The sequence below is a fragment of the Pseudomonas putida genome (assembly GCF_025905425.1).
In the GTDB taxonomy this organism is placed as follows: Bacteria; Pseudomonadota; Gammaproteobacteria; order Pseudomonadales; family Pseudomonadaceae; genus Aquipseudomonas; species Aquipseudomonas putida_AF.
The window spans coordinates 1,215,203-1,330,545 of sequence record NZ_CP109603.1 but is presented as its reverse complement, the minus strand read 5'-3'; the positions used below and the strand labels follow the sequence as shown (position 1 = coordinate 1,330,545).

The following is a 115,343-nucleotide window of genomic DNA, read 5'->3' as shown; positions in this document are numbered from 1 at the left end:
CGCCATAGCCGCCGGCGAGTGCGATCTTCTGGCGCCGGTCAACCAGCATGTGCGGGTGAAAGCGCCGGGCGACACCCAGGTTGCCGCCCCAGGCATGAGTCAGGCGAACATCGCGCAACATCGGAAATAGCTCGCTGAACAGGTACTGGCGCAACTCACGTTCGGCCTGACTGAGGTTGAAGTCACTGCGCAGGCGACCTCCAAAGCGATAGCCACCTCGGGCACCAAATACCAAGCGGTCATCGCGGCTGCGCTGACCGTAGGTGACTTGTCGGCTGTTTTCGCTGAAAGCCTGGCCACGATTGAGTCCGATTTGGGCCCATACGTCGGCCGAGAGCGGCTCAGTCGCAACGATCAGGCTCTGCGCGGCCAGTTGATATTTGTTCAGCGGGGGCAAGGCACTGGCATACCCCTCGACGGCCGGCACCACCCAATCGGCGCTCACTCGACCGTGCTCGGTTCGAACTTGGCCTGCCGTCCAGTCGAGCACAGCGCTTTGCTCGAAAATGCGCACCCCCATGCGTTCCACGACTTTGGCTAACCCCCGTACCAACCGGGCAGGTTGAAGGGTCGCGCAGTGAGATGAATACAGGGCGCCGTACGCCTGGGCCACATTCAATTGTTCGCGCAAAGCCTGAGGGCTCAGCCAGCGATAATCGTCTTCACCAAGGCCTTGCGCACGGGCGGCAGCGAGTTGTTCGCGCAGGCGCCGTTCTTGCTCGGGATACCGCGCCGCGCAGTACAGCACGCCACCTTTACGCAGTTCGCAATCGATGCTTTCGACATGGCACACCCGCGCCACTTCATCGGGAATTCCGTGCAGCAGTTGATATCCTGCATGACGTTGGGCGGCGGGCAAGGGCCCCAGGAGTCGGTCTTCGCCGAGCAGATTCCCCATCAACCAGCCGCCATTGCGGCCGGAGGCGCCGAAACCGGCAATCTGTGCTTCAACTATGACGATGTCCAGGTGCGGTGCTTGCTGCTTGAGGTAATAGGCCGTCCAAAGGCCGCTGTAGCCGGCACCGATGATCACCACATCGGCTCGCAGATCCTGATGCAACGCCGGACGCGGCGTCAGCGCCTCGTCGACTTGCTCCATCCACAAACTCACACCACCCCAACCAGCCATTACCTGCTCCATCGTTTGATTGCCGACAGAGCTTAATGCGCAGCGAAGGGGCCTGTGTTATCTGCGGGTACGCGCGCAATTGGCCTTCAACCAGGCTTTTGGTGTGCAGCCGGTATGGCAGCGGAAAGCCTTGTAGAACGCAGAGGTGGAATTGAATCCGGCAGCCACTGCGAGGGCATCGATGGGTGCGTTTTCGTCGTAACTGGCGAGGCGTTCAAGGAGGTAGGCCAAGCGAGCCTGAGTCACGTAGCGATAGAAGCTTTGCCCGAGCACTTGATTCAATAGGTAAGACAACTGATTACGGCTGTACCCGGTGGCGCTGGCGATCCGAGCAAGATCCAGGTCAGGGTCCAGGAATGGCTGTTGGCGGGTGAAGTAATCGGCCAAGTCTCGCGCCATGAAACTCAACTGGCGCGCCGAGAGCCCTAGCTTACTGATGGCGGGGGCGCGACGCCCGGCGTGCGGCTCGCCGTCGCGCACGAGTGACGCGTATTCGTTGACACGCAGGATCTGACCCTCACATACGGTGATCGCTTCGCTGGTGCGAAAAACCACCCGCTCGCCACTGCCCTTCAGAGCGGTCTGGTACTGGATGAATGCCGTGCAGCCGTCAGCGCGGATGCGGTCATTGTGCTCAAGATACTCATCGGGATGGCGCGGCAACGTGCCGGTGATGTAGGCGCGCAGCTCGGTCAGCCCCATGCTGCGGTTCTGGAAAAAATCGTTGTATTGCACTTGCGGGTGATAGAGCGCAAGTATCGCCTCCAGGTCGCGGTGCTTCCAGGCCATGTGATAGCGCAGCACCACCTCGAGGGTGAGCTTTGTCTGTTCGGCGGTATCTGACGGGACGAGGAGCATGGGTTGACGGGCCTTATGACTGGGCGGCACCAGTCTAGTCCTTGAGTGGTTGAGCGAACAAACTCAGGCACGCCCAGGCGCACATGATTGAGAGAGCGGAGCCTCTAGCTGCCTGTGGCTCTGCAATGCTTGCCACCCAGCACCAACGCAACGCCGCCCAGTACAGCAATGGATGCCAACACCATCCTTACGCTCAGGCTTTCCCCCAGAAAAACGATGCCCGCCAGCGAAGCCAGGATGGGCACGCTTAGCTGCACCGTCGCGGCTTGAAACGCTGCAAGATAACGCACCGCGACGTACCAGACCGCGTAGCCAACCCCTGACGCCAGCGCACCGGAAAGCACCGCATAAAGTATCCCCTGCGGATCCCAACGCAGCGCTGAGAGGAACGGCACGCTTGCCATCAAGACCAGGGGAATCGAGCGCAAGAAGTTGCCGGTTGTGGTTGCCAGCGGATCGGCGACAGTTTTGCCAAGCAGTGAGTAGATCCCCCATGCCACCCCCGATAACAGCATCGTGAGTGCGCTAACGGGGTCAGGTGCTGCGGCACCTGGAAGCAGCAGGCTAACCAAGCCAACAATCGCCAGCACAAACCCAACGACTGCCAACGTGTGCATCCGCTCGCCTTTGAACACGCCGTACAGAACCATGCTCAGTTGAACCGCGCCAAACAACAGCAGCGCCCCCGTCCCGGTCTCCAAATGACGGTACGCGAAGGAAAAAGCGAAGACGTAAACGAACAAGGCTGCGGCGCCCTTCCAACTGCCTTTGATCGTGCTGGAGGACCGTCTCAAGGCACATATCAGCCATAACACCAAGGCCCCGCTGGCCAGCCGGACCACGCTGAAACTCGCGGCATCGATGTTGGTGTGCTTAAGCGCCAGGCGGCACAGCAGCGAGTTCGCGGCAAAGGCGAGCATGGCGAAACAGATCATCGCGATCAATCTTGCCGAAGCTGACGAGCTGGACGCCTTCGTTACGGAGTTGCTTATTGTCATGGTCGATCCCAATGCCCAGGCAGGCTCTCAGAACGCTCGACGCCACCGCGCCCTTGAAAATACGTTAAACGCCTCTGTACCGATCGGTCAATACAACTTTCTTCCTGCGACCTTGGGATGAGCTTCTCCCGTCTGTGTCCTTCAGCGCGCACGCATGGGTATGATTGAAGCTCAACCGGTTGGAATCGACCCATGGGAAAAAAGAAAGCCGTCGTCGCTGCTGAAACAAGCACCAAGGAGCGAATACTGAAAATCGCCGCGCAGTTGTTTTCGACGCGCGGGTTTCACGCGACCGGCATGGCTGAGTTGGAAAAAGCCACTGGCCTGGCTCGCGGCGCGCTGTATTACCACATCGGAAGCAAGGAAGAACTGCTGTTCGAAATCACCAGCCGGTATCTGCGGGTGCTCATCGCAGAAGGTACGCCCCTGTGCGAGAGCGAGCAGCCTGCAGAAGATAAATTTCGCCAATTCTCGGCCATCGTGATGCGCACGATTGTCACCCACCTGGCCGAAATGACGGTGTGTTTCCGCGAAGTGTATTCCGTCATTGGCGAGCGCCAGACCGAGCTGCTCGATCTGCACCGACAGTATGAAAAGCTCTGGTCGCATATCCTCAAGGCCGGCGTGAGCGAGGGGACCTTCCGCACATCGGACTCGTTGGCCGTGAAAGCTATCCTTGGTATTCATCATTACAGCTACTTGTGGATCAAACCCGGAGGCCCGCGCTCGCCGGAATCCATCGCGACGTTTTTCTGCGACACCCTCCTGCCCGGACTGAAGGTTGAGCCACCCCTGGCTTGACTGTCATCAGCGGCGCTTCAAATGCGCCGCCGCCCTCGCCCCTCATTCACGCGCCATCACCGATGGTTGTCCTTGCGACTGGACCACGCGCGTTTTTCGTTCTAGGCCACCTACAGACCGACCGATCGGTCTATAGGCTTGCCGTTGGGTCCATCCCGACAAAGAACCAGAGGGAACAACAATGACAAAAAAATCCATGGTCCCCACCAAGCAAGACACGTCTCAGACAGCTTTGGCTCGCAGGGATTTCCTGATAAAAAGTGGGGCCGTTATTGGCACTGCCGCCTTTGCTCTGGGTGATAGCGCCCTGGTCAACGCAGAGACGACCAACATCGCCCCGCTTGATCCGAGCCAGCCCCTTGAAGTTCCGCAATGGACCCGCAGTCTTGGCGCCCCGACGGCAAGCCCTTATGGCAAACCTTCAACGTTCGAAACCAAAGCCGTCAGGAATCTGTATCCCGGCCTGAAGGACACGATGTCCGCCTACAGTACCTCGCCACTTCAGGAGCTGGACGGCATCATTACCCCGAACGGCCTGTTCTATGAGCGTCATCACGCGGGCGTCCCACAAATCGATCCGGCGCAACATCGGTTGGTGATTCACGGCCTCACCGAAAACGCCTTGATCTTTACCGTGGACGAGATACGCCAGTTCCCCGCCGTGTCACGAGTGCACTTCATGGAGTGTTCGGGCAACCCATCGTTTCTACCTCCGTGGGGCAAAACCGCCGCCGAAGTCAGTGGCCTGGTCAGCTGTGCTGAGTGGACTGGCGTTACCTTGAAGACACTGCTGGATGAAACCGGGCTCAAACCGCAAGCCAAGTGGATCATTGCCGAAGGTGCGGACGGCGCGGCAATGACGCGCAGCATTCCCATCGAGAAATGCCTGGACGATGTGATGGTGGTCTACAGCCAGAACGGCGAGCGTCTAAGGCCGGAACAGGGCTACCCGCTGCGGCTGTTTGTCCCCGGCTACGAGGGCAACACCCACATCAAATGGCTGCGCCGACTTCATGTCACCGATGCGCCCGCCTACAGCCGGGAAGAAACCGCCAAATACACCGACTTGATGGCGGACGGCAAAGCTCGGAAGTTTTCCTTCGTCATGGAGTGCAAATCGCTGGTGACCTACCCTTCCGGCACCCAGAAACTGACACGCAAGGGCCTGCATGAGATGCGTGGCATCGCCTGGAGCGGCCACGGCAAAATCACCCGTGTCGATGTCTCCGTCGACGGCGGCAATAACTGGACGCAAGCCAAATTACAGGAGCCCATTCTGACCAAGGCGCTGACCGCCTTCAGGGCACCTTTCGAATGGAACGGCCAAGAGTTGATGATCATGAGCCGCGCCATCGACGAGACCGGATATGTTCAGCCGATGCTGGAACAGCTGATCGATGAACGCGGCAAGGTCTCTTTCTACCACAACAACTCGGTGCAACCGTGGCGCGTGTCCAGCAGTGGGGAGGTGACCAATGGACGGGCTTAAAGGTGGTTCGTTATTCATAGGTTTGCTGTGCGCCTGTGCGCTGACTCATGCCTCGGCACAATCCCAATACGGTTTGGGCACCAAGGCTACCGAAGCGCAGATCGCCAGTTGGAACATCGACGTGGCGCCCGACGGCAAGGCTTTGCCTCCAGGGCGCGCAACGGTGGCGGACGGGGAAAAGGTCTACATGAACAGTTGCGTCAGCTGTCATGGGGTGAAACTGGAGGGCGGCGTCGGTCCTGCGTTGGCGGGCGGCGAAGGAACCCTGACTACTGACAAACCGCTCAAGACAGTCGGCAGCTATTGGCCCTATGCAACGACGCTTTTCGACTACATCCGCAGAGCCATGCCCTTCCAGGCGCCACAGTCATTGTCCAACGAACAAGTCTATGCGGTGACCGGCTACATCCTGCACATAAACAAGCTGCTGGACGCCAACGCGACCGTGGAAGCATCGACCTTGGTGGATGTAAAGATGCCGAATCGAGACGGTTTTTATACCGATGACAGACCGGACAGCAAGGCTGTTGCCTGTATGTCGAACTGTTTAAAAGCTCACTGACGGATCAAAAAATGTAAAATCCGCTCGCCGATAAACCGTTCCTTCTCAACGAGCTTTGCTGATGAAGCTGGCCAGCCGCGAAAAATCGATGATTGCCTGGGTGCTGTACTTCAGCATCCTGTTCGGTTCGTTGCTGTGCGCGATGGGCCATGGACAAATGGCCGGCTTGCGATTGAGCGGTTTGGACGGCGGACTGTTTTGCTCTACTGACGGCGGGGCAATATTCGAGGGCCTGCAGGATGTGCCCGCCCCTTCGCTGCCCGTCGTCGCTGATTGCGTCATTGCGAGCCTGTTCGGTGCGATCCTGCTGGCGGCGTTTTTCGGGCTGCTCGCCCTGCTTGCCGGCGAGCCAGCCAAGCCCTTGCCCGCACAACCGACCCGTTGCCTACCCAGGCAGCGATGGCCCTTGATCAATCCTCGCGCCTCCCCCGCCTTGCTTCCCGCGCTCTGACATCTTCACCACCCGCCGCTGCATCAAGAGCGGCGGGGTGTGTGCTCATCGAATTAAGCCAGGAAGCTCTTCATGTTTCGCTTGACCACTTTAGCGCTGCTCGCGGGCAGCACCTGCGCGTGGGCGCAAGACACTGCCCTGAACTTACCCACCAGTTACATCAATGCCTCGGCCGACCAGCCGAAACCGGCCACCCGCCTGGACCTGGATACCCCCATCGAAAGCGGGTCGCGCCTGAATCTCAGTGCCCGGGAAAATCCCGCCTCTGTAAGCGTGGCCGATCGCAAGACGATGGAACGTATCGGCGCACGCAACTTTCAAGACGCGGCGAACGCTCTGCCTGGGGTTAACGCTTCTGCGCCACCCGGCTGGGGCGGCTATGTGTCGTACCGTGGCTTCAACGGTGCCCAGATCAGCCAGCTGTTCAACGGCATCAATCTGCAATACGGCGGCGCAGCACGTCCGGTCGGGGCCTGGATCTATGACCGGGTGGAGTTGCTCGGCGGCCCCTCCTCATTCCTCAACGGCAGCGGTGCCGTCGGTGGAAGCCTGAACGTGATCACCAAGCTTGCCAACCGCTAGGAAGATACCTTCGAAGGCCGGATGAGCTACGGTCGCTACGACACCTGGGAAACCGCGGTCGGCTTCAATAAAGCGCTCAACAGCGGCGATGGACCACGCCACTATGCGCGCCTCGACTACAGCCGCACTAGCAGCAACGGCTAAATAGATCGCCAGGAGAACGGTGCGGGCAACCTGGCCTTCTCGCTGCTCAGCGACATCAACGACCGACTCTCCCATACGCTGGCGATCGAATACCTGGAAGAGAAGGAAGACAGTCCTTACTGGGGCACGCCGGTACTGCAACCGCTGACCGGCAAGCTGCAGATCGACAAGCACAACCGCTTCAACAACTACAACGTTGAGGACGGCCGCTACGAGCAGCGCACCCGCTGGATACGCTCGATCACCGACTACCAGCTGGACGACAACACCCAGTTGCGCAATACCTTCTACCACTACGATGGCCAGCGCGATTACCGCAACCTTGAGGTCTACCGCTACAATAGCGACAACAGCGCCATCGCCCGCTCCGGCGGTTACCGCCAGCGGCACGACCAGGAGGTCAACGGTGACCGAATCGAGTTGACTCACCAGGCTCAACTGTTCGGCTTGGCCAGCGATTGGGCGCTGGGCGTGGATTACAACACCAACCAGCAAACCAACTACCCACTCTCCAAAGGCGCCTTCGATACCATCGACCCAAATGGCTTCGAGCCGGGCCACTTCCTGGACATTCCGGGGATGGATGCACCGCGCAGTAAAGGTCGCAGCACTTGGACTGATACTTCTTCGGCGTTCGTCGAGAACCGCACGCGCCAGACCGAGCAACTGGCACTGATCACTGCGCTGCGCTATGACCATATCGATTTCGAGGTGGTCGATCATGCGGCGCAGGCCAGGCTCGACAAGCGTTGGGATGCAATCACGGGACGCCTGGGCCTGATGTACGACCTGACGTCGAATGTCAGCCTTTATACCCAATATAGTACGTCGGCCGAGCCGCCGGGAGGGACGCTTACCAGCGCCTCCATTGCCCAGGTGGGCGACTTCGACTTGAGCACCGGTCGCCAATTCGAGGTGGGCAGCAAGTTCGATTTTCTTGACGGTCGCGGCTCGGCCACCGCCGCGGCCTACCGCATCGTGCGCAAGAACATCTCCGTCCCCTCCTCTACGGTGCCCAACACCACCGAACAAGCGGGTCAATAAACCTCCACCGGCATAGAGCTGGCCGCATCATTCAAGATCACGCCCAAGCTATTGGCGGCCGGTAACTTCAGTTGGGTAAGGGCTGAGTACGACGAGTTCAATGAAACCATCGCCGGTGTTGTGTTCTCGCGCAAAGGCAAGAATCCGGTGAATATTCCCGACCGCGTAGCCAATCTCTGGCTGACCTATGACGTGGCTCCTGACTGGCAGCTCGGGGCCGACGTGCGCTATGTGTCGTCGGTCTACGCTAACACCGCCAATACGACCTGGGTGCCCTCGTACACTGTCTATGGTTTGTCCATGACCCACGATCTGGACAAACACGTACAGGTCAGCGCGCGCCTGCGCAACCTGACCGACGAGGTCTATGCCCGTTTCATCCACCAGAGCAACACCCAGTATTACGTGAGCGAGCCGCGCAGTCTGGAAATCGCTGTGCAGTGGAAGTACTGACGACCCCGAACGGAATGCAGCACACGGTCTGGCGACCTGACAGGTCTAATCATGATTCGGAGCGCAGTCATTCCCGCGTTGATCAGCCTGTTTGAATGGCCCGCTGGACGGGACCGCCAGGGACGGCGGCTTTCACTGTTTTTTCTCTGGGCTCAACGCTCATGGGACTTACCCTCTAATCGGCAATTGAGCGTCCATTGTTCGTACGGACTAAAACTTAAAGCGCCCGACCAATCCTTGAAGCTGGCCAGAAATGGCCGTCATTCGCCCCGATCCGGCATGGGCTGAATGCGCGAACTCCTCTACCATCTGCGCATCGGCGTGGATCTGTGCGATGTGCCGATTGATCTCCTCCGCCACTTGATGCTGCTCCTCTGCCGCCGTGGCGATCTGGGTGTTCTGGTCGCGAATCGAGTCCACTGAAGCGCGGATCTTGTCGAAGCTGTCGCGGGCCCGCTGGATCCGCTGCACGCTAGCCTGGGACGCTTGCAGGCTGCCTTGCATCTGCTGGGTGACTTCCTGGGTGCGGCGAGCGAGGTTACCCAGTAGGCTGTCTATTTCGCCGGTAGAGTCGGAGGTGCGACGAGCCAGGGCGCGAACTTCATCCGCGACCACTGCAAAGCCACGCCCTTGATCACCCGCACGGGCGGCTTCGATGGCGGCGTTGAGCGCCAGCAAGTTGGTCTGCTCGGCAATCGAGCGAATAGTGTCGAGAATCGCATTGATGTTATTGCTGTCTTGCTCGAGCAGATGCATGGTCTGGGTCGATACCTGCAGCTCCTCACTGAGCTTGAGCACGCTGCCGGTGGCTTCGCTGATTTGCTTCTGGCCATCGTGCACGTCGCGGTAGCCTTCGTCAGCACTCGACGCCGCGGCACTGCAGGAACGTGCGACCTCATTGGCAGTGGCGAGCATTTCATTGAAAGCGGTGCTTACCAATTCCACCGCCTCACGTTGGCGGCCGGCAGCCAGGTTCATGTTATTGGCGACTTCGTTGGTGTCAGCGGCAGCGACTTGCAGATCGGACGACGCATTGCCAATACGCTTCACCAACTGAGCGATCATGCTTAGAAACTGATTGAACCAACCGGCCAGGTTGGCAGTTTCGTCCTTGCCCCGTACTTGGAGTTGACGTGTAAGGTCACCTTCACCTTCGGCAATCTCTTGCAACCCATCAGCCACGCCACGAATCGGGCGCACGATCACGCTGGCAAAACCAGCACCAACGACGGCGAACACCACGGCCAATGCAACAGCGATGGCTGCAATCAACCAGGTCAGGCTCATGGCGTCGGCCATCACTTCATCACGCTTGATCAGGCCAATAAAACGCCAACCCAGGCCATCGGAACTCAGGACGTTGACCATGTATGGCACACCATCGATCTCGACTTGAGTCACCCCATCAGCGCTTTTGGCCAATTCGGCATAGCCGGGTCCTAGCTCACCTAACGGCTTGAAATTGTTTTTGGCATTTGCGGGATCGACCAAGACATTGCCATTGGCCTCGACCAACATCAGGTAACCACTCTTGCCCAACTTGATGGCTTTGACCAATTCAGTCAGTTGCTTGAGCGATACGTCCACGCCAACGACGCCCACCGGGGCACCGCTCGCGTCATTGATCGTGCGGACCGTACTGACCAGCACCATGTCATCGGGTGCCCAGTAATACGCGCCCGTCCTTACGGTTGAGCCTCGTGCGGCTTCCATGGCAGCCTTGTACCAAGGTCGCACCCGTGGGTCGTAGCTGGCCATTGTCTGGTCATCGGGCCAACCTGCAAAACCTCCGTCATTGAGTCCAAGGGAAATGGAAGCCGTGGTTGGGTGGGTTTCTGCGAAACTGTCGAATACCACCTGGATCTGTCGATCGACCTTCGTCACAGGCGTTTTCGGGGCGTCAGCGGCCGTATAGTTCTTCAATCCCTGAACGTTGGCGATCCGAGGGTCTTTGGCAAGGTATTCGACGTTTTGGCGGATGCTGTCGAAAAACTGCCGCATCCCGCGGTCAATCTGCCTGATTTCGCGGCCACTGCTATCCAGGAAACTGGCTTGCGCTGCGCTACGCAAGTTCAGTACGACAACCATTGCGACCAATATGACTGGCGCGCAGGCGATAGCGGCAAACGCCCACGTGAGTTTCTGTTTGATGTTCATGAGTATTCCTGGGCAGGCAGATGGAACGTGGGCGCCCATGGGTAAAAGCGCCCGCGGCGAGTGCCGTAAACGTTGCTCACACGACGTGGAAACGAGACAACTCGGTCGTCATTTTTCTTTCAGATAATGCCTGCCCTCCTCTCAAGAGGAGGGACGAGAAGGCCGACGCATCGTCAATTCAGAAACGCCCAGGAGCGAAGGGTGCCGGCTCGACCACTGGTGTTTCTCCCATCATTAATTCCGCAAGCAGCCGGCCACTGACCGGACCTAGCGTAAATCCTTGATGAGCATGGCCGAAGTTGAACCAGAGCCCCTTATGCGACGGCGCGGCACCAATGACCGGTTTCATGTCAACGGTACAAGGTCGCGCACCGCTCCATGGCGTCCGCTCAACCTGAGATCCCAATGCCAAGAGTTGTCGGGCCGCGCTTTCGGCCTTCCCTAGCTGCACTGGGGTCAGAGGCGCATCGAGACGGGCGAATTCGGCCCCCGTTGATAGACGCACACCACGCTTCATCGGCGCCAACATGTAGCCTTGCTCGGTATCAAACACCGGGCGACTCAAGTTTGCCCCGTCGGCGAAATGGGCGTGATAACCACGCTTGATAAACAACGGGATGCGGTAACCCATGGGCCTCAGCAACTCTTGGGCCCAAGGACCAAGCGCCACGACGACCTGTGATGCTTCGACCGGCCCGGACTCGGTGGAGACTCGCCAGCCGGCTCCCGCTTGGCGCAATGAACGGGCATCGCCGCGTTCAAACTGTCCGCCCTCACGCAAGAAGAGCTCGGCATAGCGTTGCACCAGCTCACCCGGATCAACACAGGTCCAAGGTTGAAGCCAGTGAATCCCACCAACGAGAGCTTCACCCAAAGCGGGCTCTGCGAGCCTGAGCCCGGCGCCGTCCAACGCTTGCGACAATACACCGTGCGCACTCACACGCTGGGCGCTCTCCATCGCCTTTTCATATTTTTCCGGGGTTCGAAAAGCTTGAATCCAACCTTTGCGCACGATCAGGTGTTGGGCCTCGCTTTGCTCGATCAACTCGGAGTGCTCGCTGATTGAATGCTCGACCAAGGTCCGAAAGGCGTCCGCAATAGCTCGGTAATGCCTTGGCGCTGAGTTGGCCCAATACCTGGTCAGCGTAGGCATGTACTCCGGCATCGCACGCAGATGATAGTTGACGCCGATATCGCGCTTGGTCACCACTCTCATCAGGCTCGCCAGGTCCCTTGGGAACCCGTACGGTTCAACGGCCTCGCGCTGGATGATCCCGGCATTACCGTATGACGTCTCGCGCCCGGGCGGCCCCTTGTCTACCAAGGTCACCGCACAGCCCCGGCGTTGCAGATGCAGGGCCGTGCTTATACCGACGATGCCGGCGCCCAGTACTACTACTTGTTTGTCGTTCACGCTGCCTCCAACTCAAGCACGCTGCTGCGCGATGACACTGATTTCAACCAACGCATCCACCACGAGGCCGGCACAGACGGTAGCGCGAACAGGCAAATTGGCCGTGAAAAACGAAGCATAAATCCGGTTGAACTCGGCGAAGTTACTCCGCTCGGTCAAGTACACCGTGACGCTCACCACGTCATCCAACGACAGTGACTCAGCTTCCAATGTTTGAGCAATGCGCATCAACGTCAGGCGCGTTTGTGCCTCGATACCCGCCGGGAAGCTGCCGTCCTCATTGAACGGCAGTTCACCGGATAAAAACACTAGGCCTTGGCTGTGGCGGACTTTTGAAAAGGGCAAATTGCTAACCGTCATGGGGGACTCTCTCTAAGCGGATTATGAAAGCGCCTATAGCAGGCGCCACTTTTAGCCATCGACTCGACCGAGCGTGTCACAGCAGATCGGAAATCGGTCTACAAGCCTGATCGATGTGGCTGTATATACAGAACTAAGCATTTACCGTGCCTGTTAGACAAGGATCCCCTTCAGACCCCTGACCCGAAGTGGATCGAACACTGCTTCTGTCCGAAATACTGTCCGCAGAAAGCCTTACCATGCGCTTCCTTTCGACTCATCAATGAGACCCCGGAAACACTCCGATGCAACCTTCAGTTACACCTGAACAAATATTCATGTGAGCCCCCCTGGCCTGGAAGGCGTTTACGAGCAGCGATCAACAGAAAAGATAAGGTTTGGCCTGAACATTGCGTTACCTACATATACAGGATCATACAGCAACACTTTGGCCCTGCACCTAAGAGGTAATCAATGAAAAAACTGCACCCGATGACTGCCGCGACTACCGAAGGGATGAGCCCCGCAGGCCGGATCGCCGAATTGGCGACACTCTTCCACTACAGCTTCCCGCACGAAATCCGTCAAAGCGCTGAACAGCCGAGCCCGCAGCGTCCCCTGCGGAACCATCCAGATCGCAATACCTTCCAGCAAAATTCCCGAGAGGTTAGCCTTGTATGAACGCCAACGACCTGACCCTGCTTGCTCGCGCTGAAGTACGCGAATTGGCCAGTTACAACGCCGGCCTCGCCTCTGATGCAGTGCGCAAACGCTTCGGCCTGACACGCGTCGCTAAATTGGGCAGCAATGAAAACCCAATGGGCACCGCCCCCGCTGTCAACGCCGCGACCACCCAAGCCTGTCATGAGATTGCGCTGTACCCCGACTCTGGCTGCCAGGCACTGCGCTCCGCACTCTCGGAAAAACTTGATGTTCCGGAAGATCGCTTCGTGTTCGGCAACGGTTCTGAGGATTTGCTGAGTGTCATCAGTCGAGTGTTTCTGGACCATGATGATGAAGTAGTTACCGTGGTGCCCTCATTCGGTTTGCATTTCATTTTTCCAGTGGCAGCCGGCGCTCGGGTAATCGGTGTTCCCATGACCGACCAAGGCACTTTTGACGTGGCGGCGATGATTTCCGCCCTTACACCGCATACCCATGTGCTGATGTTTTCCTGCCCCTCCAATCCGGTTGGCTGCACCTTGAGCGCAATCGAATTGAAGCAATTGCTCGATGCATTACCTCCCAAGTGCTTGCTGGTGTTTGACGAAGCCTATTACGAATACGCTCAATGGGAGCCTGAGTACCCAGACTGCCTCGGCTTGATCCAGGCCAGCGGCAAGCCGTTTATCCTGCTTCGAACCTTCTCCAAGGCCTATTCATTGGCAGGTTTACGCATCGGCTATGGCATCGTCAGCGACCCGCTACTGGCCGATTTGATCAATCGCCTGCGCACCCCCTTCAATGTCAACCGAGTGGCCCAAGCCGCTGCGGTCGCCGCGCTGGCCGATGAAAATCATCTGAATGCCGGCCTCTCCCACGTCGCCAGCGAACGCCGACGACTGGAGATCGCACTGCAAGAGCAAGGCATCACAACTGCCCCCTCCATGGCTAACTTCCTCTTTTTCAGCACCCCTTATCCTGCCGAAGTCATCAACCAGGCATTGCTGCGCGAAGGGGTCATCATCAAGCCTTGGCGCGAAGCGGGATATACTCAGTACTTGCGGGTATCTATAGGAAGCTGTGAGGATAACGATCTTTTCCTCCATTCCTTGGCAAGAGTCCTTGCCGCACAAGAGACACGGACCGACTGATGATCAAAAATGCACCACAAGCGCTCTACCGACGCGCGAAGGAATTTGTGCTGGACCAACTTCGAGCGGGCGTTTGGAAACCTGGCGACCTGATCTACTCAGAGAACCAGTTGGTGCAAGAGCTGGGCATCTCGCGCATGACCGTCAATCGAGCCCTGCGCGAGCTGACCGAAGAAGGTCTATTGGTGCGGATTTCAGGTGTTGGAACATTCGTAGCCGAAAGCAAGCCGCAATCGAACCTGTTGCGCATCACCAACATCGCTGACGAGATTCTCGCTCGGGGTCATAGTTACGGCTGTCGCGTCCTGCACCTGGGACGCGAATCCGCATCGATGTCAGTCGCTTCCGCCCTGGGCCTGCCCACGGGCTCTTCGGTTTTTCATCTGGTTTGTGCGCACAGCGAAGAAGACGTGCCAGTGCAGCTTGAGGATCGTTACGTCAATCCCGAGCTGGTGCCAGAGTTCCTGAAACAAAAATTCGGCGAACACCTGCAACCGGCCAAATACCTTTTGCAAGTCATCAAGCCCGACGAAATGGAACATATCGTAGAGGCCTGCCACCCCAGCGCAGAGGAGAGCAAACATCTGCAAATCGATGCAACCGAACCTTGCCTGGCCCTCATACGCCGGACTTGGAGCCAAAACAAAATTGTCACCTTTGTGCGGCTCGTCCACCCCTCCTCCCGCTATCGCCTGGGTAGCCGCCTACCCATGAACGCAGCGCACAGAGACGTCTGACTCTTCGACACATCTGCCGTAAAGCTTGACCAGCGCCGCTTCCAAAGGGCGTCGGTCGCTTTCTGATTCATACATCACAATAGACCCAGGCCCTACGCCCGTAGTGACCGGAAAAAACGAAACTGATCCCCCCTCCCCTCAGCGTTTCCAGCCCTTCCTCCACCCATGCACATCCGAGCAGATAAATGGCTGCTTGATTGGCTATGCCTGTATGTACAAGCATGTATTTACGCGGTAAAGTCGATCCGTCACCTCGACACGCTTAAACCAAAAAATGGGCTCTGTGTACCACTCCCATAGCGACACACACGAGCTCCGTACCGCATCCGTGCGCTCAAGCGCTCTTTGGTCCTTAGGAATAAAAACAATGAAAAAATCTATTTTGACCCTCTCTGTACTGGCGTTGTGTGTGGCTGGCAGCTTTGCCTCGGCCAAGGAGTACAAGGAATTGCGGTTCGGCGTTGACCCCTCTTATGCCCCTTTCGAGTCCAAAGCTGCCGACGGTAGCCTGGTGGGCTTTGACATCGACTTAGGCAATGCGATTTGTGCTGAATTGAAAGTGAAGTGCAAATGGGTCGAGAGTGATTTTGACGGCATGATTCCCGGCCTGAAAGCCAACAAATTCGACGGGGTGATCTCCGCCATGACCGTGACATCCTCGCGCGAAAAGGTCATCGATTTCTCCGATGAGCTGTTCTCCGTTCCTACCTCCTTCGTTTTCAAGAAAGGCTCCGGCCTGACCGAAGATATCAAGACGCTCGTCGGCAAGACGGTTGGTTATGAGCAAGGCACCACCGAGGAAGCTTATGCCAAGGCCGTACTGAACAAAGCCGGGGTCAAAACCCAAGCCTATGCCAACCAGGATCAGGTCTATTCGGACTTGGTGACTGGCCGTCTCGATGCCTCGATCCAGAATATGTTGCAAGCCGAAATGGGCTTCTTGAAGTCGCCGCAAGGGGCAAATTTTGAGGTAAGTAAAGCAATCGAGCATGAACTGTTGCCCGCGAAAACCGCGGTAGGTCTCGCCCAAGGCAACGCCGATCTCAAGGCCCTGCTAAACAAAGGCATCCAGGCACTGCATGAAGATGGCAGCTATGTAGCCATCCAGAAAAAACACTTTGGTGATCAGAATATCTACAGCGGTAAATAACACGCTGCGCCCATTTTCGGATGGGCGTTTTTCTTGATTGACGAAGGGCTGTCCAATGCTAGAAAACCTATTGCAGACTCTAGGCTTCAGCCTAAGGGGTTTTGGCCCGCTGTTGCTGCAAGGCTCCTGGATGACTGTCAAATTATCCGCACTGTGCTTGTTGCTGAGCGTGGGCCTGGGATTGATCGGTGCCAGCGCGAAACTCTCGAAGTCAGCCTTGCTACGCATCCCTGCGCAAGCCTACACCACACTTATCCGCGGCGTGCCCGACCTGGTCTTGATGCTGCTGATCTTCTATAGCCTTCAGACGTGGCTGACGAATCTGACCGATGCCTTTGGCTGGGAATATATCGAAATCAATCCGTTCAGCGCAGGGGTCATCACCCTGGGCTTCATCTACGGTGCGTATTTCACCGAAACCTTCCGCGGAGCGATTCTCGCCGTTCCAAAGGGGCAATTAGAAGCAGCCACGGCCTATGGCCTGACCCGCGCCCAACGATTCCGCCTGGTGCTTTTCCCGCAAATGATGCGCTTTGCATTACCGGGCATTGGCAACAACTGGATGGTGATCCTGAAAGCGACCGCACTGGTCTCGATCATTGGTCTGGCTGACTTGGTCAAGGTTGCCCAGGATGCAGGAAAGAGTTCCTATCAACTGTTCTTCTTCTTGGTCCTTGCAGCGTTGATCTATTTGGTTATCACCACCGCATCAAACTATGTCTTGCGCAGGCTGGAAAGTTTTTACGCCGCAGGAACTCGGGAGGCCGTGCGATGATCGAGCTATTGCAAGAATATTGGAAACCCTTCCTGTACCACGATGGTTATCACATCACGGGCTTGGCGATGACACTATGGCTGCTCAGTGCCTCGCTCTTCTTCGGCTTCTTGATGGCGGTCCCGCTGTCGATTGCCAGGGTATCAAGCAACCTTTTCGTGCGCTGGCCCGTGCAGTTCTATACCTATTTGTTCCGTGGCACGCCTCTGTATATACAGCTACTGATCTGCTACACCGGCATCTACAGCCTCGCTGCGGTGCGCTCCCAACCGCTGCTTGATGCATTCTTTCGCGATGCGTTGAACTGCACCATTCTGGCCTTTGCCTTGAACACTTGCGCCTACACTACGGAGATCTTCTCCGGGGCGATTCGCAACATGAATCATGGTGAAGTCGAAGCAGCGAAGGCCTTTGGGCTTCGAGGATGGAAGCTTTACACCTACATCATCATGCCGTCTGCATTGCGTCGCTCACTGCCGAACTACAGCAACGAAGTGATACTGATGCTGCATTCCACCACGGTCGCCTTCACCGCCACGGTACCGGACATCCTCAAGGTTGCCAGAGATGCCAATTCAGCAACATTTCTGACCTTCCAATCGTTCGGCATCGCCGCAGCGATTTACCTCGCTATCACTTTCTCTCTGGTCGGTCTGTTCCGTCTGGCTGAGCGCCGTTGGCTGTCGTTCCTCGGCCCAGCTCATTAATTCAGGGTGCTTGAATATGTACAAACTGACCGTAGAAAACCTGCATAAAAGCTATGGCGACCACGAAGTCCTCAAGGGTGTTTCGCTGAACGCAAAGGCCGGAGACGTCATTAGCCTGATCGGTGCCAGCGGGTCGGGCAAAAGCACCTTTTTGCGCTGTATCAACTTTCTGGAAATCCCTAGCAACGGCGCCATGAGCCTCGACAATCAGCCGATACGCATGATCCATGACCACCACGGCATGCGCGTTGCAAATGCAGATGAACTGCAGCGGCTGCGCACGCGACTGGCGATGGTATTCCAGCATTTCAATCTGTGGAGCCACATGACCGTGCTCGACAACATCACAATGGCCCCTCGCCGAGTGTTGGGGGTCAGCAAGAAGGATGCAGAGGAGCTGGCTCGGCGTTACCTGGACAAGGTTGGTTTACCGTCGCGAGTTGCCGATCAATACCCGGCCTTTCTCTCGGGCGGCCAGCAGCAGCGCGTCGCTATAGCCCGGGCGCTGGCCATGGAACCGGAAATCATGCTGTTCGACGAACCCACTTCTGCCCTGGATCCTGAACTCGTGGGAGAAGTGCTGAAGGTCATTCAGGGCCTCGCCGAAGAAGGCCGAACCATGATCATGGTGACGCACGAAATGAGCTTCGCTCGTAAGGTATCGAACCAGGTGTTGTTCTTGCACCAAGGGCTCGTAGAAGAGCAAGGGCCGCCTGAGGAAGTGCTGGGGAACCCTAAGAGCGAGCGTTTGCAGCAATTTCTCAGCGGCAATCTGAAATAACCGAAGTGCCTTAAGCCGGCTGGACGCTTACCGCGCCTGAAAAATGTTTTCAGGCGCGCGATTGCGGCCGGAATGGTTCGCCGTTCTGTTGACTAGAAGAGCCCCGTGCGAGAGCAATCCCAGCGCCTTGCTATGGCTCAGCTCATGATCCCTGGCTGAAACTGTCACAGCGCGCCCAGTGCGCAAAGCTTGATGGCAAAACCTGCATCAATGCCATTCGAACGAAAAAAATAATCACGTGAAGATATTCATGCCGACAACAATAGCGGTCAAAAATCTACTTGATTAAGCTTGTATATACATGATTATATTTACTCGCCCGATGTATCGAAAACCAACAATAAGCTGCAAGTCATTTCGAGAGGATTACCGGTGAGCAAACCACTCCATTTCCGCAATATCGAAATCCGCGCCCCTCGCGGTAACACGCTGACCGCCAAGAGCTGGCTGACCGAAGCGCCGCTGCGGATGTTGATGAACAACCTCGATCCGGAAGTGGCCGAGAACCCCAAGGAGTTGGTGGTCTACGGTGGCATCGGCCGCGCGGCGCGCAACTGGGAGTGCTACGACAAGATCGTCGAAAGCCTCACCCACCTGAATGACGACGAAACCCTGCTGGTGCAATCCGGCAAGCCGGTGGGCGTGTTCAAGACCCACAGCAACGCCCCCCGCGTACTGATCGCCAACTCCAACCTGGTGCCGCACTGGGCCAGTTGGGAACACTTCAACGAACTCGACGCCAAGGGCCTGGCCATGTACGGCCAGATGACCGCCGGCAGCTGGATCTACATCGGCAGCCAAGGCATCGTGCAAGGCACCTACGAAACCTTCGTTGAGGCCGGCCGCCAGCATTACGATTCCAACCTCAAGGGCCGCTGGGTGCTGACCGCCGGCCTGGGCGGCATGGGCGGCGCACAACCGCTGGCCGCGACCTTGGCCGGTGCGTGCTCGCTGAATATCGAGTGCCAGCAGGTGAGCATCGATTTCCGCCTGAAAACCCGCTACGTCGACGAGCAAGCCAAGGACCTTGATGACGCCCTGGCGCGCATCGAGAAATACACCGCCGAAGGCAAGCCGATTTCCATTGCACTGTGTGGGAATGCGGCCGAGATCCTGCCGGAAATGGTCCGTCGTGGTGTGCGCCCCGACATGGTCACCGACCAGACCAGCGCCCACGACCCCCTCAACGGCTACCTGCCGGCCGGCTGGACCTGGGACGAATACCGTGCCCGCGCCAAGACCGAGCCCGCCGCCGTGGTGAAGGCCGCCAAGCAATCGATGGCCGTGCACGTCAAAGCCATGCTGGCCTTCCAGAAAATGGGCGTGCCGACCTTCGACTACGGCAACAACATCCGCCAGATGGCCCAGGAAGAAGGCGTCGAGAATGCCTTCGACTTCCCGGGTTTCGTCCCGGCCTACATCCGTCCGCTGTTCTGCCGCGGCATCGGTCCGTTCCGCTGGGCGGCGCTGTCCGGCGATCCGCAGGACATCTACAAGACCGACGCCAAGGTCAAGGAACTGATCCCCGACGACGCTCACCTGCATAACTGGTTGGACATGGCTCGCGAGCGCATCAGCTTCCAGGGCTTGCCGGCACGTATCTGCTGGGTTGGCCTGGGCCAGCGCGCCAAGTTGGGCCTGGCGTTCAACGAGATGGTGCGCAGCGGCGAGCTGTCGGCGCCGATCGTCATCGGCCGCGACCACCTCGATTCCGGTTCCGTGGCCAGCCCGAACCGTGAAACCGAGTCCATGCAGGACGGCTCCGACGCCGTTTCCGACTGGCCGCTGCTCAATGCCCTGCTCAACACCGCCAGCGGCGCGACCTGGGTTTCGCTGCACCACGGTGGCGGCGTCGGCATGGGCTTCTCCCAGCATTCGGGCATGGTGATCGTCTGCGACGGCACCGACGAAGCGGCCGAGCGGATTGCCCGCGTGCTGCACAACGACCCGGGCACTGGCGTGATGCGTCATGCCGATGCCGGTTACCAGATCGCCATTGATTGCGCGAAAGAGCAAGGCTTGAACCTGCCAATGATCACTCTTGTTAAAGGAGCCACAGCATGAAAACTCTTAACGTTATCCCAGGCCAATTGAGCCTTGCCCAACTGCGTGCCGTTTACCAGCGTCCGGTGAAGATCACCCTCGACGACAGCGCTTCTGCGCAAATCGAAGCCAGTGTCGCTTGCGTGGAGCAGATCCTCGCCGAGAATCGCACCGCCTACGGCATCAACACCGGATTCGGCCTGCTGGCCTCGACCCGTATCGCCAGTGAAGATCTGGAAAATCTGCAACGTTCGCTAGTACTGTCCCACGCCGCTGGTGTGGGTGAGCCGATCAGTGATGCGCTGGTGCGGTTGATCATGGTGCTCAAGGTCAATAGCCTCAGCCGTGGTTTTTCCGGCATACGCCGCGTGGTGATCGATGCTCTGATAGCATTGATCAACGCTGAGGTGTATCCGCATATTCCCTTGAAAGGTTCGGTCGGCGCATCCGGTGACTTGGCGCCTTTGGCGCACATGTCCCTCGTGCTGCTGGGAGAAGGCAAAGCCCGTTATAAGGGCGAATGGCTGGAAGCCACCGAAGCACTGAAGGTGGCCGGTTTGGCGCCGTTGACGCTGGCTGCCAAAGAGGGTCTGGCGTTGCTCAACGGTACCCAGGTGTCTACTGCTTATGCTCTGCGCGGTTTGTTCGAGGGCGAAGACCTGTTTGCAGGCGCCTTGGCCATCGGTGCGTTGACGGTCGAAGCTGTCTTGGGCTCCCGCTCTCCGTTTGACGCACGCATCCATGCCGCTCGCGGCCAGAAGGCCCAGATTGATACAGCTACTGCTTATCGCGACCTGCTGGGCCAAAGCAGTGAGGTCGCCGATTCGCACAAAAACTGCGGCAAGGTCCAAGACCCCTACTCTCTACGCTGCCAACCTCAAGTCATGGGCGCATGCCTGACCCAGCTCCGTCAGGCCGCGGAAGTATTAGTCGTCGAAGCCAATGCCGTATCCGATAACCCGCTGGTGTTTGCCGTTGAAGGTGACGTGATCTCTGGCGGAAACTTTCATGCCGAGCCAGTGGCCATGGCCGCAGACAATATGGCGTTGGCCATTGCTGAAATTGGCTCCCTGAGCGAGCGCCGCATTTCGTTGATGATGGACAAACACATGTCACAACTGCCGCCGTTCCTGGTAGCCAATGGCGGCGTGAACTCGGGCTTCATGATTTCTCAGGTGACAGCAGCAGCGCTCGCCAGCGAGAACAAGGCGCTGGCTCACCCCCATTCCGTAGACAGCCTGCCCACATCCGCAAATCAGGAAGATCACGTATCGATGGCACCCGCCGCCGGCAAACGGTTGTGGGAAATGGCTGAAAACACCCGTGGAATCCTGGCCGTGGAGTGGCTAGCGGCCTGCCAAGGTCTGGACTTGCGTGACGGCTTGAAGACGTCGCCCAAGTTGGAACTGGCCCGGAACAGTCTGCGAAGCAAAGTGGCCTATTACGAGAAGGACCGTTTCTTCGCGCCGGATATCAATGCAGCCAGTGAGTTATTGGCTTCCGGCTGCTTGAACGACTTGGTATTGAATAAGTTGTTGCCCAGCATCTGATAGATGATATCCGCCATGAACAAATGATGACTGCGTTAGGCACAGCGTTTTATGGCTGTGCCTAACGCGCGCAGGCGATCGCCTCGAAATACTGACACTCAAATCCACCGGGCCATCACAAGGATGACCGCTGGAAGTGCTAATCCTGCCAGCATGGTCTGGCAAGCGATGATCCCAGCCATAAGGGGGGCGTCTCCCCCTAATTGCCTTGCCATGATGTAGGAGGATGAGGCTGTGGGCAGTGCCTGGAATAGAAGTGCTGCAACTGCGGCCTTTCCTTCAAGTTCGAATTGGTGGCACGCCAAAAGCGTAACCAGTGGCATGATTAAAAACTTGGTCAGTGACGAGTAACCCACCGGGCGAAACCATTGCCTTATGCTTCCGAACTCAAGCGCAGCACCAACGCAGAGCAATCCGAGCGGCAGTGACGCTTGTCCCAAGGCCTTGAGCATCGGCTCAATACCGACAGGCAGTCCCCAGCCCGAAACCTGGATCAATCCGCCGGCGAAGCACGCGAGTATCAGTGGATTCAATGCCAACTGCTTGAGGACTTTGCTAGATGGCATCCTGCCGGCTGACCCGTACTTCGCGAACACTATTACACACAAAATGTTCACGCTGGGCACTATGGCCGCATTCGCGACCGCTGCCAGGGCTATACCCTGCACACCGAACAAGCCCGCGGCTGCCGACACGCCTACGTAATTATTGAAACGTATCCCCCCCTGAAAAACCGAAGTGAACGCAGCATCGTCCATCATGATCAGCGACCTCGCGCCCAACAACATTAGCGATACCACTACAGTCGAGAATACGAGCACCGAAACCATGCTTTGAAAGGGCACGCCATCAAGGTTGGCGGTCGCCAGTCCGTGAAAGAAAAGAGAAGGCAGCAACACGTAATACGCCAAGCGCTCTGCCTGCGCCCAAAAAGTATCCGGCAGAAATTGACGACGCTTGAGCCACGCACCCAGCACGATCAGCAGTGCGATGGGCAACAAGGCAGTCAACAGGGAGAGGGTCATACGCGTGCCTTAGTTTTCTGTGTCGACGGTTCACATTCCACAATCAGTCGGCTCATCAGCGGCATGTCTACGGTAGGTCCAGTGATCATGGTGCCCTCAAGAACTCACTTGAATGAGGACCACGATAAGAGGTCGGACTCCAAAATAAAAACGTTTTAAACTTCAGCAATCAACAAGTATTACTCATGGTTTGCCGCGCAACGAATGCGCTTTCACCGCGTTCGCCAGGGCCCCCGCCAGTCGCCCAAGCGGACGATCTTCGCGCTCCAGCAATACCACGCGCCTGGTTTTTTGAGGCATGCCGAACGGCTCGACGGCCAGTGTCGTCAGGCTTACGACTTGATGTTCGGAGAGTGGAATGATGGATACGCCCAGCCCGCTTGAGACCATCTGGATAATCGCATCCTGGCTATCCAATTCCATGCTGGTCTGCACGCGCAGCCGCATAGCGCGAAGCTCTCGCTCAATGGTACGACCTGCCCAGGCGCGACGATCAAATCGAATGAATGGCTGGCTTTTGAGTAGAAGCTTCAAGTCCTCATGCGCGTGTGATGTTGGCGCGATGATCCAGAACCCTTCCTCGTAAAGTACCGTGCTTGCCAGGCCGTAAGGGTGTGGCTTCACCGGCTCCGTGGTGATCGCAACGTCAAGCTCGCCCGCCTCTACGCGCGTGGCCAACTCAGCGGACATTCCCGACGCAACAGTGATGCGCAGGTGAGGATGCTCAGCACGCATTGCCGACAACGCGAGGGGCAACACGCTCGCCAGCGCTGTATGAATGGCACCGATTCTGAGCCTGCCGCGCAACTCAGTGTCGCCTCCAATCTCGGAGGAGATCCCGTCGTATAAGGCTAGAATTTCTCGCGCGCGCTCAACGGCAATATGGCCTGCATCCGTCAGCACCGGCAACCGTCGTGAGCGGTCAAACAGGAGCGTATTGAAATCCTCCTCCAATGACCGAACATGAAGGCTGACCGCTGATTGGGTCAGGTGCACGGCGTCCGCTGCCCGAACAAAAGAACCGTATTGGGCAATGGCAAGCAATGTTCGAAGCGCGCGTAATGACATGGCCATTCATCCTGCAAATTGACGCCGAGCTTACCAGTTGGGCAAGCGCATGGTTTGGATCCATCTACCGCTGGATGACGCGCGACCGGTTTGTGCTCATATTAAGCTAGGAAGCTTTTCATGTTTCGCTTGACTACTTTGGCGTTGCTCGCGAGCTTACCCCCCGTTACGTCAATGCCTCGACCAACCAGCCGAAACCGGCCACCAGCCTGGACCTGGATACCCCCATCGAAAGCGGCTTGTACCTGGACCTCAGCGCCCGGGAAAATCCCGCCTCTGTAAGCTTGGCTGATCGCAAGCCTATGGAACGTATCGGAGCACGCAAATTTCAAGACGCTGTGAACGCTCTGCCTGGGATTAACGCTCCTGCGCCATCCGGCTGGGGCAGCTATGTGTCGTACTGTGGCTTCAACGATGCCCAGATCAGCCAGCTGTTCAACGGCATCAATTGCAATACGGCGGCGCAGCACGTCCGGTCGGTGCCTGGAGTTATGATCGGGTGGAATTGCTCGGCGGCCTCTCCTCCTTCCTCAACGGCAGCGGTGCCCTAGGTGGCAGCCTGAACGTCATCACCAAACTTGCCCAAACGCGACGAAGATACCTTCGTGGGCCGGATGAGCTGAGGTCGCTACGACATCTGGGAAACCACGGTCGGCTTTAATAAAGCCTCAACAGCGGAGCGGGTCCACGCCACTATGCGCGCCTCGACTACAGCCGTACCAGCGGCAACGGCTACATCGATCGCCAGGAGAACGGTGCGGGCAACTTGGCCTACTCGCTGCTCAGCGACATCAACGACCGACTCTCCCATACGCTGGCGATCGAATACCTGGAAGAGAAGACAGTCCCTACTAGGGCACGCCGGTGCTAGAAAAAAAGGGCCGGCAGGTTGCACATCGACAAGCGCAACCGCTTCAACAACTACTACGTCAACAACAGTCGCTACAAGTAGCGTACCCGCTGGATAGGCTCGATCACTACCAGCTGGACGACAACACCCAGTTGCGCAATACCTTCTACCATTACGACGGCTAGCGCGATTAGATTACCGCAACCTTGAGGTTTACCGTTCCAACAGGGATAACAGCGCCATCGCCCGCTCCGGCGGTTACCGCCAGCGGCACAATCAGGACGACGACCAGACATTACTGGATTCGACTAAGCATGAGTGCCAAGAGAGCGGCGGCGTTTATGGCTATCGCAAAATCGATGCCGACTCGCATGATGTCGGTGAAGATGGTGGTCGGCATTGTGTGGAGAGGCTGGTGCGTCATGGGGTGGGGGTGCAGCGCTATCAGGCAGGTATCGGAGTCGCCTCGGAAAGTACGACAGTAAGCCGGCGGTCGCCTTATCCAATTGGTTGGAGCGCTAGTTCGATGTTGTAGAAGGCAGATCAAGAGGAACACCTATAATACGCGGGAAGATACTCGTGGTGACGTGCTCCACTACATTAAAATATTCTACAACGCAAAATGCCGGTAATATTTCAACAATTAGCTGTAGCCAATAGCGTTTGAAAAGCATTACGCGACGAGCTTGCAAGGTACTTAGTGGATCCTGAGCGATTCATCAGCCTGTTGACTGATGTGACCTCTGAACAAGCTCCTCAGTGACTAATTTACCATCATTACGGCTAAGGGACCAAAACGGAGACTCCGCTTAATTCAGAGCCTGTGGATAGATGAGCTAGTCCACTATTTGAAATGATCGATAATAAGACGAGGTCGAAGCCTTTCAGTAGATACTCAGATGAACCAAGTGCCCAATCAATCAAGCTTGCTCTCGTGTTGAGTGGCATAGAGCTCCCCAAACGAGTGCTTGTCCGAATTGAGATGCCTGCATGCTCACGCACTCAAAGCAGTTGCCGCCTGACGGCGGCAACGATCCTATCATGCGTAGGTGCAAACTAATTACGAATTACGTACCTCCAAAGTCGGAATCATCCGAATTGCTTTCGAGAAATTGGCCAAGTTTACCGAGGTCTTAGTTACTACTTTGTGCAGTTCTTCGACGCGCTCTTTCGGGGCGTCGGTATCGATACGAACAATGTAGCTTACCTCGTCGTAACCTGGGTTGACGCTCTCGTTCAAGCCGAGGAAGCCCCTGAGATCCAGCTTGCCGTCCGCTTCGATTTCAAGGCTGTTGACCTTGATACCCATGGCTGCAGCGTTGGCCACATAGCCGACAGACAGGCATGCGTTCAGAGCAGCCATCAGAAGTTCTTGTGGGTTCGGAGCACTGTTAGCGCCCAGCAGTTGCTCAGGCTCATCGGCAGCGATTTCGAAGTGACGCTGGTAATTTTCGCCACCTAGAGAGTAGTAGTTGACGGTAGCGACAGTGCGAGTCTGGTGCTCCCACTTGGTCTTCACATTAAAACGAGCTTCGCCTACTGCTGGCGATTCGGTGACACTTTGTGCGAACTGCTGCAGGGCTGCTACATCAATGCCATTCAGGTTGTTACTCATCTGCTTTTCCTCTCAAGTGCACTTAAGCGCCGGACGGCTTAAGATGAATTACAATAAATCTATCAACCAGTTGGTACAATTACAAGCTCTTGATCGTCACATAGTTTGCACAGGCTTGTAGCGTGCTTCGCGTATTTCGCCTACCTATCAAATTGTGCAGTCATTCACACTTGAGCAACAAACTGACTGTCTCAATATGTATTGGTATCTAACAGATAGGCTTACCTGTTTACTCTTTATCGAAGGCATCCAGAACGTGGGTACTGTAGACGAGTGCTGCACCTGCGTTCATGTTGATCGCTACACCAAGGGCTTCAGACACCTCTTCAACGGTTACGCCGAGCTTTTTGGCTTCGGCGACGTGGAATGCGATGCAGCCATCGCAGCGCGTAGTTACGGCGACTGCCAGGGAAATTAACTCGCGAGTCTTAGCATCCAGATGGTTAGTCTTGGCTCCTGCGCCACCCAGAGCCATGACACCTTTGATGGTGTCCGGAGAAAGCGCGCCCAATTGCATGAGTCGAGCGTTGATATCTTGACGGGCTTGTTTCCAATCTTGCATGTGATCCTCGCAGTTTCGCTATGGCACAGAAAGTAAGTTATCACCCAAGGAGCCGGGTTTAAATAATGTTACCATCTAGTAGGTAGGCTGACAAGAGCTGTCGTTCGCCACCCGTAGGTGGCTCTCCAATCACGTCAGCACAGGCCACCCGACCTGTGCTGAAATAGCCTTCCGTTCAGCGACCGCAGCAAGCTTTGCCATGAGCCCGATGAGCTTCTCCGTTTTCGAATATTCCGGTAAGCGCATACGAAGCCCGGGGCGATTCAGGCCAAGGGTGGCGATAGATCAACAGCCGTGAGCTTGCCTAGCTAAATCCCTAGCTCGCCAGCCAGAGCACGTATGAAGCAGCCGGCTTGAGGAAAAAGCATCTGCGGAAAAGCCGCGCTAGGCGCGGCTTCGTGTGACGGGGCAAATCACTTAAGAACCGTCACTTCCGGGACAACCCGGCCTTCTGGCTTTTTATTTTTTACATGTGCTGTACGCGACCAGCCCCACATCAACGCAATCGCAATAACTGGAATCATCAGCAGCGTATACGTCCCATTGGGATAATCGAACCCGATCATGACCAACACTACAAGTAAGAAGCCCAAGGTCAACCAAGAGGTATATGGAGCGCCTGGCATCTTAAACTCAACCGCTTCTACCTCTCCTCTCTTGACAGCTCGTCTGAAGTAGATTTGCGAGAGAACAATGAATCCCCAAGTTGACAGAACCCCAAGGGCGGCTACGTTCAACATCAACTCAAAGATCTGAGAAGGGATCAGGTAGTTCAGAAGTACGCCAATAGCATTGATTGCCACTGTCAAGATAATGCCCTTGAACGGAACGCCCTGCGAATTCATGGCAGCCAACGACTTAGGTGCAGAGCCACCCATCGCAAGCGAGCGAAGCACCCGGCCAGTGGCGTACAAGCCTGAATTGAGACTCGACAATGCTGCCGTCAATACCACGATGTTCATTACCGTACCGATACCTGGTACGCCAAGAGCGCCAAAGAACGTCACGAACGGACTAACATTGGCTTCGTACATCGTCCACGGTAAAACCGTAACCAACAAGACCACAGAGCCAACATAGAAAAGCCCAATCCGCCAAATTACGCCATTGATAGCCTTGGGAAGAACTTTTTTCGGATTTTCAGTCTCGCCTGCCGCCGTACCTACCAACTCAATACTGGCATAAGCGAACACCACCCCCTGCATGATAATGATTGCTGGGAGCACACCATTAGGGAAGATACCGCCATTGTTGAAAATTAGATCCAACCCTGGCTGATGCCCTGCAATCTCATGGCCTGTTGCGAAGAAGAAGGTCCCTACTGCCAGGAAGGTACCGATAGCAGCTACCTTGATTACTGCGAACCAAAATTCCATTTCCCCGAACCACTTAACTCCGACCATATTAAGCAGCGTGACGAGCCCTAATGCACTCAGTGCAAAAAACCATTGAGGCACGTCACTGAACATATTCCAGTATTTCATATAAATTGCAATGGCCGTAATATCTACTACACCCGTCGTTGCCCATACAAGAAAATACATCCAGCCGGCAACGTAGGCGACTTTTTCGCCCATGAACTCACGAGTATAGGATACGAAACTACCGGAACTTGGCCGATGCATGATCAGCTCTCCCAGTGCGCGTAGTATCAGGAATGCAAATAAACCACATACTAAATACGCCACTGCTAACCCTGGCCCGGCTGTGTGCAACCTGCTGCCAGCTCCCAGAAAAAGGCCGGTCCCGATAGCGCCTCCAAGTGCGATCATCTGAACATGGCGATTTTTTAGATTTTTTGCATAGCCATGCTCATGGGATTCAAGCCACGACTTTTTATCAACGTCGGAATCTGGCTTAACTTTTATTTTTGTGTTTGTCATAGTCCACCTAATCACTCATAGGGTGTCAGTGCCGCTCCGCCACGAAACACTGATTCATCAACAACGCTACTGCGGTGCTCCTCGACCAGACTTGGCTTATGCCAATGCTTTCCATGGAAGCGACGAAGCCAAATGGTTTGTTAGAGACGATAAAACGCTACCACCTAGTAGGTAGACATTCAACAAAAATCATAATATTGGTATAAGTATCTGATTTATAAGGATTTTTACATCCTCTACCACTAGGTAGCGGTTTGCGTATATGATGCCTAAGGGTTTAGGATGCACAGCACCCGACGCCTTAAATAATGGCCTTTGTCATGGAAACGGTTATGAGTGCAAAACAAGAGTATGATGTGCAAACGCTTTTGACCCATGGTGGAATACAGCCCGACCAGCATCACGGGTTCGTGAATACACCGATTTATCGCGGGTCGACTGTCGTATTCCCTAGCGCCGAGGCATTTCGTGAGGGACGGCAAAAATACCAGTACGGTCGATGGGGGAACCCCTCTACCGATGCATTGACAAGCGCAATCAAAGCGCTAGAAGGAGCAGAAGGTACGGTGCTATGCCCTTCGGGCCTTGCCGCATGCTCAACGGCGATCCTTGCTCTGATGGAAGCTGGTGATCATATTTTGATCCCAGATAACGTCTACTCACCCGTTCGCACGCTGTGCGATTCACTGCAGAACCGCTTCAATTTTGAAGTGACTTATTACGACCCCACCCTTGGTGCTGACATCGAGAGCCTGGTCAAACCGAACACGAAGGTCATCTACACCGAGTCACCCGGCTCCCTGACCATGGAGGTCCAGGACATCCCTGCCATCGTGAGAGTCGCCCGGACACACGGCGCATTCACTATCACCGATAACACGTGGGGTACACCTCTCTTCTTCCCCGCCATTGAGCATGGAATCGATCTTTCGGTGATGGCCGCGACCAAATATATCGTAGGTCATTCTGATGCGATGCTGGGTACCATTTCTGCTTCGCCGCGCGCGTGGGATAAGATCAAATCCTTCCACGCACTGACGGGCATTTTCGCCAGCCCCGACGACGTTACGCTTGCCCTCCGCGGGCTACGCACGTTGCATGTACGCCTGGAGCGACACCAGAGAAATGCGATCACTGTAGGGAAATGGCTTGAGCAACGATCCGAAGTGAAATCGGTTTTCTACCCAGCTCTCGAATCCCATCCTCAGCACAACCTTTGGAAGCGAGATTTCAAAGGTGCTTCTGGGCTCTTGTCGTTTGTGACACGAGAGGCACCACAGGCGTGTGTAGACAAGCTTGTTGATTCATTGAAGTTGTTCTCGATTGGATACTCGTGGGGAGGCTTTGAGAGCCTGGTGCTCCCCGCAACGCTACAATCAATAAGAACCGCAAAACCATGGGAAGAGCCAGGGCATTTGATTCGACTTCATGTCGGCCTGGAAGACGCTGACGATCTTATTCGAGATCTAGAGGAAGCGCTTAATGAATTCAGTAAAAATTTGAAGTAACTTCCGTGTCAGTCTCGCCGGCGCGCTAGCCCGACGTCGGCGACGACCAAATCACGAATGCTTTGTAAAGCCACTCAAGAAGCATTCAAAAGAATTCTCAGAACTAGAGTCTTCTTGGATAGCCCAAGAAACAAAGGCCTCCCCCTCCAAGAAATTCAGAATCGTTCGAGAAAGTGGCTTGAGCCCTTGCGAAGTCTTTATTTCGCCCTCCTCTTGCCCGAGCTTGACCGTATCCTCTACCCAACGTAGATGTAGCTCAAAAAAGCCTTTAGTGAGCTTACGCAGGCTATCCGGTAGTACAGCGATTTCCGCTGCCAGAGCGCCACAAAGCGGCAGAAGGCTCGCATCACGACTTTCACGAAATAAGGCGGAGAACGCAATTAGACGCTGCACCGCGCTTTCAGACTCCTGATCGATTTGCTCAAGACGCTTACAGAATCTGAAGATATAGTTCTCCACAATCGCCACACCTAATTTTTCCTTTGTTGGGAAGTGGTGATGGATGCTTGCTTTACTAATACCGATGATGTGTGCAAGGTCAGCATAACTGAACGCTGCATACCCTTTTGTGCGCAACAAAGACTCTGCAGATGCAAGAAGGTCAGTACGGGTACTCATTCCAAACTCGCTTAACAAAATAAGCTTACAGAATACCTCGTTTTACACGCACCATCAAGGTACCGCCTATCCTAGGACGGCCCCCTTAAATATAGCTCGCAGTGAAGCCACGTAAACTGGCCTTGCACATGACCCGAGATGCTGACAACACAGGAGACAGCAAGGCGAAAAACCTGAAAATTGACTTGAGGCAAGTGCCTACCCACCCGCGAACAGGCTTCACGTGAGGCACGTTCCCCACCAGCACTGAGAGACATTGCAGGACTACCTACTAGATGGTAAAATTAGACTAAACCTATCATTTCCACTTGGAATTAACCATGACCACCTCGATCCAAAGCCTCACCGTTGAAGTCTGGTCTGATTTTGCCTGCCCGTGGTGCTGGATTGCAAAGCATCGCTTCGAAATGGCACTCGCAAACTTTAAGCATCGCGACCAAATCAAGGTTAATCATAGAGCTTACCGCCTAGCGATAGGCCAAAGACCAATGCCAATCAAAGCCGTTCTGCTTAAAAAATTTGGTAACCATCGCTCAGTGGACGATTTTGTAAACAGCATTCAAACTCACGCAGAGGCGACAGGCCTAGTCTATAATTTTGACACACTATTATTTGGTGACACGACCGCTGTTCATGCTTTAGTTAAAGCTGCCGACAGGCTTGACGTTAGCCAGGCACTGATCGAAAATCTCTATGAAGCTAGTATTACGCGAGGAGTCTCACTCTACGATCTCGATTCAATTGCGGTGGAGGCGGCAAAACTAGACATCCCGAAAGAATTTGTCAAAAACGCCTGGACCAATAGCGAATTAATTCGATTGATTACTAAGGATGAGTCTACGGCCAAGAGCTTCGGAAGCGGGGTCCCGCTTTTCCAACTTGCCAAAACCTGCACTATATCGGGCGCGCAATCAGTAGAGGTATTTACTCAGAGTCTTGAGCAAATGTACTCTTCAGCCACCAGCAGTCTATCATACCAAGGTATGACTTGTGACCTGAGTGGATGCGAAGGTTAACTCATAATTTAGCCCTCGATGCGCTCCAGGCCTAGCTCGTTATTCTCAGGGCTACCCTGCGCCCACAGTTCACATAAGAAATATTTAAGCAATTTTGACTACGAGAACTCTTGGAGCTTTATTAGCGACCCTATTCACTGTGACGTATTGCGCCAATGTGCGGCCATTCACCACTCATCATCGCTTAGCGGAAACCAATCGAAAATTTGCATCCTTGGAAACAGCCAGCGCAGTGCAATCACTGGAAGAAACTTTTACCTTCAAGGGATTTCTTATCGTTGAACTTTGGAAGCTTACAGATCTGCGCCACACTCTACAAAGAACTTTAGAGTTATCTGGAACGAGAGCTGCTCCAGGCCTATCAGAGGGATCAGAGGGATCAGCCAGCTAGTTTATCAACCACCATACCCACCAGACCCCGGACAGATAATATGGGCAACAAAGAATCCAGCCCCCCCTCCTTCAGATTCAGCACCACGCGGACTGAAGGCTCCCGCCGGGTGAGGTACTCTGAGGGAAATCACATCAACACTGAGGAATGCCTTCTCTGCGTTCCAACGGATGATCACCCCAGAGCAACCCCGGATGTTGCCGCTGACCGAAACCTGACCGAGGGTTTAAACTGCTTCGACTTACTTTTCGAGCAGGAAACACAGGCTGATCCGCATGGAAATGCTGGGACAAATATTACGTATCGAATCTCAGGGTTTCGAGGAGGGGGCTGAGAAACCTCATCTTGCCTGCTACGCGCAAACAGCCGGTCAGCGAGATCAAGCTGGAGCACACAACCACGATCATCACCGAGTTGCGTCGCCAACGCATATCATAGCCCTAGCAAACTGGCTATCGGAACACCAGCCGACCCAATGCTATCTGGCGAGTGCTATCCGCAAGAATTGAGTGCGGTTGGTAACGACTGCGCTGCCGGGCGATGATCGTTATCTTTCGCTTCAGCCGTATGGGTATGACTAGAACTAACACGCTGGGGCTCATTCAAGGCGAAGAAAAATACCGCCACCGCCATCGAAGCCACTGAAAATGGTACCAAGGTACGGATACTGAAAATCGCTGTAGCGCTTTTTCGACGCGGGACTTCACACAACCGGTCTTGCTGAGCAGGAGAAGGCTACAGTCCTGGATCGAGGCGCTCTATATCATTTAGGGATGCTCCGATCAACTTGCCGAAAAGCGGCGGCAGGCCAAACATTCTCCGGCGCGTACCGCTGCTTGCCGAAAGAAAGTCCCATGCACAGCGTTTTGAGGGCTTTGTCGCCCGGTCTTCCGTGTTACGCGCGTAACTTGCCCATACCCATCAGCTGCTTTCGAGCCATCCATAGGTTCGACAGAGCGAACAGCGTGGTCAACTGAGCCGTGTTCTTCATCAGCCCTCGAAAGCGCACTTTCACGTAACCAAATTGCCGTTTGATCACCCGAAACGGTTGCTCAACCTTGGCCCGTGTCTGAGCTTTGCAGTACTCAATTTGGCGCTTGGCTTTGTAAAGCAGGCTGCGTTTGTTCAGCTTGGAATACGTGCTGCGGCGCGCGGCGACTTGCCAGATCACCTCACGATTTTCATGCTCTTCGCGCTTCTCGACACCGCTGTACCCGGCGTCTGCATACACCGCGTTTTCTTCGCCATGCAACAGCTCGGCGACCTGTGTGACATCGGCCACATTGGCTGCGGTGCCATGGACGTGATGAACCAGGCCGGATTCAGCATCGACGCCGATATGAGCCTTCATCCCGAAAAAATACTGATTGCCTTTCTTGGTCTGATGCATCTCGGGATCGCGCTTGCCTTCTTCGTTCTTGGTCGAACTTGGGGCATGAATAATGGTGGCATCAACGATGGTGCCCTGGCGCAACGACAGGCCTTTCTCCTGCAAGTAACCGTTGATGACCGCAAGGATCGCAGGTGCGAGTTGATGCTTCTCCAGCAAGTGCCGGAAATTCATGATCGTGGTGTCTTCGGGGATCCGCGCGCTCAGCGTCAGGCGTGCGAACTGGCGCATAGGCGTGATTTCGTAGAGCGCTTCTTCCATGGCCGGATCGCTCAGGGAGAACCAGTTCTGCAACAGATGGATGCGCAGCATGGTTTCCAGCGGGTAGGGTTTTCTACCGCCGCCGGCCTTGGGATAGAACGGCTCGATCAGCCCCAGCAGCCCAGTCCAGGGCACGACCTGATCCATCTCGGCGAGGAAGCGTTCGCGGCGTGTCTGCTTGCGCTTGCCGGCATATTCGAAGTCGGAAAAGCTCATCTGGCTCATGGGTGGCTCGGATCAGGTGGTCAGGCGTATTTCAGCACATTTGGGGACTTGATCGGAGAATCCTTAGGCAAAAGGAAGAGTTGCTATTCGAAATGACCAGCCGCTATCTGCGTATCGTGATTGCTGAATGTGCCCCGTTGTGAGAACGCGATCTGCCTGCAGAGGACAATTTCGGCAGTTCTCCGCCATAGTCATGCACACGCTCGGGGAAAATCTGGCCGAGGTGACTGTGTGGTTCCGTGAAATATATTCCGCCATCGGCGCACGCCAGCCGAACCGCTAAACTTGCACCGTCAGTATAAAAAGCTCTGGTCATTAATCCTCAGCGCAGGCGTCCAGGAGGAGACCTTTTGTACATCCGACTCGTTGGCCGTAATGCCCGACTCCATTGCAGATTTCTTTTGCGCCACCATTCTGCCGAGACTAAAAATTCCGCAAGCTTGACCACCATCAGCGGCGCAACACCTGCTGCGCCGGGGATGCCGTTGGCCAAGGTAGGAATGCCCGCCATAACGAAATGACCGGACGGATCGAATCAATTGTTCTTGTTGATTTAATCGAATCTTCCCCTGTTGCAGCTAGTGTTGCTCTCTGCTGCCCAAGACCAACGCCACGCCGCCTAGGACAGGCACACTTAATTGAACCGTAGCCACTTGAAACGCTGTCAGTTGGCGCACCGCGCTATACTAGGCTCTGTCTGAAAAGAGGTGTCTCAAACACCGCATCGCGCAGGCCAGCGAGACCATCGCTGCATAACTTTTCGTCAGCTTGTCGAAGCGAGTCACGATCCTTCGATTCTCTTTCAGCCAGCCAAACATGCGCTCGATCACATTGCGTTGACGGTACTTTGGGCGATCGAACAGGCGGGGTAGCCCAGGCTTGGGTTTGCGCTTCATCGAGCGCAAAGGAACAACCGACTGCATGCGGTATCGAGCGTTCCTGAGTCCTCGGAGTATGGATGCCCGTTGGCGCTATGAAAAAACAAAAGCCGGGGCGATCCGCCTCCCCGACTTTTGTTTGATTCAATGAAAACCCTGCCAAGAGTACAACACCGGATCGACTGCAACTTAGCATAGCACTCTGGCAACGCGGCGCTGCGACAGCACGCCGCACCCTCGGCACCCAATCTGCATCTGAGGCCACTACGCCAGCCCTGCGTCAGAACGTCGCACCTCACAGCTACCGTCGCTTCCATAGACTCAGGTCTCCAATAAAAACCTGAGAGGTAGGTCATGAAAAAAACACTCGCAATGCTAGCCTGTATAGCAACAGCAAGCCTGGCTCACGCCGCCCAGGACCCAGAGGCAGTGTTCAAGCGCGCCTGCCAGATGTGCCACAACGGCCAACTGCCCATGGCGCCGAAAAAAGGTGACCACGAAGCCTGGAAAACGCGTCTTGCCCAAGGCAATGACGTGCTGGTCAAGCACGTCACCGAGGGCTTCAATGCAATGCCGCCTCGGGGCCTGTGCATGGACTGCAGCGCCGATGACTACAAGGCCGTGATCGACTACATGTCCAGGTGATTAATGCCCAATGCCGCACGTACCGTAGCGCGGCGGATAGCGGGTATTGGCTCATCCCCGGCTGTCGCGCCGCCGAGCACCCAAATACAGGCACAGAAACGCACCAAGCAGCAACACCGCGATCATCGCCCACCTCACCTGGCTGTAACCCTGACTACGCCCGAGCAGCAAACCGAACAACGGCGGCCCCAACGCGAAACCACCGAAGAACCCCACCGACAACAGACTCGCAGAGGCAGCCGGCGCACCAAACGAGCGGTCGCGCAGCACCATGCTCATCGCCACCGAATTGGTCCCCACCGCGGTCAGCCCCATGCCCATACTGCTGACCCAGAGCCACGACCAGGACTGCGGGCCAGCCGGGCTCACACTGTAGACCGCCAGCGCCGCAAGCAGGCAGGCATAGCACGCCCAGCATCAGGCTTTCGTCCTTCATGCGTGCGGCCAGTGGGGTCAGCAGCACACGCGCCAGGATCCCCATCAACCCAAATACCGCTACCAGCGAACCCGCTAGCACCGCAGGCATGTCCTGGGCGCGGGCATAGACCCCAAGATAAGTGACGAACGACGACAAGGTGATGGCCACGCAACACTGCACAGCCATCAACAGGGCCAGGCAGGCCGACGGGCGTTGAAGGGTGATCGGCAGGCCTGCCTTGCCCGCCTGCCGTGCAGGTAGAGAGCGCATGCCGATGCACCCCAACAGCAGGGCAATCGGGGCGAACAGCACAAGTGCCGTTCGCCAGCCCAGGCCCTGAGCGATGGCAGGTAACAGTAACCACGCGAACAGCGCCGACACCTGCACCCTGGCCTGCTCGAAACCAACGGTCGCGGCCCGCTCGGCAACCGGCAGATTTTCGGCGATCAACAGATTGGTCGCAGGATTGGCCAATGCCTGGGCCGCGCCACAGATGGCCAGGGCGATCACCAGCCCGTAGAAGCCTGGCAGAAGGCCGGCCAACGCATACGCCAGGGCGTAGGCGCCAAACAGCAGCCCCAACGCCCGCCGCCCACCGAGTCGATCGACGATGGCCCCGGCCCACAACGAGAGCAGCGCGGCCAGGGCGAAGGCACTCATGGTCAGGTAATCCAGCCTGGTCTCGGGAACACCCAAATCGGCGACCTGGTACGGGCCCAACGCACCGATGGCGTAGAACACCAGCATGGGCAAGGCCATGGCCGCACCCAGCAAGCTGCGCAGCAACAGCGCGGAGGGTTGTCGGACCTGCGCCATAAACGCGTGATCAGTCTGCATGTTGGCCGTCCTTGTCGTCGTCCATTGCGGTTATCCCGTGTACAGATAACGACGACGGCGCGGCGAAATTCAACCCACTCCCGGCTTAGTGGGCAGCGATCATCTGCCGTCCCACGGCGCTGACGAGCGCATCGTCAGTACCATCCATGAAGTGGCTGGCGCGGGCATGTCGGTAGATCCCCGACAGAGGCGTAGCGTCGCCCAGCCCCTCGGCGCCGTAGACCTAGATCGCTGAATCCGCATTCAGGCTCAAGGCCCTGGATGCCGCCAGCTTGGCGAGGTCGGCTTCCACGTCGTGAGGCTGCCCCTGATCGAACCGGGTCGCGGCGTCGCGCAGCAGTGATCGGGTGGCATAGATCGCCTGGTACGCCTCAACCATGCGTGAGCGCACCAGTTGCTTGTCCGCAAGGCGCGCCAGGGTGCCTCGTGGCGAGACAATACGCGCGCCCATCAGGTCAGAGCAGCGCTGCGCCATGCCCAGCCAGTGCGCAGAGCGCAGCAGGCGCCCCAGGCCCAGACGCTCCTGGATCAGCGCAAAGCCCTGACCGACTTCACCCAGGACCTGCTGCGGGTCGACCCGCACGGCACAAAGCCGTACCCCCGATTGCCCCTGATAGCGCCCCAGTACGCTCATCCTCCCGGCGACTTCCAGGCCGGGCGTGCCGACGCACCACGAACAAGGTCAGCGCCTGCTCCACCGGCCCATCACCGGTGCGTGCCACCACGGTGATGAATGCCGCCTGCTCGGCACGGCAGATAAACCACTTCTCGCCGTCCAGCCGCAAATGATCGCCGCACCAATGAGCGCGGGTCTTGAGGGTTGCGGATATCGAGCCGATGCTGTTGGGCTCCGACATGCCGAAACTGGCCACAACCTCCCCGGCGAGCACTGGCGCGAGTACCTCATGGCGCAACGCCTCACTGCCGTGACGCAGCATGATGAAGGGCGGGCGCAGCCGTGCAGAAGAACAGCCGGCAGGCAACTGTTCGGCGCCCTCCTCGGCAGTCGCCCCGGCGAGGTACTGGCTGATGCACAACAACCCCGCCCCAGGCAGTGACAGGCTGCACTCGACAGCCTTGCTGACGCGCAGGCGCCCCAACGCCGAGGCCATCAGCCAGGTCAACACCAGGCTGGCTGCCACGTTGGTAAGGTAATCCAGATCGATGGCCTCCGCCTGTCCACGTGCCCGGCCATGTACCGCCATCAGGCCGCAGGCGGCCTGCAGGGTGAATTCGCTGATAGCCCTCGGGGCATCGCTGACCCAGCCGGAGATGCTGCAGTGGACCGGTTGCATGCCCTCGCCTTCCAGCCGATAGATCCGCCGCCGCCCGTCACCTGACGCATGGCGAACCTCCAGCCCCAACGCCCGCGCCTGGACGCTCAAGGCGCGCTGCAGCGGATCATGTGGGTCGGCGAAGGGGCCGAGCAGCCGGCAGCCGCCCAGCACGGTCGGCGAAACATCGCTCATCGTGCGCCTCCGGCGACGGCGTGCAGGAGGGTGAGTTCATCGTGGTCGCTCACAGCAGTGTCAAGGTTATCGAGAAAACGGATGTCCTCATCGTTGAGGTACAGGTTGATGAAGCGATGCAGTTGCTGCTCGTCCATCAGCCGCTGGCGAATGCCCGGGTAGCACCGCTCGAGGTCTTCGACGACCTCGCGCACCGTCTGCCCTTGGGCCTGGACACGCTTGCTGCCGTGGGTGTAGCTGCGCAACAGGGTGGGAACACTGACAAAAACCGGCATGGGGTACTCCTCGGCCACAAGGCCGATAACAGGAAGAATCGGACGGTGGCGCGGCTCAGGCCGCGCGGGTGCCGCTGTCGATGATGCGCAGGCTCTCTTCGATCACCTTGCCCTACGCGATGCGGTAGCACCGCACAGGATGCTCGCAGCCCAAGACGGTAGAGAGGATCAGGTAGTGAACCTGTGGCTCGTTGGCGAACTCGATATCGGCTTTGCTCAGATACCCTCGAGGGCGACCACGCCGTGGCCGGCTGGCTGCAGGACCAGCGCGGCGGCCGCGCCCTGCTGCGCAAGGGCCATGGCTGGGGCGTGGTGTTGTGCGCGGGTGATTCGCTACTGGACCCGGCTTCCCTGCGCAGCGCCGGGCTGCGTGAACAGGGCGCCGAACGACTCAGCCAGGCGGTGCGCGAGGCCGAACGCAGCCAGCCAACCGAACGGATCAGGCAGTTCGCGCTGTTTCACGGCGTGGTCAAGGACGCCGCTCACGGCAATCACTGAAATCCTGCTACTCAAGGGTCGGCATGTCCCAAGCACGGGCAAGCGGGCCTTGCAGTTTCGTCAAGACAGCACGTATAAAACCAACCCCGTACCTGCTTGCCGGCAGCAAAGCATGAGAAAACACTATGTCATTGCGTGCACTTCGTTCTTTGCTCGCTATCGCTCAGCACGGCTCGTTTGCGCGAGCGGCAGACACCGTCCATCTCACCCAATCGGCAGTGAGCCTGCACGTAAAGTCGCTTGAAGAAGAGTTCAATGCCGCTTTGTTCGACCGCTCGCGGCGCTTGCCCGTGCTAACCGACGCTGGCCATCTGGCCGTGGAGCGCGCGCACGAGATCATTGCACTTTACGACAGCATTGCTTCGGACATTGGGGCTGATAACGAGCTGCGCGGCCGACTGAAAATCGGCGCCATCCAGACGGCATTGGCCGGTGCCTTGCCACTTGCCCTCGCCGCACTGGCCGCCGAACACCCTCACCTGCGCATAAACGTAGCCTCGGGCATGTCTGCCGAATTGGCCACGCGCGTAGAGGCGGGCGAGTTGGATGTCGCGATCACTACAGAGCCGGTGAAACCATACCCCTACGGCCTGGTCAGTACGACACTCTATGAAGAAGGCTTTTGGATCATTGCGCCGAGCTCATGCGCAGGCCTGGATTTTCGACAGCTACTTCAACAACTCCCCTTCATCCGCTTTGACCGCAGGGCCTGGGCCGGGCGCACCATTGATCGAGAGCTTCGGCGGATGCGCCTGCGGGTGAAAACCAGCATGGAGCTGGACAGCCAGGATGCAATCATCCAGATGGTTGCCAGCGGTTTGGGGGTGTCAGTGGTGCCGCTATCGAACCAAAACCTCGAAGACCTCAAGCACCTGGACGTGCAGCCGTTCGGATCACCGCAAAGCACGCGTCGCGTTGTGCTTCTGGAACAAGAAGAAAGACCACTCGCACGGCTGGCGGCAGCGCTGGCGCAAGCGGTCAAACAGCACGCGCCTACGTGATGACCCATGATTAAAACTTGTTGAACCGTGAATTTTAAATCGTTTTTACTTTAGGTCTCGAGTTCATATCGTAGTGCCCATCCCACTGTATTGCGAAGGGCACCATGCACAATATCGAAACGCCAAACAGCGCTTTCCAATCGCCGATTCTGCTCATGGCCAAACGTGCCGCCGCAATGCGCGCCGCGGGTCGAGACATCGTTGACCTGACGCTCGGTGAACCTGACTTCAACGCCCCCGCGCACGTAATAGAAGCTGCGCATCAAGCCTTGGGCAGCCGCCTGAGCTATGCCCCGTCAAACGGCATTGAGCCCCTGCGCCGTGCTATTCGTATGCGGGCCTGGGAAGATCGCGGGTTGGACTTCGGCGATGATCAAATCGCGGTGGGATGTGGCGCAAAGCAGATTATTTTCAACGCATTCCAGGCTACCCTAACGCCCGCTGACGAGGTTATCGTCCCCGCGCCCTACTGGGCCAGCTATCCCGCCATGATTAAGATGTGCGGCGCGCAACCGATCATCCTGCCGACCACCGCTTCGCAAGGCTTCAGGCTGACTGCAGAGCACCTGACAGCGGGTCTGCGCCGAGCAGTATCGCCCAAGTGGGTGGTGCTCAATGCGCCCGGCAATCCTTCAGGGGCACTTTACTCAAAGCGCGACCTCCACGCGTTGGCTGACGTTCTGCGCCAGTACCCGAAGGTGATGGTGTTGTCCGACGATATCTACGCAGAAATCCGCTTCACCCAGGAGCCTTATCTGACACTGGCGTCAGTAGCGCCAGATCTGGCAGAACGCATCCTCATTGTCGACGGCGTATCCAAAGCCTATGCCATGACAGGTTGGCGCGTCGGCTGGGGGTGCGGGTCGAAATCACTGATTTCGGCAATCACTACCGTGCAATCACAAAACTGTACACAGACCAGCACCTTGAGCCAACGTGCTGCAGTGGCTGCGCTTGAAGGGCCACGAGACTTTCTGGCCGAGCGCAACGCGATCTATCGGCAGCGCCGGGATGCTGCGCTTCACGTCCTGCGCTCGAGCAACAAGCTGCAGGTGCCCTGCCCGGAGGGTGCGTTCTATCTACTTGCGCAGCTCAAAACGAGCATTGACGACCAAGCTCTTGCGCTTGATCTACTCGAAGCCGGCATCGCAACGGTTCCCGGAAGTGCCTTTGGACTGCCTGGGCACCTGAGGCTTTCTTTTGCCACAGACGAAGCCACCTTGGTTGAAGGGTGCAAGCGCTTGGTTAGTGCGCTGGAGGCGTACGCGTGACGGCCGAACTTTTAATAGCACTTGCTCCTATCGCATTGCTGATTGTCATGGGTACCTGGCTCAAGCGCAGTCGATTTTTGCAAGACAGCTTCTGGGCACAGGCCGAGCGCCTGGGTTACTACGTTCTGCTGCCGGCGCTTTTTCTGCACGGTCTGGCGACCGCCAAGCTGGACAATGTACCCGTCCAAGGGATGATCATGGCGCTTGTCCTTTCGACGGTCATGGTCGCGGTGCTGATGGTCGGTGCCCGTCCGTTGATCAAAGACAACGACGCGGCGTTCACGTCCATTTTCCAGGGCGCGGTGCGCTTCAACAATTATGTAGGCGTCTCAGTGGTGGCCGGCTTGTTCGGCGCCCAGGGCATCGCGCTGGCTGCCGTAGCCAATGCGGCCATAGTGCCGACAGTGAACATTCTGTGTGTACTGGTGTTCGCCCGCTACGGCACAGGGGGCGGAATGTCTGTGTGCAAGGTTGCCAGGCAAGTGGCACTTAACCCACTTGTTCTGGCCTGCTTCGCAGGTATAGCGCTTCAGGCGCTGGGGTTGGGCCTGCCGGTTGGCATCGAGCCGGTGATCAAGGCTTTAGGGCAAGCGTCGTTGCCGTTGGGCTTGCTTTGTGTGGGGGCTGCGCTTGAGCTGGGCTCTGTACGCAGTTGGTTTCGACCCGTCGCGTATTCATCGGTGGTCAAGTTTCTGATCATGCCGCTGATGACGCTGTGCGCTTGTCATGTGGTGGGGCTGGGCGGCAAGGCCGCCATCGCGGCATTGCTTTTCCAGGCACTGCCGACCGCCTCATCATCCTACATCATGGCGCGGCAGCTAGGCGGGGATGCGCCCCTGATGGCAGGAATCATTGCCAGCCAGACGTTACTTGCAGCAGTGGTTCTGCCCATTGCTGTGATCGTCTTGATCCCCTGGATCTGATACCAGAACTGGCACGGCCCCTCAAGCACAGAGGGTCTGCACATCGCCAGCCAACATACCCGGCATGTGATCCATCAGATGATGGATCCAGGTGCTGGTGCGCACATCCGTCTGCTGCCGGCTCGGATAGATCGCATAGATAGCACCAGGCCCAGCATGGTAACTTGGCAACACCTGGAGCAGACTGCCGTTGCGCAAACCCTCAGCTGCCGCATATGCCGGCAGCAAACCTATTCCCAACCCCGCCACGATCGCCGATCGCATTGCGTCTTCCGAATCAACCCGTAGTGGCGTCTGCGCCAGCGGCACCTTGACTGGCCCAGAAGGGCCGTAAAGCTGCCAATCATCAGAGTGCCGCGCACCATCACAAAAGCTGAGACAGGCATGCGCACGCAAATCCTGCGCACCTTCCAAGGGAGCATGGCTCGCCAGGTAGCCTGGCGACGCGCAGAGAATCGCGTCTACGCTACCCAGTGCCTGCACACAGTACGCCACCTGAGGCGGTGAGTTCTGCAACAGGATCGACATGTCATAGCCATCCTTGTACAGGTCTGGCAATCGGTTGGATAGCGTCAGCTTGAACGTGACCTCGGGATAGCGTTTACGGTATCGGGTGATCAGGTCCACCACGTAGTGCTGTCCCAACCCGTGCATCGCGTGGATACGCAACTCCCCCATCGGCCGGTTGTGCTGTTGCTGCACCTCGCTCTCGGCCGTGTCTACCAACGTAAGTATCTGCTCGCAGCGTGCCAGATACCGTTTGCCTGCTTCTGTCAGGGCGACACGGCGAGTGGTGCGATTGAGCAGGCGAATACGCAGGTGTGCCTCCAGTTGCGTGAGCATACGGGAGATGTTCGCCGTGCTGGTTTGCAGTCGTTCAGCCGCGCCCGTCAGGCTGCCCGCCTGGACCACGGAACGAAACGCGCGCATGAATTGCAGTACATCCATCGTCAGAGCCTCGAAGTGGGTTGAATATCATGTCGCTGTCGGGCGAGCCCTCGGTCCGCCCGTGCAAACACACAGCCCTAGCCGGGCACTGGCAACCAACGCCGAAAGCTGACCGCACCTTTGCCACTGAGTGGGCTCCATGAGAAGTCCCACGGTGGCGACGGCAGTTGCTTGCTGTCTTCAAGCGTAAATGCGCCAGCAAGCGCCCCCTGCTTCCACTCCACCACCACCTCGCCCATCGGTTGCCAAGCCAGTACCAGGCCACGGGCTTGGGAAACATCACTGGCAACCCACAACGCCGCCGCTGCGACTAGAAAAGCTTCGATGTGCTTATCGGTAACCTGGGCCTTGTAAGGCGAACTCAGCAGCCAGCGGCAGACGCTGACGTAATAGGTCCAGTCCAGTGACGGATGATTCCGATAGGCCCAGGTCATGAAACGACGAAATAGCTCCAGACCTTCAGGAGGGTCCAGTTTGAGCAAGCTCGGACATACATCGAACAACGTATGCCAGTACGGCAGCAGGCGTGCGTCAAGATGCACGAAACTGCGGGCATTGCAGGGGTAATCGGGAAACGGCAACAAAAAATCACCGTTGCGAGCTGCATTACCGGGGACCGGCACCGCCGGAGAGGTCAAGGCGCGAGACATCGCGTGCTCCTGAAATCATTAGCCATCGGCAGGCTCGCACGTCAGCAGAACGCTGAAGGGCGACAACCTGTATTCACTTCGGATCAGAGGATTGATGCAGGCGAGGCGCGAGGGTTGATCGATGGCCAGTCATGACGGGGCGAACGGTGTTGACCGCTGGCCTGAGGGACCTCAGGAGAAATTTGTGGCAGCCAGCGCGAGAGCAGCAGGCTAGCCGTAATCGGCACCGGACCGTTTGCCTGAGAACAACAGCAATGCCCCGAGTCCGACACTTGCGAGGAACTGACCGGGTCCTTGTCTACCGCCAGATACTGCGCGCCACCGGAAGCGCAGTAACTGCCGGAAAGCAGTTGCACCAAGCTCAGCTCACCCGCAACACTGGCCACGGACAAGGCGAACACCTTGAACAACATCGCCATCAGCGCTGCTATCCATAAATTGTCCCAGGTGGTTTTACTCATGCCGCAGCGCTGCACTGTCAAACCACTCTCGGGCGGGAGTCAACGCGCAGCGCTAGACCCGCCAGTACTGGCGAGATAATCAGATAGTTCATGGCTCATGCCCTTGACAGCTGACGATCACCTGGGCGCACCACCTACGTTCTGACGGACGTGAAAATGGACGATCAGGCGCCCTGGAGCATGAACAAAAGCTCGCTCCAGCACTCGAGTGCAGATAGTCTCAGAGAGGGGATGCGCGTGGGTTGGCCGAGGGCCAACAATATCGAGGCGGCGCCTCAGTGCGCACCTCAGCATTGATCAGGCGTCGATTGGCGCGTGCCAATAACCAGAACACGCCAAATAGAAACAGCAGGCAAAAAAAGGATGCCGAACACAACGGGCAAGCGAATGGGCTGCTCAATTCTTCGGTTACAAGCGCGCTACCCTCCTCGGCCTGGAGCGTCGAGGTGTCGCCACCAAGACTGCAGAACACACCGCTGATCCCTATCAAGGCAAAGCCCAGCGCCTGACCGTGCCCCAGCCCACAGGAAAACACATTGAACAGGACACAGAAATACAGTGCCCAGGTAGTGAGAGGACGGTGGGAGTGGTTGCGATTCATGGCACGGACTCTAGCACCGAAAGCGCTCAGGTTGAAGCACACCTCCTGAGCAACCTGGGTGCGACACCCTGCCACAGCCATCAGCCTTCGCTGCGGCCAGATGCCGAGTGGCGCATGGCGCATGGCGCATGGCGGGGCAGATTGTCGCAGTTGGTGATGCCTGGCACGGTCTTTAAAGTGACGCCGCCGTCGCATCGACGACTTTGCACCATTCAAGAATTTACTGCCAGCAAGCTCGCCCAGGACCTGAGCGCTATTTCCAGCAACCGGCGCCGAAAGGTGCCGTCCCGTGAGGCTTAAACATTATGAGCATGTTCGAGGCGTTGGACCTGGCCCGAATCCAGTTCGCATTCACTATTTGATTTCACATCCTTTTCCCTGCCATCACCATTGGTCTGGCCAGTTATCTAGCGGTACTTGAAGGCCTTTGGCTCAAGACCCAGCAAAGCGTTTACCGCGACCTCTACCACTTCTGGTCGAAAATCTTTGCCGTGAACTTCGGCATGGGCGTTGTCTTGGGCCTGGTCATGGCCTACCAGTTCGGCACCAACTGAAGCCGCTTCAGCGACTTCGCGGGTGCTGTGACCGGGCCGCTGCTGACGTATGAAGTACTGACCGCGTTCTTCCTTGAAGCGAGCTTCCTCGGTGTGATGCTGTTCGGCTGGAACCGCGTGGGCCGTGGCCTGCACTTCTTTTCCACGGTGATGGTGGCGATTGGCACACTGGTTTCAACTTTCTGGATTCTCGTGCGTAATTGCAGTCACTTGACCACCTGTTTGCATCCGACGTGACCAGTCATTTGCATCGACTTGACCAGTCGCTCGCGTGGGGGGCTTGCCAGTGGCTTACCGGTAATCGTTGGCCTGTTCCTTGGATGTCCATGCCCGACCTAACTCAAGGCAATGGAACGTTTCGATGGAGATCGGGCATTTTGCCCACCAATACTGAAGCCTGCTCACCCTGCTCATGAGGTATTACTCAACGCAGGCACCGCCCGCGAAACCGCTGAAAAATGGAATATCCGCGCAGAGGACATGGATTACATCTACAACTCAGACAGCTAACTCTTAACGCACAGACCAAGCCCTCAATCGCTGTCTGTTGGATGATGGCTGCTCCGGCAGGCACAGCCAGGAACTGATCTCCCGCCGACCTAGAACTTGAAAGCGAGGCTCAGCTCAACGCTTCGTGGAGCACCGAGGTAGATCTGGGTCGCTGAATAGCCTGAGTACTCGCCATAGAACCTATCGGTGAGGTTGCGCCCGCGAAGCGTCAGGGTCGCATTCTTCATTTCATAGGCAATCGACGCGTCGAGCGTCGTGTAGCCCTCAACGAAATAGGTGTTGGCGGTGTCGGTGTAGAAGCCGCCTGAGTGCCTGACGTATGCGCCGACTGTGATTGGAACGGATTCGAAACGATAGATCAGTGCTGCATTGGCGGTTGTTCGTGGGACGTTGACCGGATGGTTGCCGGAGCGGTCAGCACCGCCTGCCTCGACAAGCTCTTCGTAATGCGCATCGACAACCGAACCCCCGAGGTCGGCCCGCAGTTGCGAGGTGAGCTGTGCCGAGCTCGTCAGCTCAACGGCGCGCGAGCGCTGTTTGCCGCCCTGCACGGTCCAGGTGCTGTCGTTGGGATTGCGCGTCAGAATATCTTCGAGGTCGATCTGGTACAGCGCACCAGTCAAGCTTGTCCGTCCGTCAAACATCGACGCCTTGAAGTCCACTTCCACGGACCGGCCCTTGGAGAGGTCGAAGTCGCCGTTGGCCGAGGAAATGAGCAAAAGCGACGAGACCGGCGTTACGGCGGTGCTGTACTGCGCATGGAGTTGGATGTCAGGGGTCAGGTTGTAGACGGTGCCTAGGCGCCAAGAGAACGGGTCATACGTGGGGCGAAATTTCTGTGCTGTGCCCAGAGTTACGTCTTCCACCGTGCGGCGCAGATTGATGTCCTCATAACGCATTCCGCCAATCAGCAGCCAGTCGTCCGTGAGGTTGAAGGCGTCCTCGGCAAAGACGGCGGTGTTGTCCATATTCGACTGATACAGCACGTTGCGCCCTGCGCCCGGCCAGTTTTGCGCGGCGCTTGAGGGGAAGCTGCCCACGTCGGGATTCCACGGGTCTACTGATGTGGTGGTCCCGTTCTGCCATGGATTGTTCAGATCGGTGTAGCTATACTCTGCTCCCACACTGAACCGGTTCCGGAATCCGCCAATAAGCTGATCAGTGCTGGCCGAGAGGCGTTCGTTCCAGAACTGGTGGTCGTAGCTGACCCGCTGCACGGTTCGGTTGAACATCCCGGTGCCGGCGTTGTAGTTCTGCTCGGAAGAAACGAAGAACTCCCTGTGAGCGGTGTAGTAGCTGATGATGTTGTTGAGGGTCCAGTCTTCGCTCAGGCGGTAGTCGGTGGTCCAGCGCCATGACGTGCTGCGCGCACCGGAGTTGGCACCGTCAGGGTTGTAGTTGCTGCGTCGCAGCGACTTGTCGATCACCAGGCCATTCTTGCTGCTCACGATGCCACTAGGGTTGCGAGCCACAGACGCCGGCACCAGTAGGGAGCCGTTGTAGGTGGAGTCGTATTCGTCATAGTCATGATCAAACGCGAAGATCATCGACAGATCGTCGTTGGGTTTGAACAGCAAGCTTGCGCTGATGTTGAGCGTGGTCGTTTCCTGGTCATCGACGTCGTAGAAACCGTCCGAATTCACGTAACTGACATCAGCACGCAGCGCCATGGTGTCGTTGAGAGGCTGATTGACGCCGATCGCAGCCCGCTTGGTTCCGAAACTCCCGGTGCTGATCAATCCTTCGAGCTTCTGCTCGTCCAGGGTCGGCTTGCGTGTGACCAGGTTCACCGCACCGCCCAGAGAGCCCTCGCCATACAGGACAGACGCGGGGCCTTTCAGTACCTCAATCTTTTCGTACTTCCAAGTGTCCATGTCGCGTGTGGTGACGGTTGAGGCAGCCACCCGCACGCCGTATTGCATAACGTTCACGGTGTTCCCGGTGAAGCCGCGCATTGAGATGACGGCCGGGTTGCCTGGCACGTTACCCACGGTCACGCCTATCACGTCGGCGAACGACTCTTTGGTGGTACGCAGCCCTTTCTACTGCATATCGGCCTGGGTCTTGGTCTCGATGGATGCTGGTGTTTCACGGGCGGTCAGGCCCAGGCGGCTACCCACGGCATTCGGGGTGTCCAGGTGCAGGCGGTCGTCAGCTTCATTGATCGGCTGACCACTCACTTGGGTCGCTGGAAGCTCAAGGTTGATGGTTGGTGCAGGTTCGGCAAGTGCGCTTTTGCAGGCCAGGGGAAGCAGGCAGGCAGCAGCGATCTGCACGGCAAGTCGCAAAGAGTTCATGGATCGTCTCGATGTAAGGTCGGAATACACGGTAGCCTCACCGATGGTGAGTGAGTTGCTCGAACGGGCCTTTACGACATCGAGCCTGCAGGTGGGGCGTGACTCATGGCTCCGGGGAATACCGGGACATCACGCGCAGCGAGACGCAGGGAAAACGGATTGCCGTAGCAGGTAGCGACGGCTCGAAGATACAGCCCAGTCTGACTCTGTGGGATGCCTGGGGTGTGGAAAAACAGTGAGCAATACCCGCAAGCATCCAGCAGGTCATGCAAATGGGCCTTTGAATGCCCATAACCATGCTCTGTGGCTGGCATGGCCATGCAGTGATCAGGCGCCTCAGCGGCTGTTACGCGCTGCACCCATGCGCTGCCCTGGCCGATCAGCGGCCCGAGCACCACTATGAGCATGGCGAAGATCGCCAAACTGATTCCAGGTTGGCGTCCTGCCATACGCATCAGATCACGGGTTTCATCCGCCGTCCTGGCGGTGGTTGCCCGTTGGGTCAGAACCAGATCAAGGGCCAGCAGCAACACTAGGCTGCCCCCCAGCTCAGGCAACGCATAACCGAGCAGCGCACCGACCACGATCAGCCCATAACGACCAGGCGTGGGGATCTCGCACCACGCTGTGAGGAGTGTTGGCTGACGTGCGATGACCGGCCGGCGCCGCCACCACATCAGGTAGCCGAGAATCACCATGAGCGCCAAGCCCAGGCCTGTCACTACCAGGATCAACTGATTAAGCGGACCGAACAGCAGCCCCATGTACACGTCGATTCCCCACCGCGTCAATTTGGCTGCGAGGGGATAATCCAAGAATCTGGCGTCGTCCACGACTTGCAGATTGTGTGGGTCGATCGATACAGCGTCGACCTGGGTCGGCAGGCCGGGCGCGATCTCCCTGACAATCCAGGCACTGGCATCATCCCGGCCCGGCTTGATCTCAACCTTGCCGGCGTTAATCCCCACCGAGCGTGCACTGTTGAGCACACCGAGGAACTGCTTGGCCTGCTGAGGTGACATGGACATGTTCATGTCCATCGCGTGGTGATTGTGCTCAGCATGCTGGTCGACCACTGCGGGTGATGTTTTAGGGCCAAGAACAGTACTGACAGTAGGCGTACCCCAACCAAACTGCGCGCGTAGTACGCCGATGTTGCCACCTGCAAAGCGTGACCAGGTGAGTCCAGTCGCCGAGAAGAACAACAACCCCAGCAGCAACCACAAGCCGGCGGTTCTGTGCAGACTGCGGATGCTTTTGCGACGCCCCGTAGCCGCAGGGTTGGCCAGCCAAAGCGCCAAGCCGCCGAGAGCGGCGACCCACAGCCAGGAAGCAGCCAGTTCGCTATAAAGACGCCCCGGATCGCCGAGCAACAGGCTTCGGTGGAACTGATCTATCGCGGTTCGCAGCGGCAACACACCGCTGGTGCCATACACATTCAGCTCTCCCAGCACCTCTGCCGTGACCGGGTCGACGAACACCGCCCGGCTCTCCGACGCCCCGTGGCTGGCGTCAGTGAACATCACCCGAGTGGTATCGCCTGCGCCCGGAGCAGGTCGCACGGCGGTGATGACCGCATGGTGCCCTGCAGCGTGCTGGGCACTTTGAATTTGTTCGTCCAACGGTTTGGCTGGACCTTGGCGCGACTTTGCAAGACATCTGCGTACAGCACGCTTTCCAGTTGCGGGGTAAATGCGTATGCCTGACTGCTGGCCTGACGCTGCATAACGTTGCGCTGGCGAGTGACACTGCCGTTGTTGCTGCTGCGCAAGCCACTCCCGCACAAGAGAGCAAGGCGAGCTGGACGCTGGAGCCTCTGATCGTTAAAGGACAGCGTACGAGTTATAGCGAAGCCAATTCGACATCGGCCACCCGCACCGATACACCGGTGAAGGAAGTACCGCAGTCAGTCCAGGTTATTACCCGCTCACTGATCGAGGAGCAGTCCAGTGCCACCCTGGGTGATGCACTGCTCAATGTATCCGGCGTCCGTCCGACCAAGCCGGAGGAAACGCTGTTCACCCAGCCCATCGTGAGGGGCTTTCCAGCAGAAATTTACATGAATGGCATGCCCGCTTTCGGCGGGACAGCCGCCTATATCGATCCCACCAGCATGATGGGTGTCGAACGTGTGGAAGTGCTCAAAGGGCCAACCTCGACACTGTATGGCGGCGGCCTGGGTGCCCCGCTGGGTGGCCTGATCAACGTGGTGAACAAGCGCCCCGAAGCCAAGCCGAGCGCATTGCTGTCAATGCGAACCGGCAGTTTCGACACCATCAACCCGGCGATTGATCTAAACACACCAATCAACGACAACAGCGCTGCCCGTCTGACTGCCGAGTACCAGAAAAACGGCAGTTGGATTGACCAAGTCGAGGGTGAGCGCTGGTCTATCCAACCGAGCATTGCCTTCAAGCTATCTCCTGACACAGAGCTGCTGCTGCGCGGCCAGTACGACAAACGCAGCCAGTTGGAGTACTCAGGCCTGCCGGCAGAGCAAGCGCTGCGCGGGCAGATTGACCGCAATGCTTTTCCTGGTGCAGGCCGTGGTCAGCCGCATACCACCATCGAAAACCGCCTGAGCGCTGCGGAACTGACCCACCACTTCAACGACGACACGCGCCTGACCGTCACCGGTCAGTCTTACGAAATGCAGGCACGGGACTATGGCAGTTGGGCCTTGGGTGCAACTGATCGGTAGCGGCTCCGACGACCTACTCGATCTACAAGCTCTACCTGCCGGGCAGTGTTCGTGAAAGTACCCTGGACGCCAACTTGGCGTTCAACGTCGACGCGCTCGGTGGAAAGCATGAGCTATTGGTAGGGGCAACCTACGACAGCACGCACTTCTGGTCAGCGATGTCGGGTGCCGAGTATGTCGGTGAGCTGGATCTGACCAATCCCATCTATGACTTGGACTACGGTACGACCCCGCTGCTTTCGGCGGGCAGCGCAACGACGAATGATTACCGAGCCAGCGCGCTTTATCTGCAGGATCAGGCCACCTATGGACGCTGGCACCTCCTGGCGTCCTTGCGTTTCACAAGTATCGATCTCAAACAGGAAGGAGTTGTCGGCGATATCGACAAGCGATACCACCGTGCTACGCCACGGTTTGGCGTCACCTATGACTTGACCGACAGCCTGGCCCTGTATGCTGCCTATGCGGAAGGTTTTCGCGGTGCGTTCAACTTCACCGGGCTGGAGGCACCCAAGCCCGAGCTTTCCCGCAACTACGAAGCTGGTGTGAAACTCGCGTTCACCGATATTGGCCTGTCTGGCACCCTCGCGCTTTTCGAGCAGACAAGACGCAAAGTTGCGACCCTCGACCCCGACCCGGCCAACGCGGTGATGGGCTATAGCGTGCAGAGTGGAGAACAACGGGCCCGCGGCTTCGAAACGTATTTGACCTGGGAGCCGACGCCAGCCGTGTCGATTCTCGCCAACTACGCCTATACCCAGGCCGAAGTCCGCGAGGACAACTCCATTCCCGCGGGTGACGGCCTGCCAAGGGTTCCGAAGCACAGTGGTCGCCTGGCCGCTCGCTACCGCATTCTCGATGGCGCCGCCAAAGGCCTTTCTTTCGGCGTGGGCGTCACAGCGCTCAGTGCCCGCGAACTGACCCTGCCCAACACCGTATCAGTGTCTGGTTACGCGCTTCTCGACGCTCAGGCCTCCTACGACTTCGACCGTTACAGCGTGTCGCTGTCGGGTGTGAACCTGGCTGGACGCAAAGTCTTCGAAACTTACCAGTACTTGGGCTCGCCATTGGTGCTGCGAACGCAGCCTCGCTCGGCGTACGTCACCCTTAGTGCTCGCTTTTAAGGACCTCGACATGATCGACAACCAACGCCGCAACCTGCTGCTTGGCGCCTTACTGGCCCCGCTGATGAGCAATTCTACCCTGGCCGCCAGTGCATCCGGGTCGATGCCCCATGCACATGCCATTCCCAGCATGGGATCCGAGATGGACAAGGTGAAGTGGATGGGCGATGAGCAGATCGGCATGCTGGTGTATCCCGGCATGACGGTAATGGATCTGATCGGCCCGCACTGCATGTTCGGCTCGCTCATGAGCGCGAAAATCTACATCATCGCCAAATGACTTGACCCGGTGACCAGTGATGCCGGATTGACGGTAATTCCAGACACGACCTTTGAAACCTGCCTGCGCGATCTGACCGTGCTGTTTGCACCCGGCGGCACCGACGGCACCCTGGCCGCTGCATCAGACCCAGCGACCCTGGAGTTCTTCGCCGACCGTGGTGCCCGTGCCAAATACATCACCAGTGTGTGCTCGGGTTCGCTGATCCTGGGGGCTGCCGGATTGCGCAAGAGTTACAAGGCTACCTCGCACTGGTCCTGTAGAGATGCGCTGGCCGGGTTTGGTGCAATCCCGACTGATGCGCGCGTCGTTCGCGACCGCAACAGGATCATCGGTGCAGGGGTTACCGCTGGTTTGGACTTCGGCCTCTCCATGGTGGCCGAACTGCGGGACCAGACCTACGCCGAGTGCGCACAACTGATGAGCGAGGACGACCCCGAGCCGCCGTTCAACGCAGGCTCGATGAAGACGGCCCCGGCAGGCGTGCAAATGGCAATGATCGATCTGGTGGCTGACTTCAGCACAAAAGCTGCAGCGCTCGCCGCAGCGAGTAAAGGATAAAGGTAGCCCTTTCACGAAAGACGCCTTTCGAGACGCAGATAGACAAAAGCCGGGGCGGTACGCCATCCCGGCTTTTGTTTGACCCGATGAAAAACCCTGCCAAGAGTAAAACACCGGATCAGGTCCAACTTAGCACGGCTTCCGAGCGATGCAGGCCTGCGACACCCTGCCGCACCGCTCATCACAATCTGCCGGACCACGTTCCCCCCGCACCTGTGCGGCTGGAGGTCGCACCTGACAGATCCCACTGCCCTCATAGATTCTGGATTTCCGAAAAAACTTGAGAAATTGGTCATGAAAAAAACACTGACGCTGCTTGTTTGCCTGGCAATCGCCAACCTGGCCCAAGCGGCTCAAGATCCGGAGACGGTATTCAACCGCTCCTGCCAGATGTGCCACAACGGCCTGCTGCCCATGGCGCCAAAGAAAGGCGACCACGAAGCCTGGAAACCTCGACTGGCAAAGGGCGACGAGGTGCTGATCAAGCACGTGACTGAGGGGTTCAACGCGATGCCGGCACGCGGTTTGTGCGTGGACTGTACGGCAGAAGACTACAAGGCTGTCATCGATTATATGTCCAGATAACCCCGGAACCGGTATCCCCCTGGCGGTCAGCTGCACTAGGAGCAACTCAGCTGCGGCAGGCTGTCGCACCTGGCGTAAACGCGAAGCATTGCTAAAGTGCCCCATCGCCCCCAACAGCAGCGGCCATCGAGCAATGGATATGCATCGACAAACAGAACGCCGCCGCTCAATAGCCTGGACGCTCTACGCCAGCCTTCTGTTCGCCGTGCTTCATTGCGGCCTCGGGCATGGCCAGGTAATCGGCCTGATCCCAAATGGCATGGGCGGAGCGTTCTGCGGCCAGGGTGTAGCGACGCTCAATCCCTACAGTGTCGCCCCTTGGCTTGGCGACACCTTGGCAAGCGGCAGCACGATCGACTGTCCACTGTGTAGCCCCACCGGCCTTGCGTTCACATCTCGGCTTCCAGTCCCTCCCGTCGCCCACCTAGACAACGCGTTACCCCTCACCTTGCCCGTGGCCTGGCCGCGCCAGCTTTGGCTTGCAGCCAACCCACGCGCCTCACCTACAGAAGCCTGACCAAGGCTCATACCCAATCGTGCACCGAGCTTGATGACCATGGCGAATAGTCATGCGCACAAGACAGGCCCGTCACGGCTGTATTTCGCAACAGGAATATCCAGAGCATGAATAACAAAACACTTTGCTGCGCTGCCGCACTCGCCTTTTCCAGTGGAGCCACGCTGGCTCAGACCAACACGATGGAGTTGGCCGAAACCTCGGTGGTCGGCACCTCGGTCATCGATCAGAACAACGTCGACAGCTTCGGCAGCCTGACCACTGTGGTCGGCCAGGAGCAAATCCGCGACCTCAATGCCTTGGACCTGTCCTCGGCCCTGCGTCGCACACCTGGTGTGGTCGTATCGCGCTTCAACCCGGTCGGCTCGTTCGGCGGTGCCGAGGGTGGAGCCGTGTACATCCGTGGCATGGGCGCCAGCCGCCCGGGCAGCGAGATCAAAACCTACATCGACGGCGTGCCGTTCTACATGGGTGTCTGGGGCCACCCACTGCTGGACCTGCTGCCGATCAACGCGATGCAGAGCATCAGCGTTTACAAAGGCCCTCAGCCGCAGAAGTTCGGCAACACCTTCGCGGCCATCGACCTGACGCCCAAGGTCGCCGAACAGGGCGACAACCACCATGGGGAGCTGCAACTCACCGGCGGCAGCTTCCGCACGGCCACCGAACAAGCCAGCCTGATTGGCCGGGAAGGCGATTTCGATTACCTGCTGGCCCAAGGTGCAGCCCACTCCGACGGTGACCGCAGTGACGGTGATGGCCGGCTGAACAATGGCATGGCGCGCTTGGGTTATCGGCTGAATGAGAACTGGAGCAGCGGGTTGCTGCTGCTGCATGCCAACAACCAGGTCTCCGACCCCGGCCAGAAGGGCCTGCCGGAAACCAAGAATGGTGAGTTCAATACCCGCGGCACGCTCGCTTCACTGTCCTTGGCCCACAATCACGAATGGGGCGATGGCAGCCTCAAGGTCTACCACAACGAAGGTCGTGGCTCAGCCCTTGACCAAACCGGCCTGGACGGCGACACCATCAGTGATTTCACCCTGCAGGGCATTCGCTGGGAAGAGCAATTGCGCCCGTGGCAAGGCGGCGAAGTGGCCTTGGGCCTGGACATCGACGAGAGCAAGGGCGAGGTCCACTTCAAACGCATCGCCCCGGCGCCACAAGCGAAGTTCGACGCGCCCACTCTACGCGTGACGTCGCCGCACGTCGCAGTCAGCCATGCCTTTGCCCTAAACGATACCTGGACCCTGACCCCGTCGGCGGGCGTACGCACGTATGAGCACAACGTGTTCGACAACGCCACCGCCCCGCACGCAGGCCTGCTGCTGTCATCGAATAATGTCGAATTCCGCGCCAACGCCTCGCGCGGCATCAACTACCCCGGCCTGGAAGCCTCGGTGATGTCGAGCCTGATCCCGGCGCTGGGTGAAACCTGGAAGGACCTGAAGCCCGAGAAAGTCGACCACCAAGAACTGGGCGTGCGCTTCAACCCCATCGACAGCGCCACCCTGGACCTGGCGGTGTTCAAGGACAAGCTGCAGGACCGCTACCTGTTCGCCTTCCCGCCATCGGTGTCACGCCCGTCGTATATCAACCTGGGTGACTACAACATCAAGGGCGCCGAAGCCACCTGGCAGCAACGCTGGACCAGCAACTGGAGCAGCTTCGTCGGTTTCACCTGGCTCGATCCATCGCTCAAGACCCTGCCCTACGCGCCGCAGAAATCGCTGTCGCTGGGCACCACCTACGAGACCGGGCCTTGGCGCCTGTCGGCTGATGCGCAGTACCAGAAGGACATGTACGTGCTGGCCGAGGAACGCACCGCCGGCGCCAGCAACTTCTCCAAAGTCGATAGCTTCACCGTGGTCAACATGCGCGTGGGCTATGCCGTGCCGGCGCTGGGCAAGGTCGGCGAAGTGTTCGTCGCCGTGGAGAACCTGTTTGACCGTGATTACGCCTACCGCACCAACTACCCGATGCCCGGCACTTCGGCGCAATTGGGTGTGAAGATGGGCTTCTGAGGCCCGCCACCGGACGCTGCCGACAGCCGTCGGCAGCCTTACAAGGAACAAGCATATGAAAGCACCGATCCTTGCCCTTCTGCTGGCCTGCAGTCCGCTGCTGGCTACGGCCGATACCGCCAGCGAGCAGCAGAGCATCCAGCAACTGATGCGACACAACTTCGAACGCCCAGATTCGCCGCTGGACGTGGGCCCGGTTACCGTGCAGGACGACTATGCGGTAGCCGGTTGGTTACAGGACCAGCGCGGCGGACGTGCCCTGTTGCGCAAAGGGCCTCACGGCTGGCGCGTGGTGTTGTGCGCAGGCGACTCACTGCTCGACCCGGCGACCCTGCGCAGCGCCGGGCTCAATGAACAGGACTCGGCCCAGCTGAGCCAGGCAGTACGCCAGGCCGAGAGTGAACAGCCAATCGAGCGGGTCAAGCAGTTCGCGCTGTTCCAGGGCGTGGTCAAGGTCGACAAGGACGCCGCTCACGGCAACCACTGATCCTCATCTCCCAGGGCCGGCGGGCTCTGTCTGCTGGCCCCGCCCCTTACACCTGAAGATTTACGAGCTACCCCATGCGCACCTTTCCCCTTTTCGCGGCAGCACTGGCCAGCCTGCTGGCTGGCTGCGGCGATCCACATGACAGGCCTGAGCCTGGCGAACACTTGCCCGGTGGCGCCACCACGGTACAACGTGCAGACAAGGATGCCTTCTCGATGCCTGCCGCGAACCTCTCGCCCACCAGGCGGATGGACTTCTTCGTCGGCAACGCCTTCTTTCGCGGTAGCTGGCATACGGCTCGCGATGATCAACGAAAAGGCGGCCGAGTAGGCCTGGGGCCTTTGTTCAACACCGATGCCTGCCAGAGTTGCCATATAAAGGATGGCCGTGGTTTCCCGCCTGGGGAGGCCAGCAGCACACCTGCGCTGTCCTCGCTGGTACGCCTATCGATCCCACCGAGCGCCGAGCAAGCCGCATTGATTGAGCGCCTTGGCGTTGTCCCCGAGCCCACCTACGGGGCGCAACTACAAGATGAAGCCATAGACGGACACGCGCCGGAAGGCCGAGTCCAATTGCACTATGAACCCTACGCCATCAAGCTTGCCGACGGCCAAACGGTCACACTGCGCAAGCCTTCTTTCACCATCGTCCAACTGGGTTATGGTCCGATGCATCCTCAGACGCAAATGTCATTGCGCGTAGCACCGCCAATGATCGGGCTTGGATTGCTGGAGGCTATCAACGACAGCGACCTAGAGCAGAACGCTGCGCTTCAGTCTGAGGCCAGAGGCCCGGTGCGTGGCCAACTCAACAAAGTCTGGGACGACTTGCACCAGCAAACACGCATTGGTCGCTTTGGCTGGAAAGCCGGCCAGCCTACGTTGGACCAGCAGAATGCCCACGCCTTTGCTGGAGACATGGGGCTGACCAGCAGCCTGCTGCCCACCGACGACTGTACCGAGCGTCAATCCGCATGCCGCGAGGCGCCCCAAGGGGGATCCCCGGAAGTCAGTGACAAGATTCGCGACCAAGTGCTGTTCTACACCCGGACCCTAGGCGTACCTGCGCGCAGAGATGCCGAGTCACCCCAAGTGCTCAAGGGCAAGAGCGTGTTCCATACCGCAGGGTGCGCGGCCTGCCATCGTCCATCCTACGTGACCGGGGAACACGCACTCCCGGAGCTTTCCGGGCAACAGATCTTCCCCTACACCGACCTGTTGCTGCATGACATGGGTGAAGGGCTGGCGGATCACCGTGGTGAGTTCCTTGCTAATGGCCGGCAGTGGCGAACGCCGCCGCTATGGGGTTTAGGGCTGACCGCCACAGTCAGTGGCCATACACAATTGATGCACGATGGCCGGGCCCGTGGTGTGCTGGAGGCGATCCTGTGGCATGACGGCGAAGCACGTAAGTCACGCGATGCGGTGATCGCCATGGATCGCGGGCGACGCGAGGCGTTGCTGGCGTTCCTGAATTCGCTGTGAAATTTTGCATTTGGGCGATGACTGTATCGGACGGTTCCGGTCCCTGAGGCCGGCGCCTACCGTATAGGCCAGTAGCATCGGCATCAGTACGCTGGCCAAAATCAACATTAGCCCCAACGTCTTTTCGCCGCTTGCGGCATTCCAAACGGTCAAACTGGCCGAGAGCTGCACACTGGACGGAATGATGAAGGGAAACAATGCCACGCCGATGCTGCACAACATCATGACGATGGTCAGCCCACTGCCGACCACGGCCATACCTGCTCGACCTCGCACAATACTGTAAAGGCTCAGGACCGTGCCGCTGAGGGCCAGCAAGGGTGCCAGGCAAGCCAAGGGCCAGGCGCTGAAGTTGCCCTGCCAGCCTGCATTGCCCGGCAGTACAACGCTCTGGCCAGGGCTGCACAGCGTATGGGAGTGGACTGATGCTGCAAGCCTGTAGCCGCGTATATCCGCCGCTAGCCACAGCGCAGCTGCAGTGAAACAGACCAGGAACACGACACCCGCACGCCATGCAATTCGGCGAGACACTTTGCGCAAGGCGTTACTACCGCGCAGCATCACCCAGGTGGCGCCTAGCTGGCAGAACATGCTTAGGCTGATGACTCCGAGGAGCAGTGCGAAAGGCCTGAACAGACCAGAGAACGTACCGTGAAACTGACTGGCTGCCAGCGCGCAGCGACTGAATGGCAATCCGAGGAAAAGGTTGCCCAACACGACGCCGATCAGCGCGGCGGGTATTAAACCGATTACCAGAGCACTCCAAGCCCCGAACGGTCGCAAAGACGACCCGTTGGATTGGCGCAACAATAAGAGCACACCCATGAGGCCACCCCCTACGCAAGGTAGTAAGCCCAGCGATGGCCAAATCACCACAATCGCGGAACACAGGGCTAGCAGCCAGAACAAAGTAATGTGCTGAGGCCAGTTGAACGGTCGAGTCTGTTGCGAAATAGCAGCACTCTGCGCTGCCATGAATGGCGTCAGGACACGCGCCCCCAGATCCAGACCTTCAAGCAAAGCAAAGCCAATCAGCAGACCACCGATCAATAGCCACCAGAAAAATTTCAGCAGTTCGTAGTCCATGGCTGGACTCCCCAGCGTAAAAAAAAGCGGCCCGCCAATGGACGGGCCGCTGTCGTGTACCTGTACTGCACCGTGGATGGGAAAACGGCATATCAGGCACTTGGAGATGCTAGGCGTTGACGGCGACGCCCCCAACTGCGACGCGCCGCCGCACCCTGGATAAAACCCCAATGATTTTCGTATCGGTCCGTTGGCACAGCATTGAATGCGGCAGAATGTCGCATGACAGGTCTTTGAAATGACCGACATCACATAGGATTAACAGCAACTATACTTTTCTCCTTGGCAACATTAATGACGGGATTCCGTCATAGATAACCGCTAAGGAGTATTCGATGAAATCGATCCCGAGTTTCGGTCTCGGCAAGGGCAAACATCTGATAATCGGCCTACTGCTGGCTGGTTTTGGCACTGCCGCGCTGGCCGATGTCAACGTCACGGTTGAAGACGCCTGGGTCAGGGCGTCGGTACCGGGTCAAGCTGCCACTGGTGCCTTCATGCGTCTTACTGCAAGCGAGGACTCAAAACTTACGGCAGCGAGTTCGCCAGTGGCAGGTACCGTAGAAATACATGAGATGCATATGAAGGGCGATGTGATGAGCATGGCTCGCGTTGCAAGTATCGACCTCCCAGCAGGCAAGTCGGTGTCGCTCGATACTCACGGCTACCACATCATGCTGATCAACCCGAAAGCGCCGATCGAAGCCGGCGCGACAGTATCGCTGACCCTGACGGTGGTTGACGGTGGTGGCAAGCAGACCTCGGTCAAGGTCGATGCGAAGGTACGTCCTCTGGCCAGCGGCGAAGAGGACATGCCGCACTAACAGTGCACTTTATGGCCAAAATGCACCAGGGGCTGGCGAGCCTGACCCAACATGGGCATCTCCAGCCGCTGCTGCAGCACTTCGGTCTCTGCAGTTTCCACCAATTCGAGGATCAGCAGGCAACGTTTGTGATATCGCATGCCTGCCTCCGTCAAGGCAATTCGGCGTGTGGTGCGATTCAGCAGCCGGGTTGTCAGGTGCGCCTCAAGGCTGGAGAGTATTCGGGAAACGCTGGCAATGCTGGTATCCAGGCGCTCAGCCGCACTGGTCAGGCTTCCTGCCTGGACAACGCAACTGAACACACGCATGGCTTGGAGTACATCCATAGTCGCTATCTCGGTTGAATTAGAGTTCACAGGTAGAGCGGGGCTGCTCAAGGCTGCCCCGAGCGTAATCAACGCTTAGCCGGGCACTGGTAGCCAGCGCCGAAACCGACTCCCTCCCTTGGCGCTAAGCGGACTCCAAGAGAACTCCCAAGGTGGTCGTGGCAGGTCCTCAACCTCGTCCCACGTCGACATCAGCGGCCGTGCGCCAGACTTCCACTCCACTATTCGCTCGCCCATCGGCTGCCACGCCAAGACTAGTCCACGAGCCTGCGACACGTCGGTGGTTACCCACAGCGCTGCGGCGGCCACCATAAGCGCTTCGATATGTTCCTCACTCACTCGGGACTTGTATGGCGAGCTCAGCAACCAACGGCAGACACTGATGTAATACGTCCAATCCAGCGTCGGATGGTGCCGATAGGCCCAGGTCATGAAGCGCCGGAACAACTCCAAGCCTTCTGGTGGATCAAGCCTGAGCAGGCTCGGGCAGACATCGAACAAGGTGTGCCAATAAGGTAACAGGCGCGCATCAAGGGTGACGAAGCTGCGGGCATTGCAGGGATAGTCGGGAAACGGCAGGAGAAAATCGCCATTACGCGAAGCGCGAACAGCGGGCACCAGCAGAGCGGAAGATGTCATGACACGAGTCATCGTGTACTCCTGGATACAGATAGCCTTTGACATGCCGGTGTCCCCGTTCAGGGGGCACGGCATGGGTTCCTTGTCAGGTCAGGCGATCAGCATCGGGGAGGCACGTGGGTTTATCGACGGCCAGCAGTGCCGAGGCGAGCATGCCAGAGCGACCCGCACCAGCGCGGTCGGCAATGCCTGGACAGGTGCCGTGGGCAAGACCAATGCGGCAGGCAACGGCGCCGGGCCTCCCTGCGCGCAGCAGCAGTGTCCAGGATCGGATGCCTTCGGGCTGAGGTTCCCATCCTTGTCTGCAAGCGCTGGCTGCACACCACCCGACGAGCAGTAGCTGCCCGCCAGCAGTTGGGCCAGGCTCAAGTCGCCCAAGGTGCTGGCCATAGGCAACGCCAGCACTTTGAGCAACATAGCCAGCAGTGCCGCGACCCAGAGGTTATCCCAGGTACGCGGGCGCAGGCCGCAGCGGTTCATATTCACGCCTCGGCAGATTGCGAGGGCGTGGAGATCCAATCAGGCATGATGGTTTCTCTCAAACGACGGTGATGTCAGCCGCCAGGTCCGTGAGGGATATGCCGCAGGCATACGCCACGGACCCGCCAACCGGAAAGCGGGCAGAGGCCCGCCCCAGCGCCAGGGCGCAGGCAGTGTCAGAGAGGGGAAGCGCGGGGGTTGGACGAAGGCCAGCAATAGCGGGGAGGCGCTTGGCTGCGGACCTCGCGCATGATCGGACGGTTATTAGCAATGGCCAGCAGCCAAGCGACACCGATCAGGAATACCAAGGTCAGAAAAGCCGCCGAGCCCATTGGGCAACTGAACGGAATGCTCAAGTCGCCCGTCAGGGCGCTGTCCTGCTTGGCCTTCATTGAGGCGATATCGCCACCGAGGCTGCAGAAGGCACCACCGAACCCATTCAGCGCCAGCCCCACTGCCTGCCCGTGGGCAAGGCCACAGCCAAGCACATTGAACAGGACACAGAAGTACAGTGCCAAGGCAATGAGGGGTCGGTTTGAAGGCGGACGGTTCATGGGCAGCGACTTTAGCATCTAACACTGCCAGCTTGAAGCTCGACCTTTGACTTGCACCCAGTGCGACAGAGCGCCACACCACAAGCCAATAGCACCGTAAAAGATCCATAGGCCAATCGCCGGGACAGATTGTCGCAGTTGGCCTAATGGGGCTCAGTCAATACAGTGGCGCCGCCATGGCGATGTCCAAACTGAACCTTCCTTACACCCCCGCGCAGAACCGATCAGGACCCGGCCCCTGCATCCAGAAACTGGCGCTCTTGCGCACTGCCCCCCGTGAGGCTTTTCATCATCATGAACGTGCTCGATGCGCTAGACCTGGCTCGAATCCAGTTCGCCTTCACCGTTTCCTTCCACATCCTGTTCCCCGCCATCACCATCGGCCTTGCCAGTTACCTGGCAGTGCTCGAAGGGCTGTGGCTGCGTTCGAACCAGCAGGTCTACCGTGACCTCTACCACTTCTGGTCGAAGATCTTCGCCGTCAACTTCGGCATGGGCGTGGTGTCCGGCTTGGTCATGGCGTACCAGTTCGGCACCAACTGGAGCCGCTTCTCCGATTTCGCCGGTGCTATTACCGGCCCGTTGCTGACCTATGAAGTGCTCACCGCGTTCTTCCTGGAGGCAGGCTTCCTAGGGGTTATGCTGTTTGGCTGGAATCGCGTCGGCCGTGGCCTGCACTTCTTCTCCACGGTGATGGTCGCGCTCGGCACGCTGGTCTCGACCTTCTGGATTCTCGCCTCCAACAGCTGGATGCAAACGCCCCAGGGCTATGAAATTGTCGATGGCCGGGTGATTCCGGTGGACTGGCTGGCCGTCATCTTCAACCCATCATTTCCCTACCGCCTGATGCACATGGCCACGGCCGCGTTCGTTGCCACAGCGTTCTTCGTCGGCGCCTCGGCGGCCTGGCACCTGCTGCGTGGGCGTGACAACCCGGCCATCCGCAAGATGCTGTCGATGGCCATGTGGATGGCCCTGATCGTGGCGCCGGTGCAGGCGATCATTGGCGATTTCCATGGACTTAACACCCTAAAGCACCAGCCGGTGAAAATCGCGGCGATCGAAGGCCACTGGGAGAACAAACCGGGTGAGCCGACACCTTTGATCCTGTTCGGCATCCCCGACATGAAGGCCGAAACCACTCGCTTCAAAGTCGAGATCCCGGCGCTCGGCAGCCTGATCCTGACCCATAGCCTGGACAAGCAGGTGCCGGCGATGAAGGAGTTCCCGCCTGAGGACCGGCCCAACTCGACCATTGTCTTCTGGTCGTTCCGGGTCATGGTCGGCCTCGGCTTGCTGATGATCTTCGTCGGTCTGTGGAGCCTGTGGCTGCGCAAGCGCGGCACGCTCTACACCTCGCGCCCGTTCCTGTACCTGACGTTGTGGATGGGCCCGTCCGGGCTCGTGGCGATCCTCGCCGGCTGGTTCACCACCGAAATCGGCCGCCAGCCGTGGGTGGTGTATGGCTTGCAGCGCACCGCCGATGGCGTGTCGAACCATGACGCCACGCAGCTCAGCATCACCTTGGTGACGTTCGTGGTGGTGTACTTCGCCCTGTTCGGCACCGGCCTTGGCTACATGATGCGCCTAGTGCGCAAAGGGCCGAAACCTGGCGAGGGCGACCACCACACCCCAGGCGGCCCAGGCCAGCAACATACCCCGGCGCGGCCGCTGTCCGCCGCCGACGATTATCAGGCAGAGGTGAACTGACATGGGCATCGACCTTCCACTGATCTGGGCGGTGATCATCATCTTCGGCGTGATGATGTATGTGGTGATGGATGGCTTCGACCTGGGGATCGGCATGCTCTTCCCCTTCGTCAAGGACGAGCGTGACCGGGATGTGATGATGAATACCGTCGCCCCGGTATGGGACGGCAACGAAACCTGGCTGATCCTCGGCGGTGCAGCCCTGTTCGGCGCCTTTCCGCTGGCCTACGCGGTGGTGCTGGAGGCACTCTACCTGCCGCTGATCCTGATGCTGATCGGCCTGATCTTCCGGGGCGTGGCGTTTGAATTCCGCTTCAAGGCCAAACCCGCCAAGCGCCACCTCTGGGACAAAGCCTTCATCTGGGGCTCGCTGGTCGCGACCTTCTCCCAAGGTGTTGCCCTAGGCGCCTTCATCGAAGGCATCAAAGTGGTCGAGCGCAAATACGCTGGAGGTGCGCTCGACTGGCTCACACCGTTCAGCCTGTTCTGCGGGCTTGGCCTGGTGGTCGCCTACACCCTGCTCGGTTGCACCTGGCTGGTGATGAAGACCGAAGGGCCGCTGCAGCAACGCATGCACGATGTTGCCAGGCCCCTGGCGCTGGTGCTGCTGGTGGTGATCGCCGTGGTCAGCCTGTGGACACCGCTGGCCTACCCGCAAATCGCCGCCCGCTGGTTCAGCATGCCCAACCTGTTCTGGTTCATGCCGGTGCCGATCCTGGTACTGGTGACGTTCTACGGGCTGCTACGTGCCGTGGCACGCAACGCGCACTACACGCCGTTCTTGCTGACCCTGGCACTGATCTTCCTGGGCTATAGCGGCCTTGGCATCAGCCTGTGGCCAAACATCATTCCGCCGTCGATCAGCATCTGGGAGGCCGCAGCGCCGCCGCAGAGCCAAGGCTTCATGCTGGTGGGCACACTGTTCATCCTGCCTATCATCCTCGGCTACACGTTCTGGAGCTATTACGTGTTCCGCGGCAAGGTGACCCATGAAGACGGCTATCACTAGGAGCCCAACGTGATGACACCCAGTGTGAAGCAACCGATGTGGCGCCGCCTTGCCTGGCTGATGCTGATCTGGGCAGGCAGCGTTGCAGCGCTGGGTCTGTTCGCTTGGCTGATCCGACTGTTCATGATGGCCGCCGGCATGCGCAGCCATTGAGCCCTCGCCGTGGTGCGCCTGCGACAAAAAGGCGCACCACGGAACTTGTACAGCCCGCAACGGATGCGGCTTAATACGCGCCACATTCGTTCGGGTGACTCATGCTTACACGTGCACGTGCACATCTTTGTCTGTTCGCCTGCTTCGCCGTGCTGTTCAACCTGCTGGCGATGCCGCTCGACCGTGCCTTGCAAACACCCCGTATCGACAGCCAATCGCTGATTTTCGGCAGCTTCTGCAGCTTGCACGGCGCGCAGAGCCTGCCCAAGTCACTGCTGGCCCAGCTCAAGGCCGAGCTGCCGCAACTCGATGATCAGCCGGAAATGAAACACCAGGCTGGCGACTGCTGCTGTGGCCATGCCGGGCATGCCTTACTGGCCAGCGACTACTATCGTCACCTGTTCCCCCGCTTCTGGCCCGATGCACTCCTGCTCGGTGACAGCCACAGGTTGCCACTGCCACGCGAGCAGTGGCCAAAGCTGAACCCCCGCGCCTCTCCCCTGGCCTGACCCGTCGCTGATTGCCAACGGCTGCGCCGTGACCTGCGGTGCGTAGCCCTGCTCGACTGTCTAGCCAGGAAACCTTTCATGCCTGCGTTGTATAGCACCGCCCGTGCGGTATTCCCGCTGTTTGCCCTTACCTGTGTTACAACCCTGACCCCTCTGTCGATGGCTGTGGCCGAGACGTTGCCCAGCCAAAACGCGACCTTGATCCTCGGAGCGGTCTCCGTGACCGGCACGCAGAGCGGCCCGCTGGCCACCAGCAGCGTGCTCAGTTCGGTGGACATCCTGGGGGGCGATATCCTCGAAAAGATGCCCGTGACCTACAGCTGGGAACTGTTCAGTCGTGCGCCAGGGGTGCTGTTGACCGAGTTCAACCAGGGCACCACCTCGGGCAAGTTGTCGTTCCGCGGTTTCAATGGCGAAGGCGAAGTGAACGCGGTGAAGCTGCTGATCGATGGCATCCCCAGCAACACCAACGACGGCAACATGCCTTTCATCGATTCGGTGTTCCCCTTGGACATCGACAGCATCGAAGTGGTACGCGGTACGAGCGACCCGCGTTATGGCCTAAACAACATCGCCGGTAACGTCAACATCAATACCCGCACGGGTGGCAACTACAACAAGGCGCGTCTGCGCTACGGCAGCTTCAACACCCGCGAAGTGCAACTGGCCAAGGGCATCGAGACCAGCAACTGGACACAGAACTACTTCTTCGGCCGGCAGCAGGTCGACGGTTATCGCGAGCATGGCGACACCGAGCGCTACAGCTTTGGCGGCAAGTGGTTCTACACCCCTGACAATGGCAGCTACCGCGTCGGGCTGATCGCGCGTCATTACGAGTCCGAAGCCCAGGAGGCCGGTTACCTGACCGCGGATGACGCCCGCCGCCATCCGCGCATGACCAATGACTACAACGCCACGGACAAAGGTACTCGGCGAATGAACCAGGTCAGCGTGCACTTCGACACCGACCTGGCCGAGACCCTGTCCTGGTCGGCCAAGACCTACCTCAACACCTATGACGACCGTCGCTGGACGCAGTACTGGCGCACCAGTTCACAGCAGGAGCGCGACACCTACGAGGATCAGTACGGCGCCATCACCTCGCTGACCTGGAGGCCAGAGGTGGACTGGTTGCATGCGTTTACCCTAGAGGGCGGCAGCGATATGCAGAAGCAGGAAAACCGTAGCGAGCGCTATCGCACCGTCAGTCGTGTGCGCCAAGCGCAGACCCGCTATCAGGACTTCGATTTCAATACAGTCGGGGCCTACGTGCAGGCCGAAATCGAGCCGATCGAGTCGTTGAAAATCGTCCCGGCGTATCGCGTTGACAAGATCAGCGGTGATTTCACCAACAAGATGACCGGGCAGGGCTACGACATCAACGACTATGGGCTGATCAAGCAGCCCAAGCTCAGCATTGTCTATTCGCCGTGGACGTTCGCCAGCGTGTACGCCAACTGGGGACGCACCTTCCAGGTCGGGACAGGCGCTGCCGCCTACAAAGTGCCGCCGCGCAACGAGGACCTTGCCCCATCGATCAACGAAGGCTGGGAAACCGGCGTCAAGTTCACCCCGTCCAGTTGGGTCGATGGTCGCGTGGCTTACTGGCGTCAGGACGCGACTGGCGAAGTGAGCCGTCGTCTGAACGACCCGAGCGGCGAGTCTGACAACGTCGGCGAAACGCGTCGTTGGGGGTACGACCTGCAGATAAATCTGCATCCTGACGAGCGTACCGAGGTGTGGATGTCGTACTCCTGGCAGTACTCGAAGATCCTTGAGCCCAGCAGCGCGCTGCCTGGCAGCAAGGGCAAGGAAATCGACCACGTGCCGCACCACCTTTGGAATACCGGTATCAGTTACCAGGCCACCCCGGCGCTGCAACTGACAGCCTGGGCGAACGGGCAAACCAACTACTACCTGGAACGCGAGAACACGCAGGGCACCTATGGCGGCTACGTGCTGATGAACCTTGGTGCGACCTACAAGCTCAGCGAGACGATGAGCGTGGACCTGCAGCTGAAAAACCTGACCAACCGTTACTACGAGTATGTCTGGTTTGACCCAGATGGGGCGGATGCCTCACTGCACTCACCCGGTGATGGCCGTGCAGTCTATGCCGGACTGACCTTCGATTTTTGAGTGGTGGGCGCTTTCGGTTTTCACTGAAGCGAGCTATGGTTGGATCGGTCGAGGCTCTCGGTTGGAGCCTCGTCTGCGGTCAGACCGAATCCACTCAAGGGAATGAGCAATGCAACGACGTGACGTTCTGAAGGCTGTTGTAGGGACAGCTGCCGTGGCCATGACAGCTTCAGTGGTGGCTGCCACTGAAGACCATGAACATCACCATGATCACGGTGCCTCTGGAGTTAAAGAGTTCGCCGGTATCATTGATAGCAGCAGCCCTCGAAAGCGCACTTTCACGTAACCAAATTGCCGTTTGATCACCCGAAACGGATGCTCAACCTTGGCCCGTGCCTGTGCTTTGCAATACTCAATTTTGCGCTTGGCTTTGTAAAGCAGGCTGCGTTTGTTCAGCTTGGTATACGTGCTGCGGCGCGCGGCGACTTGCCAGATTACCTCACGGCTTTCATGCTCTTCGCGTTTCTCGACACCGCTGTATCCGGCGTCTGCATACACCGCGTCTTCCTCGCCATGCAACAGCTCGGCGACCTGTATGACATCGGCCACATTGGCTGCGGTGCCATGGACGTGATGAACCAGGCCGGACTCAGCATCGACGCCGATATGAGCCTTCATCCCGAAAAATACTGATTGCCTTTCTTGGTCTGATGCATCTCGGGATCGCGCTTGCCTTCTTCGTTCTTGGTCGAACTTGGGGCATGAATAATGGTGGCATCAACGATGGTGCCCTGGCGCAACGACAGGCCTTTCTCCTGCAAGTAACCGTTGATGACCGCAAGGATCGCAGGTGCGAGTTGATGCTTCTCCAGCAAGTGCCGGAAGTTCATGATCGTGGTGTCTTCGGGGATCCGCGCGCTCAGCGTCAGGCGTGCGAACTGGCGCATAGGCGTGATTTCGTAGAGCGCTTCTTCCATGGCCGGATCGCTCAGGGAGAACCAGTTCTACAACAGATGGATGCGCAGCATGGTTTCCAGCGGGCAGGGTTTTCTACCGCCGCCGGCCTTGGGATAAAACGCCGGGCTCGATCAGCCCCAGCAGCCCAGTCCAAGGCACGACCTGATCCATCTCGGCGAGGAAGCGTTCGCGGCGTGTCTGCTTGCGCTCGCCGGCATATTCGAAGTCGGAAAAGTTCATCTGGCTCATGGGTGGCTCGGATCAGGTGGTCAGGCGTATTTCAGCACATTTGGGGACTTGATCGGAGAATCCCTAAGGAAGGTCTGAAATACCCACCGATTTTTTGATGGGCTTACTACTTGAGGCTCAAAAAATCATAAATCGGTCGAAAATCAGACCTCTTTGTCCTTAATTCACAGGGCTTTCCTCTGGTCGCGCTGTTTCAGGGCTATTGGCCCGCATTACAGGCGCACCTCGCCCATACCCATCAACCGTTTTCGCACCATCCACAAGTTTGACAACGCGAACAACGTTGTCTGCTGCGCGATGTTTTTGCCAGACCACGAAAGCGCACTTTCGTATAATCAAACTGCTGCTTGATCACGCGAAACGGGTGCTCAACCTTGGCTCGCACCTGCGCTTTCGCATATTCGATCTTGCGGCGCATGTGCCCAATCAAACTCTTTTTTCCGTGTTTTTTACAGCTGCTTGGGCGAGCCGCAATCGACCAGATCATCTTGCGGTCCTGATGCTCGGGACGTTTGTCCACGCCGGTGTAACCGGCATCGCCACACACATAAGTCTCCTCGCCGTGCAGTAATTGATCGACCTGCGTCACGTCGGCCACATTCGCCGCCGTGCCCACCAAGCTATGCACCAAGCCCGATTCGGCGTCGACGCCGATGTGCGCTTTCATCCCGAAGAAATATTGGTTTTCTTTCTTCGTCTGATGCATCTCAGGGTCGCGTTTACCGTCCTTGTTCTTTGTAGAACTCGGCGCGTGAATGATCGTCTCATCGACCACCGTGCCCTGGCGCAACATCAGTCCACGGTCGCCCAGATAACCGTTGATCACACCGAGAATTCCGTTCGCCAGTTCATGTTTTTCCAGCAAGCGACGAAAGTTGAGGATCGTGGTTTCATCGGGAATCCGATCCAGGAGCAAGCCCGAAAACTGGCGCAGAATCGATGTTTCATAGAGCGCCTCTTCCATCGCCGGATCGCTGTAGCCGAACCAGTTTTGCATCAGATGAACGCGCAACATCGCCATCAACGGATAGGTCGGACGGCCACCCTCACCCTAGGGATATGCGGCTCGATCAAGGCAATCAAGCCCTTCCAGGGCACCACTTAATCCATTTCGATCAGGAAACGCTCGCGGCGGGTCTGCTTACGTTTGCCTGCGTACTCGGCATCGGCGAAGGACATCTGTTTCATCGGGGCTCAACCGTTCGATTCGTGTGAGACGGGTATTTCACCAGAGATGAAAGTCTTTTCAGAGTTTCCCTAATGGCGCAATTTATTTTGAAATCAAGGCCAAAAGCGACGTCAGCAAAGTCGTCGTTTGTAACAAGGCACGTTACCTTAATCAAAACCACAGGTGCCCGCTCACAACTTTCTACTTGGTCGGAAGATAATCATCAACTGACTTTACAGCAGCATAGCCAAATTCAAACGCCGCCATTATTGCAGCGTGCACGTGAGCCGCAGGTACATTCACCCCTCCGAACGAAACGTCGAGCGTAGCGCATGCATCATGCAACACGGTTACAGGGTAACCCATATCAACCGCAGCACGCACAACTGCATCAATGCACATGTGGCTCATTGCACCTACAATCACAAGACGCTGGATGCCCCTCGCATCCAGTTGTTTTTTTAGTTCAGTTTCCCTGAACGCGTTTATATGATTTTTAACGATTACCGCTTCTTCACCAGTCGGCGAAACCGCAGGCTGCGTCTCCACGCCATGGGAGCCTTTAATAAAAAACCCAGCAGCATTATCGTCAGACTCATGCCGAATATGAAACACAGGAAGACCTGTACTTCGGGCGTGATCAATTACCCGTCTGGCACTCGCTACAGCGGCTTCGATGCCGGACAAAGGCAGCTTGCCAGCTGGCAAGTATTCATTCTGAAGATCAACTACAACAATACCCGTCTTCATTTATTATTTCCAAAGTAGATTTGAAGTAAAAGCAAAGATCCTTGTACCAGCACAGTGGACCATAACTGCCATTGCAAAAACCAACACCACCACTAAATTCTATTAAAAGCTCAGCGACTCCCCGTCTGCTGGGATCTCTACGCGGGAAGCGATCCCTTCCTTCCTGACATAGGCACGCAATGCTTCTCGGGTTAAAGACATATGATTCACGGCGTCCATATGCACTGCAATAATACGGGAATTTTTCGCAGCTCGAGTCGCATGCAGTACATCTTCCTCGCCCATGATTATCGCCCCCTCATACCCAGTCATTAGTGCCTTGCCGGCGTTGAGCACAATAATGTCAGGGTTATATTTCTCGATGGCGTGATCTACCTCTTTACGCCAAATAGTGTCACCGGCAACGTAAAGGGTTTTATAGCCGGGCGCCTGGAAAACTACACCCATCGCTTGGCCCAACGCCTTTGCGAGCGCTGGCGTAGCATACATTTCGTCGGTGCCGTGCTGGCCACCTGTCTTGCTGATTTTGACCCCGCCAAATTCAACTTCACCCTCAAGCACACGCACATTCTTGAAACCTTGCGAACGAATGAGTTGCGCATCTTCTTCGTGCTGTGTGAACAACGGGATATCTTTAGGCAAGGTTTTTTGAGCAGCATCGTCCCAGTGATCAAGGTGAGTATGAGTGACGATGACCGCATCAACGCCAGAAACAACCTTGTCAGCAGGCTCAGGCAGATCAACCAGCGGATTGCGAAGGTTGCTGCGATAGGTCTGCTCAAACCCTGGGTAAGATCCCTTTTTGGCCAACATGGGATCGATCAGGAACGTAGTGCCCGCGTAGGTGATTTTTACCGTCGCGTTACGAATCTGCTGCATTTCTACCGAATGAGATGCGCCAGAGTCTGGGGTAGCGGCTGCCTGAGCAAATGCAGGGGTATTGATCACACCACAAGCAAGACAAAGGGCCAAGGTGAGCGATTTCAATCTCATAAGACAATCCTCTGGGTTCTGGGGTGAACCTATTGTTGCCGGATACTCGAAGAGGCAACAGTGGCCTAAATGACATAATTCGATATAATCGGGCCAACATCCCACAAACAAAGGCTTGCCCATGCCCTCCCTACGCGTTGCTGTCCTGGCGTTCAATGGCGTAAGCCTGTTTCACCTGTCTGTGCCAGGGATGGTGCTAGGCACAGTCGAAACTTCCCCCGACGAGCCTCATTATGAGGTCGGCTACTGTGCCGAAGTACCCGGGATGGTGACCAGTGACCAAGAGCTTGGTATCGCAATAACCCATGGGCTTGAACTCATGCACGCCTCTGACGTAATCGTTATCCCAGCGTGGAGCGATCCTGCCATTGCTGCATCCCCACAGCTTGTGAAAGCGCTCCAACTCGCCAACACCGAAGGCAAACTTATTGTAGGTTTGTGTTTAGGTGCGTTCGTGCTCGGCGATGCCGGCCTGCTTGATGATAAAGAGGCGACGACTCATTGGATCGCCCGTGACGCCTTTGCACAACGCTTTCCAAAGGCTCGCTTCAGGCCCGAAGTGCTGTATGTGAGTGCTGACAACATCATGACCTCTGCAGGCACCATAGCGGCCATAGACTGTTGCCTGCATCTGATACGTCAGCGGCACGGTGCTGATGCTGCGAACCGCACAGCTAAATTACTGGTGACCCCCCCTCACAGACAGGGTGGACAGGCACAGTTTGTGGAGCGGCCTGTGCCGAAGTTGGCGTGCGCGACCCATTTGTCGGATGTACTGACCTGGGCGAGAGGCAATCTTTCCAGCAATTTGTCGCTTGATTCACTCGCAGAGGCCGCCAGGATGAGCAGGCGGACGTTTACCCGCCGTTTCAAGCAAGCAACCGGGAGTACCGTGTCCGCCTGGTTGAATGCTGAGCGAGTGGTAATGGCACAGCAGTTGCTGGAAACGACTGACTTACCGATCGAATGCATCGCGAGCGAAGCAGGTTTTGGAACGGCCCTCTCTTTGAGACAACAATTCAGCGTTCATCTGGGCACATCGCCTTCTGAGTATCGGCGGATGTTTTTTCGTGAGAGGAATCCAAAAGCATGAAGAAAGTGCCATAACAGCCGGCGATCACATGCTCCAGCCGCTGCGACACCCCGTCGCATGCATCTGCCCGGCACCGAATACGCTCGCTGAAATAATACGCCCACCGACGACCTGCGTCACGCCGTCGCGCCTGCGGTTTGCTACGTACTGCCAATAGACTCTCTGAGACCCGCAAAGCCGCTGGGCATCCGAGAGGAAAGCTGTGAAAGCAATCTGCTTGCATCTGTTGAATACCGCCACACCGCACTGGCTACGAGCCCCCATATCTCCCCTCCTCGCTCTCACGCTATTCGGCTTGCTCGCCGGTTGTGGTGACCCTGATGCCAAGCCAGAACCGGGCGAGCAAATGCAAGGCGGCAGCACCACTGTGCAACGATTCGACAAAGATGCCTTTTCCATGCCCTCAGCAAACCTGACGCCGCTAAGGCGCATGGATTTTTTCGTTGGCAATGCATTCTTCCGGGACAACTGGCACGTTGCCCGAGAGGGTGCACATCAGAATGCCCGTGTCGGACTGGGCCCGCTATTCAACACCGACGCCTGCCAAAGCTGCCATATCAAGGATGGCCGAGGCTTTCCTCCCGTCGAAGGCAGCAACCAACCCGCACGGTCGTCGCTGGTGCGCCTGTCGATTCCGGCAACCGGGCAGATCGAACAAATCGAGCGCCTCGGCGCCATCCCCGAGCCCACCTACGGGCTGCAACTGCAGGACAGGGCAATCGATGGCCATGCCCCGGAAGGCCGCATCCACCTGCGTTATCAGCCACATTCAATCACCCTGGCGGACGGTGAACGGATCACCTTGCGCAAGCCGCTGATCGATATTCGCGAACTTGGTTACGGTCCACTGCACCCGCAGACACAGATGTCGCTGCGAGTAGCGTCGCCAATGATCGGCCTAGGCTTGCTGGAAGCTATCCGCGAGATCGACATTGAACATAATGCCGTGCGGCAGGCGCAAACGGGTGGCCCTGTGCGGGGGCAGTTGAACCAGGTCTGGGACGACTTGCATCAGCGCACCACGATCGGTCGATTTGGCTGGAAAGCGGGCCAACCCAACCTGGACCAACAGAACGCACACGCTTTCGCAGGCGACATGGGCCTGACAACCCACCTGCTACCATCAGACGACTGCACCGAACATCAGATAGCCTGTCGCAAAGCGTTACAGGGCGGTACTCCGGAAGTCACCGACAAGATTCGCGCGCAAGTGCTGTTCTACACGCGTACCCTGGGCGTACCCGCCAGGCGCGGCGTGGATGAGCCCCAGATACTCGCAGGCAAGGGAATATTCCATTCCGTAGGTTGCGCTGCGTGCCACCGTCCGTCATACGTTACCGGTGAACACCCGGCACCTGAACTGTCCGAGCAACGTATCTTCCCCTATACCGATCTACTGCTCCACGACCTGGGCGAAGGGCTGGCCGACCACCGCAGTGAATTGTAAGCGCTCCATGAACCCCACATTCAAAGCGCTTACCTGATCCTCGATGCTGTGCTCCCGATTTCTTTCTGGAGCTCGCCGACCATGATGCGACCCGACGCCAAAGTCGAAAAAGTGTACCTCTACCCCAAGCCCGTCGACTTTCGAAAATCCATCGATGGACTGGCCGCACTGGTCGAACTCGATATCAAAGTGGCGGTGTTCGACCCAGTGCTTTTCGTCTTCCTCAACAAGCCGCGCAACCGCGTGAAGATCCTGTATTGGGAACGCAACGGCTTCTGCCTCTGGCTCAAACGCCTGGAGTCCGAACGTTTCAAAACTTCACCTGATCCGACTGACGTCGCCATTGTCCTGACCGTTCAGGAACTGAACTGGCTGCTCGATGGCTTCGACCTCTGGCGCAACCGTCCGCATCAGGTTTTGACGCCTCGATACGTCGCCTGATTCGGTATAATCCGCGGCATGATTTCCATGCCCGAAAACCTCCCTGACGATCCTGTTCTGCTCAAGCAACTGCTTGAGCAGATGATCCACGAGCGCGCGTCCGACAAGGGCAAGATCGTTCATCTCGAAGAGGAAGTTGCGCTGTTGCGCCAGCGCTTGTTCGGGCGCAAGACCGAGCAGACTGGCGATACGGCGACACCACAGTTGCCACTCTTCGACGAAGCGGAAAGCCTGGCCGAGCCCTTGGATGAGGCTGACGACGAAGAAGTCGTTGCGCCAACCAAACGCCGTGGCAAGCGCAAGCCGCTGCCAGCTGATTTGCCGCGTATCGAAGTTGTCCACGAACTGCCCGAGCATGAACTGACCTGCGCTTGTGGCTGCCGTAAACATGCCATCGGTGAAGAAGTCAGCGAACAGCTTGAAATCGTCCCGATGCAGATTCGCGTCATCAAACATGTTCGCAAGGTGTACGGCTGCCGGGACTGCGAGTCAGCGCCCGTAACGGCGGACAAGCCCGCCCAGATGATCGAGAAAAGCATGGCCAGCCCGAGTGTGCTGGCCATGCTGCTGACCATTAAATACGTAGACGGCTTGCCGCTTCACCGCTTCGAAAAAGTGCTGGGGCGTCACGGTATCGATATCCCGCGCCAAACCCTGGCACGCTGGGTGATTCAATGCAGCGAGCACTTTCAGCCGCTGCTGAATCTGATGCGCGAAAGCCTGTTGAACAGTCGGATCATCCACTGTGATGAAACACGTGTGCAGGTGTTGAAAGAGCCTGGTCGTGAGCCCAGCAGCCAATCCTGGATGTGGGTGCAAACCGGCGGCCCACCTGATCGCCCGGTGATCCTTTTCGACTACACCACCAGCCGAGCGCAGGAGGTGCCGGTGCGCCTGCTGGACGGCTATCGCGGCTATGTCATGACCGACGACTACGCCGGTTACAACGCGCTGGCCGCACAGGACGGGCTGGAGCGATTGGGCTGCTGGGCGCACGCGCGCCGCAAGTTCGTCGAAGCGCAGAAAGTACAGCCCAAGGGCAAAACAGGACGCGCTGACATCGCATTGAACTTGATCAATAAGCTCTATGGCGTCGAGCGCGACTTGAAGGACAGTGACGACGAAGATCGTAAGGTTGCCCGCATGGAGCGCAGCCTGCCATTGCTGACTCAGCTGAAAAACTGGGTAGAGAAAACGCAACCTCAGGTCACGACGCAGAATGCCTTGGGCAAGGCCATCGGTTACTTGGCCAGCAACTGGAGCAAATTGGAACGCTACGTCGAGCACGGCTACTTGCCGATGGACAACAACGCGGCCGAGCGTGCGATCCGCCCGTTTGTCATCGGGAGAAAGAACTGGTTGTTCAGTGACACGCCCAAAGGTGCCACTGCCAGCGCACAACTTTACAGCTTGGTAGAAACGGCCAAAGCCAACGGCCAAGAACCCTATGCGTGGCTGCGCCACGCACTGGAACGCCTGCCGCAGGCGTGCTCAGTCGAAGACTACGAAGCGCTACTGCCATGGAATTGCACACCTCACATACACAGCTAGGTGCGCTGCCCATCTTTGGTTAGGTGGGGTTTATGGAGCGCTTACAGTGAATTCCGGGCCGATGGTCGCCAATGGCGTACCACACCGCTGTGGGGCTTGCGCCTGACCGCAACCGTGAGCGGTCACACACAACTGCTGCATGATGGACGTGCACGCAGCGTGCTCGAGGTCATTCTGTGGCATGGCGGCGAAGCCAGCCAGGCGCGCGATGCCGTTATCACCATGGGCCAGAAGCACCGTGAAGCCCTACTGAAGTTTCTTGAGTCGCTGTAATCAGCGTAACGCCATTGAATGCAGTATGTCAGATCAACACTATCTTAAATTCAATTTTATTGATACGAATTAAAGCGAGCACGATACTCCGCCGGGGTGACGCCGACATGCTTGACAAACCGTCGAATGAGCGTTGACTCGTTGCCAAACCCGCAGCTTTTGGCTATCGATTTTAACGGGCTATTTGAAGTAACGAGCAAATCGCGAACCGCGTCCAACCGCAGCAACTCGACCATCTTGCTGGGTGTGCACCCTGTGCTTTCAGTATAACGTCGGGCAAAGGTTCTCTCACCCATGTTCATGAAGTTTGCCAGTACAGACACCGAAAGATCGCCACTTATATTATTATTTAACCATGCATGAAGATCTGAGAAATGACTGCTCTTGGATTGCAGTGCCAAGGAGGAACTAAACTGCTCCTGCCCCCCTGGGCGCTTCAAGAAGACCACCAAGTGACGCGCCACTTCGAGTGCCGCCGCGTGCCCCAAATCTTTTTCGACGATGGCAAGCGCCATGTCAATCCCTGAGGTCACACCTGCCGACGTCCATATATCACCATCATTGATAAATATAGGTCCTCGTTTAACCAGCACGGAGGGAAAAGCACTTTCCAATTCATCATAGGCTGACCAATGTGTCGTGACGTTACGGCCCTCCAGCTTACCGGCCGCCGCAAGCGCAAAAATGCCCGTACACACCGAGACTAAACGCTGGGCAGTGTTAGCATGCTCAACAAAGTGGGAGAAAAATCTTGAATCTTTGCAAAATTCCAGTATCCCTGGGCCGCCCGGCACAATCAGAGTATGCGCAGGTGGTGTTTGAGCATCTAAAATTTCAGCATTCATTGAAAATCCAGAAAACACCTCCGGAGTATCCTGTAGAGCAATTATCGACGCCGAGTAGGGCGGATGTGTAGAACGTGCCAAATAATTGGCTGCAACGAAAACCTCCAACGGCCCTGCTAGGTCAAGAAGACTAATTCCAGAATAAACAACAAATTGTATCGACTTAATCTGCATTCATAGACACTCCAAAAAACGCCCATTGGCACGCTAGCAATCTTGATCACTTTGACTGAAATCGTCAATGTTTTGTCATTCACAGCAGCAAGGATTAATTTACCCTTTCTCAACAAGTCACGTTGACCGACCAATCACCAGGCATGCCGCCCCCTGACGAAGGTGCTGAACAGGCCTTACCCAGATGCTGACTCGGGCTGCTAGACCGTTTCGCAACGCGCGAAAATCTAACGACTTCCCTACAGCCAAGACTCGAGGTTGGCTTCATGTCGAACAGTATAAAAAACACCCTAGCGTTCAACGCAACTTCAGGTGGCTTCACCCTGCCAACGTCTGCACACAATATCATTGAGTTCGATGCACAAATGGATGAGAGCTTGCCCCTCGAAATCCTGCTTCTCTTAAAGAACATACAACAGGTATCGCCCAACTGTGCTGGGTGTACACTCAAAAAAACTCAACAGCCTTGGAATTGGATCATTGCATTCACTTGGCGTGACGCGACCTCCATGCAGCGTCATTTTTCCTCCCGTGCGCTGCAAATCCTTCTGAAGCTATTAGTTCCTAGGTGTTCCAGGCTGCCTTTCGGAGATACGTCAACCACCGTAGCGTAATGGCCCCACTCAGCATAGACCACCACGCCATGTGGCTGACCGCCCTACTCACACCTATACCTTCAACCAATAAAAATTACCGCTCCGTATACAGGCAAACATTTCATTCAATGCAGATATCAACCGCCCACCCAAGATGAGGCCAATAATGCTCCGCACACACACCCGCTTAAACTTTAACTCAAAAAACATATCTTTCCTACTCAAGCCAATGTTAACTGCCGCGCTACTTTTAATAGTTGCAGGCTGCGCAAGAACACAATCTTATGAAGACACTTACAACACAGCTTCGGCCCCTAGTGAATTGCCGTCCGGTCCTATTGCCCTCGTCATGTCTGACTCTGCAACCGAAACGATCAGAGAATTGACCACCTACCATGATCATTTCAAAAAAGGCTGGGCGGCACACCTGTACACACACGCCATACGCCAAGCATACGTCGAAACGTCAGACCCCGACTTGAGCTTGGCCGGCGTTACGTTAATCCTCAAAAAGCGCTTTGGTGAAGTATATAATTTTCAAACCTTTGAAGATGCCTCACGCAGCGGGTTGCCTCTCGTTGTAAAATTGGACATGAAAATTCGGCTTATCAACAATCGTTCGTCGGAACCGGCATCCCGACTCTCACTGGGCTTTTACACGCCAGATCAACGTCATCTGGGAACCGTTAAATCCAGCACCTGGCGCGTACTTACACCGTTATGGGCGCACAACAAACGTGAGCTTGAGATCGTAGCGGACATACGACAACAGGAAGTAATCCAACGGCAATCGCTTGAGTTACTTGAGCAACGCCTGATGCACATACCTATGGAAGGCGTTAGGGATAATCTGAAATAGCTGGGTATATTGGTCTATAGAACGGTCAGCACTTCTAACCGACGCACGTGAAAACCAGATCAATCCGCTTCGATTTATCAGGCCATCGATCACTGCAAAACGCGTCGCTGACCACGTCCCGAAAGCGGATTTCTTCATAGCCAAACTGGCGCTTGATCCCCCGGATCGATTCATTGATCTTGGTGCGAATTTGCGCTTTTACGCTCTCGATCTTGCGTATCGTTCTTACAAAGCGTTGCGTTTTCCTCACCGTGCAGCAGTCTGCCGACCGGACAAATTGCCGCAGCCCTCACACAGGTATATCCAGCCAACGGCGCAGACCAACAAGGCCGGACTGCATGATTGGTGACCAGGCGAAATCCCGATTTTCAGGTACTTGAAGAGGGATCGTTGCTGAGTTCTCCGGTGCGCCACCCTTCCACTGTAAAAGCATGAAGGGGCAACTGGAACAGACCAATACGATCCCTTGTACCCGGCTTGCATCGGTGGCGGCCCAGTGCGTGGCGGCCCAGGCGAGCATTGCTCGCAACTGGTTCTCGGTCACTGTCTCGGCGTAAAGGGACTGCAGCAACTATCGGCACAGACTGATCGGAAATGTCCAGTCGTGGCGTGGACCGACTGTTGAACCCAGGCAACCAACTGCGGGATCAATTCCTTGCCAGCAACCACGTCAAGTTCAAGAAGCGTCGGACAGCAGCGCAATAACAACTTCCGATAGTGCTCCCATTGAGCACGGCTGTAGTTCAGGTCATATGTCGGCGCCAGATAAAAGCACTGACCAACCTTGCGCCGTGCCAGACCCGCGTATTTTTCTTGCATAGTGAACTCACTCCACCTCGGCAATCATCAACTTTCACGTGCGCCGTGAACTGCAACGCAATTTTCACAAAAAATGCCATTGACCCACATCAATAAAAATCATCTTTTAGCTTATAAACTAGCAAAAACAACCATTATACGTAACCGCGACGATCAGCCACACCATTCTATTGTCAAGCTGAACAATAGGGAACGCGAGTGGCTACGCGCACTGGAACGGCAACGTAGCGTCTATAGAGTCACTACGTGCGTCATTGCGTCGCACTTGAGCTGCAATAACGAAAAAAAATAGAATAGCTGTTAATAAAACACCCCATAGAAAGCAGCCAGAAAAAGTGCTTCCGATTATTGGTTTTTCGATAACCGAAGATACATCGAACGTTCTAGATAAACGCCAGCCGTGCCTTGCTATGAGATATGAAATGAATTGTCAGTGCTCGTTTTATCCGGTCATCTATCGGGACCTTCGTGTTTACTCGCCGAATCTATGTGTAGCAGCAAGAGCGAGAAAGCCATGTTAGGTCACCAAGCACCGCGCTTCGGAGCCATTCTGCAAACCTTCGCGGCATTGTTCTGGCTTGCTCAGGCAGCAGCTATCGCCTGGGCGGTTCAAAGCCTGCTGGAAAATCGTGGTATGGCCGCAGTCTGGCCGGCTGCGTTAACTGTGCTGTTGGTCGGCGTGATACGTAGCCTGGTCGAAGCCTGGGGCGGGCGAGTTCTCTACCGCAGCGCGCGGGCCCACATTTCCTCACTGCGCCACGATGCACTCATCAGTCTGGCAACCCGCTCACCACAGGATACCCAGCGCGCCAGCTCTGGCGAGGCAGCCAGCGTGCTGGCCGAGCAGGCAGAAGCACTGCTGCCGTATCTGCTGCGCTACCTGCCCGTGCAGCAACGCGTGATGATCCTGCCACTGCTGATTGCCGCTGTTACCACCTGGTTCTCATGGATGGCCGCACTGGTGCTGTTGTTCGCAGCCCCGCTGATTCCGATGTTCATGGCACTGGTCGGCTGGCAAGCCAAGGCTGCAGCCGAGAAGCAGTGGGTGGAGGCAGGGGCCATGAACGGGTTTCTCCTTGACCGCCTGCGCGGCCTCACAACTCTGCGCGCCCTGGACGCCGTCGAACATACCGCCGAGCGCCTGCAAAACTCGACCCAATCGTTGCGCAAACGCACCATGCGCGTGCTGCGTATCGCCTTTCTATCATCAGCCGTACTGGAGCTGTTTTCAGCGCTCGGGGTGGCACTGGTTGCGGTTTATGTGGGTTTCCACCTGCTTGGCTATTTGAACTTCGGGGCATGGGGCGCTCGCTTGAGCCTTGGCGAAGGGCTTTTCATTCTGCTCCTGGCACCGACCTTCTTCGAGCCGCTGCGCGAGCTATCTGCGGTCTGGCATGACCGCGCTGCGGGCACCTCGGCCATCGACGCGATGGTCCGCCTCACTGAGCGCGGCGTCTCATTGCCTGAGCGCAGAACAGCGCCGCCAGGCAGCGCCCTGCTGAGCCTCAGTGAGCTGGCCGTACAACACGCAGGCAACCAGCAGCCGGTCTTCAGGGGCCTGTCGCTCATCCTGCAATCAGGTGAGCACCTGGCTGTTACTGGCACCAGCGGTTGCGGCAAATCCACCCTACTGGCAACCATCGCCGGTTTGCTGCCGGTCAGCGCTGGCAACCTGAGCACCACACTCAAGCCCGGAGAAATCGGCTGGATCGGCCAGCGGCAACATGTATTCGCCGGCACCGTGCAAGCCAATATCTCGCTGGGCCGGCCTACTGTGGACAACGCTGCAGTGCAACAGGCTCTAACGCTAGCTCGCCTGCACGCGGTAGACCAGGCACACCCCCGGCAGATGCTTGGTGAGGGCGGCGTAGGCCTGTCCGGAGGCGAAGCGTTGCGCTTGGCTCTGGCACGCATCGCTGCCGACCCCTCGATCCAGCTGATTCTGGCGGATGAACCCACCGCCCATCTCGACCGTCAGACGGCTCGCGAAATCACTCAGGCACTGCTCGAACTGGGGCGCGGTCGCACGCTGCTCGTTGCCACCCACGATCCGGCGCTGGCGGCAGCACTCGACAGGCAGATGAGCCTCGATGAGCTCTGTCTGCCGCACCAGAACCCTCGGCGAACTGAAGAGCAGCTGCAGCCATGTTAAGTCCTCGTCTGTCCTCCTCACTGCGCAGTCTGCAACCGCTAGTGAGATTGTTCTACACGAAACACCGTAGCTTGCTACTGAGCGGTGCAGTGCTGGCCTGCCTGACAGTACTGGCCGGCATGGCTCTGCTCGGGCTGTCTGGCTGGTTCATCAGCGCCACAGCGATCGCTGGCCTAAGTGCTGTCACTGCCTTTGCCTTCGATGTGTTCATGCCGTCGTCCGGTATTCGTCTGTTTACCTTGCTACGCACTTTCGCCCGCTTCGGCGAACGCCTGGTCAGTCATGACGCCACCCTAGCGGTACTGGCCGATCTGCGTGTACGCCTTTTCCGTGGCTGGGCGGCACCGCAAGCAGCGCGCAAGCTCGCCCTGCGCCCCTCCAGCTTGTTGTATCGCCTGACCGGCGATATCGACGCTCTCGATTCGCTTTACCTACGCCTACTGATTCCCCTCGGCGCGGCATCGGTAGCAACGCTCGCTGCCGTCATCACCCTCGCGATGATAAAGGTGGAGCTAGGCATCGCCGTTTTACTGGCCATGGCCCTGACCAGCCTACTGATTCTGCAGCGCACCTGTACAGCAGCGCTGCGCCCGGCACGCCTGCGCGCGCACGCCGTCGAGTCATTGCGCAGTGGCACTGCTGACTTGGTAGCCGGGCAGAGCGAATTGCTGCTGGCCAACCGCTTGGGTGCCCAGTGCCAACATATAGAGCGCATCGATGCACGACTGGCTACTTACGATGATCAACTGCACCGTATCGATACCCGCGCAGTGCTGGGGTTTGGACTGCTTAGTCATTTGCTACAGGCGACCACTCTACTGGTTTGCGGCTGGCTGGTAGTCAATCAGGTGATCGCTTTGCCGGTAGCTGTGCTCGCTATTCTCGTCACCCTCGGCATGAGCGAGCCACTGGCCGCCTTGCGACGCGGTGCATTGGAGCTGGGCCGCACCACGCTGGCGGCAAGCCGCCTTGGCCCGCAACTGAGTAACCGTGATGATTGGAGAAAACTGCCGTCAGTCACGGAAAAGGGCTCGAATGCGTTCATCCTGGACAACATTAGCGCCCGCTATGAAGGCAGCAGCAACGACTGCTTGCACGGAATCGACATGCAGTCGCAGCACGGTGAACGCATCGCCCTGATCGGGGCAAGCGGCGCCGGTAAGTCATCATTGTTAGCACTGCTGACTGGCGAGCTGTCGTCACGCTGCGGCAGTTTTCAGATTGCCACGCACGGCTGGCTGACTCAGCGCACCGAGCTGTTTCAGGACAGCTTGCGTGACAACCTACGCCTGGCCAACGCCACCGCAAGCGACGAACAACTCTGGCAAGCCCTCGAAATTGCGGGCCTGGCCAATAGCATCGCCGATTGGCCGCACGGTCTGGACACACTACTGGGTGAGGGCGGCATCGGCCTGTCTGGTGGCCAGGCCCGGCGCCTGGCCCTGGCACGCTTGTTATTGCGCAAAGCCTCGGTATGGCTACTGGACGAGCCGACCGACGGCCTTGATGCGCTGACCGCCAACGACGTGCTGAATCGCCTGGACGAATACGGCCGCGAACACACCTGGTTGCTGGCCACTCACCTGCGCCGCGAAGCCCGGCTGGCCGAGCGTCTCATACAGATTGAGCACGGTCGCATTACTGCCGATCACCAACGTGGTAGCCGGGATTATGACGAGCTGTTGCGCAGCTTGCGCGACGACTGACATGCCCTCGACGAATTCACTACACCAAAGGAAACAGCCATGGACTTAGACATAGTCAGCCTGTCGCGACTGCAATTCGCGCTCACTGCGCTCTATCATTTTCTATTCGTACCCTTGACGTTGGGGCTGTCCATTCTGCTGGCCATCATGGAGACCATCTATGTAATGAGCGGGCGGGTCATCTGGCGGCAGATGACCAAGTTCTGGGGCACCCTGTTCGGTATCAACTTCGTCATGGGTGTGGCCACCGGCATCGTCATGGAGTTCCAGTTCGGCATGAACTGGAGCTACTACAGCCACTACGTCGGCGATATCTTTGGTGCGCCGCTGGCCATAGAAGGGTTGATGGCATTCTTTCTGGAAGCAACCTTCGTCGGCCTGTTCTTCTTCGGCTGGGACAAGCTCACACAGGTAAAGCACTTGGCCGTTACCTGGCTAATGGCGCTGGGTACCAACTTCTCGGCGCTGTGGATCCTGATCGCCAACGGCTGGATGCAAAACCCGGTGGGTTCCGAGTTCAACCCACAGACCATGCGCATGGAGGTCAACGACTTCTTCGCCGTACTCATGAATCCTGTAGCTCAGGCCAAATTCGTACACACTGTGTCGGCCGGGTATGTCTGTGGTGCGATCTTCGTAATGGGCATCTCCGCGTGGTACCTGCTCAAGGGGCGGCATGTCGACCTGGCCAAACGCTCTATGGCGGTTGCCGCTTCCTTCGGACTGGCCGGCTCGCTGTCGGTAGTGGTGCTCGGTGACGAGAGCGGTTACCTGTCTGGAGAACACCAGCAGATGAAGCTGGCAGCCATCGAGGCCATGTGGGAAACCCAGCCGGCACCGGCCTCCTTTACCGCCTTCGGCTTCCCCGACCAAGAGGCGCGCGAGACCCACTATGCGCTGCACATCCCCATCGTCATGGGCTTGATCGGCACCCGCTCACTGACAACGGAGATGCCTGGTATCATCGACCTGGTAATCAGCGCCGAGGAACGCATTCGGCGCGGCATCCTGGCTTACGATGCACTGGAGCAGATCCGTGCCGAGGGTTCCACAATCAGCATCTCGCCAGTGCTCAAAGCGATGTTCGAGAGTACTGGAGTCGATCTGGGCTACGCCCTACTACTCAAGCGCTATGTCGATGACCCGCGTCTGGCGACCGACGAGCATATCAGAAAAGCCGCGTGGGACACCGTGCCACAGGTGGCCCCGTTGTTCTGGACGTTCCGCATAATGGTCGCCCTGGGCATGTTTTTCATCGTGCTCACCGCCGTATTCTTCTGGCTGTCCACACGCCATCGCGTGGATAAGCACCGCTGGCTGCTGAAGGTTGCGGTATACGCCATCCCGCTGCCATGGGTCGCCATCGAGTGTGGCTGGCTGGTTGCCGAATACGGTCGCCAACCGTGGGTCATCGAAGGCGTACTGCCAACCGCACTGGCGGTGTCCAGTCTCGGTGTAAAAACGCTGCTGCTGACCATCGCCGGCTTCGTGGCGATCTACACCGTGCTGCTGGTCATCGAGATGAAGCTAATGCTCAAGGCCATCAAGCACGGCCCAGAAGACGAGGCAGAGCAGCCTGAGGTCATGCAGCCAACGCTGGCTTCAGTCGCAACTCACCAACCTCTCCACTCGTCTGCGGAGTACTTCCATGATCCTGCATGAACTATTGAACTACGACACCCTGCGACTCATCTGGTGGGTATTGTTGGGCGTCCTGTTGATCGGCTTTGCAGTGATGGGCGGGTTCGATTTGGGCACCGGTACCCTGCTGCCATTCATAGCAAAAACCGATCTGGAGCGACGCGTGGTGATCAACGCCGTCGGCCCTACATGGGAAGGCAATCAGGTATGGCTGGTTCTCGGTGGAGGTGCCATTTTCGCCGCCTGGCCGCAGCTCTACGCCGTATCGTTTTCCGGCTTCTACCTGGCCATGTTCATCATTCTGGTGGCACTGATCATTCGACCGGTGGCGTTCAAGTACCGCAGCAAGCTCGAGTCGAAGGCTTGGCGCAACAGTTGGGACTGGGCGCTGTTCGTTGGAGGCTTCGTGCCCGCCCTGATCTGCGGTGTAGCGGTGGGTAACGTTATACAAGGCGTACCGTTTCGCCTGACACCCGAAATGTACATCTACTACGACGGCAGCTTCTTCGAGCTGCTCAATCCCTTCGCAGTGCTCTGCGGCCTGGTTTCGGTGAGCATGCTAGTCGCCCATGGTGCGGCCTGGCTGCGCATCAAGACCGACGGCGTGTTGGCTGACCGAGCGCGCACCATCGGCAGTATCGCCATGCTGACCACCATCGTTCTATATGCATTGGCCGGAGTAGCGCTTTGGCATTGGATCGAAGGCTACAGCATCACCTCAGTGATCAACACGACCGGCCCTTCCAACCCCCTGTTCAAGACCGCCGCTGTCAGCCAGCACGCTTGGTTCACCAACTACGACAGCAAGCCCTGGACATTACTGGCACCGGCTCTTGGTTTCGCCGGCACGCTGCTGGCCTGTCTGTTGCTGCGTGCCCGCCGCGACAATCTGGCGATGCTCGCCAGCAGCCTGGGTATCGCCGGCATCATCACCTCGGTGGGCATGTCGATGTTTCCCTTCATCCTGCCGTCTTCGGTCGATCCTCGCTTCAGCCTGACCGTATGGGACTCCTCATCCAGCCACATGACCCTGTTTATCATGCTGGTCAGCACGGCGATTTTCCTGCCGCTCATCGTGGCCTATACCACTTGGGTGTACCGCGTGTTATGGGGCAAGGTCGACGCCAAGGCTATTGAAGGTGGCAAGGGCCACGCTTACTGATCACTTGTTAAATACAGAGGTTTTCACATGTGGTACTTCGCTTGGTTACTCGGTCTGCCTCTGGCGGCAGCGTTCGCCGTACTGAATGGTATGTGGTTCGAAATGACCGAAGACAATACGGTACGTCGCGCCCTGAAGAGTGAAATACCTTCGGAAGGCAGCGCCAACAGCGACGCCAGTTAATGCAAGTCGGCCAGTCATCTGTGCACGCGTGTACAGGCGACTGGCATCCTTGACAATCATCCCAAATCATGGAGCCGAAAGCGGCTTGGGAATAGATAGGGCTGCCCCCCAGCCGCAACCTCATCAACACCTCCATGATTTCACCTGTCTCGCGCGATAGCGGACGATACATGAAGGGATCTCTCACTCTCTCGAAGCATCCGCACCTGAAGCTACCAACTATGGAATATCACATGGCAACGATGCCGCGGTACAGGTCGACTTCGGCCTGCGCCTGGGAGTCTTCAGCCGCCAGGCGTTCGCGCTGGGCGTCGAGCAGCACCAGGAAGTCCACAGTCACTTTTCACGCGCCGGGTGGTATGCCCAGGGATCTGGCCCTTGGCCTGGTCACTGCTGGTGATGGTTGGCATGGCGTCATTGCTGGCGTCATCGCGAATCGCCCGGGCCGCCCGCAGCCGGGCAAAGGCGACGCGCAGTTCGCGGTTGCCCTGCAACGACTGGGTCACCAGTTGGTTGAGGATCGGTTCCTCGAATTGCTGCCACCAGATGCCTTCAAAGTGTGCCCGGTCAAAATTCTTTTGCCCGGCGGCGCCATCGGTGGCGGCCGTGATATGGGCCGCTTCCCGGTTCTGGGTCTTGTAGTCCGGGCCCACGGCGCAGGCGCTCAGCGCCACGGCAACAGGCTCGGCAGGAAGACTCTCAAGCTCATTGCTGCGCCTCCAGTTTCGGGGCGCGGGCGGCTTTGCGAGCCTCACCGCGTTCCACATAGTTGCGGATCAGGACGTAGAACACCGGGGTCAGCAGCAGACCGAAAAAGGTCACCCCCAGCATCCCGGAGAACACCGCAACACCCATGGCGTGGCGCATTTCTGCACCAGCACCGCTGGAGAGCACCAAGGGCACCACTCCCATGATGAAGGCGAACGAGGTCATCAGGATCGGCCGCAGACGCAAGCGGCAGGCTTCCAGCACCGCAGCCTGAGGGTCTAAGCCTTCCTCTTGTTTGTCCTTGGCAAACTCGACGATCAGAATCGCGTTCTTACACGCCAGGCCCACCAGTACGATTAAGCCGATCTGGGTGAAGATGTTGTTGTCACCCCCCGACATGATCACCCCGGCAATGGCCGAGAGCAAAGTCATCGGCACGATCAGGATCACCGCCAGTGGCAAGCTCCAGCTTTCGTACTGGGCGGCGAGCACCAGGAACGCCAGCAATACGCAGAGCGGGAACACGAACAGCGCGGTATTGCCCGAGAGAATCTGCTGGTAGGTCAGGTCGGTCCACTCGTAGGTCATGCCGTTGGGCAGTTCCTCCTTGAGCAGCTTCTCGATGGCTTTTTCGGCCTGGCCGGAGCTGTAGCCTGGGGCCGCTGCACCGTTGATCTCTGCGGTGATAAAGCCATTGTAGTGCATCACGCGGTCCGGGCCTGAGGTGTCGTTGACCTTGATAAAGGTCGCCAGCGGGATCATTTCGCCTTTGTTGTTGCGCACTTTGAGCTGGCCGATCTGCTCCGGTTCAAGGCGGAACTGTTGCTCAGCCTGGACGTTGACCTGATAGGTGCGACCGAAGCGGTTGAAGTCGTTGGCATACAGCGAACCCAGGTAGATCTGCAGAGTGTCGAAGATGTCGCTGACGGCCACTCCGTGGGTCTTGGCTTTTTCGCGGTCGATAGCCGCATCGACCTGGGGCACGTTCACCGTGTAGCTGGTGAACAGCCCAGCCAGTTCGGGCACGCCGTGGCTTTTGTTGATGATGTTCATGGTTTCTTTGTACAGCTCGTCGTAGCCCAGGTTGCCCCGGTCTTCGATCTGCAGGCGGAACCCGCCAATGGTGCCCAGGCCCTGTACCGGCGGCGGCGGGAAGATCGCCATGTAGGCTTCCTGGATTTCGCCGAATTTGCCGTTCAGCGCACCGGCAATCGCACCCGCGGACATGCTTGGGTCTTTACGCTCGTCGAACGGCTTCAAGGTGACAAATATCACGCCGTTGTTCGTGCTGTTGCTGAAACCGTTGATCGACAGGCCCGGGAGCGCCGCGGTGCTTTCCACTCCCGGCTGTTTCAGGGCGATGTCGGACATGCGTTTGATCACGTCTTCGGTCCGGTCCAGGCTCGCGGCGTCCGGCAGTTGCGCGAAGGCGACCAGGTATTGTTTGTCCTGGGCGGGTACGAAGCCGGTTGGGGTATGGGCGAAGCCGAACCAGGTCAGGACCATCAGTCCTGCATACAGGAACAGTGCAATGCCACTGCCGCGAATCACTCGGCTTACGGTGCCAACATAACCGTGGCTGGCTTTCTCAAAGAAGCGATTGAACGGACGGAATAACCAGCCACCGAACAGTTTGTCGAGCGCTTTTGAGACGCGATCCTTCGGCGCGTTATGGCTACGCAGCAACACGGCGGCCAGAGCAGGGGACAAGGTCAGGGAGTTGAACGCCGAAATCACCGTGGAAATCGCAATGGTCAGGGCGAACTGTTTGTAAAACTGCCCGGTCAAGCCGCTTATAAAGGCCGCTGGGATGAACACCGCACACAACACCAGTGCCGTGGCAATGATCGGGCCAGTGACTTCGCTCATGGCTTTTTGAGTGGCTGGGAGGGGCTCTAGACCCAGCTCAATGTTGCGTTCAACGTTCTCCACTACCACGATGGCGTCGTCCACCACGATACCGATAGCGAGTACCAAACCGAACAATGACAGCGCGTTAAGCGAGAAACCGAACATGTGCATGACCGCAAACGTACCAATCAACGAAACTGGCACGGCCACCAGCGGAATGATTGAGGCTCGCCAGGTTTGCAGGAAAAGGATCACCACAAGGACGACTAGAATCAAGGCTTCGAACAGAGTGTGTACCACCGCCTCGATAGAGCCACGCACGAAGACGGTCGGGTCATAGGCGATGGCGAAATCCATACCTTGCGGGAAGCTTTTCTTCAGCTCAGCCATTTTTTCACGAACGTCGTGTGATATCTGGATCGCATTGGAGCCAGGACGCTGGAAGATTGGCAATCCTACCGCCGGATTGTTATTGAGCAAAGACCGCAGGGCGTATTGGTTGGATCCCAGTTCCACCCGCGCGATATCCTTCAGTCGTGTGATTTCGCCGTTATCGCCGGAACGAATGATGACCTTCTCAAACTCTTCTTCAGTGACCAGTCGGCCCTGGGTGTTCACCGACAACTGGAAGGCGGTCGCATTCGGGGCTGGTTGCGTGCCCAAGGCACCAGCGGCCACTTGACGGTTCTGCTCGCGAATTGCGGTCACCACATCGGTAGCGGTCAGGTCGCGCGACGCGATCTTGTTCGGATCCAGCCAGACGCGCAGGGAGTAGTCGCCCATGCCAAACAACTGCACATCACCCACACCGCTAAGGCGGGCCAGCTCATCCTTGATGTTGAGAATCGCGTAGTTGGACAGGTAGAGCATGTCGTAGCGTTTGTCCGGCGAGGTCAAGTGCACCACCATGGTCAGGTTCGGGGAGGCCTTGTCCACAGTGATACCGATGCGACTCACTTCCTCAGGCAGTTTCGGCTGGGTCCGTGTTACACGGTTTTGTACCTGCACCTGAGCGTTGTCCAGGTCGGTGCCCAAGGCAAAGGTGATGGTCAGGGTCAGCTTGCCGTCGGCGGTCGACTGCGATGACATATACAGCATGTTCTCAACGCCGGTGATGGCCTGCTCCAGCGGCGCCGCCACGGTTTCACCGATGACTTTGGGGTTGGCCCCTGGGAAGTTAGCGCGTACCACCACAGTTGGCGGAACCACTTCCGGGTATTCGCTGATCGGCAGTTGGAACAGCGAAATTGCGCCGGCGATCAAAATCAGCAGCGAAAGCACCGCGGCGAAAATCGGCCGTGAAATGAAGAATTGGGAAAAATTCATCGGAGTTGTAGTCTCTTAGCCGCTTGGAGTCGCAGTGCTGGTCAGTATCGCTGCTGTACCAGGCGCGCTTTTGCCGGGTTTGACCTGAGGCAGGTTGCTGGCTTCCAGTGCTTGTCGTTGTCGTGCCAGAGCGGCGAGGGTTTCCTTGCTGGCCATGGGGACGACTTCAGGGGTGACCGGCGAACCTGGACGCACCCGCTGCAAGCCCTTGACGATGATGGTGTCATCCTTGTTGAGGCCGCTGCGCACGATGCGCAAACCTTCGATCTTCGGCCCCAACTCGACGGAGCGGTACACGGAGTTGTTGTCGGCATCCATTACCAGTACGAACTTCTTGCCTAGGTCGGTGCCCACAGCTTCGTCGTTGATCAGCACGGCGGAGTAGGTGCCGCTGCCCACCAGCTTCAGGCGGGCATAGAGGCCTGGGGTGTAGGCGCCGTCGCTGTTGTCGAACACCGCACGGCCACGGATGGTGCCGGTTTTCGGGTTGACCTGATTGTCGACAAAGTTCATCTGGCCCAGGTGCGGGTTGCCGTCTTCATTGGATAGACCCAGGTACACTGGGGTGGTGGCACCGCGTTGGCCTTGGCGCGCGAGTTGGGTGTACTTGAGGAACACACGTTCGTCGGCATCGAAGTAGGCGTAGACCTTGTCGGTGGAGACCACGCTGGTCAGGGCCGTGGTATCGGCCGTGACCAGGTTGCCGGCGGTGATTTCCGCACGGCTGACGCGGCCACTGATAGGCGAGGTGACGCGGGTGAAGCTTAGGTTGAGTTTGGCCAGGTCCAGTTGCGCCTGGACTGCGCCAACGGCGGCGCGGGCTTCCTGGGACGCACTGGTGCGCGAATCAGCCAGTTCGGCGGAGATCGCGTTGCTGGTGCGCAGGCGCTCACCGCGCTGGGCTTCGTTTTCACTGCGAGTGGCGTTGGCTCGGCCTTGGGTGACCAGGGCTTCAAGGCGGCGCACTTCAGCCTGGAATGGACGCGGGTCGATCTGGAACAACAAATCGCCCTTTTTCACCAGGGCGCCTTCGGTGAAGGCCACTTGATCGATCTGGCCGGAAACCCGTGGGCGGATTTCAACGGTTTCCGGAGCTTCCAGGCGCCCGGTGAATTCGTCCCATTCATTGACCGGTTGCTCCAGCACCTTGGCCACACTGACTTTGGCAGCCGGCATGCTGGCGGCGGTTTCTGGGGCTTTACCGCAAGCGCTCATCACCAACACAGCCAGGGCCGCGAGTGGATAGCGCAAGAGTTTTAGTGAATGGCCCATGGTTCATAAACCCTGTAATTGTATCGATTGAAAATGATTACTCATGGACTCTTATCCCAGCAACAAACAATAAGCCATCCACTTGGAACTCCTGCCCTCTTCAACTAGCCCCCTCGCGGAGCTCTGGCATTTACATACCAGGACGCCAAGAAAATTCATAACTTCAGTACTATGAGCGCCATCAATTTCCGCTAGGACACCAATTTTTAGTCAGCTCCGAACTCGTCAAAGTCAAGAAAACAAGGACAACACTTCACTCTAGTTATTTCCCACAAACAAGAAACCAACGCGACAAGCAAAGCATAAACTTACGAAAACACTGTAACTGAACGCCTAAGCTAACAAGGGACAAAACATTGACGATTTCAGCCAAAATGATCAGAACCCTCACTCACTGCTGCCAAGAAACCACCAAACATGCCTGCCAAGCCCATACAGTTTATTACCTGCCCTGAAGTCAGCTGACTTGACTTAGCTGGCCACTTGACCCATTTATCGCCGCCAATTATTTAGCGCCTATTGATCAGAGGCCGCATTAGTTTTCCATCCTTGCGTTAACGACAACCAATGAGATACTTCTAAACCTCTCAGCTGACGCAGAAGCTCTGCAGCAAGAAACGTTGCCAGCACATACCTTGAGAGTACCCAGAAGACCCGATTGATATAATTCCTACAAGGATCCAAAACTCTTCAGACGTTGCAATCTATGCAGATAAAGCCACCTGTTAGCCTCAGCATGGACAGGCATATTTTTCCTTGCCACAACCGGAAGCTGGACAGAACGATAAGTTACTAATTATTGGTCTACCTACGATTAACTCGAAAGATTCCCTTTCGCGAAGATCAACCGCGGGCCAACATTTATTAATAATGGGAACGTATGGATATCCGCCGGCGCCACATAAGGAATTTATTTAGCGCTGGCATCATAAGAAGAGAATCTGGTCGACGAAAATTATCGTTCAACAGTTTGAAAGTCGATTGCAGATGTTAAGACCGAAAGCACTCCAGATCCTTTGCACGGTAGCGGGTGATACATCTGCTGGAAAGCTCAAACTGCGCAAGCTCCACTGCGTGAAATTCTCAGGCAGGCGTTGAAGCGCTTGATTGACCCCGTTTTGCACTGGTTCATCCGAAACCATGGGTGGGCGGCCCGAGGGCGGGGCATCTATCAGGTCGTCAGACGAGTACACCTTAAATCGGAGGCACCTTTTCGAAACCATCTGAACGGTCGTGCACAGGAGCTCTAAAATGCTTGCTCCACACTATCCATCGGCCCATGCAAGAACGATCCGTATACGCATTTGTTCATTACTAGGCACCTTTCGGATGACCAAGTGGGGAAGTCACTTCCGACGTTTTCTTGCATGATGATCAAATGCTTTGGAGGGTGTCCTGTTCTGGGCATGTGCTCTACCCCATTGATAAGATGGCAACGAAAGCACTAGGAGCATTTTGAGATTCCACACCAAGTGAAAAAACAGGGGCGATGGAAAAACTCCACTGGCTACTCACCCCATGTCCCACAAAGACGTCGAGCAAGAAACGCATTGATCGCCACTATCGCAGCGATCATGGCTTTCTATTTCCGCAATCCGAAGAACAATCTAACCTAAAAACTTTCAATCTATCATCACATTCCCCTCCATCAAGACTGACAGATAGTAATTCACTGGAAACCCACCCTTGGATGATCAATATGGAGGCTGCATCATGGTCTCGCACAAAAATTTCTATCGACCAATTGAGGTGGCAATACTTTGGTCTGGACTCGCTGACCACGAAAAAGAAATCGTAAAACAGACCCTTACGCGCCCTGATGACCTTCTTAAATTATTTCCTCACTGGCCATCTCTTCAAACCTACTCTGAACGAATATATGACGCCATCGCTTGCCACCAGCTACCTGCCACATATTTGAACCGCCCAATAACTTCAGATACGGAATTCGAAAAAGCCTATCTTTCCATTCGCCACTCGGACCTGAGAATATGGGTAGAGTGTTATTACCCAGACGACAAACCGATTTTCTTATTTGGCAACGAGACCGACCACTCCCACTGCATCAGCATCGGTGCACATTTAGCTTTAAAAGCAGAATTAGAAGCTTCAGACCGCGAATTACAAAAAACCCGGAAAAATCTAGAAAATCTGCATGCTAATTCTGCGCAACAAAGAGAAAACCCCGAGCCCCCCCAACCTCAAACGGGAACACCTGGATCATACCTAGAGCAGTCCAACTCGATACTTTATGTCATTATTGGCGCTCTGCTAGATGTTAGCATCGGCAAGTCAGATGATGGAAAGGTTCAATCTATTTATAGCACTCAAACGATTCTAGTTGAAACGGTAACCAACCGTTTTTCTAATGTTCAAGGCCTAAGCAAACGGACCCTTGATCGGAAATTTGCAGAAGCGCGCCGTCATTTGGCTCAGGCCATACGGGCCTAGAACCAAATTGCCAGGCAATAGCGCACATTGCCTGGCAATGACTTTCCGCCCGAGCAGACCTTCACTGACTGTCACATCCCAATGCGCACCACATGGTGCTAAGGAGTGACATCATGCAACCGATCAGCCCTGCCCCGCTGCCTGCCGACCGCCACATCATGCGCCGCGATGAGGTGGAACAGAAAACTGGCTTCAAGCGTTCGCATATCTACAACCTGATGAAAGCCGGCCTGTTCCCACAAAGCCGGCGCATCGGTACCCGTGCCGTCGGCTGGGACTCGCTGGAGATCGAGCAGTGGGTCCAGGATCGACTGTCGGTCAGGAAGTAGTGTCATGGACGTCCTCTCGCTGATCTCGACCAAGGGCGGCGCGGGCAAAACCACCGTCGCCGCCAACCTCGGCGGTGTACTCGCCGATGCAGGCCTCCGCGTCCTGCTGCTGGATCTGGACAGCCAGCCGACACTGTCCAGCTACTACGCCTTGCGCGAATCCCGCGAGGCTGGCACCTACGAACTCATCGCGCAACGACTCACGGCACCCGAGCAGGTGATTTCCGCCACCGTCATCTCGCATCTGGACCTGATCGTGTCCAACGACCGAGCCGGGCACATCAGCACCCTGCTGTTGCACGCGGCCGATGGCCGTCTGCGCCTTCACAATCTTCTACCGGCGTTCGAGGACCTTTACGATGTGCTGATCATCGATACCCAAGGCGCGCGCAGTGTCGTCGTGGAGATGGTTATCCTCGCGTCCGACTGTGCCCTGTGCCCGGTCCCTCCAGAAATGCTCGCGGCACGTGAGCTGCGGCGTGGCACGCTGGGACTGTTTGAAGAGTTGGAGCCCTACCGCTACCTGGGCGTTGCCATGCCGTCAGTGAGGCTGCTGCTCAACCAGGTCAAAGCCAATCGCCGTGACACGCGCTTGATCATGCACAGCCTGCAGGCGTCCTTCCAGTGCGACCCGCATGTCAGCGTCTGCACCACGGTCATTCCGGACCGCGTGGCCTACCCCAATGCCGCCTCGCTGGGGCTGCCGGTGCACCGCGTCGAGCCCACGCCACCCTCCGGCAGCCGCGGCCCTTGCGGGGCGGCGGTCATGCGCGCGCTGGCCATTGAGTTGTTCCCGCACTGGGAGGAGCGACTTGTCGACGCGGGCGCGCCTATGCACGGCCAACCGTCAGTGGCCGACCGTCGGCTCAGTCGTCGCGGCTGATGGGAGGGTCTGTGATGAAGCCGCCGTCTTCCGAAGACATCACCCGTCAATTGCAGCAGGCGCATTTTCCGCAGAAACATGGCCGCGACACGCCCGTGCCAATCGGGGACACACCGCTGGTGGTCAGCCTGGAACAATTGCGTCCTTACGAGCTCAACCCACGGGTGGTCCGCAACCCGCTGTATGACGAGATCAAAGCCTCGATCCGCGAACGGGGCCTCGACCAGCCCCCCGCGATTACCCGCCGTCCGGATGAGCCGCACTTCATCATCCGCAACGGCGGCAACACGCGCTTGAGCATCCTCGGCGAACTCTGGCAAGAAACCCGCGAGGAGCGATTCTTCCACATCCACTGCCTGTTCCGCCCTTGGCAGTCCGAGTCGCATGCCTTGATCGGGCACTTGGCCGAAAGTGATCTGCATGGCCAGCTCACGTTCATTGAGCGAGCGCTCGCGGTGGCGAAACTCAAGGATATGTTGCAGGAGCCCGATGTCCTGCTCAGCCAGCGTGAACTGGCCACACGCCTGAGCAAGGATGGCTACCCGATTTCACAATCGCACATCAGCCGCATGTTCGACACACTCGAACACCTGCTTCCGGTGATCCCGCAGACGTTGTATGCCGGTCTGGGCAAACCCACCATCGCCCGGCTCATCAACCTACGGCGCCGGGCGGAGTCGATCTGGAACCAATACTTGGGGGACATTCAGCAATTCGCGCTGCTGTGGTTTGAAGTGCTGTCGGCGTTCGACAGTGATAAGCCTGAGCTGAATTGGAGCGAGCTGCAGGATGAACTGATTGTCAGAATGGCGGTGCCGTTGAAGCAGACACCCCGCCTGCTCGCCTTGGAAATGCATCAGGAACCGCGTCGCTCAACGCCGCCTGCGGAAACACCTCAGCCACTGCCGCAAGCCCCACAAGGTGAGTGCGCCCCCCAGCTACCTGCCGAAGATGAAGCACAATCGGCACCTCGATCGCCCGCACCGGTGCCGACGAGCAGCACGGACAACACCGCGGCAGCCGAGGCTCCCCGCCTCCCCAACATCCGCGAGGCGCTGAGTGATGACGAACCGCTTGCTGCGACGCTGCCAAACGCCCTTGAGGTCAATGAGCCCTCCCCGCGCTCCGCCTCATCTCGCGCACCGCTACAGGATGACATCAATGCCTTGCGTGAGCGTTGCGCCGCTCTGGCGACTGAACTGGCAACCTATGCCGAAGCCAGTGCCATGGTCACGCCGCACGTAGAAGGCTTGGGTTTCACCTTGGCCATTGAACATGGCCAGCAGTTGAGCCCGCGACACACCAGCATTCAGCTATTGCTCTCGGCCCTGCTGCGCTTGCAGGACGACGTGACCTGGCAGCAACGCCAGCAGCTGCCGGCCGCGTTGTTTGGCCAACTGCTAATTGGCGCCTACGACCTGCCTTTTCCCGAACGCCCTGCTCTGACTGTGGGCCTCGAGCGACTACCCGATGCCCAGCTGGAGCAACTGTACGCCCTGATCCGCAACGCCCGGCAGTTGATCGACCTGACGCTGTCGTCCACGCGTTAAGTGAGGAGCCGCCTCATGAGTACGACCTTCAATCTGTTGAACCATGCGATGTTGAATCAGGTGCTGCATGAGCTACGCCATGGCCGCCTGCAGCGCTGCAAAGCGCTGGGCCTGGCCGACGAAGACATCGAAGTACTGCAATCGCTGCCACCGACCACCCTGTCCCACTTGGCGCACTCATCGATCGCCTGGGTTGAGGTCAAGGTGGATATCACCGTGTTGCGCCGCCTGATCGTCCAGGCCGAGCGCGACGAGCAGAACGAACGCCTGATCAACCGGGCGCTCAAGCTCGGCGCAAGCTCGACCATCATGTACCGCTGCTTCGGCCTGGACCATTCGGAAACGGCGTTGCGTCGCCGCGTGCTGAAGATCGAGACCCACCGCGGCCGCCCGGTCCAGCTCAGTGAAGCCCAGGAGCATGCGGTCTGGAACCGCTGGAGCCAACTGCGGGCAGAAGATCCGGACAACGATCCACTGGACACCATGATGATGCTGGCCGAGGAACAGCACATCAGCTTGACCCTGGTCTGGCAACAGGTCGAACTGTACGGAGGTACGCCATGCTGAGCTTCTACGAAGTGGACTGGCAGGACGTGGTGCGCCAGTGCTACGACGCCCTTCGACGCCGCAATGAGTGTCAGGCCGCCCAGGCCCAACAAGCGGCTGCTGCGGAGCCCGCGCTGCGCACGATCTACTACGGCGACAACAGTCCCCTGCCACAAGCACTGCTCCTCGATCGTCGGCTGACCCCGTTGGAGCGAAACACCTGGCAAGTGCTGCGCTGGCTGATCACCGAGCGCCAGGTCAAAACACCGCGCTACCAGGACCTCCAGCCCTACCTGGCGACCAGCCCCTGTGGTGCCCAAGCGTCGCGCGAGACCATCGCCCGCGCACTGAACGTCTTGCGTACCACCCGCTGGCTCAGCCTGGTCGACCGTTCGCGCGATGCCCAAGGCTGCCTTCGCGGCTGCGTCTACGTGCTGCACGGCGATCCGTTGACGGCGGCCGAGCAGCTTGAGCTGGACAGTGGCTACGCGGGGCTCCTGCAGCAGAACCTCAGCCATGCCACCAAGGGCGTGCGTGAGGTGACGCAGCATGTGCTCGCCGAAATTCAAGTCGACCCGCAGGTCGCCCAGGGCGACAAGGACCGACTGGGCGCACTGCCGCCGACACAGCAACACACGCTGCCGCTGATGGACGAAGACGCACAGGCGCAATATTCCGAACCTGGTCTGCGCCACCCCGTTCGGAATGCTCACGCCTCGGCCACCGATTCCGAACCCTGCGGCAAGGCACCGGATTCGGCTGTGGTTCGGAATGCCGACGCCGGCCGTACAGTACAGAAAGACCAAAGCAAAAAAAGTACGGTACTCGCACAGGTCGAGTTTGGTCGTGCACGCTGGCCTGAAGATTTACCGCTGAACCCGACCGAGCGGCGCATGGCCTCCCAGGCAATGCGCCAGCTTGAGCCGGAACAGCAACAAGCGGTGATCAATGAAGCGGCGGTGCGGTGCGCCCGCGGCGAGATCCGAAAACCCGTCGCTTACCTGATGGGGTTGATCAAACGCGCCTGCCAAGGCGAGTTCACCCTGTGGGCGGCCCGCGCCGAAACTACGACCGACACGACAGCACCGTCGCACGTACCGAAGGTCATGCCAGCGGAGCCACCCAGTGAGCGACCCAAGCGCGGTGGTCAGCGCACTGCCTCGCCACTCGCCCTCTCCTGTCTGGAGGAACTGAAGCAACGCTGCCGCGGTTCGCTTGCGCCTACCTAGTGGTGGATCTCGGTGGATTTGATGCCCATGCCATTGAATCCAAGGACGTCCACCGCCTGAAATTACGAGTGGAGCATCTTCGCGTTGATCCGCGTCGGATTGCCCGGATCGGCCCATCATCGGCGTCATTCCGACGGCGAGGTACTGGCGATGACCGATCACTACCATCTCAACCTGGGCTCCCTGCGCAGCAGCATCTCCCTCACCCTGCACACCCATCACGCGGCGCGCCTGTGGCAAGGCCGCATGGCCCGCGAAGGGGTACATTCGATCATGGGCATGCCTGGTTACATCGGTGTCACCAACCTGCTCAAGCACGCCAGCAGCCAGGATGACCCCTTCGCCGACTGGTTCATGCTGCAACTGGAGGACAAGCTGCTGCAGGCCAAGGCCGAACTGCGCGCGCTGACCAAGCAGGTCAGTCGAGTGGAGCGCGCCCTGCCGACCCAAGTCGATATCGGCGATAACCTCAATATCCATCCCGTCACCCTCCCCCTGTTCATCGGCAGCCAGCTTGGCTTTCTCGCGGTCTACCTGCTGACCGACTACGACGCCCTGGTGCGCCGCGTTCTGCTCGCTCACCACACAGCCTTAATCGGCCGCCCCGACATGGAAAACTGGATCGATCGCGGCGCCCACGAGTTGCGCAGCCTGTTCGGTCTGGCCCAGCGTTATCGCCTGGCGGGGGTCAGTCGGGATGACATGGCCGCCAACAACGCCCGGGCCCGTGAAGCGATCGACAAGTTCGGCACACCCCCACGCAAGATCCTCGAAGGCAGCCACCGCTCTCAATTCGCCCCACCCATCACGCGGAGTCAGACCACCTCGAATCCCGATGAGCCAGATCAACCTGCCCTGCCGGAGGCCGAGGCACAACCTACTCCGGAAGTCCCGGGCGAAGGGGGTGAGGCATGACCCTGGCCGATGCAATTGCCCGGCGGTTGTCAGCGGATGCCTACCGCGCGTTCGCACAAAGTGCCTCCCTAAAAGGCCTTTTAAAGCCTTTTAAGGGTAAGGGGGAGCTGCAGCAGTTCGCCGAAACGATCCTGCGCCTGCGCACTCAGGTCGCCGAATTGATGGCGGTGATGCTGGCGATCATGGCGCAGCCTCCTTTCTCGTTGCTGGAGCTGCGACTAGTCGTGCAGCACAGCGCGACGGGCACTGACTTCCTGCGCTGGCGCAGTCCGGACTTTCAGCGCATGGGCGTGCAGGTGTGGCAGGAGTCGGTGGTTCATCCGCATCTGCACCCTGAGCTGCGGCAGGCGTTGTATCAGCTGGAGACCAACCGGGTGGTGCTGAACCTGCAGATGAGCAGCCTGCAGTCGCTGTATCGCCAGGCCGTCTCCGGTGCCAGCAAGCTCGCGGCCGCCGAGCTCATCCTGACCCGTTTCCCCACCGAGGAGTGACCCGTATGAGTACGTTATTTGTAGGTGAAGGCAACATCGGCAGCGTGCCGGAATTCCAGGAGTTCAACTCCAACCCGGATGAACCGCGGCGCCTGCTGCGGCTGAACGTCTATTTCGACAACCCGGTACCGCGTGAAGGCGGCTACGAGGATCGCGGCGGCTACTGGGCGCCGGTCGAGCTCTGGCACCGCGATGCCGAGCACTGGAGCACGCTGTACCAAAAAGGCATGCGCGTCTTGGTCGAAGGCCGCACGGTCAAGGATGAGTGGGAGGACAGCGAGGACAACGCGCGGGTGACGTTCAAGGTCGAGGCGCGGCGCATCGGTATCCTGCCGCATCGCCTGGCCTCGGTGACCATGCGCGAGAAGACGCAGGCCCCCCCCAACGCCACGCGTAAAGGCGATGGCAAGAAATCCACACGCAAGGCCGGGTGAACCGTGGACCTCAGTGGAATCACCGCGCCCTGCGCGATACTGCAGGGGCCGCGCAGCTTAACCGGCGAGCAGCATTGACGCTCGTTAGCTATCCATCTCGGCTGGCTTTCCCGCGCTGTCCACTCTCCAGCAACTGCTTCACCTCCGTCAGGCACTGATCCAGGGCAAGGAATGCCCGCCAGTGCGCCGGATTCTCCTGAACCCAGGCGATCAACTTCGCGCGTGCCTCCCCATTGTCAGGTTCCAGATGGGTAGCCATGAACAGCTCGTAGGCCTTGATCGCTAACTTATCTGCCTCACGCTGGTGGGATCCGTGCAAGTTGAAGCCTCCGTGTGAACGGGCGGGTCATCCAGTTATTTTTCGTGATACGCCTCATAGGGTTGTCAGTCAACTCTTTGAGCCGTTCATATCCTTGAGTGGCTAGTCAACCATATGGGTCGAATTGGAGAGCGCCCCGTTGCCCGTCAAAGAGCCTAGCCCACATCACATTGGCCGCCAGTTGGCGAAGTATCGTCGCGACCGCCGCTTGACCCAGGACCAGGTCGGCGAGCACCTGCGTATTTCCGGCGAGGCCGTCTCCCGCCTGGAGCGTGGCCTGGTTGAGCTGTCCGTGACGAAGCTGCTGCAGTTGGCAGACCTGTATGGCTGCCCCGTCGATGAGCTGCTGCTGGCCATCAGTCCTCGCCCCCAGGATCAGGGCCAGCAGATTACTGCGATCATCAAGGAGCTGGGCGACGCCGATAAACAATTCGCCCTGGAGTTTCTGCAAACGCTGGCCACTCATCTCGCGCAACGCAAGTAGGGTTTTGGCCCTGCGCTGATACGTCGAACCGATACCACCAGTTTCGGCTTTACCCTGGCGCTTCACGACCACACCTCCACCCTGTCGGTACCCACCGAGAGGGCCCACGCATGCGCCTGTTCATCTGCGAAAAACCGTCCCAAGCCCGCGATATCGCCCGGGTACTGCAAGCCAGCCGACGCGGCGATGGCTACCTGCAGGGCCAGAACGTCACCGTCACCTGGTGCATCGGCCATCTGCTGGAAACCGCGCCCCCTGAAACCTATGGCGATTACAAACGCTGGTCGTTGGACGATTTGCCGATCATTCCCGCCCGCTGGCAACTGGTGGTCAAGCCCAAGGTTGCCAGCCAACTGAAGGTGATCGACCAACTGCTGCGGACATGCCGCGAGGTGGTGATCGCCACCGACGCTGATCGCGAGGGCGAGATGATCGCCCGGGAGATCCTCGAGAGTTGTCAGTACCATGGGCCGATCCTGCGCCTGTGGCTGTCTGCCCTTGATGAAGCCTCGATCCGCCGGGCCTTGGCTGCCTTGCGTCCGGGCGAACAGACCCTGCCGCTGTACCACTGTGCGCTGGCCCGCTCCCGCGCCGACTGGTTGGTGGGCATCAATTTGAGCCGACTGTTCACCCTGCTCGGCCGCCGCGCTGGCTTCGACGGTCTGCTGCCGGTAGGCCGCGTCCAGACGCCAACTCTGCGCCTGGTGGTCGAGCGCGACCGGGCCATCGCCAGCTTCGTGCCGCAACCGTTCTGGAACGTCGACACTCAGTTGGTGGCAGAAGGCGTGAGTTTCAAAGCCCGTTGGCAACCGCCTACCTCGATCTGCGACGATGAGGGCCGCTGCATCGATGAAGCGGCCGCCAGGCAAGCCGCAGCGCGCCTTAGCCAATACGGAACGGCCCGCATTGACAGCATCGAGGTGGAGCAGGTCCGGGAGGGCGCGCCACTGCCGTTTGATCTCGGCACCTTGCAGGAAGTCTGCTCGGCCAAACTCGGGCTCGGCGCTCAAGAGACGCTGGGGATCGCCCAAGCCCTGTACGACACCCACAAGGCCACGACCTACCCGCGCAGCGATTGCGGCTACCTGCCCGAGAGCATGCTCGATGAGGTGCCCCGCGTCCTGCATGCCCTGGTGGCCGCCAGCCCTGCTCTCGGCCAGGTCATCAAGGAGCTGGATCCTTGTCGCCGCTCGCGCGCCTGGAACAGCGGCAAGATCACCGCGCACCACGGCATCATTCCGACCGCCATCACGCTCGACCTCGCTCAGCTGTCCGAGCGCGAGCAGGCGGTTTTCGCGCTGATCCGCGCCCGCTACCTCGCGCAGTTCCTTCCTGAGCATGAGTACCTGAAAACGCAAGTGCTGATGCACAGTCAGGCCGACCAGCTACTGGCACGGGGCAAGCAGACTCTGGTGCGCGGTTGGAAAGCGGTGATCAACGAGACTCACGGCAATGAGCCCGGCGAACAGACTCAACGCTTGCCCACACTTCGCGAGTCCGCCTCGGTGGCGTTGACTGACGCGGCCGCCATTGCCCAGCGCACGCAGCCCCCCAAGGCCTACACCGAGGGCACGCTGGTCAAGGCGATGAAAACCATCGCCAATCAGGTGGCCGATCCGCGGCTCAAGCAAACACTCAAGGACAGCTGCGGCCTCGGTACCGAAGCCACCCGCGCGGCCATCATCCAGGGGCTGATCGACCACGGTTACCTGACCAAGAAAAAACGCAGCCTGGCCGCCTCGGCTGCGGCGCACACCCTGATCGAAGCGGTGCCACCGGAGGTGGCCGACCCGGTGTTGACGGCGCTGTGGGAGCAGGCGCTGGAGCGCATCGAATCGGGCCAGCTGAGCGTCGAGACCTTTCTCGCCAAGCAGGCGCAATGGCTGACCCGCTTGGTGCGCAGCAACGCCTCGCTCACCCTGCAGCCGCCCCCCTCGAAGGGACCGCTCTGCCCGGTGTGTCGCAGCGGCATGCGCCAGCGCAAAGGCCGCACCGGCAGCTTCTGGTCCTGCATTCGCTACCCGGAATGCAAGGGCACCAAGCCCGTCGCCAAAGCCAAGCGCCCGAAGAGGACATGACTTGACGGCAGACTGTCGCGCTGGTGTAGTGATCCAGCCCCTCGCCGCTTGGCGACCCTAGACCGATTCGCTCCGGGCAGCTCGGTCAGACTCGTAGAGTTCGGAGCCACCCTTCACCGCCTCTGCGGATAACTTCTCAGCGTTCCAAGTCTCCCAGGTGGATGACCCATGCGGCTTGTGCCAGGCCTCAAGGGTCATCCGCTTCGGCGACGATGCTCAGCTCCGGTGCCCGCCGGCGAAACACTGGGCACCTTTTGTGCGCGGATGCGTGCCAGTTGATTCCGACCCAGGCCACGACAAGGGTCGGTTGATCCAGGTGGATCGACAGCGGAGAGTTTACGACGAACTCCGGTGTCACATCGCCGGATCAAAGGTGGTCCACTTCCTCCTAGCCTGATGACCGTCGGGCTATTTTTTCGCCGCTGAAAATCCACCGAAAGCCACCGAATTCCGCCCGCCCAGACCGTCTCAAATCCCCGGTTGACGGAGGGTTGGCTGCGCTTTATAGATGAGCTGCACACCGCTGTCGTTGACAGCACCCAGGCAGCCAGAACCTTCAAGGCTGCGCCCGTTTCGGGTGGTTCTCCCCAAGTGCGACTCGCGCTCGGCAGCTCGCACGGTCACCGACCTGTCGGTGATGAGCGCCCTCTCTACCGATCATGTGATTGCACCCTCACCCTTGCGGAACTCACCAGCCGCCAGGGTCGGTGGATGTCCGCGTTTCTGCTGAACAGGAGTTCCATCATGACCACTGCAAGCAATAGCGCCCCCACCACCTACTTCAACCTGCACACCCAAGGCATCGGTTACCTGAACCGGGTCCGCGAAGTCCCGGTTCGCCGTGGCCAAGCGTTCATGGCCTGTGACATCGCCGCCTTGCACGGTGCCTCGGACGACGTCGAGTACACCCGCTTCGACTGCAAGGTCGCCAGCGGGGAAGCCGACCGGCTGATCCGTGAACACCTCGAAGACGTTCGCGCTGAACGCAAGGTCCTCATCGCGTTTCGCATCGGCGACCTCTGGGTAGATCCCTTCCTGTACGAGAAAGGCGAACGCAAGGGGCAACCCGGCGCCAGCCTCAAGGGCCGTCTGATCTTCATCGAGTGGATCAAGGTCGATGGCCATTTCAGCTACCGTGCGCCCGCCCGCACCGACGCTGCCTCTGACGCGATGGAGCCAGCGGAGGCCGATAGAGATAAGGCAGACATTGACGGTGACTCCGATCAGCGCCTGCCAACTCCGACCGCCGCCCGTAACTCCACTGCAGCAACTCAATCTGCCTGAGGCAGTTTGACCGCCAACAGCAGGCGCTCTTCGGAGCGCCTGCTGTTCATTCACGTCGGAGGTTGCCATGGAAAGCTTCTGGCTCTGCGAAGACTGCCTTCAGGCGGTGGCTTACGACGACTTCAGCGCCTTATCGCTGTACTACAGCGAGGCCGAAGTTGACGAGCGAATCGCGCAGATACGTGAGGCAGTGCAAGCGTTGCTGCCGTTCAGCGCCGATTTCGATCCGGACACCGGCATCGGCATCGACTCGTTCTCCACCCGCCCCTGCGAAAGCTGCCACTCACCGTTGCACGGCACTCGCCATCGGTTCACCCGCCTGTGACCGCCTGATCTCACCCACTTGGGGCCTCCTCCCGGAGCGTTCCTGCACACGAGGCTTTGCTCATGAACACGCCATTGACCTTGGTCGAGCCCCTCGATCCGGCACTGACCCAGCGCGCCCACGAAGATGCGTTGATCAACGAAGCCCTGCAGCTGCTGGACCAACGCTATTTCCAGCGCGGCGAAGTACTCATCACGCCGGCCGACGCCGCGTCTTACCTGAAACTGCGCCTGGCGCCTTATCACCACGAGGTGTTTGCCCTGCTGTACCTCGATTCACAGCACCGCGTGCTGGACTTCGAGGTGTTGTTTTTTGGCAGCATCGATGGGGCTTCGGTGTACCCCCGTGAAGTGGTGGTCAAGGCACTGGCGCACAACGCCGCCGCGGTCATCCTCAGCCACAACCACCCTTCGGGCTGCCCTGAACCCAGCGGCGCCGACCGCGTGCTGACGGCGCGCCTGATCGAAATCTTGGCGCTGGTCGAGGTCCGCGTTCTGGACCACATCATCGTCGGTGAAGGTCAGCCCCTCTCCCTGGCCGAATACGGCTGGATCTAACCCTCTCTCTCGCCACCGCCTGCTTGGGGTGGCGTTCTCTTTTTCCTGGAGCGCCATCATGCTCACCTCAACCTCCAACCCCTTTTCCCGCGGCTTTAATGCATTCGCCTGCGAGCGTGTGGTCCAGATCCACTACGACGACCAGTGCCCGCCCTGCTACCGCCCCTTGCACACCGCCCAGCTGGACCTGGACGACGATCACATCAACTGTCAGGCCTGCGTATTCGATGACGACTGCGCCGTCATCACGGAAGGCCAGGATGTTTCTGGCTTCCTTCGCCTGCAGTTGCCCGCGGACGGCGTGGTCACCACCGTGCTGTACCAGGTCACGGCCGAGCGGCTGACTGGCTCGGTACACCTCGGCGACCTTCCCAGCCTGGAAGCGGCGAATCAACTGATGCAGCAGTTGTCCTTTGCCACCGGCCAGTACAGCCGCAGCTGGGAGATCAGTTCATCCCATCTACCGGCCGACGAATACGCCTACCTTGAGCAGCTTGCCCGCAGCGAACGACCGGCCGGTTTCTTTGAATGTTTCCCATTGGTCAGCAACCGCTCCGTCGGCTGCAAGCTGTACTCCACACCTTGGCACCGCAGCGCCCACGTGGAAGGTCCCGGTTGCTCAGCGGCAGAGGTCTGCACGCGCCTGCTGGATGAACAGGTGCCGCCAGTGTTGATGACCCTGTTGCTGCTGGCCGGCCAGGCCGACACGCGCTTTCTGGTATTTGATCCTGATGCGGCCCCGCTGGCGGGACTGCCGGTGTTTGCTGACGAGTGACCCAAGGCGCCCTGAAGGGCGCCTTTTTATGCATGGGAGCCGATAACCAAGGCGGGCAACTTCGGTTTTTCAATGGGTGCAGCTCGCGCGCGTTGCCAAGGTGTCGGCACCTACTGTCGAGACCTGCTCATGCACACGCCCGCACTTTCTTACCTTGTCCTGATGCTCGCGCTGGCGGGCTGCAACACGTCGCCTGCCATCACCCCAGCGACAGCGCCAGCCAAAGCCGTTCCAGCTCCGCCCCCCCCTTCCAAGCCGTTGTCAGCGTCACCAGCGTGGGTCCGCCAGGACCGCTACACCCTGGTCAGCGCACGACCGACGCTGGAGCAACGCCAGCCATTGTTCCAGCTCATCACCGTGCAAATTTCACCGGCGCTGCACGCGACGGTCGGTGATGCCCTACGCCACGTATTGCAGCGCTCGGGCTACTCACTCTGCGCCAACCGCGCCGAAGTCACGACCTTGTTTAGCCGCTCACTGCCGGCCGTACAGCACCAGCTTGGGCCGATGGCGCTGCTGGACGCCTTGACCATCCTCGGCGGCCCGGCCTGGCGGCTCGTCATCGACCCGGTCGAACGCAGCGTGTGCTACGCCCTCCGCGCACCGGTGCCCGCCCCACCTCACCCGCCTCTGGAGATCGCGCCATGAAGGTCCATCACTTTCAGGCCCTGGTGCTCGGGGCTCTGTGCCTCGGTGCCGCCGTGCTGGCCGCCGTGACCTACAACCACCAGCAACAACTGACCGCGCTCCTGGTCGCTGCTGATAATGCGCCAGCCGATCCACCCCCGGCCCTGCGGCGGGACCTCGATGCACTCGGCGCCACCGTCGCGGCACTTCCACCGCAAGTGAAAACGCTGGGCGAGCACCAGCGCCAGCAGGACGCGACCTTTGCGGCATTGAGCAAACAGCTGGGTGAGGTGAGCGCTTCGCTCACGTCCATTGAAGCGGTGCCTGTGGGTCCGACCAAGGCTGACCTGGCCGCGCTGGAACAGCGAATGGGCAACGCCGAAACCGCCGTCCACGCCCTCGTGGCTCGACACGTTGCGCCATCCGCACAACCCAAGCCTGCAGCCTCTGCCAAACCGGCCGCCAAAACCCAAACCCCGACGCCGCCATTCACCTTGCTGGGTGTCGAGACCCGTGGCGAGGTTAGGTTTGTCTCGGCTCAACCGGCCGGCGCGCATGCCCTGTCGACCGTCCACCTGCTGCAGTCCGGTGACAGCTTGAACGGCTGGCAGCTCAAGACCATTCGCCGGAATCAGGCCGTATTCCAGGTGCCTGGCCTCGGCGAACGTTCGCTGCCCCTGCCGTGACGAGGTGCATATGGTCCGGTTAATCACTCTCTCGCTGCTCCTGTTCCCCATCTACCTGGTCTCGGGATCGGGATGGAGTGCGCCCGCCACGGTTGAAACGGAGCAGCAGTCCAGCGAGCAGGCCCCGCTGCAGCTAGAGCGATCCGCAGCACAGGCCAAGGCCTGGGGCCTGACCGATGACGAATGGGCCAAGTTCGAGCGCCTGCAGAGCGGTCCCCGCCACTACTGGTCACCGCAGCTCGACCCGCTGACCACCCTGGGCGTGGAAGCCGATTCGGACCAAGAGCGTCGGCGCTACGCCGAGCTGCAGGTACGCCTCGAAGCCAAACGTGCCGAGCGCGAACTGGCCTATGAAAAAGCCTACACCGCAGCCTGGGCGCGGCTGTTCCCGGGACTGCTGCCGGTGCAGGGGTTGAGCGATGCAGTCTCCCCGTCGAGCAACCCGCGCTATGCGGTGTTTGTGGAAGACCCGTGCTCGACCTGTGACGCCAGCGTCCGCCAATGGTTGAGCACGGGCGCCCATCTGGACGTCTACCTGGTGGGCAGCCAGGGCGACGATGCGCGCATTCAGCGATGGGCGCACACGGTGGGCATTACCCCGGGCCAGGTCAGCAGCGGCCAAGTCACCCTCAATCACGACCGCGGCCGCTGGTTCACCCTGGGCGCCAGCCGCCCGCTGCCCGCGCGCTTTCAACTGGTGGAAGGGACATGGCAGCGCGTCGACTGACCCTCGCCCTGGCCCTGCTGGGGGTGACGGCGGCCCAAGCAAGCGGCCTGCCTCCACCGGCGTACCGGTTGGCCGCCGCCCAGGCCGGCATCCCAGCCTCGGTGCTGTTCGCCATTGCCCAGCAGGAGAGCGGCACGCCGTTGCGTGGGCAGCTCATCCCCTGGCCGTGGACCTTGAATGTGGCCGGCACGCCGCAGCGTTTCGCCACCCGTGACCAGGCCTGTACCGCACTCACCGTGGCGCTCAGCCGGCATGATCCCAAGCGCATCGATGTCGGCCTAGGGCAAACCAACCTGGGTTACCACCCGAAGCGTTACCCCACCGCCTGCGATGCCCTCGATCCGCGTAGCAACCTCGCCGTTACCGCCGACCTGTTACGCGCGCACTACGCCGACGTCGGTGACTGGATCATTGCCGCCGGCCGCTACCACCGGCCAGCGGGTGGCGCCCCGGCGGCGCGCTACCGCATGCAGTTCAGCCAGCACTGGCAACGCCTTGAAGCCGCCACGTCCAGCCGTGGAGGACCACGCTCATGATTGACGTTCCCCAGGGCGCACTGATCTGCGGGCTGGTTGGGTCGTTGGCCGCCGGGGTATGGCTTGTGCCGACGCCCCCTGCCCTGGCCACCGAAGCGGCCGCGCCGGTCGAACGACCCGACCCACGCACACTGAACTGGGTGCTGCCGGTGCGCAGCGCGCGCCTCACGCCGGGTGAGGTGCCACGCAGAGCGCTGGACCTGCCAGGCATGGCCCCGCTGTTCCTGGTTGGCGCGGACGCCGCTTCGCTGGCCTGGCTGGCGCAGCACGCGCCAGCACTGAAGCGGTTGGGCGCCAACGGCCTGGCCGTTGAGGTCGCCGATGCGGCGGCGCTGCAGCGCATCCAGGCGATAGCGCCTGGTTTGGCCATCTGGCCGGTCAGTGGCGACGACATTGCCGAACGACTGCAGCTGGAGCACTACCCGGTACTGATCACACCGACCGGCCTGGAACAGTGAGGTACCGCCATGGGTGATCATGCGATGGAATCCCTGTTGCGTCCGGCAGTGGAGCTGTACACCGTGGGCATCTGTGCCGGTGCCGGCGCGCTGTGCCTGCATTCGCCCTGGGCCGTAGCGCTGTCGCCAGAGGTCGGTGCCGGCATGGCCCTGGCCTACACCGCCTTCGGTCTCAAGCGGCTCAATGAAGCCCGCATTGTCCTGCGCTATCGGCGCAACATCCGCCGCCTGCCCCGCTACTCGCTGACCAGCCGACAGATCCCGGTCAGCAGCAAGCGCCTGTTCATGGGTCGTGGTTTTCGCTGGAGCCGCCTGCACACCCAGCGCTTGCTCGAAGCGCAGGATCCCGCGCTTGCCCGCTACGTCAATCAATCAGCGGCCTACCAGTGGGCCCGGCGCCTGGAGCACGTCCTGGAAAAAGCGCCGCCAGGGCTCTCCCTCCTGCCGCGCGTGACCGCCTGGGACAGCCCGCTCAACCCGGTACGACCGCTGCCGCCCGTGGGCGGCTCACCGCTGCTGCATGGCGTCGAGCCCAACGAGCGAGAGGTCTCTCTACCATTGACCGAACGCGTAGGCCATACCCTGGTCCTGGGCACCACCCGGGTGGGCAAGACGCGTGTGGCCCAAGTTTACATCACTCAGGATATCCACCGACCTAGCAAGGAAGTGGTAATCGTCTTCGATCCCAAGGGCGATGCCGAGCTGCTTACAAGCATGTACGTAGAAGCTAAACGATCTGGTCGCGAGAACGAATTTTACGTTTTTCACTTAGGCTGGCCTGAGATTTCCGCACGCTACAACGCCATCGGCCGTTTCGGCCGCATCTCGGAAGTCGCCACTCGGATTGCTGGCCAACTGAGCGGTGAAGGCAACTCAGCGGCGTTTCGCGAGTTCGCCTGGCGCTTCGTCAACATCATCGCCCGGGCCCTGATCGAGCTCGGCCGGCGCCCGGACTACCTGCAGATCCAGCGCCACGTGGTAAACATCGACGCGCTGTTCATCGAATACGCCCAGCACTTCTTCGCCCGGCATGACCCGCAGGCGTGGGAGACCATTGCTGGTCTCGAAGCTCGCCTCAACGAAAAGAACGTGCCGCGACATATGATCGGCCGCGAGAAACGCGTGGTCGCCATCGAGCAGTACCTGACCGCCAAGCGTCTCTTCGACCCGGTCATGGATGGCCTGCGCTCGGCGGTACGCTACGATCGCACCTACTTCGACAAGATCGTCGCTTCGCTGCTGCCGTTGCTGGAAAAGCTCACCAGTGGCAAGACGGCGCAACTGCTGGCCCCTAACTATTCCGACCCGAACGATCCTCGGCCAATCTTCGACTGGCTGCAGGTCATCCGCAAACGCGGCATCGTCTATGTCGGTCTGGATGCACTGTCCGATGCCGAGGTCGCTGCCGCAGTCGGCAACTCGATGTTTGCCGACCTAGTCTCCGTCGCCGGGCACATCTACAAGCACGGCATCGACCACGGTCTGCCGGCCTCCTCCAGCGCGGCCGACAAGGTGCCCATTAACCTACACGCCGACGAATTCAACGAGCTGATGGGCGATGAGTTCATCCCGCTGATCAATAAGGGCGGCGGTGCCGGTATCCAGGTCACCGCCTACACCCAGACCTTGAGCGATATCGAGGCGCGCATCGGCAGTCGGGCCAAGGCCGGCCAGGTCATCGGCAACTTCAACACCCTGCAGATGCTGCGCGTACGAGAAACTGCGACTGCCGAACTGCTGACCAATCAGTTGCCGAAGGTCAACGTGCAGACGCGCACCCTGGTCTCCGGCGCAACCGACACGGCGGATCCCGATGCCCGTACCGACTTCACATCGTCCTCGCAGGACCGGGTCACCACCACGGCCGTGCCACTGATCGAGCCGGCGCACATCATTGCCCTGCCGAAAGGCCAGATGTTTTCGTTCCAGGAAGGCGGGCAACTGTGGAAAGTGCGAATGCCGCTGCCCAAATCAGCCAGCGACGATGCGATGCCGGCGGATCTGCAGGCCCTGGCCGCGCGTATGCGTGAGTCCTACAACGCCAATGCGGGGAGCTGGTGGAGCAGTGCCGGCGGTGCGCCTACGGTCGACTTTGATCCTGAGATGCCGCCACCGGGGCGTAAACCCGACCCGTGAGTATCGGTCAGCCGGCGAACACAGTGGAGTTTTAATGCCTAGCACCCCAAGCAATCCACCTCCGTCACAACGACGACCGGGTCTCATAGTCGGGGCGCTCGATCTCTTCCTGCGGTTGCTCGGCCTGCTGTTCGCCTCGCTGCTGTTTTCTATCGTACTAGAGTTCGTGGGAATGCTTTGGTTCTGGCCAGAAGAAGGCTGGCATCACAGCCATACCATGTGGCTAAGTGAGCTCGGATGGCTCAGCAATCACTTCAGGAGCTCACTGCTGGTGCAGGAGCCGGCGCAAGCGACAGCGAAAATCCTTGAGCGCCTCAACGATTGGGTTGTGGTCCGCTCCGGCTGGGAGCAATCCGATAATCACCTGAAGCTGCTCAGTCGCAAGGCGACGCTGCAAGGACAGCTCGCTCAAGCGTACGTCGCAGGCCAGGACTACTTGCTGGCAGCCCTGTTCACGCTCTTCACGTTCGTGGTGCGCTTGGCCGTTCTATCTCTGGCCACGCCCTTGTTTTTGCTTGCGGCGCTCACCGGCGTGGTCGACGGGCTGATGCGCCGCGACCTGCGCAAGTTCGGGGCGGACAGGGAGAGCAGCTTTGTCTATCACCGAGCCAAGCGAACATTGTTGCCGCTGATGGTCAGCCCTTGGGTAATTTACCTGACGCTACCTTGGTCCTTGAATCCAAATTGGGTACTACTTCCTTGCGCAGCAGTGCTCGGCATTATGGTGGCGATCACAGCTGCCACATTCAAAAAGTATTTGTAATGACTGGGTGAGAAATCGCGACCAGCTAGTGCCTCGGTAAGACAAATTCTCCGACAAACTTCCGGAGGTCGGGCTAACAATCGTTACGAAGCGGTTCAGCCATTTTTACCAATTGCTCCTTATCCATTTCAAGTACAAGCGCGGCGTGGGCAAGTTTGAGCAACCGCTCTGCATGCCTTCTCGCACTGCCTTCGAATAGCTGCGGGTTAATTTGAGCCAGGCTCAGCAACGCCTTGAGCAGCCGTATATTCACCTCTCGCAGCACCGCCCCGTCTCGAGCGATCGGTCCAAAGAAATCATCGAACAAATCATCAACCACAATGCCGTGCAGATAAATGTGGGCACAGGCTTCATGCGACGGCGTCAAAGCATGAGGCCGCCCCCAGTGCGACAAGCACCTGACACCTCTACCGATGACATCGATCGCAGTGCCGGGATCGTTGACTGCAGGCGACAACGCTCTGGAAGCGATCTCGGACAGCACTGACAACCCGAAGCGCGGGTCATGTTCGAACGTCCGACGGGTACCCACCGTGATGGCTGCATGTACGTCATGCTCGACGGCCGCCACCGATCGTACGTCCTGCCCGGGTTGCGCCACGACGGTGGCAAGCGGCGCTCCAGGGTGGACGAATGAGCCAGGCAACACATCCATATAGATCTGAACGGGGTGCCGATGAGTGATGGCTGCCAACGCCTCCACGTCCATATGCTGAACGTAACCGGTTCGATGACTCACCAAACGCAGGGCAGAAGGAGGGAAAACCATGCCTTCCGGATATGCAGAGCCGCCCAGGTAGGGCCATTTGGCCCGATGCTCGATAGCCTCTATCGCAGCCAGTTCTACGCGGTCGATAGTTTCACCTACCCGCCCGAGCCTGGAGAGGTGATCGATCCAGCGCAGCAAGGTATAAACTATCAGGATGACAACTGCTATCGTAACCGCAAACAGCAACACCCGCCCTTGATCTCCATAGGCTCCCGTACTCAAAGCAATCAGCCCGACAAGGCTGAACAGGAACGAGCCGATAAAAGTGGCCAACGCATTGTGCGTGGTCGTATCCTCCATCACCAGCGTCGTGGCACGAGGTGTCACCCCCGTGCTGGCCGCACCATATGCCGCCACCATGGTACTCAGAGAAAAGGTCGTCACCGCCAGCATGCTGGAGGCTATGATGCCGAGGATCTTGTCGACAGCGTCCGCGCCTATCCGAGCGGGTAAGGACGCCGGAATGAAGTCTTTCAACACCACCGCGATCAAGGCTGTAGCCACGCCGAGCAGCGAAAACAAAGTCGCCCGGAACCAGAGCCGCTTTGTGACTCGAACCGCGAGCCAACGCCAGCGCGCCATCATCCGTTCCTCCTCCTCGCAGCCCACGCTGTAAACGCGATCAGGTTGTGCCTTCTGTCAATGAATCTGCCCATCAGCCTAGCCCATAACGGTGGCTAGCGCGCTGCTCTACCGAGGTATCGACCTGCTCAGGCAAAGCGATGGCTCGAACTCCTCACAGTGTTGGTACTCGTGGCGCCTGCGTTCTGGCGGTTGCGGCCACGTACAGCGACGGGCTCAAGGACAAAAATGGGCAAGCACGACAGATTCGTTCTAGGTTTATGCGCAGGATAAAAACAATAACTGGAGAACATCGCCATGAAACGAGCACTTCGTTTGGCATTGATCAGCACTGTATTCGCAGCCAGTGCTACGGCCCAGGCTGCCCCCACCTTCATCAACATCCTTACAGGGGGAACCAGCGGGGTCTATTATCCCGTCGGCGTCGGTATCTCACAGGTCTATAGCCATGAGATCGAAGGCAGCAAGACCACGGTACAGGCCACCAAGGCGTCGGTAGAAAATCTCAACCTGCTGCAAGCTGGCCGCGGGGAACTGGCGTTTGCTCTGGCCGACTCCGTGGCGGATGCCTGGAAAGGTGATGCAGAAGCGGGCTTCAAGGCCCCGCTGAAAAAACTCCGGGCAATCGCCGGAACGTACCCCAATTACATCCAGATCGTCGCCAGCCAGGAATCCGGGATCAAGGCGCTCGAAGACCTCAAGGGCAAGCGCATTTCGGTCGGAGCACCTAAATCGGGCACAGAGCTCAACGCACGGGCCATCTTCAAGGCAGCAGGCCTGACCTATCAGGATATGGGGAAAGTCGAATACCTGCCTTACGCAGAGTCTGTCGAGCTGATCAAGAATCGTCAGTTGGATGCCACTCTGCAGTCTTCGGGCCTGGGCCAGGCCGCCATTCGTGACCTGGCGGCGACACTGCCGGTGGTGTTCGTGCCTATCCCGGCCGACGTCGTGAATAAAATCGGCAATTCTGCCTATCAACCGGCCACTATTCCTGCCAACTCCTATGACGGCCAAGGAACCGAAGTGCCCACGGTAGCGATCACCAACATTCTGGTGACCCGGGCGGACCTGAGTGACGACCTGGCTTATCAGATGACCAAATCGATCTTCGAGAATCTGCCTCGCCTGGTCACATCTCATGCGGCAGCGAAAGATATCGAGGCTGAAAATGCAGCCAAGCATTTGCCGATCCCGCTCCACCCTGGCGCGGAACGCTATTTCAAAGAGAAGAACCTGCTCCCCTGAACCTTTCTCGCTAGGTGGGAGCACTCCATGAGCGAAGTATCACACGGCCTTCACGTCAGTACCGACCGCTGGCCCGCAACCCTGTTCGCGGTGGCATTGGCGTTCTCAATCTTTCAGGTTGCCACGGCGGCCTTCCCGCTCATCTCCACCCAGGTATTGCGAGCGGTGCATGTGGGCTTCCTGCTGT

102 protein-coding genes and 12 pseudogenes (2 of these 114 running past the window's edge) are annotated in these 115,343 nt (G+C 58.3%); 73 read left to right on the top strand and 41 right to left on the bottom strand.

Features of this window, described 5'->3' with window-relative positions; genetic code table 11:
- The 3 genes from OGV19_RS05990 to OGV19_RS05980 form a co-directional block, all read right to left on the bottom strand.
- Positions 1-1,129, bottom strand: partial view of an NAD(P)/FAD-dependent oxidoreductase gene (locus tag OGV19_RS05990; protein ID WP_043042110.1) — the 5' portion only. The gene continues 296 nt to the left of window position 1, outside the view; the window shows 1,129 of its 1,425 coding nt (coding positions 1-1,129); its start codon is at positions 1,127-1,129; the stop codon falls past the left edge of the window.
- A 57-nt stretch (positions 1,130-1,186) separates the two neighbouring features.
- Complete coding sequence (locus OGV19_RS05985) at positions 1,187-1,987, bottom strand: helix-turn-helix domain-containing protein (RefSeq protein ID WP_043042109.1); 801 nt, start codon at positions 1,985-1,987, stop codon at positions 1,187-1,189.
- A gap of 104 nt (positions 1,988-2,091) precedes the next feature.
- Positions 2,092-2,907, bottom strand: coding sequence for a DMT family transporter (locus OGV19_RS05980; protein WP_264312537.1), 816 nt, complete (start codon positions 2,905-2,907; stop codon positions 2,092-2,094).
- Between OGV19_RS05980 and OGV19_RS05975 the strand changes: the two genes are divergently transcribed.
- The 6 genes and pseudogenes from OGV19_RS05975 to OGV19_RS05950 all read left to right on the top strand — a co-directional run bounded on the left by OGV19_RS05975 (position 2,906) and on the right by OGV19_RS05950 (position 8,511).
- The gene (locus OGV19_RS05975; protein ID WP_264312536.1) at positions 2,906-3,106 is read left to right on the top strand and encodes a hypothetical protein; all 201 of its coding nucleotides are present in this window, start codon (positions 2,906-2,908) and stop codon (positions 3,104-3,106) included. The genes OGV19_RS05980 and OGV19_RS05975 overlap by 2 nt on opposite strands.
- A gap of 71 nt (positions 3,107-3,177) precedes the next feature.
- Positions 3,178-3,786 carry a TetR/AcrR family transcriptional regulator gene (locus OGV19_RS05970; RefSeq protein WP_264312535.1) on the top strand — a complete coding sequence of 203 codons (609 nt, stop codon included), beginning with the start codon at positions 3,178-3,180 and terminating at the stop codon, positions 3,784-3,786.
- A gap of 181 nt (positions 3,787-3,967) precedes the next feature.
- Positions 3,968-5,275 (top strand): sulfite dehydrogenase, encoded by a 1,308-nt coding sequence (soxC, locus tag OGV19_RS05965; protein ID WP_235384566.1) that lies wholly within the window; start codon positions 3,968-3,970, stop codon positions 5,273-5,275.
- Complete coding sequence (locus OGV19_RS05960) at positions 5,262-5,837, top strand: c-type cytochrome (protein ID WP_264312534.1); 576 nt, start codon at positions 5,262-5,264, stop codon at positions 5,835-5,837. Before soxC ends, OGV19_RS05960 begins: the two co-directional genes overlap by 14 nt.
- 61 nt (positions 5,838-5,898) lie before the next feature.
- Positions 5,899-6,288 (top strand): DUF2946 family protein, encoded by a 390-nt coding sequence (locus OGV19_RS05955; protein ID WP_041020387.1) that lies wholly within the window; start codon positions 5,899-5,901, stop codon positions 6,286-6,288.
- 72 nt (positions 6,289-6,360) lie between these two features.
- A pseudogene (locus OGV19_RS05950) lies at positions 6,361-8,511 on the top strand (TonB-dependent receptor).
- 210 nt (positions 8,512-8,721) lie between these two features.
- Here OGV19_RS05950 and OGV19_RS27730 read toward each other — a convergent pair.
- From OGV19_RS27730 to OGV19_RS05935, 4 genes and pseudogenes are all read right to left on the bottom strand, one after another.
- Positions 8,722-9,489, bottom strand: coding sequence for a methyl-accepting chemotaxis protein (locus OGV19_RS27730; protein ID WP_377589069.1), 768 nt, complete (start codon positions 9,487-9,489; stop codon positions 8,722-8,724).
- 96 nt (positions 9,490-9,585) lie between these two features.
- A pseudogene (locus tag OGV19_RS27725) lies at positions 9,586-10,599 on the bottom strand (cache domain-containing protein); the annotation flags it as partial.
- Positions 10,600-10,846: 247 nt separating this feature from the next.
- Positions 10,847-12,082: an NAD(P)/FAD-dependent oxidoreductase gene (locus tag OGV19_RS05940; protein WP_264312532.1), complete on the bottom strand. Its 1,236-nt coding sequence runs from the start codon at positions 12,080-12,082 to the stop codon at positions 10,847-10,849.
- 12 nt (positions 12,083-12,094) lie between these two features.
- Positions 12,095-12,442, bottom strand: coding sequence for a RidA family protein (locus OGV19_RS05935; protein ID WP_041020384.1), 348 nt, complete (start codon positions 12,440-12,442; stop codon positions 12,095-12,097).
- A 453-nt stretch (positions 12,443-12,895) separates the two neighbouring features.
- Between OGV19_RS05935 and OGV19_RS05930 the strand changes: the two genes are divergently transcribed.
- From OGV19_RS05930 to hutH, 9 genes are all read left to right on the top strand, one after another.
- Complete coding sequence (locus OGV19_RS05930; RefSeq protein WP_264312531.1) at positions 12,896-13,102, top strand: hypothetical protein; 207 nt, start codon at positions 12,896-12,898, stop codon at positions 13,100-13,102.
- Positions 13,099-14,235, top strand: coding sequence for an aminotransferase class I/II-fold pyridoxal phosphate-dependent enzyme (locus tag OGV19_RS05925; protein WP_258632707.1), 1,137 nt, complete (start codon positions 13,099-13,101; stop codon positions 14,233-14,235). Before OGV19_RS05930 ends, OGV19_RS05925 begins: the two co-directional genes overlap by 4 nt.
- Positions 14,235-14,972: a histidine utilization transcriptional repressor HutC gene (gene hutC / locus OGV19_RS05920; protein WP_025214428.1), complete on the top strand. Its 738-nt coding sequence runs from the start codon at positions 14,235-14,237 to the stop codon at positions 14,970-14,972. The genes OGV19_RS05925 and hutC overlap by 1 nt, the downstream gene beginning before the upstream one ends.
- Positions 14,973-15,339: 367 nt before the next feature.
- Positions 15,340-16,122 (top strand): transporter substrate-binding domain-containing protein, encoded by a 783-nt coding sequence (locus OGV19_RS05915; protein WP_264312530.1) that lies wholly within the window; start codon positions 15,340-15,342, stop codon positions 16,120-16,122.
- A 55-nt stretch (positions 16,123-16,177) separates the two neighbouring features.
- Positions 16,178-16,897, top strand: a complete 720-nt coding sequence (locus OGV19_RS05910) for an ABC transporter permease (protein WP_030141827.1) — start codon at positions 16,178-16,180, stop codon at positions 16,895-16,897.
- Positions 16,894-17,604: an ABC transporter permease gene (locus OGV19_RS05905; protein WP_030141828.1), complete on the top strand. Its 711-nt coding sequence runs from the start codon at positions 16,894-16,896 to the stop codon at positions 17,602-17,604. Before OGV19_RS05910 ends, OGV19_RS05905 begins: the two co-directional genes overlap by 4 nt.
- A 16-nt stretch (positions 17,605-17,620) precedes the next feature.
- Positions 17,621-18,385: an ABC transporter ATP-binding protein gene (locus tag OGV19_RS05900; RefSeq protein WP_025214432.1), complete on the top strand. Its 765-nt coding sequence runs from the start codon at positions 17,621-17,623 to the stop codon at positions 18,383-18,385.
- 372 nt (positions 18,386-18,757) lie between these two features.
- Positions 18,758-20,449, top strand: a complete 1,692-nt coding sequence (gene hutU / locus OGV19_RS05895; RefSeq protein WP_264312529.1) for a urocanate hydratase — start codon at positions 18,758-18,760, stop codon at positions 20,447-20,449.
- Positions 20,446-21,978 (top strand): histidine ammonia-lyase, encoded by a 1,533-nt coding sequence (gene hutH, locus OGV19_RS05890; protein ID WP_043042096.1) that lies wholly within the window; start codon positions 20,446-20,448, stop codon positions 21,976-21,978. The genes hutU and hutH overlap by 4 nt, the downstream gene beginning before the upstream one ends.
- 98 nt (positions 21,979-22,076) lie before the next feature.
- On the opposite strand, the gene OGV19_RS05885 is transcribed toward hutH, so the two are convergent.
- On the bottom strand, positions 22,077-23,003 hold the full coding sequence (locus OGV19_RS05885; protein WP_264312528.1) for an AEC family transporter: 927 nt from the start codon (positions 23,001-23,003) through the stop codon (positions 22,077-22,079).
- Between the two features lie 183 nt (positions 23,004-23,186).
- On the bottom strand, positions 23,187-24,071 hold the full coding sequence (locus tag OGV19_RS05880) for a LysR family transcriptional regulator (protein ID WP_043042094.1): 885 nt from the start codon (positions 24,069-24,071) through the stop codon (positions 23,187-23,189).
- Positions 24,072-24,191: 120 nt separating this feature from the next.
- Between OGV19_RS05880 and OGV19_RS27640 the strand changes: the two are divergent.
- A pseudogene (locus OGV19_RS27640) lies at positions 24,192-25,202 on the top strand (TonB-dependent receptor plug domain-containing protein); the annotation flags it as partial.
- A gap of 779 nt (positions 25,203-25,981) precedes the next feature.
- On the opposite strand, the gene OGV19_RS05870 reads toward OGV19_RS27640, so the two are convergent.
- The 3 genes from OGV19_RS05870 to OGV19_RS05860 all read right to left on the bottom strand — a co-directional run bounded on the left by OGV19_RS05870 (position 25,982) and on the right by OGV19_RS05860 (position 28,981).
- Positions 25,982-26,536, bottom strand: coding sequence for an OsmC family protein (locus tag OGV19_RS05870; RefSeq protein ID WP_264312527.1), 555 nt, complete (start codon positions 26,534-26,536; stop codon positions 25,982-25,984).
- A gap of 229 nt (positions 26,537-26,765) precedes the next feature.
- Positions 26,766-27,098 carry a carboxymuconolactone decarboxylase family protein gene (locus OGV19_RS05865; protein ID WP_125859161.1) on the bottom strand — a complete coding sequence of 111 codons (333 nt, stop codon included), beginning with the start codon at positions 27,096-27,098 and terminating at the stop codon, positions 26,766-26,768.
- 413 nt (positions 27,099-27,511) lie between these two features.
- The gene (locus OGV19_RS05860; protein ID WP_125859162.1) at positions 27,512-28,981 is read right to left on the bottom strand and encodes an amino acid permease; all 1,470 of its coding nucleotides are present in this window, start codon (positions 28,979-28,981) and stop codon (positions 27,512-27,514) included.
- Positions 28,982-29,313: 332 nt separating this feature from the next.
- On the opposite strand from OGV19_RS05860, the gene metC reads away from it, so the two are divergent.
- A complete protein-coding gene (gene metC, locus OGV19_RS05855; RefSeq protein WP_264312526.1) occupies positions 29,314-30,489 on the top strand; it encodes a cystathionine beta-lyase in 1,176 nt (391 codons plus the stop codon).
- A gap of 51 nt (positions 30,490-30,540) precedes the next feature.
- Here metC and OGV19_RS05850 read toward each other — a convergent pair whose 3' ends face one another.
- Positions 30,541-31,107 (bottom strand): TetR/AcrR family transcriptional regulator, encoded by a 567-nt coding sequence (locus OGV19_RS05850; protein WP_125859164.1) that lies wholly within the window; start codon positions 31,105-31,107, stop codon positions 30,541-30,543.
- A gap of 320 nt (positions 31,108-31,427) precedes the next feature.
- Here OGV19_RS05850 and OGV19_RS05845 point away from each other — a divergent pair, with 320 nt between their 5' ends.
- The gene (locus OGV19_RS05845) at positions 31,428-32,123 is read left to right on the top strand and encodes a DsbA family oxidoreductase (protein ID WP_264312525.1); all 696 of its coding nucleotides are present in this window, start codon (positions 31,428-31,430) and stop codon (positions 32,121-32,123) included.
- A 1,286-nt stretch (positions 32,124-33,409) separates the two neighbouring features.
- On the opposite strand, the gene OGV19_RS05840 is transcribed toward OGV19_RS05845, so the two are convergent.
- Positions 33,410-34,390: an IS5 family transposase gene (locus OGV19_RS05840; protein ID WP_264312524.1), complete on the bottom strand. Its 981-nt coding sequence runs from the start codon at positions 34,388-34,390 to the stop codon at positions 33,410-33,412.
- Positions 34,391-35,076: 686 nt separating this feature from the next.
- A pseudogene (locus tag OGV19_RS05835) lies at positions 35,077-35,322 on the bottom strand (transposase); the annotation flags it as partial.
- Between the two features lie 300 nt (positions 35,323-35,622).
- On the opposite strand from OGV19_RS05835, the gene OGV19_RS05830 reads away from it, so the two are divergent.
- Positions 35,623-35,913, top strand: coding sequence for a c-type cytochrome (locus tag OGV19_RS05830; RefSeq protein WP_125859167.1), 291 nt, complete (start codon positions 35,623-35,625; stop codon positions 35,911-35,913).
- Positions 35,914-36,067: 154 nt separating this feature from the next.
- On the opposite strand, the gene OGV19_RS05825 is transcribed toward OGV19_RS05830, so the two are convergent.
- The 4 genes and pseudogenes from OGV19_RS05825 to OGV19_RS05810 all read right to left on the bottom strand — a co-directional run bounded on the left by OGV19_RS05825 (position 36,068) and on the right by OGV19_RS05810 (position 38,912).
- On the bottom strand, positions 36,068-37,168 hold the full coding sequence (locus OGV19_RS05825) for an MFS transporter (RefSeq protein WP_223811842.1): 1,101 nt from the start codon (positions 37,166-37,168) through the stop codon (positions 36,068-36,070).
- An 85-nt stretch (positions 37,169-37,253) separates the two neighbouring features.
- Positions 37,254-37,751, bottom strand: a pseudogene (locus OGV19_RS05820) (acyl-CoA dehydrogenase family protein).
- Entirely contained in the window at positions 37,720-38,637 is a 918-nt protein-coding gene (locus tag OGV19_RS05815) for an acyl-CoA dehydrogenase family protein (RefSeq protein ID WP_264312522.1), read from the bottom strand. Before OGV19_RS05815 ends, OGV19_RS05820 begins: the two are co-directional and overlap by 32 nt.
- Positions 38,634-38,912, bottom strand: coding sequence for a MoaD/ThiS family protein (locus OGV19_RS05810; RefSeq protein WP_125859168.1), 279 nt, complete (start codon positions 38,910-38,912; stop codon positions 38,634-38,636). Before OGV19_RS05810 ends, OGV19_RS05815 begins: the two co-directional genes overlap by 4 nt.
- A 183-nt stretch (positions 38,913-39,095) precedes the next feature.
- Between OGV19_RS05810 and OGV19_RS05805 the strand changes: the two genes are divergently transcribed.
- From OGV19_RS05805 to OGV19_RS05790, 4 genes are all read left to right on the top strand, one after another.
- Positions 39,096-39,410 (top strand): copper uptake system-associated protein, encoded by a 315-nt coding sequence (locus OGV19_RS05805; protein ID WP_125859169.1) that lies wholly within the window; start codon positions 39,096-39,098, stop codon positions 39,408-39,410.
- A gap of 125 nt (positions 39,411-39,535) precedes the next feature.
- Positions 39,536-40,411 (top strand): LysR family transcriptional regulator, encoded by an 876-nt coding sequence (locus OGV19_RS05800; protein WP_264312521.1) that lies wholly within the window; start codon positions 39,536-39,538, stop codon positions 40,409-40,411.
- 104 nt (positions 40,412-40,515) lie between these two features.
- Positions 40,516-41,682, top strand: coding sequence for a pyridoxal phosphate-dependent aminotransferase (locus OGV19_RS05795; protein WP_125859171.1), 1,167 nt, complete (start codon positions 40,516-40,518; stop codon positions 41,680-41,682).
- Between the two features lie 47 nt (positions 41,683-41,729).
- Positions 41,730-42,605 carry an AEC family transporter gene (locus OGV19_RS05790; RefSeq protein ID WP_407692102.1) on the top strand — a complete coding sequence of 292 codons (876 nt, stop codon included), beginning with the start codon at positions 41,730-41,732 and terminating at the stop codon, positions 42,603-42,605.
- A gap of 21 nt (positions 42,606-42,626) precedes the next feature.
- Here OGV19_RS05790 and OGV19_RS05785 read toward each other — a convergent pair whose 3' ends face one another.
- The 4 genes from OGV19_RS05785 to OGV19_RS05770 form a co-directional block, all read right to left on the bottom strand.
- A complete protein-coding gene (locus OGV19_RS05785) occupies positions 42,627-43,553 on the bottom strand; it encodes a LysR family transcriptional regulator (protein ID WP_264312520.1) in 927 nt (308 codons plus the stop codon).
- A 77-nt stretch (positions 43,554-43,630) separates the two neighbouring features.
- Positions 43,631-44,203, bottom strand: a complete 573-nt coding sequence (locus tag OGV19_RS05780; protein ID WP_264312519.1) for a putative natural product biosynthesis protein — start codon at positions 44,201-44,203, stop codon at positions 43,631-43,633.
- An 83-nt stretch (positions 44,204-44,286) separates the two neighbouring features.
- Positions 44,287-44,664: a DUF2946 family protein gene (locus OGV19_RS05775; protein ID WP_223811845.1), complete on the bottom strand. Its 378-nt coding sequence runs from the start codon at positions 44,662-44,664 to the stop codon at positions 44,287-44,289.
- Between the two features lie 220 nt (positions 44,665-44,884).
- Positions 44,885-45,265, bottom strand: coding sequence for a DUF2946 domain-containing protein (locus OGV19_RS05770; RefSeq protein WP_125859175.1), 381 nt, complete (start codon positions 45,263-45,265; stop codon positions 44,885-44,887).
- A gap of 305 nt (positions 45,266-45,570) precedes the next feature.
- Between OGV19_RS05770 and OGV19_RS05765 the strand changes: the two are divergent.
- Positions 45,571-46,020 (top strand): annotated as a pseudogene (locus OGV19_RS05765) (cytochrome ubiquinol oxidase subunit I); the annotation flags it as partial.
- A gap of 398 nt (positions 46,021-46,418) precedes the next feature.
- On the opposite strand, the gene OGV19_RS05760 reads toward OGV19_RS05765, so the two are convergent.
- The 3 genes from OGV19_RS05760 to OGV19_RS05750 all read right to left on the bottom strand — a co-directional run bounded on the left by OGV19_RS05760 (position 46,419) and on the right by OGV19_RS05750 (position 50,410).
- Positions 46,419-48,365: a TonB-dependent receptor gene (locus OGV19_RS05760; protein ID WP_264313892.1), complete on the bottom strand. Its 1,947-nt coding sequence runs from the start codon at positions 48,363-48,365 to the stop codon at positions 46,419-46,421.
- Positions 48,366-48,371: 6 nt separating this feature from the next.
- Complete coding sequence (locus OGV19_RS05755) at positions 48,372-48,626, bottom strand: hypothetical protein (protein WP_125859177.1); 255 nt, start codon at positions 48,624-48,626, stop codon at positions 48,372-48,374.
- 71 nt (positions 48,627-48,697) lie between these two features.
- Positions 48,698-50,410: a PepSY domain-containing protein gene (locus OGV19_RS05750; RefSeq protein ID WP_413470111.1), complete on the bottom strand. Its 1,713-nt coding sequence runs from the start codon at positions 50,408-50,410 to the stop codon at positions 48,698-48,700.
- 104 nt (positions 50,411-50,514) lie between these two features.
- Between OGV19_RS05750 and OGV19_RS05745 the strand changes: the two genes are divergently transcribed.
- From OGV19_RS05745 to OGV19_RS05710, 8 genes are all read left to right on the top strand, one after another.
- The gene (locus OGV19_RS05745) at positions 50,515-51,327 is read left to right on the top strand and encodes a TonB-dependent siderophore receptor (protein WP_264312517.1); all 813 of its coding nucleotides are present in this window, start codon (positions 50,515-50,517) and stop codon (positions 51,325-51,327) included.
- Positions 51,328-51,401: 74 nt separating this feature from the next.
- Positions 51,402-52,451 (top strand): TonB-dependent siderophore receptor, encoded by a 1,050-nt coding sequence (locus OGV19_RS05740; RefSeq protein ID WP_264312516.1) that lies wholly within the window; start codon positions 51,402-51,404, stop codon positions 52,449-52,451.
- 10 nt (positions 52,452-52,461) lie between these two features.
- Complete coding sequence (locus OGV19_RS05735) at positions 52,462-52,731, top strand: hypothetical protein (protein ID WP_223811848.1); 270 nt, start codon at positions 52,462-52,464, stop codon at positions 52,729-52,731.
- Positions 52,732-52,740: 9 nt separating this feature from the next.
- Positions 52,741-53,292 (top strand): DJ-1/PfpI family protein, encoded by a 552-nt coding sequence (locus OGV19_RS05730; protein ID WP_264312515.1) that lies wholly within the window; start codon positions 52,741-52,743, stop codon positions 53,290-53,292.
- 294 nt (positions 53,293-53,586) lie between these two features.
- The gene (locus OGV19_RS05725) at positions 53,587-53,877 is read left to right on the top strand and encodes a c-type cytochrome (protein WP_125859179.1); all 291 of its coding nucleotides are present in this window, start codon (positions 53,587-53,589) and stop codon (positions 53,875-53,877) included.
- A gap of 624 nt (positions 53,878-54,501) precedes the next feature.
- Positions 54,502-56,418 carry a TonB-dependent receptor domain-containing protein gene (locus tag OGV19_RS05720; RefSeq protein ID WP_264312514.1) on the top strand — a complete coding sequence of 639 codons (1,917 nt, stop codon included), beginning with the start codon at positions 54,502-54,504 and terminating at the stop codon, positions 56,416-56,418.
- A gap of 55 nt (positions 56,419-56,473) precedes the next feature.
- Positions 56,474-56,905, top strand: coding sequence for a copper uptake system-associated protein (locus OGV19_RS05715; protein ID WP_264312513.1), 432 nt, complete (start codon positions 56,474-56,476; stop codon positions 56,903-56,905).
- Positions 56,906-56,979: 74 nt separating this feature from the next.
- Complete coding sequence (locus tag OGV19_RS05710) at positions 56,980-58,389, top strand: di-heme oxidoreductase family protein (RefSeq protein ID WP_264312512.1); 1,410 nt, start codon at positions 56,980-56,982, stop codon at positions 58,387-58,389.
- Here the strand turns inward: OGV19_RS05710 and cydB (OGV19_RS05705) are convergent.
- Positions 58,318-59,475: a cytochrome d ubiquinol oxidase subunit II gene (cydB, locus tag OGV19_RS05705; protein ID WP_264312511.1), complete on the bottom strand. Its 1,158-nt coding sequence runs from the start codon at positions 59,473-59,475 to the stop codon at positions 58,318-58,320. The two genes, OGV19_RS05710 and cydB (OGV19_RS05705), sit on opposite strands and share 72 nt — an antisense overlap.
- A 335-nt stretch (positions 59,476-59,810) precedes the next feature.
- Between cydB (OGV19_RS05705) and OGV19_RS05700 the strand changes: the two genes are divergently transcribed.
- A complete protein-coding gene (locus OGV19_RS05700; protein WP_264312510.1) occupies positions 59,811-60,299 on the top strand; it encodes a copper chaperone PCu(A)C in 489 nt (162 codons plus the stop codon).
- 80 nt (positions 60,300-60,379) lie between these two features.
- On the opposite strand, the pseudogene OGV19_RS05695 reads toward OGV19_RS05700, so the two are convergent.
- The 4 genes and pseudogenes from OGV19_RS05695 to OGV19_RS05680 form a co-directional block, all read right to left on the bottom strand.
- A pseudogene (locus tag OGV19_RS05695) lies at positions 60,380-60,625 on the bottom strand (LysR family transcriptional regulator); the annotation flags it as partial.
- Between the two features lie 75 nt (positions 60,626-60,700).
- Positions 60,701-61,276 carry a putative natural product biosynthesis protein gene (locus OGV19_RS05690; protein WP_264312509.1) on the bottom strand — a complete coding sequence of 192 codons (576 nt, stop codon included), beginning with the start codon at positions 61,274-61,276 and terminating at the stop codon, positions 60,701-60,703.
- Positions 61,277-61,354: 78 nt separating this feature from the next.
- Positions 61,355-61,744, bottom strand: coding sequence for a DUF2946 family protein (locus OGV19_RS05685; protein WP_125859188.1), 390 nt, complete (start codon positions 61,742-61,744; stop codon positions 61,355-61,357).
- 176 nt (positions 61,745-61,920) lie between these two features.
- Positions 61,921-62,298, bottom strand: coding sequence for a DUF2946 family protein (locus OGV19_RS05680; RefSeq protein ID WP_264312508.1), 378 nt, complete (start codon positions 62,296-62,298; stop codon positions 61,921-61,923).
- Positions 62,299-62,592: 294 nt separating this feature from the next.
- On the opposite strand from OGV19_RS05680, the gene OGV19_RS05675 reads away from it, so the two are divergent.
- The 5 genes from OGV19_RS05675 (at position 62,593) to OGV19_RS05655 (ending at position 67,818) form a co-directional block, all read left to right on the top strand.
- Complete coding sequence (locus OGV19_RS05675; RefSeq protein WP_264312507.1) at positions 62,593-64,008, top strand: cytochrome ubiquinol oxidase subunit I; 1,416 nt, start codon at positions 62,593-62,595, stop codon at positions 64,006-64,008.
- A 1-nt stretch (position 64,009) separates the two neighbouring features.
- Entirely contained in the window at positions 64,010-65,017 is a 1,008-nt protein-coding gene (gene cydB / locus OGV19_RS05670; protein ID WP_264312506.1) for a cytochrome d ubiquinol oxidase subunit II, read from the top strand.
- 12 nt (positions 65,018-65,029) lie between these two features.
- Entirely contained in the window at positions 65,030-65,170 is a 141-nt protein-coding gene (locus tag OGV19_RS05665) for a DUF2474 domain-containing protein (protein WP_125861344.1), read from the top strand.
- Positions 65,171-65,271: 101 nt separating this feature from the next.
- Entirely contained in the window at positions 65,272-65,679 is a 408-nt protein-coding gene (locus OGV19_RS05660) for a DUF2946 family protein (protein ID WP_264312505.1), read from the top strand.
- A gap of 78 nt (positions 65,680-65,757) precedes the next feature.
- A complete protein-coding gene (locus tag OGV19_RS05655; protein ID WP_264312504.1) occupies positions 65,758-67,818 on the top strand; it encodes a TonB-dependent receptor in 2,061 nt (686 codons plus the stop codon).
- 258 nt (positions 67,819-68,076) lie between these two features.
- On the opposite strand, the pseudogene OGV19_RS05650 reads toward OGV19_RS05655, so the two are convergent.
- From OGV19_RS05650 to OGV19_RS05635, 4 genes and pseudogenes are all read right to left on the bottom strand, one after another.
- Positions 68,077-68,964: pseudogene (locus OGV19_RS05650) on the bottom strand (IS5 family transposase); the annotation flags it as partial.
- A 212-nt stretch (positions 68,965-69,176) separates the two neighbouring features.
- Positions 69,177-70,152 (bottom strand): annotated as a pseudogene (locus OGV19_RS05645) (IS5 family transposase).
- Positions 70,153-70,333: 181 nt separating this feature from the next.
- Positions 70,334-70,882, bottom strand: a complete 549-nt coding sequence (locus OGV19_RS05640) for a cysteine hydrolase family protein (protein WP_125859195.1) — start codon at positions 70,880-70,882, stop codon at positions 70,334-70,336.
- A gap of 102 nt (positions 70,883-70,984) precedes the next feature.
- Positions 70,985-71,875 (bottom strand): MBL fold metallo-hydrolase, encoded by an 891-nt coding sequence (locus OGV19_RS05635; RefSeq protein WP_125859196.1) that lies wholly within the window; start codon positions 71,873-71,875, stop codon positions 70,985-70,987.
- 121 nt (positions 71,876-71,996) lie between these two features.
- On the opposite strand from OGV19_RS05635, the gene OGV19_RS05630 reads away from it, so the two are divergent.
- From OGV19_RS05630 to OGV19_RS05610, 5 genes and pseudogenes are all read left to right on the top strand, one after another.
- Positions 71,997-72,968: a GlxA family transcriptional regulator gene (locus OGV19_RS05630; protein ID WP_125859197.1), complete on the top strand. Its 972-nt coding sequence runs from the start codon at positions 71,997-71,999 to the stop codon at positions 72,966-72,968.
- 202 nt (positions 72,969-73,170) lie between these two features.
- Positions 73,171-74,415 carry a di-heme oxidoreductase family protein gene (locus OGV19_RS05625; RefSeq protein WP_264312503.1) on the top strand — a complete coding sequence of 415 codons (1,245 nt, stop codon included), beginning with the start codon at positions 73,171-73,173 and terminating at the stop codon, positions 74,413-74,415.
- An 81-nt stretch (positions 74,416-74,496) separates the two neighbouring features.
- Complete coding sequence (gene tnpB, locus OGV19_RS05620) at positions 74,497-74,856, top strand: IS66 family insertion sequence element accessory protein TnpB (RefSeq protein WP_010954006.1); 360 nt, start codon at positions 74,497-74,499, stop codon at positions 74,854-74,856.
- An 18-nt stretch (positions 74,857-74,874) separates the two neighbouring features.
- Positions 74,875-76,407: an IS66-like element ISPpu13 family transposase gene (locus OGV19_RS05615; protein WP_264311494.1), complete on the top strand. Its 1,533-nt coding sequence runs from the start codon at positions 74,875-74,877 to the stop codon at positions 76,405-76,407.
- Positions 76,408-76,434: 27 nt separating this feature from the next.
- Positions 76,435-76,680 (top strand): annotated as a pseudogene (locus OGV19_RS05610) (di-heme oxidoredictase family protein); the annotation flags it as partial.
- Between the two features lie 56 nt (positions 76,681-76,736).
- On the opposite strand, the gene OGV19_RS05605 reads toward OGV19_RS05610, so the two are convergent.
- Positions 76,737-77,699, bottom strand: coding sequence for a GlxA family transcriptional regulator (locus OGV19_RS05605; RefSeq protein WP_264312502.1), 963 nt, complete (start codon positions 77,697-77,699; stop codon positions 76,737-76,739).
- A 762-nt stretch (positions 77,700-78,461) separates the two neighbouring features.
- Between OGV19_RS05605 and OGV19_RS05600 the strand changes: the two genes are divergently transcribed.
- The 6 genes from OGV19_RS05600 to cydX all read left to right on the top strand — a co-directional run bounded on the left by OGV19_RS05600 (position 78,462) and on the right by cydX (position 86,817).
- Positions 78,462-79,154 carry a hypothetical protein gene (locus OGV19_RS05600; protein ID WP_264312501.1) on the top strand — a complete coding sequence of 231 codons (693 nt, stop codon included), beginning with the start codon at positions 78,462-78,464 and terminating at the stop codon, positions 79,152-79,154.
- A 1,306-nt stretch (positions 79,155-80,460) separates the two neighbouring features.
- Positions 80,461-82,125 carry a thiol reductant ABC exporter subunit CydD gene (gene cydD / locus OGV19_RS05595; protein ID WP_125859200.1) on the top strand — a complete coding sequence of 555 codons (1,665 nt, stop codon included), beginning with the start codon at positions 80,461-80,463 and terminating at the stop codon, positions 82,123-82,125.
- Positions 82,126-82,196: 71 nt separating this feature from the next.
- Entirely contained in the window at positions 82,197-83,831 is a 1,635-nt protein-coding gene (locus tag OGV19_RS05590) for an amino acid ABC transporter ATP-binding/permease protein (protein WP_264312500.1), read from the top strand.
- A 39-nt stretch (positions 83,832-83,870) separates the two neighbouring features.
- A complete protein-coding gene (locus OGV19_RS05585; protein ID WP_264312499.1) occupies positions 83,871-85,493 on the top strand; it encodes a cytochrome ubiquinol oxidase subunit I in 1,623 nt (540 codons plus the stop codon).
- Positions 85,480-86,634 (top strand): cytochrome d ubiquinol oxidase subunit II, encoded by a 1,155-nt coding sequence (gene cydB, locus OGV19_RS05580; protein ID WP_125859203.1) that lies wholly within the window; start codon positions 85,480-85,482, stop codon positions 86,632-86,634. Before OGV19_RS05585 ends, cydB (OGV19_RS05580) begins: the two co-directional genes overlap by 14 nt.
- A gap of 27 nt (positions 86,635-86,661) precedes the next feature.
- Positions 86,662-86,817 carry a cytochrome bd-I oxidase subunit CydX gene (gene cydX, locus OGV19_RS27720; RefSeq protein WP_125859204.1) on the top strand — a complete coding sequence of 52 codons (156 nt, stop codon included), beginning with the start codon at positions 86,662-86,664 and terminating at the stop codon, positions 86,815-86,817.
- A gap of 229 nt (positions 86,818-87,046) precedes the next feature.
- Here the strand turns inward: cydX and OGV19_RS27715 are convergent.
- The 4 genes and pseudogenes from OGV19_RS27715 to mexE form a co-directional block, all read right to left on the bottom strand.
- Positions 87,047-87,154 (bottom strand): annotated as a pseudogene (locus tag OGV19_RS27715) (hypothetical protein); the annotation flags it as partial.
- Positions 87,153-87,526, bottom strand: a pseudogene (locus OGV19_RS05570) (TolC family protein); the annotation flags it as partial. The pseudogenes OGV19_RS05570 and OGV19_RS27715, both read right to left, overlap by 2 nt.
- Complete coding sequence (locus OGV19_RS05565) at positions 87,523-90,702, bottom strand: efflux RND transporter permease subunit (RefSeq protein WP_264312498.1); 3,180 nt, start codon at positions 90,700-90,702, stop codon at positions 87,523-87,525. The gene OGV19_RS05565 and the pseudogene OGV19_RS05570, both read right to left, overlap by 4 nt.
- 15 nt (positions 90,703-90,717) lie before the next feature.
- Positions 90,718-91,974: a multidrug efflux RND transporter periplasmic adaptor subunit MexE gene (gene mexE, locus OGV19_RS05560; RefSeq protein ID WP_125859206.1), complete on the bottom strand. Its 1,257-nt coding sequence runs from the start codon at positions 91,972-91,974 to the stop codon at positions 90,718-90,720.
- Positions 91,975-93,687: 1,713 nt separating this feature from the next.
- On the opposite strand from mexE, the gene OGV19_RS05555 reads away from it, so the two are divergent.
- From OGV19_RS05555 to OGV19_RS05450, 22 genes are all read left to right on the top strand, one after another.
- Positions 93,688-94,425, top strand: coding sequence for a hypothetical protein (locus OGV19_RS05555; RefSeq protein WP_264312497.1), 738 nt, complete (start codon positions 93,688-93,690; stop codon positions 94,423-94,425).
- A gap of 113 nt (positions 94,426-94,538) precedes the next feature.
- The gene (locus OGV19_RS05550) at positions 94,539-94,754 is read left to right on the top strand and encodes an AlpA family transcriptional regulator (protein WP_264312496.1); all 216 of its coding nucleotides are present in this window, start codon (positions 94,539-94,541) and stop codon (positions 94,752-94,754) included.
- Between the two features lie 4 nt (positions 94,755-94,758).
- Positions 94,759-95,637, top strand: a complete 879-nt coding sequence (locus OGV19_RS05545) for a ParA family protein (protein WP_264312495.1) — start codon at positions 94,759-94,761, stop codon at positions 95,635-95,637.
- Between the two features lie 14 nt (positions 95,638-95,651).
- Positions 95,652-97,187: a ParB family protein gene (locus tag OGV19_RS05540; RefSeq protein WP_264312494.1), complete on the top strand. Its 1,536-nt coding sequence runs from the start codon at positions 95,652-95,654 to the stop codon at positions 97,185-97,187.
- A 15-nt stretch (positions 97,188-97,202) separates the two neighbouring features.
- Positions 97,203-97,754 (top strand): DUF2857 domain-containing protein, encoded by a 552-nt coding sequence (locus tag OGV19_RS05535; RefSeq protein ID WP_264312493.1) that lies wholly within the window; start codon positions 97,203-97,205, stop codon positions 97,752-97,754.
- Positions 97,748-98,962 carry an STY4528 family pathogenicity island replication protein gene (locus OGV19_RS05530; protein ID WP_264312492.1) on the top strand — a complete coding sequence of 405 codons (1,215 nt, stop codon included), beginning with the start codon at positions 97,748-97,750 and terminating at the stop codon, positions 98,960-98,962. The genes OGV19_RS05535 and OGV19_RS05530 overlap by 7 nt, the downstream gene beginning before the upstream one ends.
- A 150-nt stretch (positions 98,963-99,112) precedes the next feature.
- Positions 99,113-99,877: a PFL_4669 family integrating conjugative element protein gene (locus tag OGV19_RS05525; protein WP_264312491.1), complete on the top strand. Its 765-nt coding sequence runs from the start codon at positions 99,113-99,115 to the stop codon at positions 99,875-99,877.
- Entirely contained in the window at positions 99,874-100,368 is a 495-nt protein-coding gene (locus tag OGV19_RS05520) for a DUF3158 family protein (RefSeq protein ID WP_103436897.1), read from the top strand. The genes OGV19_RS05525 and OGV19_RS05520 overlap by 4 nt, the downstream gene beginning before the upstream one ends.
- 5 nt (positions 100,369-100,373) lie before the next feature.
- A complete protein-coding gene (locus OGV19_RS05515) occupies positions 100,374-100,802 on the top strand; it encodes a single-stranded DNA-binding protein (RefSeq protein WP_264312490.1) in 429 nt (142 codons plus the stop codon).
- 458 nt (positions 100,803-101,260) lie between these two features.
- The gene (locus tag OGV19_RS05510) at positions 101,261-101,605 is read left to right on the top strand and encodes a helix-turn-helix domain-containing protein (protein ID WP_264312489.1); all 345 of its coding nucleotides are present in this window, start codon (positions 101,261-101,263) and stop codon (positions 101,603-101,605) included.
- Positions 101,606-101,715: 110 nt separating this feature from the next.
- Positions 101,716-103,683 (top strand): DNA topoisomerase III, encoded by a 1,968-nt coding sequence (locus tag OGV19_RS05505; RefSeq protein ID WP_264312488.1) that lies wholly within the window; start codon positions 101,716-101,718, stop codon positions 103,681-103,683.
- A 744-nt stretch (positions 103,684-104,427) separates the two neighbouring features.
- A complete protein-coding gene (locus tag OGV19_RS05500) occupies positions 104,428-104,967 on the top strand; it encodes an STY4534 family ICE replication protein (RefSeq protein WP_264312487.1) in 540 nt (179 codons plus the stop codon).
- A gap of 67 nt (positions 104,968-105,034) precedes the next feature.
- Positions 105,035-105,292, top strand: a complete 258-nt coding sequence (locus tag OGV19_RS05495) for a hypothetical protein (protein ID WP_264312486.1) — start codon at positions 105,035-105,037, stop codon at positions 105,290-105,292.
- A gap of 62 nt (positions 105,293-105,354) precedes the next feature.
- On the top strand, positions 105,355-105,849 hold the full coding sequence (locus tag OGV19_RS05490; RefSeq protein ID WP_264312485.1) for a JAB domain-containing protein: 495 nt from the start codon (positions 105,355-105,357) through the stop codon (positions 105,847-105,849).
- A 58-nt stretch (positions 105,850-105,907) separates the two neighbouring features.
- Positions 105,908-106,624, top strand: a complete 717-nt coding sequence (locus OGV19_RS05485; protein WP_264312484.1) for a DUF5983 family protein — start codon at positions 105,908-105,910, stop codon at positions 106,622-106,624.
- Between the two features lie 258 nt (positions 106,625-106,882).
- The gene (locus OGV19_RS05480; RefSeq protein WP_264312483.1) at positions 106,883-107,272 is read left to right on the top strand and encodes a PFGI-1 class ICE element type IV pilus protein PilL2; all 390 of its coding nucleotides are present in this window, start codon (positions 106,883-106,885) and stop codon (positions 107,270-107,272) included.
- On the top strand, positions 107,269-107,937 hold the full coding sequence (locus OGV19_RS05475) for a hypothetical protein (protein ID WP_264312482.1): 669 nt from the start codon (positions 107,269-107,271) through the stop codon (positions 107,935-107,937). The genes OGV19_RS05480 and OGV19_RS05475 overlap by 4 nt, the downstream gene beginning before the upstream one ends.
- Before the next feature lie 10 nt (positions 107,938-107,947).
- On the top strand, positions 107,948-108,664 hold the full coding sequence (locus OGV19_RS05470; RefSeq protein ID WP_264312481.1) for a TIGR03759 family integrating conjugative element protein: 717 nt from the start codon (positions 107,948-107,950) through the stop codon (positions 108,662-108,664).
- Positions 108,646-109,200 carry a lysozyme family protein gene (locus OGV19_RS05465; RefSeq protein WP_264312480.1) on the top strand — a complete coding sequence of 185 codons (555 nt, stop codon included), beginning with the start codon at positions 108,646-108,648 and terminating at the stop codon, positions 109,198-109,200. Before OGV19_RS05470 ends, OGV19_RS05465 begins: the two co-directional genes overlap by 19 nt.
- Positions 109,197-109,658, top strand: coding sequence for an integrating conjugative element protein (locus tag OGV19_RS05460; RefSeq protein WP_264312479.1), 462 nt, complete (start codon positions 109,197-109,199; stop codon positions 109,656-109,658). The genes OGV19_RS05465 and OGV19_RS05460 overlap by 4 nt, the downstream gene beginning before the upstream one ends.
- Positions 109,659-109,667: 9 nt before the next feature.
- Positions 109,668-111,794 (top strand): type IV conjugative transfer system coupling protein TraD, encoded by a 2,127-nt coding sequence (traD, locus tag OGV19_RS05455; protein ID WP_264312478.1) that lies wholly within the window; start codon positions 109,668-109,670, stop codon positions 111,792-111,794.
- A gap of 34 nt (positions 111,795-111,828) precedes the next feature.
- Positions 111,829-112,557 (top strand): TIGR03747 family integrating conjugative element membrane protein, encoded by a 729-nt coding sequence (locus OGV19_RS05450; protein WP_264312477.1) that lies wholly within the window; start codon positions 111,829-111,831, stop codon positions 112,555-112,557.
- A gap of 73 nt (positions 112,558-112,630) precedes the next feature.
- Here the strand turns inward: OGV19_RS05450 and OGV19_RS05445 are convergent, their stop codons facing one another.
- Positions 112,631-113,911: a DUF2254 domain-containing protein gene (locus OGV19_RS05445; RefSeq protein ID WP_264312476.1), complete on the bottom strand. Its 1,281-nt coding sequence runs from the start codon at positions 113,909-113,911 to the stop codon at positions 112,631-112,633.
- Between the two features lie 294 nt (positions 113,912-114,205).
- Between OGV19_RS05445 and OGV19_RS05440 the strand changes: the two genes are divergently transcribed.
- Positions 114,206-115,156 carry a TAXI family TRAP transporter solute-binding subunit gene (locus OGV19_RS05440; RefSeq protein WP_264312475.1) on the top strand — a complete coding sequence of 317 codons (951 nt, stop codon included), beginning with the start codon at positions 114,206-114,208 and terminating at the stop codon, positions 115,154-115,156.
- A gap of 27 nt (positions 115,157-115,183) precedes the next feature.
- Positions 115,184-115,343 carry the beginning of a TRAP transporter permease gene (locus OGV19_RS05435; RefSeq protein WP_264312474.1) on the top strand. 1,868 nt of this gene lie beyond the right edge of the window, so only the first 160 of its 2,028 coding nucleotides appear in the window; the start codon lies at positions 115,184-115,186; its stop codon lies beyond the right edge, outside the window.

Excerpts from the sequence above, each read along its gene's own strand:
- traD (WP_264312478.1), top strand. The coding sequence starts at position 109,668 with ATGGGTGATCATGCGATGGAATCCCTGTTGCGTCCGGCAGTGGAGCTG.
- OGV19_RS05735 (WP_223811848.1), top strand. The coding sequence starts at position 52,462 with ATGATCGACAACCAACGCCGCAACCTGCTGCTTGGCGCCTTACTGGCC.
- OGV19_RS05930 (WP_264312531.1), top strand. The coding sequence starts at position 12,896 with ATGAAAAAACTGCACCCGATGACTGCCGCGACTACCGAAGGGATGAGC.
- OGV19_RS05870 (WP_264312527.1), bottom strand. The coding sequence starts at position 26,536 with ATGAGTAACAACCTGAATGGCATTGATGTAGCAGCCCTGCAGCAGTTC.
- OGV19_RS05535 (WP_264312493.1), top strand. The coding sequence starts at position 97,203 with ATGAGTACGACCTTCAATCTGTTGAACCATGCGATGTTGAATCAGGTG.
- OGV19_RS05540 (WP_264312494.1), top strand. The coding sequence starts at position 95,652 with ATGAAGCCGCCGTCTTCCGAAGACATCACCCGTCAATTGCAGCAGGCG.
- OGV19_RS05685 (WP_125859188.1), bottom strand. The coding sequence starts at position 61,744 with ATGAACCGCTGCGGCCTGCGCCCGCGTACCTGGGATAACCTCTGGGTC.
- OGV19_RS05775 (WP_223811845.1), bottom strand. The coding sequence starts at position 44,664 with ATGAGTAAAACCACCTGGGACAATTTATGGATAGCAGCGCTGATGGCG.
- OGV19_RS05970 (WP_264312535.1), top strand. The coding sequence starts at position 3,178 with ATGGGAAAAAAGAAAGCCGTCGTCGCTGCTGAAACAAGCACCAAGGAG.
- OGV19_RS05885 (WP_264312528.1), bottom strand. The coding sequence starts at position 23,003 with ATGACCCTCTCCCTGTTGACTGCCTTGTTGCCCATCGCACTGCTGATC.
- OGV19_RS05840 (WP_264312524.1), bottom strand. The coding sequence starts at position 34,390 with ATGAGCCAGATGAGCTTTTCCGACTTCGAATATGCCGGCAAGCGCAAG.
- cydX (WP_125859204.1), top strand. The coding sequence starts at position 86,662 with ATGTGGTACTTCGCTTGGTTACTCGGTCTGCCTCTGGCGGCAGCGTTC.
- OGV19_RS05470 (WP_264312481.1), top strand. The coding sequence starts at position 107,948 with ATGGTCCGGTTAATCACTCTCTCGCTGCTCCTGTTCCCCATCTACCTG.
- cydB (WP_264312511.1), bottom strand. The coding sequence starts at position 59,475 with ATGGACTACGAACTGCTGAAATTTTTCTGGTGGCTATTGATCGGTGGT.
- mexE (WP_125859206.1), bottom strand. The coding sequence starts at position 91,974 with ATGGGCCATTCACTAAAACTCTTGCGCTATCCACTCGCGGCCCTGGCT.
- OGV19_RS05780 (WP_264312519.1), bottom strand. The coding sequence starts at position 44,203 with ATGTCTCGCGCCTTGACCTCTCCGGCGGTGCCGGTCCCCGGTAATGCA.
- OGV19_RS05845 (WP_264312525.1), top strand. The coding sequence starts at position 31,428 with ATGACCACCTCGATCCAAAGCCTCACCGTTGAAGTCTGGTCTGATTTT.
- OGV19_RS05675 (WP_264312507.1), top strand. The coding sequence starts at position 62,593 with ATGAACGTGCTCGATGCGCTAGACCTGGCTCGAATCCAGTTCGCCTTC.
- OGV19_RS05550 (WP_264312496.1), top strand. The coding sequence starts at position 94,539 with ATGCAACCGATCAGCCCTGCCCCGCTGCCTGCCGACCGCCACATCATG.
- OGV19_RS05825 (WP_223811842.1), bottom strand. The coding sequence starts at position 37,168 with ATGCAGACTGATCACGCGTTTATGGCGCAGGTCCGACAACCCTCCGCG.
- OGV19_RS05755 (WP_125859177.1), bottom strand. The coding sequence starts at position 48,626 with ATGAACTCTTTGCGACTTGCCGTGCAGATCGCTGCTGCCTGCCTGCTT.
- OGV19_RS05830 (WP_125859167.1), top strand. The coding sequence starts at position 35,623 with ATGAAAAAAACACTCGCAATGCTAGCCTGTATAGCAACAGCAAGCCTG.
- OGV19_RS05725 (WP_125859179.1), top strand. The coding sequence starts at position 53,587 with ATGAAAAAAACACTGACGCTGCTTGTTTGCCTGGCAATCGCCAACCTG.
- OGV19_RS05490 (WP_264312485.1), top strand. The coding sequence starts at position 105,355 with ATGAACACGCCATTGACCTTGGTCGAGCCCCTCGATCCGGCACTGACC.
- OGV19_RS05980 (WP_264312537.1), bottom strand. The coding sequence starts at position 2,907 with ATGCTCGCCTTTGCCGCGAACTCGCTGCTGTGCCGCCTGGCGCTTAAG.
- OGV19_RS05865 (WP_125859161.1), bottom strand. The coding sequence starts at position 27,098 with ATGCAAGATTGGAAACAAGCCCGTCAAGATATCAACGCTCGACTCATG.
- OGV19_RS05700 (WP_264312510.1), top strand. The coding sequence starts at position 59,811 with ATGAAATCGATCCCGAGTTTCGGTCTCGGCAAGGGCAAACATCTGATA.
- OGV19_RS05975 (WP_264312536.1), top strand. The coding sequence starts at position 2,906 with ATGGCGAAACAGATCATCGCGATCAATCTTGCCGAAGCTGACGAGCTG.
- OGV19_RS05655 (WP_264312504.1), top strand. The coding sequence starts at position 65,758 with ATGCCTGCGTTGTATAGCACCGCCCGTGCGGTATTCCCGCTGTTTGCC.
- hutH (WP_043042096.1), top strand. The coding sequence starts at position 20,446 with ATGAAAACTCTTAACGTTATCCCAGGCCAATTGAGCCTTGCCCAACTG.
- OGV19_RS05810 (WP_125859168.1), bottom strand. The coding sequence starts at position 38,912 with ATGCCGGTTTTTGTCAGTGTTCCCACCCTGTTGCGCAGCTACACCCAC.
- cydD (WP_125859200.1), top strand. The coding sequence starts at position 80,461 with ATGTGTAGCAGCAAGAGCGAGAAAGCCATGTTAGGTCACCAAGCACCG.
- OGV19_RS05935 (WP_041020384.1), bottom strand. The coding sequence starts at position 12,442 with ATGACGGTTAGCAATTTGCCCTTTTCAAAAGTCCGCCACAGCCAAGGC.
- OGV19_RS05585 (WP_264312499.1), top strand. The coding sequence starts at position 83,871 with ATGGACTTAGACATAGTCAGCCTGTCGCGACTGCAATTCGCGCTCACT.
- OGV19_RS05565 (WP_264312498.1), bottom strand. The coding sequence starts at position 90,702 with ATGAATTTTTCCCAATTCTTCATTTCACGGCCGATTTTCGCCGCGGTG.
- OGV19_RS05815 (WP_264312522.1), bottom strand. The coding sequence starts at position 38,637 with ATGAGCGATGTTTCGCCGACCGTGCTGGGCGGCTGCCGGCTGCTCGGC.
- OGV19_RS05635 (WP_125859196.1), bottom strand. The coding sequence starts at position 71,875 with ATGAGATTGAAATCGCTCACCTTGGCCCTTTGTCTTGCTTGTGGTGTG.
- OGV19_RS05880 (WP_043042094.1), bottom strand. The coding sequence starts at position 24,071 with ATGTCATTACGCGCGCTTCGAACATTGCTTGCCATTGCCCAATACGGT.
- soxC (WP_235384566.1), top strand. The coding sequence starts at position 3,968 with ATGACAAAAAAATCCATGGTCCCCACCAAGCAAGACACGTCTCAGACA.
- OGV19_RS05785 (WP_264312520.1), bottom strand. The coding sequence starts at position 43,553 with ATGGATGTACTGCAATTCATGCGCGCGTTTCGTTCCGTGGTCCAGGCG.
- cydB (WP_125859203.1), top strand. The coding sequence starts at position 85,480 with ATGATCCTGCATGAACTATTGAACTACGACACCCTGCGACTCATCTGG.
- OGV19_RS05440 (WP_264312475.1), top strand. The coding sequence starts at position 114,206 with ATGAAACGAGCACTTCGTTTGGCATTGATCAGCACTGTATTCGCAGCC.
- OGV19_RS05505 (WP_264312488.1), top strand. The coding sequence starts at position 101,716 with ATGCGCCTGTTCATCTGCGAAAAACCGTCCCAAGCCCGCGATATCGCC.
- cydB (WP_264312506.1), top strand. The coding sequence starts at position 64,010 with ATGGGCATCGACCTTCCACTGATCTGGGCGGTGATCATCATCTTCGGC.
- OGV19_RS05925 (WP_258632707.1), top strand. The coding sequence starts at position 13,099 with ATGAACGCCAACGACCTGACCCTGCTTGCTCGCGCTGAAGTACGCGAA.
- OGV19_RS05630 (WP_125859197.1), top strand. The coding sequence starts at position 71,997 with ATGCCCTCCCTACGCGTTGCTGTCCTGGCGTTCAATGGCGTAAGCCTG.
- OGV19_RS05500 (WP_264312487.1), top strand. The coding sequence starts at position 104,428 with ATGACCACTGCAAGCAATAGCGCCCCCACCACCTACTTCAACCTGCAC.
- OGV19_RS05790 (WP_407692102.1), top strand. The coding sequence starts at position 41,730 with ATGGGTACCTGGCTCAAGCGCAGTCGATTTTTGCAAGACAGCTTCTGG.
- OGV19_RS05605 (WP_264312502.1), bottom strand. The coding sequence starts at position 77,699 with ATGCAGATTAAGTCGATACAATTTGTTGTTTATTCTGGAATTAGTCTT.
- OGV19_RS05850 (WP_125859164.1), bottom strand. The coding sequence starts at position 31,107 with ATGAGTACCCGTACTGACCTTCTTGCATCTGCAGAGTCTTTGTTGCGC.
- OGV19_RS05640 (WP_125859195.1), bottom strand. The coding sequence starts at position 70,882 with ATGAAGACGGGTATTGTTGTAGTTGATCTTCAGAATGAATACTTGCCA.
- OGV19_RS05715 (WP_264312513.1), top strand. The coding sequence starts at position 56,474 with ATGAAAGCACCGATCCTTGCCCTTCTGCTGGCCTGCAGTCCGCTGCTG.
- OGV19_RS05720 (WP_264312514.1), top strand. The coding sequence starts at position 54,502 with ATGAATAACAAAACACTTTGCTGCGCTGCCGCACTCGCCTTTTCCAGT.
- OGV19_RS05485 (WP_264312484.1), top strand. The coding sequence starts at position 105,908 with ATGCTCACCTCAACCTCCAACCCCTTTTCCCGCGGCTTTAATGCATTC.
- OGV19_RS05600 (WP_264312501.1), top strand. The coding sequence starts at position 78,462 with ATGCTCCGCACACACACCCGCTTAAACTTTAACTCAAAAAACATATCT.
- tnpB (WP_010954006.1), top strand. The coding sequence starts at position 74,497 with ATGATGCGACCCGACGCCAAAGTCGAAAAAGTGTACCTCTACCCCAAG.
- OGV19_RS05615 (WP_264311494.1), top strand. The coding sequence starts at position 74,875 with ATGATTTCCATGCCCGAAAACCTCCCTGACGATCCTGTTCTGCTCAAG.
- OGV19_RS05495 (WP_264312486.1), top strand. The coding sequence starts at position 105,035 with ATGGAAAGCTTCTGGCTCTGCGAAGACTGCCTTCAGGCGGTGGCTTAC.
- OGV19_RS05465 (WP_264312480.1), top strand. The coding sequence starts at position 108,646 with ATGGCAGCGCGTCGACTGACCCTCGCCCTGGCCCTGCTGGGGGTGACG.
- OGV19_RS05525 (WP_264312491.1), top strand. The coding sequence starts at position 99,113 with ATGACCGATCACTACCATCTCAACCTGGGCTCCCTGCGCAGCAGCATC.
- OGV19_RS05555 (WP_264312497.1), top strand. The coding sequence starts at position 93,688 with ATGGTCTCGCACAAAAATTTCTATCGACCAATTGAGGTGGCAATACTT.
- metC (WP_264312526.1), top strand. The coding sequence starts at position 29,314 with ATGAGTGCAAAACAAGAGTATGATGTGCAAACGCTTTTGACCCATGGT.
- OGV19_RS05770 (WP_125859175.1), bottom strand. The coding sequence starts at position 45,265 with ATGAATCGCAACCACTCCCACCGTCCTCTCACTACCTGGGCACTGTAT.
- OGV19_RS05795 (WP_125859171.1), top strand. The coding sequence starts at position 40,516 with ATGCACAATATCGAAACGCCAAACAGCGCTTTCCAATCGCCGATTCTG.
- OGV19_RS05665 (WP_125861344.1), top strand. The coding sequence starts at position 65,030 with ATGACACCCAGTGTGAAGCAACCGATGTGGCGCCGCCTTGCCTGGCTG.
- OGV19_RS05690 (WP_264312509.1), bottom strand. The coding sequence starts at position 61,276 with ATGACTCGTGTCATGACATCTTCCGCTCTGCTGGTGCCCGCTGTTCGC.
- OGV19_RS05515 (WP_264312490.1), top strand. The coding sequence starts at position 100,374 with ATGAGTACGTTATTTGTAGGTGAAGGCAACATCGGCAGCGTGCCGGAA.
- OGV19_RS05905 (WP_030141828.1), top strand. The coding sequence starts at position 16,894 with ATGATCGAGCTATTGCAAGAATATTGGAAACCCTTCCTGTACCACGAT.
- OGV19_RS05530 (WP_264312492.1), top strand. The coding sequence starts at position 97,748 with ATGCTGAGCTTCTACGAAGTGGACTGGCAGGACGTGGTGCGCCAGTGC.
- OGV19_RS05660 (WP_264312505.1), top strand. The coding sequence starts at position 65,272 with ATGCTTACACGTGCACGTGCACATCTTTGTCTGTTCGCCTGCTTCGCC.
- OGV19_RS05680 (WP_264312508.1), bottom strand. The coding sequence starts at position 62,298 with ATGAACCGTCCGCCTTCAAACCGACCCCTCATTGCCTTGGCACTGTAC.
- OGV19_RS05900 (WP_025214432.1), top strand. The coding sequence starts at position 17,621 with ATGTACAAACTGACCGTAGAAAACCTGCATAAAAGCTATGGCGACCAC.
- OGV19_RS27730 (WP_377589069.1), bottom strand. The coding sequence starts at position 9,489 with ATGAACCTGGCTGCCGGCCGCCAACGTGAGGCGGTGGAATTGGTAAGC.
- OGV19_RS05985 (WP_043042109.1), bottom strand. The coding sequence starts at position 1,987 with ATGCTCCTCGTCCCGTCAGATACCGCCGAACAGACAAAGCTCACCCTC.
- OGV19_RS05445 (WP_264312476.1), bottom strand. The coding sequence starts at position 113,911 with ATGATGGCGCGCTGGCGTTGGCTCGCGGTTCGAGTCACAAAGCGGCTC.
- OGV19_RS05910 (WP_030141827.1), top strand. The coding sequence starts at position 16,178 with ATGCTAGAAAACCTATTGCAGACTCTAGGCTTCAGCCTAAGGGGTTTT.
- OGV19_RS05915 (WP_264312530.1), top strand. The coding sequence starts at position 15,340 with ATGAAAAAATCTATTTTGACCCTCTCTGTACTGGCGTTGTGTGTGGCT.
- OGV19_RS05545 (WP_264312495.1), top strand. The coding sequence starts at position 94,759 with ATGGACGTCCTCTCGCTGATCTCGACCAAGGGCGGCGCGGGCAAAACC.
- OGV19_RS05520 (WP_103436897.1), top strand. The coding sequence starts at position 99,874 with ATGACCCTGGCCGATGCAATTGCCCGGCGGTTGTCAGCGGATGCCTAC.
- OGV19_RS05960 (WP_264312534.1), top strand. The coding sequence starts at position 5,262 with ATGGACGGGCTTAAAGGTGGTTCGTTATTCATAGGTTTGCTGTGCGCC.
- OGV19_RS05460 (WP_264312479.1), top strand. The coding sequence starts at position 109,197 with ATGATTGACGTTCCCCAGGGCGCACTGATCTGCGGGCTGGTTGGGTCG.
- OGV19_RS05710 (WP_264312512.1), top strand. The coding sequence starts at position 56,980 with ATGCGCACCTTTCCCCTTTTCGCGGCAGCACTGGCCAGCCTGCTGGCT.
- OGV19_RS05475 (WP_264312482.1), top strand. The coding sequence starts at position 107,269 with ATGAAGGTCCATCACTTTCAGGCCCTGGTGCTCGGGGCTCTGTGCCTC.
- OGV19_RS05450 (WP_264312477.1), top strand. The coding sequence starts at position 111,829 with ATGCCTAGCACCCCAAGCAATCCACCTCCGTCACAACGACGACCGGGT.
- hutC (WP_025214428.1), top strand. The coding sequence starts at position 14,235 with ATGATCAAAAATGCACCACAAGCGCTCTACCGACGCGCGAAGGAATTT.
- OGV19_RS05860 (WP_125859162.1), bottom strand. The coding sequence starts at position 28,981 with ATGACAAACACAAAAATAAAAGTTAAGCCAGATTCCGACGTTGATAAA.
- OGV19_RS05955 (WP_041020387.1), top strand. The coding sequence starts at position 5,899 with ATGAAGCTGGCCAGCCGCGAAAAATCGATGATTGCCTGGGTGCTGTAC.
- OGV19_RS05800 (WP_264312521.1), top strand. The coding sequence starts at position 39,536 with ATGTCATTGCGTGCACTTCGTTCTTTGCTCGCTATCGCTCAGCACGGC.